Origin of the sequence: Lysinibacillus sp. NPDC093197 (assembly GCF_044754025.1) — a bacterium.
GTDB lineage: Bacteria > Bacillota > Bacilli > Bacillales_A > Planococcaceae > Lysinibacillus.
The window spans coordinates 288358-403700 of sequence record NZ_JBIVOH010000001.1 but is presented as its reverse complement, the minus strand read 5'-3'; the positions used below and the strand labels follow the sequence as shown (position 1 = coordinate 403700).

Annotated in this window: 118 protein-coding genes and 2 riboswitches (1 of these 120 running past the window's edge); of the genes, 97 read left to right on the top strand and 21 right to left on the bottom strand. The window is 35.5% G+C overall.

Annotated features, from left to right (window positions below; translation table 11 throughout):
* Positions 1 to 162: 162 nt before the first annotated feature.
* From ACIP9G_RS02010 to ACIP9G_RS01950, 13 genes are all read left to right on the top strand, one after another.
* Positions 163 to 723: a biotin transporter BioY gene (locus tag ACIP9G_RS02010; RefSeq protein ID WP_340824322.1), complete on the top strand. Its 561-nt coding sequence runs from the start codon at positions 163 to 165 to the stop codon at positions 721 to 723.
* A gap of 25 nt (positions 724 to 748) precedes the next feature.
* On the top strand, positions 749 to 2227 hold the full coding sequence (locus tag ACIP9G_RS02005; RefSeq protein ID WP_401016988.1) for an AMP-binding protein: 1479 nt from the start codon (positions 749 to 751) through the stop codon (positions 2225 to 2227).
* A complete protein-coding gene (locus ACIP9G_RS02000) occupies positions 2224 to 3375 on the top strand; it encodes a thiolase family protein (protein WP_401016986.1) in 1152 nt (383 codons plus the stop codon). The genes ACIP9G_RS02005 and ACIP9G_RS02000 overlap by 4 nt, the downstream gene beginning before the upstream one ends.
* Complete coding sequence (locus ACIP9G_RS01995; RefSeq protein ID WP_340824326.1) at positions 3372 to 3749, top strand: FAS1-like dehydratase domain-containing protein; 378 nt, start codon at positions 3372 to 3374, stop codon at positions 3747 to 3749. Before ACIP9G_RS02000 ends, ACIP9G_RS01995 begins: the two co-directional genes overlap by 4 nt.
* A complete protein-coding gene (locus ACIP9G_RS01990) occupies positions 3746 to 4087 on the top strand; it encodes a MaoC family dehydratase (RefSeq protein WP_401016983.1) in 342 nt (113 codons plus the stop codon). Before ACIP9G_RS01995 ends, ACIP9G_RS01990 begins: the two co-directional genes overlap by 4 nt.
* On the top strand, positions 4087 to 4908 hold the full coding sequence (locus ACIP9G_RS01985) for an SDR family NAD(P)-dependent oxidoreductase (RefSeq protein WP_401016981.1): 822 nt from the start codon (positions 4087 to 4089) through the stop codon (positions 4906 to 4908). The genes ACIP9G_RS01990 and ACIP9G_RS01985 overlap by 1 nt, the downstream gene beginning before the upstream one ends.
* Positions 4909 to 5718 carry an ATP-binding cassette domain-containing protein gene (locus ACIP9G_RS01980; RefSeq protein WP_401016979.1) on the top strand — a complete coding sequence of 270 codons (810 nt, stop codon included), beginning with the start codon at positions 4909 to 4911 and terminating at the stop codon, positions 5716 to 5718.
* Positions 5694 to 6548: an ATP-binding cassette domain-containing protein gene (locus tag ACIP9G_RS01975; protein ID WP_401016976.1), complete on the top strand. Its 855-nt coding sequence runs from the start codon at positions 5694 to 5696 to the stop codon at positions 6546 to 6548. Before ACIP9G_RS01980 ends, ACIP9G_RS01975 begins: the two co-directional genes overlap by 25 nt.
* Positions 6541 to 7344: an energy-coupling factor transporter transmembrane component T family protein gene (locus tag ACIP9G_RS01970; RefSeq protein WP_401016974.1), complete on the top strand. Its 804-nt coding sequence runs from the start codon at positions 6541 to 6543 to the stop codon at positions 7342 to 7344. The genes ACIP9G_RS01975 and ACIP9G_RS01970 overlap by 8 nt, the downstream gene beginning before the upstream one ends.
* Before the next feature lies 1 nt (position 7345).
* Positions 7346 to 7657, top strand: a complete 312-nt coding sequence (locus tag ACIP9G_RS01965; protein WP_401016973.1) for a CHY zinc finger protein — start codon at positions 7346 to 7348, stop codon at positions 7655 to 7657.
* Between the two features lie 615 nt (positions 7658 to 8272).
* The gene (locus ACIP9G_RS01960) at positions 8273 to 9160 is read left to right on the top strand and encodes a nucleotidyl transferase AbiEii/AbiGii toxin family protein (protein ID WP_401016971.1); all 888 of its coding nucleotides are present in this window, start codon (positions 8273 to 8275) and stop codon (positions 9158 to 9160) included.
* 278 nt (positions 9161 to 9438) lie between these two features.
* A complete protein-coding gene (locus ACIP9G_RS01955) occupies positions 9439 to 10047 on the top strand; it encodes a YpjP family protein (protein WP_401016969.1) in 609 nt (202 codons plus the stop codon).
* Positions 10048 to 10644: 597 nt separating this feature from the next.
* Positions 10645 to 10887 carry a hypothetical protein gene (locus ACIP9G_RS01950; protein WP_340824339.1) on the top strand — a complete coding sequence of 81 codons (243 nt, stop codon included), beginning with the start codon at positions 10645 to 10647 and terminating at the stop codon, positions 10885 to 10887.
* Positions 10888 to 11252: 365 nt separating this feature from the next.
* On the opposite strand, the gene ACIP9G_RS01945 is transcribed toward ACIP9G_RS01950, so the two are convergent.
* Entirely contained in the window at positions 11253 to 11588 is a 336-nt protein-coding gene (locus ACIP9G_RS01945) for a helix-turn-helix domain-containing protein (RefSeq protein WP_401016966.1), read from the bottom strand.
* 627 nt (positions 11589 to 12215) lie between these two features.
* Between ACIP9G_RS01945 and ACIP9G_RS01940 the strand changes: the two genes are divergently transcribed.
* From ACIP9G_RS01940 to ACIP9G_RS01925, 4 genes are all read left to right on the top strand, one after another.
* Positions 12216 to 12710 (top strand): GNAT family N-acetyltransferase, encoded by a 495-nt coding sequence (locus ACIP9G_RS01940; RefSeq protein ID WP_401016964.1) that lies wholly within the window; start codon positions 12216 to 12218, stop codon positions 12708 to 12710.
* Between the two features lie 170 nt (positions 12711 to 12880).
* On the top strand, positions 12881 to 13747 hold the full coding sequence (locus ACIP9G_RS01935; RefSeq protein ID WP_401016963.1) for a GNAT family N-acetyltransferase: 867 nt from the start codon (positions 12881 to 12883) through the stop codon (positions 13745 to 13747).
* 458 nt (positions 13748 to 14205) lie between these two features.
* Complete coding sequence (locus ACIP9G_RS01930) at positions 14206 to 14355, top strand: hypothetical protein (RefSeq protein WP_172771670.1); 150 nt, start codon at positions 14206 to 14208, stop codon at positions 14353 to 14355.
* Between the two features lie 236 nt (positions 14356 to 14591).
* Positions 14592 to 15872, top strand: a complete 1281-nt coding sequence (locus ACIP9G_RS01925; RefSeq protein ID WP_340824343.1) for an oligosaccharide repeat unit polymerase — start codon at positions 14592 to 14594, stop codon at positions 15870 to 15872.
* Positions 15873 to 16005: 133 nt separating this feature from the next.
* Here the strand turns inward: ACIP9G_RS01925 and ACIP9G_RS01920 are convergent, their stop codons facing one another.
* The gene (locus tag ACIP9G_RS01920) at positions 16006 to 16653 is read right to left on the bottom strand and encodes a FusB/FusC family EF-G-binding protein (protein ID WP_401016960.1); all 648 of its coding nucleotides are present in this window, start codon (positions 16651 to 16653) and stop codon (positions 16006 to 16008) included.
* A gap of 265 nt (positions 16654 to 16918) precedes the next feature.
* The gene (locus ACIP9G_RS01915; protein WP_340826469.1) at positions 16919 to 17215 is read right to left on the bottom strand and encodes a hypothetical protein; all 297 of its coding nucleotides are present in this window, start codon (positions 17213 to 17215) and stop codon (positions 16919 to 16921) included.
* A 388-nt stretch (positions 17216 to 17603) separates the two neighbouring features.
* On the opposite strand from ACIP9G_RS01915, the gene ACIP9G_RS01910 reads away from it, so the two are divergent.
* The 6 genes from ACIP9G_RS01910 (at position 17604) to thrS (ending at position 22495) form a co-directional block, all read left to right on the top strand.
* A complete protein-coding gene (locus ACIP9G_RS01910; protein WP_401016958.1) occupies positions 17604 to 18002 on the top strand; it encodes a MarR family winged helix-turn-helix transcriptional regulator in 399 nt (132 codons plus the stop codon).
* Positions 18002 to 18349 carry a DUF3147 family protein gene (locus ACIP9G_RS01905; RefSeq protein ID WP_340826471.1) on the top strand — a complete coding sequence of 116 codons (348 nt, stop codon included), beginning with the start codon at positions 18002 to 18004 and terminating at the stop codon, positions 18347 to 18349. Before ACIP9G_RS01910 ends, ACIP9G_RS01905 begins: the two co-directional genes overlap by 1 nt.
* Positions 18350 to 18364: 15 nt before the next feature.
* The gene (locus ACIP9G_RS01900; protein ID WP_401016956.1) at positions 18365 to 18850 is read left to right on the top strand and encodes a GNAT family N-acetyltransferase; all 486 of its coding nucleotides are present in this window, start codon (positions 18365 to 18367) and stop codon (positions 18848 to 18850) included.
* A 107-nt stretch (positions 18851 to 18957) separates the two neighbouring features.
* Entirely contained in the window at positions 18958 to 19443 is a 486-nt protein-coding gene (locus tag ACIP9G_RS01895; RefSeq protein ID WP_401016954.1) for a hypothetical protein, read from the top strand.
* A gap of 163 nt (positions 19444 to 19606) precedes the next feature.
* Positions 19607 to 20116 (top strand): hypothetical protein, encoded by a 510-nt coding sequence (locus ACIP9G_RS01890; protein ID WP_401016952.1) that lies wholly within the window; start codon positions 19607 to 19609, stop codon positions 20114 to 20116.
* A gap of 456 nt (positions 20117 to 20572) precedes the next feature.
* Entirely contained in the window at positions 20573 to 22495 is a 1923-nt protein-coding gene (thrS, locus tag ACIP9G_RS01885) for a threonine--tRNA ligase (RefSeq protein WP_401016950.1), read from the top strand.
* A 143-nt stretch (positions 22496 to 22638) separates the two neighbouring features.
* Here the strand turns inward: thrS and ACIP9G_RS01880 are convergent, their stop codons facing one another.
* The 3 genes from ACIP9G_RS01880 to ACIP9G_RS01870 form a co-directional block, all read right to left on the bottom strand.
* The gene (locus ACIP9G_RS01880; protein WP_401016948.1) at positions 22639 to 23121 is read right to left on the bottom strand and encodes a hypothetical protein; all 483 of its coding nucleotides are present in this window, start codon (positions 23119 to 23121) and stop codon (positions 22639 to 22641) included.
* Positions 23122 to 23348: 227 nt separating this feature from the next.
* Complete coding sequence (locus ACIP9G_RS01875; protein ID WP_172771661.1) at positions 23349 to 23513, bottom strand: aspartyl-phosphate phosphatase Spo0E family protein; 165 nt, start codon at positions 23511 to 23513, stop codon at positions 23349 to 23351.
* Positions 23514 to 24043: 530 nt separating this feature from the next.
* Positions 24044 to 24598 carry a GNAT family N-acetyltransferase gene (locus ACIP9G_RS01870; protein WP_401016946.1) on the bottom strand — a complete coding sequence of 185 codons (555 nt, stop codon included), beginning with the start codon at positions 24596 to 24598 and terminating at the stop codon, positions 24044 to 24046.
* Positions 24599 to 24871: 273 nt separating this feature from the next.
* Between ACIP9G_RS01870 and ACIP9G_RS01865 the strand changes: the two genes are divergently transcribed.
* Entirely contained in the window at positions 24872 to 25339 is a 468-nt protein-coding gene (locus ACIP9G_RS01865) for a GNAT family N-acetyltransferase (protein ID WP_401016944.1), read from the top strand.
* A gap of 28 nt (positions 25340 to 25367) precedes the next feature.
* Positions 25368 to 25805 carry a GNAT family N-acetyltransferase gene (locus ACIP9G_RS01860; protein ID WP_401016942.1) on the top strand — a complete coding sequence of 146 codons (438 nt, stop codon included), beginning with the start codon at positions 25368 to 25370 and terminating at the stop codon, positions 25803 to 25805.
* A gap of 139 nt (positions 25806 to 25944) precedes the next feature.
* Here the strand turns inward: ACIP9G_RS01860 and ACIP9G_RS01855 are convergent, their stop codons facing one another.
* The gene (locus ACIP9G_RS01855) at positions 25945 to 26682 is read right to left on the bottom strand and encodes a class I SAM-dependent methyltransferase (RefSeq protein ID WP_401016940.1); all 738 of its coding nucleotides are present in this window, start codon (positions 26680 to 26682) and stop codon (positions 25945 to 25947) included.
* 570 nt (positions 26683 to 27252) lie between these two features.
* Here ACIP9G_RS01855 and ccsB point away from each other — a divergent pair.
* Positions 27253 to 28407: a c-type cytochrome biogenesis protein CcsB gene (gene ccsB, locus ACIP9G_RS01850; protein WP_340826472.1), complete on the top strand. Its 1155-nt coding sequence runs from the start codon at positions 27253 to 27255 to the stop codon at positions 28405 to 28407.
* A 77-nt stretch (positions 28408 to 28484) separates the two neighbouring features.
* On the opposite strand, the gene ACIP9G_RS01845 is transcribed toward ccsB, so the two are convergent.
* From ACIP9G_RS01845 to ACIP9G_RS01835, 3 genes are all read right to left on the bottom strand, one after another.
* Positions 28485 to 28685: a cold-shock protein gene (locus ACIP9G_RS01845; protein WP_010859201.1), complete on the bottom strand. Its 201-nt coding sequence runs from the start codon at positions 28683 to 28685 to the stop codon at positions 28485 to 28487.
* A gap of 372 nt (positions 28686 to 29057) precedes the next feature.
* Entirely contained in the window at positions 29058 to 29684 is a 627-nt protein-coding gene (locus ACIP9G_RS01840; protein WP_340824359.1) for a response regulator, read from the bottom strand.
* Positions 29681 to 31879: an ATP-binding protein gene (locus ACIP9G_RS01835; RefSeq protein ID WP_401016937.1), complete on the bottom strand. Its 2199-nt coding sequence runs from the start codon at positions 31877 to 31879 to the stop codon at positions 29681 to 29683. The genes ACIP9G_RS01840 and ACIP9G_RS01835 overlap by 4 nt, the downstream gene beginning before the upstream one ends.
* Positions 31880 to 32092: 213 nt before the next feature.
* Between ACIP9G_RS01835 and ACIP9G_RS01830 the strand changes: the two genes are divergently transcribed.
* From ACIP9G_RS01830 to ACIP9G_RS01820, 3 genes are all read left to right on the top strand, one after another.
* Positions 32093 to 33013, top strand: a complete 921-nt coding sequence (locus ACIP9G_RS01830; RefSeq protein ID WP_401016935.1) for a hypothetical protein — start codon at positions 32093 to 32095, stop codon at positions 33011 to 33013.
* Between the two features lie 146 nt (positions 33014 to 33159).
* The gene (locus ACIP9G_RS01825) at positions 33160 to 34137 is read left to right on the top strand and encodes a thymidylate synthase (protein WP_401016933.1); all 978 of its coding nucleotides are present in this window, start codon (positions 33160 to 33162) and stop codon (positions 34135 to 34137) included.
* Positions 34138 to 34312: 175 nt separating this feature from the next.
* Entirely contained in the window at positions 34313 to 34513 is a 201-nt protein-coding gene (locus ACIP9G_RS01820) for a hypothetical protein (protein ID WP_340824364.1), read from the top strand.
* A gap of 121 nt (positions 34514 to 34634) precedes the next feature.
* Here the strand turns inward: ACIP9G_RS01820 and ACIP9G_RS01815 are convergent, their stop codons facing one another.
* Positions 34635 to 35174, bottom strand: coding sequence for a hypothetical protein (locus ACIP9G_RS01815; protein ID WP_401016931.1), 540 nt, complete (start codon positions 35172 to 35174; stop codon positions 34635 to 34637).
* Positions 35175 to 35382: 208 nt separating this feature from the next.
* Between ACIP9G_RS01815 and ACIP9G_RS01810 the strand changes: the two genes are divergently transcribed.
* The 18 genes from ACIP9G_RS01810 to ACIP9G_RS01725 all read left to right on the top strand — a co-directional run bounded on the left by ACIP9G_RS01810 (position 35383) and on the right by ACIP9G_RS01725 (position 51678).
* Positions 35383 to 35589, top strand: coding sequence for a thymidylate synthase (locus ACIP9G_RS01810; RefSeq protein WP_172771652.1), 207 nt, complete (start codon positions 35383 to 35385; stop codon positions 35587 to 35589).
* A 138-nt stretch (positions 35590 to 35727) separates the two neighbouring features.
* The gene (locus tag ACIP9G_RS01805; RefSeq protein WP_340824366.1) at positions 35728 to 36138 is read left to right on the top strand and encodes an Rrf2 family transcriptional regulator; all 411 of its coding nucleotides are present in this window, start codon (positions 35728 to 35730) and stop codon (positions 36136 to 36138) included.
* 75 nt (positions 36139 to 36213) lie between these two features.
* On the top strand, positions 36214 to 36843 hold the full coding sequence (locus ACIP9G_RS01800; protein WP_340824368.1) for an NAD(P)-dependent oxidoreductase: 630 nt from the start codon (positions 36214 to 36216) through the stop codon (positions 36841 to 36843).
* A gap of 151 nt (positions 36844 to 36994) precedes the next feature.
* The gene (aspA, locus tag ACIP9G_RS01795) at positions 36995 to 38413 is read left to right on the top strand and encodes an aspartate ammonia-lyase (protein ID WP_401016928.1); all 1419 of its coding nucleotides are present in this window, start codon (positions 36995 to 36997) and stop codon (positions 38411 to 38413) included.
* A gap of 266 nt (positions 38414 to 38679) precedes the next feature.
* The gene (locus ACIP9G_RS01790) at positions 38680 to 39927 is read left to right on the top strand and encodes a methyl-accepting chemotaxis protein (protein WP_401016926.1); all 1248 of its coding nucleotides are present in this window, start codon (positions 38680 to 38682) and stop codon (positions 39925 to 39927) included.
* Positions 39928 to 40373: 446 nt separating this feature from the next.
* Positions 40374 to 40676, top strand: coding sequence for an urease subunit gamma (gene ureA, locus ACIP9G_RS01785; protein WP_340824373.1), 303 nt, complete (start codon positions 40374 to 40376; stop codon positions 40674 to 40676).
* Positions 40677 to 40690: 14 nt separating this feature from the next.
* Positions 40691 to 41059, top strand: coding sequence for an urease subunit beta (locus tag ACIP9G_RS01780; RefSeq protein ID WP_340826475.1), 369 nt, complete (start codon positions 40691 to 40693; stop codon positions 41057 to 41059).
* Entirely contained in the window at positions 41056 to 42771 is a 1716-nt protein-coding gene (ureC, locus tag ACIP9G_RS01775) for an urease subunit alpha (RefSeq protein WP_401016924.1), read from the top strand. Before ACIP9G_RS01780 ends, ureC begins: the two co-directional genes overlap by 4 nt.
* A 69-nt stretch (positions 42772 to 42840) precedes the next feature.
* Positions 42841 to 43287, top strand: coding sequence for an urease accessory protein UreE (locus ACIP9G_RS01770; protein WP_401016922.1), 447 nt, complete (start codon positions 42841 to 42843; stop codon positions 43285 to 43287).
* Entirely contained in the window at positions 43229 to 43969 is a 741-nt protein-coding gene (locus tag ACIP9G_RS01765) for an urease accessory protein UreF (protein ID WP_401016920.1), read from the top strand. Before ACIP9G_RS01770 ends, ACIP9G_RS01765 begins: the two co-directional genes overlap by 59 nt.
* Positions 43970 to 43986: 17 nt before the next feature.
* Positions 43987 to 44616, top strand: a complete 630-nt coding sequence (gene ureG, locus ACIP9G_RS01760; protein WP_340824379.1) for an urease accessory protein UreG — start codon at positions 43987 to 43989, stop codon at positions 44614 to 44616.
* Complete coding sequence (locus ACIP9G_RS01755; protein WP_401016918.1) at positions 44609 to 45415, top strand: urease accessory protein UreD; 807 nt, start codon at positions 44609 to 44611, stop codon at positions 45413 to 45415. Before ureG ends, ACIP9G_RS01755 begins: the two co-directional genes overlap by 8 nt.
* Before the next feature lie 29 nt (positions 45416 to 45444).
* Positions 45445 to 47031, top strand: a complete 1587-nt coding sequence (locus ACIP9G_RS01750) for an ABC transporter substrate-binding protein (RefSeq protein WP_401016916.1) — start codon at positions 45445 to 45447, stop codon at positions 47029 to 47031.
* Complete coding sequence (locus ACIP9G_RS01745) at positions 47021 to 47989, top strand: ABC transporter permease (RefSeq protein WP_401016914.1); 969 nt, start codon at positions 47021 to 47023, stop codon at positions 47987 to 47989. Before ACIP9G_RS01750 ends, ACIP9G_RS01745 begins: the two co-directional genes overlap by 11 nt.
* Positions 47986 to 48798, top strand: coding sequence for an ABC transporter permease (locus tag ACIP9G_RS01740; protein WP_401016912.1), 813 nt, complete (start codon positions 47986 to 47988; stop codon positions 48796 to 48798). The genes ACIP9G_RS01745 and ACIP9G_RS01740 overlap by 4 nt, the downstream gene beginning before the upstream one ends.
* Positions 48791 to 49540, top strand: a complete 750-nt coding sequence (locus tag ACIP9G_RS01735; protein ID WP_340824384.1) for an ATP-binding cassette domain-containing protein — start codon at positions 48791 to 48793, stop codon at positions 49538 to 49540. The genes ACIP9G_RS01740 and ACIP9G_RS01735 overlap by 8 nt, the downstream gene beginning before the upstream one ends.
* A gap of 12 nt (positions 49541 to 49552) precedes the next feature.
* Positions 49553 to 50278: an ABC transporter ATP-binding protein gene (locus tag ACIP9G_RS01730; RefSeq protein ID WP_401016909.1), complete on the top strand. Its 726-nt coding sequence runs from the start codon at positions 49553 to 49555 to the stop codon at positions 50276 to 50278.
* 180 nt (positions 50279 to 50458) lie between these two features.
* A riboswitch (cobalamin riboswitch) is annotated at positions 50459 to 50642 on the top strand.
* A 262-nt stretch (positions 50643 to 50904) separates the two neighbouring features.
* Positions 50905 to 51678 (top strand): hypothetical protein, encoded by a 774-nt coding sequence (locus ACIP9G_RS01725; RefSeq protein WP_401016907.1) that lies wholly within the window; start codon positions 50905 to 50907, stop codon positions 51676 to 51678.
* 211 nt (positions 51679 to 51889) lie between these two features.
* Here the strand turns inward: ACIP9G_RS01725 and ACIP9G_RS01720 are convergent, their stop codons facing one another.
* On the bottom strand, positions 51890 to 53827 hold the full coding sequence (locus ACIP9G_RS01720) for a GTP-binding protein (RefSeq protein WP_401016905.1): 1938 nt from the start codon (positions 53825 to 53827) through the stop codon (positions 51890 to 51892).
* Between the two features lie 180 nt (positions 53828 to 54007).
* A riboswitch (cobalamin riboswitch) is annotated at positions 54008 to 54195 on the top strand.
* Positions 54196 to 54446: 251 nt separating this feature from the next.
* On the opposite strand from ACIP9G_RS01720, the gene ACIP9G_RS01715 reads away from it, so the two are divergent.
* The 7 genes from ACIP9G_RS01715 to ACIP9G_RS01685 all read left to right on the top strand — a co-directional run bounded on the left by ACIP9G_RS01715 (position 54447) and on the right by ACIP9G_RS01685 (position 60133).
* Positions 54447 to 55442, top strand: a complete 996-nt coding sequence (locus tag ACIP9G_RS01715) for an ABC transporter substrate-binding protein (RefSeq protein ID WP_401016903.1) — start codon at positions 54447 to 54449, stop codon at positions 55440 to 55442.
* A gap of 56 nt (positions 55443 to 55498) precedes the next feature.
* Complete coding sequence (locus ACIP9G_RS01710; RefSeq protein ID WP_401016901.1) at positions 55499 to 56170, top strand: precorrin-3B methylase; 672 nt, start codon at positions 55499 to 55501, stop codon at positions 56168 to 56170.
* A gap of 240 nt (positions 56171 to 56410) precedes the next feature.
* On the top strand, positions 56411 to 56905 hold the full coding sequence (locus ACIP9G_RS01705) for a DUF2243 domain-containing protein (RefSeq protein WP_401016899.1): 495 nt from the start codon (positions 56411 to 56413) through the stop codon (positions 56903 to 56905).
* Positions 56895 to 57731, top strand: a complete 837-nt coding sequence (locus ACIP9G_RS01700; RefSeq protein WP_401016897.1) for a cytochrome c oxidase assembly protein — start codon at positions 56895 to 56897, stop codon at positions 57729 to 57731. The genes ACIP9G_RS01705 and ACIP9G_RS01700 overlap by 11 nt, the downstream gene beginning before the upstream one ends.
* A 172-nt stretch (positions 57732 to 57903) precedes the next feature.
* Entirely contained in the window at positions 57904 to 58761 is an 858-nt protein-coding gene (locus ACIP9G_RS01695; protein ID WP_401016896.1) for a PhzF family phenazine biosynthesis protein, read from the top strand.
* Positions 58762 to 59329: 568 nt separating this feature from the next.
* Positions 59330 to 59884, top strand: coding sequence for a phospholipase A2 family protein (locus ACIP9G_RS01690; RefSeq protein ID WP_401016894.1), 555 nt, complete (start codon positions 59330 to 59332; stop codon positions 59882 to 59884).
* A 12-nt stretch (positions 59885 to 59896) separates the two neighbouring features.
* Positions 59897 to 60133 (top strand): hypothetical protein, encoded by a 237-nt coding sequence (locus tag ACIP9G_RS01685; protein WP_340824401.1) that lies wholly within the window; start codon positions 59897 to 59899, stop codon positions 60131 to 60133.
* Between the two features lie 90 nt (positions 60134 to 60223).
* Here the strand turns inward: ACIP9G_RS01685 and ACIP9G_RS01680 are convergent, their stop codons facing one another.
* Entirely contained in the window at positions 60224 to 61420 is a 1197-nt protein-coding gene (locus ACIP9G_RS01680) for a class I SAM-dependent rRNA methyltransferase (RefSeq protein WP_401016891.1), read from the bottom strand.
* 62 nt (positions 61421 to 61482) lie between these two features.
* Positions 61483 to 62400 (bottom strand): alpha/beta hydrolase, encoded by a 918-nt coding sequence (locus ACIP9G_RS01675; RefSeq protein ID WP_401016889.1) that lies wholly within the window; start codon positions 62398 to 62400, stop codon positions 61483 to 61485.
* 173 nt (positions 62401 to 62573) lie between these two features.
* Between ACIP9G_RS01675 and ACIP9G_RS01670 the strand changes: the two genes are divergently transcribed.
* On the top strand, positions 62574 to 63053 hold the full coding sequence (locus ACIP9G_RS01670) for a dihydrofolate reductase (protein WP_401016887.1): 480 nt from the start codon (positions 62574 to 62576) through the stop codon (positions 63051 to 63053).
* 140 nt (positions 63054 to 63193) lie between these two features.
* Here the strand turns inward: ACIP9G_RS01670 and trhA are convergent, their stop codons facing one another.
* Positions 63194 to 63829 (bottom strand): PAQR family membrane homeostasis protein TrhA, encoded by a 636-nt coding sequence (trhA, locus tag ACIP9G_RS01665; protein ID WP_340824405.1) that lies wholly within the window; start codon positions 63827 to 63829, stop codon positions 63194 to 63196.
* Between the two features lie 266 nt (positions 63830 to 64095).
* Here trhA and ACIP9G_RS01660 point away from each other — a divergent pair, with 266 nt between their 5' ends.
* The 5 genes from ACIP9G_RS01660 (at position 64096) to msrB (ending at position 67612) form a co-directional block, all read left to right on the top strand.
* Positions 64096 to 64938: a DegV family protein gene (locus ACIP9G_RS01660; RefSeq protein WP_401016885.1), complete on the top strand. Its 843-nt coding sequence runs from the start codon at positions 64096 to 64098 to the stop codon at positions 64936 to 64938.
* 189 nt (positions 64939 to 65127) lie between these two features.
* Complete coding sequence (locus ACIP9G_RS01655) at positions 65128 to 66057, top strand: GDSL-type esterase/lipase family protein (RefSeq protein WP_340824408.1); 930 nt, start codon at positions 65128 to 65130, stop codon at positions 66055 to 66057.
* Positions 66058 to 66061: 4 nt separating this feature from the next.
* Positions 66062 to 66643 (top strand): YpmS family protein, encoded by a 582-nt coding sequence (locus tag ACIP9G_RS01650; protein WP_340824411.1) that lies wholly within the window; start codon positions 66062 to 66064, stop codon positions 66641 to 66643.
* Between the two features lie 13 nt (positions 66644 to 66656).
* On the top strand, positions 66657 to 67187 hold the full coding sequence (gene msrA / locus ACIP9G_RS01645) for a peptide-methionine (S)-S-oxide reductase MsrA (RefSeq protein WP_401011854.1): 531 nt from the start codon (positions 66657 to 66659) through the stop codon (positions 67185 to 67187).
* The gene (gene msrB / locus ACIP9G_RS01640; protein WP_340824414.1) at positions 67184 to 67612 is read left to right on the top strand and encodes a peptide-methionine (R)-S-oxide reductase MsrB; all 429 of its coding nucleotides are present in this window, start codon (positions 67184 to 67186) and stop codon (positions 67610 to 67612) included. Before msrA ends, msrB begins: the two co-directional genes overlap by 4 nt.
* Before the next feature lie 271 nt (positions 67613 to 67883).
* On the opposite strand, the gene ACIP9G_RS01635 is transcribed toward msrB, so the two are convergent.
* The gene (locus ACIP9G_RS01635) at positions 67884 to 69725 is read right to left on the bottom strand and encodes a methyl-accepting chemotaxis protein (RefSeq protein ID WP_340824421.1); all 1842 of its coding nucleotides are present in this window, start codon (positions 69723 to 69725) and stop codon (positions 67884 to 67886) included.
* 274 nt (positions 69726 to 69999) lie between these two features.
* On the opposite strand from ACIP9G_RS01635, the gene ACIP9G_RS01630 reads away from it, so the two are divergent.
* The 22 genes from ACIP9G_RS01630 (at position 70000) to ACIP9G_RS01525 (ending at position 95491) form a co-directional block, all read left to right on the top strand.
* Complete coding sequence (locus ACIP9G_RS01630) at positions 70000 to 70221, top strand: YozE family protein (protein ID WP_401016880.1); 222 nt, start codon at positions 70000 to 70002, stop codon at positions 70219 to 70221.
* Between the two features lie 116 nt (positions 70222 to 70337).
* Positions 70338 to 71045 (top strand): purine-nucleoside phosphorylase, encoded by a 708-nt coding sequence (gene deoD / locus ACIP9G_RS01625; RefSeq protein ID WP_172771600.1) that lies wholly within the window; start codon positions 70338 to 70340, stop codon positions 71043 to 71045.
* A gap of 414 nt (positions 71046 to 71459) precedes the next feature.
* Positions 71460 to 71900, top strand: coding sequence for a hypothetical protein (locus tag ACIP9G_RS01620; RefSeq protein ID WP_340824437.1), 441 nt, complete (start codon positions 71460 to 71462; stop codon positions 71898 to 71900).
* Positions 71901 to 71977: 77 nt separating this feature from the next.
* Positions 71978 to 72274: a hypothetical protein gene (locus tag ACIP9G_RS01615; protein ID WP_401016878.1), complete on the top strand. Its 297-nt coding sequence runs from the start codon at positions 71978 to 71980 to the stop codon at positions 72272 to 72274.
* 317 nt (positions 72275 to 72591) lie between these two features.
* On the top strand, positions 72592 to 73140 hold the full coding sequence (locus ACIP9G_RS01610) for a hypothetical protein (protein ID WP_340824439.1): 549 nt from the start codon (positions 72592 to 72594) through the stop codon (positions 73138 to 73140).
* A gap of 544 nt (positions 73141 to 73684) precedes the next feature.
* Complete coding sequence (locus ACIP9G_RS01605) at positions 73685 to 75313, top strand: PucR family transcriptional regulator (protein WP_401016876.1); 1629 nt, start codon at positions 73685 to 73687, stop codon at positions 75311 to 75313.
* Positions 75314 to 75574: 261 nt separating this feature from the next.
* A complete protein-coding gene (locus ACIP9G_RS01600; RefSeq protein ID WP_172771583.1) occupies positions 75575 to 75760 on the top strand; it encodes a XapX domain-containing protein in 186 nt (61 codons plus the stop codon).
* A 72-nt stretch (positions 75761 to 75832) separates the two neighbouring features.
* Positions 75833 to 75994 carry a XapX domain-containing protein gene (locus ACIP9G_RS01595; protein WP_172771582.1) on the top strand — a complete coding sequence of 54 codons (162 nt, stop codon included), beginning with the start codon at positions 75833 to 75835 and terminating at the stop codon, positions 75992 to 75994.
* Positions 75995 to 76205: 211 nt separating this feature from the next.
* Positions 76206 to 76883: a cysteine hydrolase family protein gene (locus ACIP9G_RS01590; protein WP_401016873.1), complete on the top strand. Its 678-nt coding sequence runs from the start codon at positions 76206 to 76208 to the stop codon at positions 76881 to 76883.
* Between the two features lie 231 nt (positions 76884 to 77114).
* On the top strand, positions 77115 to 78056 hold the full coding sequence (locus ACIP9G_RS01585; RefSeq protein ID WP_401016871.1) for an oxamate carbamoyltransferase subunit AllH family protein: 942 nt from the start codon (positions 77115 to 77117) through the stop codon (positions 78054 to 78056).
* A 4-nt stretch (positions 78057 to 78060) separates the two neighbouring features.
* Positions 78061 to 79599, top strand: a complete 1539-nt coding sequence (fdrA, locus tag ACIP9G_RS01580) for an acyl-CoA synthetase FdrA (protein ID WP_401016869.1) — start codon at positions 78061 to 78063, stop codon at positions 79597 to 79599.
* Between the two features lies 1 nt (position 79600).
* Positions 79601 to 81034, top strand: a complete 1434-nt coding sequence (locus tag ACIP9G_RS01575) for a YlbE family protein (protein ID WP_340824450.1) — start codon at positions 79601 to 79603, stop codon at positions 81032 to 81034.
* Positions 81027 to 81962 carry a carbamate kinase gene (gene arcC / locus ACIP9G_RS01570; RefSeq protein WP_401016866.1) on the top strand — a complete coding sequence of 312 codons (936 nt, stop codon included), beginning with the start codon at positions 81027 to 81029 and terminating at the stop codon, positions 81960 to 81962. The genes ACIP9G_RS01575 and arcC overlap by 8 nt, the downstream gene beginning before the upstream one ends.
* Positions 81963 to 82008: 46 nt before the next feature.
* A complete protein-coding gene (locus tag ACIP9G_RS01565; RefSeq protein ID WP_401016864.1) occupies positions 82009 to 82425 on the top strand; it encodes a cupin domain-containing protein in 417 nt (138 codons plus the stop codon).
* A 757-nt stretch (positions 82426 to 83182) separates the two neighbouring features.
* On the top strand, positions 83183 to 88036 hold the full coding sequence (locus ACIP9G_RS01560) for a DNRLRE domain-containing protein (protein ID WP_401016862.1): 4854 nt from the start codon (positions 83183 to 83185) through the stop codon (positions 88034 to 88036).
* A gap of 708 nt (positions 88037 to 88744) precedes the next feature.
* Positions 88745 to 89074 (top strand): hypothetical protein, encoded by a 330-nt coding sequence (locus tag ACIP9G_RS01555; RefSeq protein ID WP_401016860.1) that lies wholly within the window; start codon positions 88745 to 88747, stop codon positions 89072 to 89074.
* Between the two features lie 566 nt (positions 89075 to 89640).
* Positions 89641 to 89871, top strand: coding sequence for a hypothetical protein (locus ACIP9G_RS01550; protein ID WP_401016858.1), 231 nt, complete (start codon positions 89641 to 89643; stop codon positions 89869 to 89871).
* A 213-nt stretch (positions 89872 to 90084) separates the two neighbouring features.
* Positions 90085 to 90819, top strand: coding sequence for a metallophosphoesterase (locus tag ACIP9G_RS01545; protein ID WP_401016856.1), 735 nt, complete (start codon positions 90085 to 90087; stop codon positions 90817 to 90819).
* 594 nt (positions 90820 to 91413) lie between these two features.
* Entirely contained in the window at positions 91414 to 92103 is a 690-nt protein-coding gene (locus ACIP9G_RS01540; protein WP_401016854.1) for a FadR/GntR family transcriptional regulator, read from the top strand.
* A 4-nt stretch (positions 92104 to 92107) separates the two neighbouring features.
* Positions 92108 to 93346 (top strand): CynX/NimT family MFS transporter, encoded by a 1239-nt coding sequence (locus tag ACIP9G_RS01535; protein ID WP_401016853.1) that lies wholly within the window; start codon positions 92108 to 92110, stop codon positions 93344 to 93346.
* 147 nt (positions 93347 to 93493) lie between these two features.
* Positions 93494 to 93655, top strand: coding sequence for a hypothetical protein (locus tag ACIP9G_RS01530; protein ID WP_340824470.1), 162 nt, complete (start codon positions 93494 to 93496; stop codon positions 93653 to 93655).
* Between the two features lie 345 nt (positions 93656 to 94000).
* Positions 94001 to 95491 carry an MFS transporter gene (locus ACIP9G_RS01525; RefSeq protein WP_340824471.1) on the top strand — a complete coding sequence of 497 codons (1491 nt, stop codon included), beginning with the start codon at positions 94001 to 94003 and terminating at the stop codon, positions 95489 to 95491.
* A 228-nt stretch (positions 95492 to 95719) separates the two neighbouring features.
* Here ACIP9G_RS01525 and ACIP9G_RS01520 read toward each other — a convergent pair whose 3' ends face one another.
* Entirely contained in the window at positions 95720 to 96340 is a 621-nt protein-coding gene (locus ACIP9G_RS01520; RefSeq protein ID WP_401018142.1) for a flavin reductase family protein, read from the bottom strand.
* Between the two features lie 216 nt (positions 96341 to 96556).
* Here ACIP9G_RS01520 and ACIP9G_RS01515 point away from each other — a divergent pair, with 216 nt between their 5' ends.
* The 6 genes from ACIP9G_RS01515 (at position 96557) to ACIP9G_RS01490 (ending at position 99971) form a co-directional block, all read left to right on the top strand.
* Positions 96557 to 96883, top strand: a complete 327-nt coding sequence (locus tag ACIP9G_RS01515) for a pyrophosphohydrolase domain-containing protein (RefSeq protein ID WP_401016850.1) — start codon at positions 96557 to 96559, stop codon at positions 96881 to 96883.
* A gap of 79 nt (positions 96884 to 96962) precedes the next feature.
* Entirely contained in the window at positions 96963 to 97283 is a 321-nt protein-coding gene (locus ACIP9G_RS01510) for a hypothetical protein (RefSeq protein ID WP_401016848.1), read from the top strand.
* A 317-nt stretch (positions 97284 to 97600) separates the two neighbouring features.
* Entirely contained in the window at positions 97601 to 97852 is a 252-nt protein-coding gene (locus ACIP9G_RS01505; RefSeq protein ID WP_401016846.1) for a hypothetical protein, read from the top strand.
* A gap of 206 nt (positions 97853 to 98058) precedes the next feature.
* Positions 98059 to 98319, top strand: a complete 261-nt coding sequence (locus ACIP9G_RS01500; protein WP_401016844.1) for a hypothetical protein — start codon at positions 98059 to 98061, stop codon at positions 98317 to 98319.
* 99 nt (positions 98320 to 98418) lie between these two features.
* Positions 98419 to 98952: a hypothetical protein gene (locus ACIP9G_RS01495; protein WP_401016842.1), complete on the top strand. Its 534-nt coding sequence runs from the start codon at positions 98419 to 98421 to the stop codon at positions 98950 to 98952.
* Between the two features lie 170 nt (positions 98953 to 99122).
* Positions 99123 to 99971, top strand: a complete 849-nt coding sequence (locus tag ACIP9G_RS01490; RefSeq protein WP_401016840.1) for a hypothetical protein — start codon at positions 99123 to 99125, stop codon at positions 99969 to 99971.
* Between the two features lie 754 nt (positions 99972 to 100725).
* Here ACIP9G_RS01490 and ACIP9G_RS01485 read toward each other — a convergent pair.
* Positions 100726 to 101025, bottom strand: coding sequence for a hypothetical protein (locus ACIP9G_RS01485; protein WP_401016838.1), 300 nt, complete (start codon positions 101023 to 101025; stop codon positions 100726 to 100728).
* A gap of 391 nt (positions 101026 to 101416) precedes the next feature.
* Entirely contained in the window at positions 101417 to 101683 is a 267-nt protein-coding gene (locus ACIP9G_RS01480) for a translation initiation factor 2 (RefSeq protein WP_340824483.1), read from the bottom strand.
* A 485-nt stretch (positions 101684 to 102168) separates the two neighbouring features.
* On the opposite strand from ACIP9G_RS01480, the gene ACIP9G_RS01475 reads away from it, so the two are divergent.
* From ACIP9G_RS01475 to ACIP9G_RS01445, 7 genes are all read left to right on the top strand, one after another.
* A complete protein-coding gene (locus ACIP9G_RS01475) occupies positions 102169 to 102909 on the top strand; it encodes an N-acetylmuramoyl-L-alanine amidase (protein ID WP_401016835.1) in 741 nt (246 codons plus the stop codon).
* Positions 102910 to 103275: 366 nt separating this feature from the next.
* Entirely contained in the window at positions 103276 to 104793 is a 1518-nt protein-coding gene (locus tag ACIP9G_RS01470) for a lmo1851 family serine protease (protein ID WP_401016833.1), read from the top strand.
* Positions 104794 to 104861: 68 nt separating this feature from the next.
* Positions 104862 to 105764, top strand: coding sequence for a CobW family GTP-binding protein (locus ACIP9G_RS01465; protein WP_401016831.1), 903 nt, complete (start codon positions 104862 to 104864; stop codon positions 105762 to 105764).
* A gap of 378 nt (positions 105765 to 106142) precedes the next feature.
* Positions 106143 to 106802, top strand: a complete 660-nt coding sequence (locus ACIP9G_RS01460; protein ID WP_401016829.1) for a CAP domain-containing protein — start codon at positions 106143 to 106145, stop codon at positions 106800 to 106802.
* A gap of 178 nt (positions 106803 to 106980) precedes the next feature.
* Positions 106981 to 108414, top strand: coding sequence for a spore germination protein (locus ACIP9G_RS01455; protein ID WP_401016827.1), 1434 nt, complete (start codon positions 106981 to 106983; stop codon positions 108412 to 108414).
* Complete coding sequence (locus ACIP9G_RS01450) at positions 108411 to 109448, top strand: GerAB/ArcD/ProY family transporter (protein ID WP_340824489.1); 1038 nt, start codon at positions 108411 to 108413, stop codon at positions 109446 to 109448. Before ACIP9G_RS01455 ends, ACIP9G_RS01450 begins: the two co-directional genes overlap by 4 nt.
* Complete coding sequence (locus ACIP9G_RS01445; protein WP_401016824.1) at positions 109430 to 110509, top strand: Ger(x)C family spore germination protein; 1080 nt, start codon at positions 109430 to 109432, stop codon at positions 110507 to 110509. The genes ACIP9G_RS01450 and ACIP9G_RS01445 overlap by 19 nt, the downstream gene beginning before the upstream one ends.
* Positions 110510 to 110580: 71 nt before the next feature.
* On the opposite strand, the gene ACIP9G_RS01440 is transcribed toward ACIP9G_RS01445, so the two are convergent.
* Positions 110581 to 111927 carry an MATE family efflux transporter gene (locus tag ACIP9G_RS01440; protein WP_401016822.1) on the bottom strand — a complete coding sequence of 449 codons (1347 nt, stop codon included), beginning with the start codon at positions 111925 to 111927 and terminating at the stop codon, positions 110581 to 110583.
* A gap of 175 nt (positions 111928 to 112102) precedes the next feature.
* On the opposite strand from ACIP9G_RS01440, the gene ACIP9G_RS01435 reads away from it, so the two are divergent.
* Positions 112103 to 113179 (top strand): undecaprenyldiphospho-muramoylpentapeptide beta-N-acetylglucosaminyltransferase, encoded by a 1077-nt coding sequence (locus tag ACIP9G_RS01435; RefSeq protein WP_340824493.1) that lies wholly within the window; start codon positions 112103 to 112105, stop codon positions 113177 to 113179.
* A 56-nt stretch (positions 113180 to 113235) separates the two neighbouring features.
* On the opposite strand, the gene ACIP9G_RS01430 is transcribed toward ACIP9G_RS01435, so the two are convergent.
* Positions 113236 to 113784: a GNAT family N-acetyltransferase gene (locus ACIP9G_RS01430; protein ID WP_340824494.1), complete on the bottom strand. Its 549-nt coding sequence runs from the start codon at positions 113782 to 113784 to the stop codon at positions 113236 to 113238.
* Between the two features lie 550 nt (positions 113785 to 114334).
* Between ACIP9G_RS01430 and ACIP9G_RS01425 the strand changes: the two genes are divergently transcribed.
* Positions 114335 to 115343 carry the 5' portion of a diguanylate cyclase domain-containing protein gene (locus tag ACIP9G_RS01425; protein ID WP_401016819.1) on the top strand. 1019 nt of this gene lie beyond the right edge of the window, so only the first 1009 of its 2028 coding nucleotides appear in the window; it begins with the start codon at positions 114335 to 114337; its stop codon lies off the right edge, out of view.

Here is a 115343-nt window from a genome sequence, read left to right as displayed (position 1 = left end):
CATCTTTACAAAAGAAAAACAATCACTTGAAAATATTATTATAATTTGAGTTAACTTTTAACTAAAAATAAGTTTACACAAATGAATTTTAGCGCTATTATAATTCACATACAAAGAAACCGGTTTTTTTGCATAAATTTTTTATAAGGTGAGGTTTTTTATATGACAACTAAAGAAATGGTATATGCGGCACTTTTTGCAGCATTAATAGCGGCACTAGGATTAATTCCTCCAATTTCAGTAGGTTTTATTCCAGTACCGATAACAGCACAAACTTTAGGTGTAATGTTAGCAGGAGGTTTTTTAGGAAAGAAAACAGGGGCAATTAGTCTCGTACTGTTTATTGTTTTAGTAGCTTTAGGTTTACCTTTGTTATCTGGTGGACGAGGGGGCTTTTCGGTATTAGTTGGTCCATCAGCAGGCTATATTTTTAGCTGGCCGATTGCAGCTTTTCTAATTGGCTATGCAACTGAAAAAATATGGTCTTCTATTAAAACTTGGAAATTATTAATTATTAATTTTGTATTTGGTGTATTACTAGTTAGTTTAATTGGAGCACCAGTTATGGCATTGATTACACAAACGTCTATTTGGGCTGGTTTAGTAGGAGCGTTAGTGTATTTACCAGGTGATTGTATAAAGGCAATTATCGCGGCAATTATTGTCTTGCAATTAAGGGCAGTTAGTCCAATAGAACAAAAGCTAAATAGTGAAGTAGAATAAGATATTTTTAAAGGTGTGTGAAGAAATGAACATCATCGAACCCATTATCGAACATGCAGTTCGTCAGCCAAAGGGAATTGCGCTAATTCATGAGGAACGGTCTTATACATACGAACAATTAGTAAGTGCCATGAAAAAAATTGCAAAAGGCATTCAATGTAATGGACTTGAGCACGAAAAAATTGCGATTTTATCTAGCAATCGAATCGAATTTGTGGAAGTTTTTTTAGGGATTATGTATGCGGGTTGTGTGCCGATTTTACTTGATCCAAAGTGGAGTTTACATGAAATTGGGTTGGTGCTGAAACAAGCACAGCCGAGGATGATTTTTCTTGAGTGTATGTATGAGGAAAATTTGCATGTTTTCGAACAAATAGACACGTATGTATTTTCGGACAAGCAAATAGCTTCTTATGATGAATGGTTTTCTACTTTAACAGAAGAAGCTACGGTTAATAAAGCGAAAGACCCTTTATTTATAGGCTTTACCTCTGGGACGACTGGCATGCCAAAGGGTTACGAACGAACACACAATTCTTGGCTGAAAAGTTTTATTGCAACAAAAGAAGCATTCCTGTTAAATACTTTAGAAAATTTTCTAGCACCAGGACCATTCGTTCAGTCACTGTCATTATTTGCGCTAATGCAAAGCTTATATTTTGGTGGGACGTTTTATATTATGACCGCTTTTGAGGAAAAAAAGGTAGTTAAGTATTGCAGGGAAGTGCCTAATATGATTTTATTTCTTGTGCCAACAATGATTGAAAAGCTACTTAGGTTAGATAGTTTGCAAGAAATGCATGCACAAGCAATCATTTCTTCTGGAGCTAAATGGTCAGAACAATCGAAAACACGGGCGAAAAAGGTATTTGGCACAACAAAGTTATTTGAATTCTACGGCTCTTCTGAAGCGAGTTATATTAGTTATTTAGATGTCCATCAAACGATGCAAGAACATATAGTTGGAAAACCTTTTCGTGGTGTAGAGATTTCCATTCGAGATAAAGAACAACGTGAAGTAACAAATGGTGAAGTTGGATTACTCTATGTTCGTAGTGAAATGATGTTCACTCGTTATTTTCTATTACCCGAAGAAACAAATGCAGTATTTCATGAAGGCTGGTTAAAAACAGGAGATTATATGAGGCAAGACGATTCCGGAGCATTGTATTTAATTGGTCGAGCCAAAAACATGCTGATTACTGGTGGCTTAAATGTGTATCCAGAGGAAGTGGAAACTGTGCTAAAACGAAATGGTGCAATTGATGACATGATAATAGTTGGTGTGCCAGATGATTACTGGGGGGAACGGCTTGTTGCCTGTATTAAATGGCAAGATGATCGAACGCTTTCACTAGAAGAAATTCAGCAATTTGGCGCTCAGTTTTTAGCAAGTTATAAGATACCGAAACAATTAGTAACAGTGCAGAAGCTCATCTTTACAAGCAGCGGAAAAATAGCTCGTAAAGCCATGAAAGATTGGTTAATGGAGGAATTGTCATGAGAGACGCAGTAATTGTGATGGCAAAACGAACACCAATTGGCAAAATGGGGGGGCAGCTAGCCACACTGGAACCAGAGCATCTAGTAGCCCCATTAATAAGAGAAATAATAAAAGAAACTGCATTACCAAGCGATTGTATTGATGATGTCATTTTAGGAAATGTTGTCGGGCCAGGAGGAAATTTGGCCAGACTTGCTGCTTTAGAAGCAGATTTACCTTTTTCTATTCCAGGGGTTACCATTGACCGTCAATGTGGCTCAGGGCTAGAAGCAATTAATATGGCTGCCAGATTTGTTCAAAGTGGAGCAGGAGACGTTTATTTAGCTGGTGGTGTAGAAAGTACAAGTCGTGCGCCTTGGAAAATGAAAAAGCCGAGTACATTAATGGCTATGCCGCAAGTTTATTCACGTGCCCCGTTTACCCCACAGCGTTATGGCGATCCTGACATGGGTATAGCAGCTGAAAATGTAGCGATGAAATTTTCGATTTCACGACAAGCACAAGACCATTACGCATACAAAAGCCATCAAAAAGCGATTCAAGCAAGGAATTTAAATCGTTTTGCCGAAGAAATAGTGCCTCTACATGTAAATGATGGATGGGTAACTATAGATGAGTGTCCAAGAGAGAATACAAGTGTCGACAAGCTTCAATCATTAAGACCTGTATTTTTAGATAATGGTACGGTCACTGCAGGAAATGCATGCCCGCTAAATGATGGCGCGGCACTGGTTTTAGTCATGTCTTTAGAAAAATGCCGTCAATTACAATTACAGCCGATACTCCGCATTGTCGATACACAGGCTGCAGGTGTCGATCCAAATTATTTAGGGATAGGTCCAGTTCCAGCTGTACAAAAACTATTGAATAGGCAACAACTGAACGTAGAAGATATTGACATTGTTGAATTTAATGAAGCTTTTGCTTCACAGGTGCTCGCTTCAATCCAAACATTACAAATTCCTGAAGATAAGGTTAATCGAGCTGGTGGGGCAATTGCCATTGGTCATCCGTACGGCGCATCAGGTGCTATTTTAATCACGCGATTATTTTATGAAATGAAATATCAACCATATAAAAGAGGGCTTGCAACACTAGGAATTGGTGGTGGAATGGGGCTTGCAACGCTTGTGGAGGCAGTTCGATGAGATTAACAAAAAAAATAACCGTAACAGCTGAGTGGATACAGCGCTATGCTAAAAGTATAGAGGCCCCGTTACAATATCTTCATGGCAAACTCATTGCCCCTGCGACCATGCCCATTGTATTTTGGCAACAATTTGATCGAGCAATTTTTAATAATCAAAAGCCAGTTCTCCACGGGTCGCAGCAATTTTTTTATCATTTGCCAATTCAAGAAGGAATGGTATTACATTGTGAATTAGCGTTAAGTCATAAAGAGCATAAACAAGGAAAACAAGGACCAATGACTTTTTATACTTATACTTTAAACTGTTTCGAACAAGGAACAGAAATTGTGCAATTAAAAACAGTTTTGATCCACGTAGGTGCTGACATATGAAAAAAACAGTTACTGCAAAACAGGTCTACTATTATGCACAAGTATCGAAAGATGATGCCCCAATCCATGTTAATGCTGAGGCAGCGAAGGAAGCGGGCTTCGAACGCCCGATTGTGCACGGTATGTATTTAATGGGGCTTGCTCAATCATTGTATATTAAAGAACATCCGTTAAAATGGGTCGTTCGCTATAATATGCGGTTCCAAAAACCACTTCTAATAGATGAAGAAGTGACGTTTCGATTTATTGAAAAGCACAATACGATAGAAGTATCCTTATTGACCAACAACAACGACTTAATTGCTATAGGATTTTTTGTTGTGAAGGAGTTGAGATAATGAAGAAGGTCGCACTTATTACAGGGGCAACAAGGGGGATTGGTCGCAGTACGGCTATTCATCTAGCTAATAATCAATACAGTGTCGTTGTAAATGGCACGAACCAGCAGTTAATTGATGAAGTCGTCCAACAAATCCGTGCTGAAGGAAATAGGGCAGTTGGGTATTGTGCGGATATTGCTGATGTTGAAGCGGTGTCTAAGATGATTGAAGCTGTGATGGTAGAGTTTGGACAAATAGATGTTTTCATTCATAATGCTGGCAATTTACGAGATGAAAAATGTATGCGAATGACAACTGAGCAATGGCAAGATGTCATCAATGTCCATTTACATGGCGCTTTTTACTGTATTTCATGCGTACTGCCTCATTTACTCGAAAGAGGAGGCGATATTTTATTGATGACGTCAACAGCTGGACTAATGGGCTCCAAAGGCCAACTCAATTATAGTGCGGCGAAAGCGGGCATTCTTGGAATGACGTGGACATTGGCGGAAGAATTGAAGCCATTTAATATTCGTGTAAATGCCATTTCACCTGCTGCGTTAACGGATATGACGAAACCTGTGATTGATTTTATATCAAAAAAATATGCCCAACGCAATGAACCGTTTCCTGATTATTGGAAGGTGGGGACTCCAGAGGATATTGCCCACTTTATCGGTACATTATTAACACAGCAAGATGCAAATCTAACGGGAGAAATATTTGGAGTAAATGGTACAACGGTTACGAAATGGACGAGACCACAGCAAAGCATTTCTGCCAGTAGTCCAGAGCGTTTTTTCGCCATGTACGATGAGCAAAAGGGAAGTGTTTAAATGCTAGTATTTGAGCATGTCAATTTTTATCACAAAAAGAGTGCACCGATTTTAAAAGATATTCATTTTACCATACAGGCTGGTGAATTTGTATCAATTGTCGGCAAAAATGGATGTGGCAAATCAACACTTGCAAAATTAATGAATGGCTTATACCTTCCGAAAAACGGGGTTGTACGATTTCAACATTTGGAGACAAGTAATGCTGTAGATTTAAAAGAAATTCGACAGAAAATAGGTTTTATTTTTCAGAATCCTGAAGATCAATTTATTACAACAAGCGTTCGAGATGAAATTATTTTTGGGCTTGAAAATATTCGTTTACCAAAGGAAGAAATGGCTCAGCGTGTTCAATGGGCTAGCAAAGCAGTTGACATGGAAACCTATTTAGATTGCATGCCACATGAATTATCCGGTGGGCAAAAGCAACGTGTTGCGATTGCGGCAATTTTAGCTATGCGTCCACAATGCATTATTTTTGATGAGGCCACGTCAATGTTAGATCCAATAGGAAGAGAACAAGTATTAACCCTCATGCACTCACTGCATCAAGCTGGTTTAACGATTGTCCACATCACACACCATATGGATGAAGTAATGCAAACAAATCGTGTGCTTTTACTTGATAACGGTCAAATTTGCTTCGATGGACATCCGATAGCTCTATTTGAAACAATCAATGTAAGAGATTTTTCCTTAGTGGAGCCTATCGCTGTCAAAATTCATCAATTAGCAAATGAAGCATGGTCATTAACACCGGACTGGGAAGGAGCAATTCGTTTACTATGGGATACGAGCTCAAAAACGTAACAGTTGAATATGATAATCAAACAGCTTTAAAAAATATTTCGTGTTCCATAGCAGATGGTAAATGGGTTGCGATTATTGGAAAAACTGGAGCAGGTAAGTCAACCTTTGTTCAATTATTTAAGGGATTAGTAGATTTTATAGGGGAATATAGACTACATAATAACCTTATTACGCTAAATGGAAAAGGGCAAAAAAAAGATTTACAGGAAATTGGCTATGTCTTTCAATATCCAGAGCACCAGTTTTTTGAAACGACAGTTTATAAGGAACTAGCGTTTGGATTAAAACAAATAGGACAATCCGAAAAAGAAATACGAGCTAGTATTTCTGCAATTCTTCCGAAAGTAGGTTTAGATGAAACCATTTTGACGCTTGCTCCTTTTCAACTAAGTGGGGGACAAAAACGTCGTGTAGCGATAGCATCTATTATATTAATGCAGCCAAAGTTACTTATTTTGGATGAACCTACGGCTGGGCTTGACCCAATTAGTAAGTCAACGTTACTAGATTTTTTGAAGGAATGGCAATTAGAAACGAATCATACCGTTCTGTTTGTTACCCATCAAATGCAAGATGTCGCTGAGTACGCTGATGAAGTCATTGTTCTACATGAAGGAGAAGTACAAGCACACTTAAATACCAATCAATTGTTTTTACAGCAGGCCCATATAGTAACAAGAGCAGGACTAACAATGCCGGAACAACTACAATTATTAAAAGTTGTGGAACAATTACTTGGGGAGAAAATAGCAGTAGCGAACTGTAAGGAGCAAACCATCTTCAATGCTGTTAAGCCATATTTACAGTTTAGGGGGAAGCTTGATGCGTAGTTCTATTATAATTGGACAGTATGTCGACAAGAAGTCCATTTTCCATCGATTAGACCCTCGCATTAAAATTATCAGTATTTTTATGTTGATGTTAAGCTTCTTATTATTAGATACAGCGACGAGCTATGTAATTGCCACTTTTTTTGTGTTTACACTATTAATTGTTTCTAAAGTTCCGTTTGTTGTGATTTTAAAAGGTGTGAAGCCATTACTCTTTATCTTATCCTTTACATTTGTTTATCATCTGCTCTTTACTAAAGGACATGTATTATGGTCAATGGGAATCATCACATTTACGATTGAAGGAATTGAAGCGGGCATTCGGTTTGTCTGGCGTATTTTGCTCCTTGTTTTATTAGCTTCATTATTGACCCTTACAACGAAGCCACTTATTTTAGCTAAAGGTTTAGAAAAATTGCTAAAACCGTTATCGAAGCTCCGTGTACCGATTGAACAATTTTCACTAATGATTGTTATTGCCATTCGATTTATTCCAACTGTTTTAGAGGAGTTAAATCGAATTATACTAGCACAAAAATCAAGAGGGTTTGACATTAAATCATTACCGTTTATGAAGCGTATTTTTGCGTATATTCCAATTGTTATACCGTTGCTGTTTACAACTATACAACGGGCAGATCAATTAAGTGATGCCATAGATGCTAGAGGATATGGCGATGGTAAAAATCGCACGAGCTATATTGAACTCCACTATGAGAAAAAAGATATAATAGCAATGCTCGTAACAGTTTTGTTCGTATTTGTATTAATTTTTATTAAATGGAGTGGAATTTAAAATGGAGATTTTCGGTCCAGTAATTGATGATGAAACGAGATGCATACATTATCATACAGAAAAAGATATTATCGCGATAAAGTTTGCATGTTGCGAGCGCTATTATCCGTGCTATAAGTGTCATGAGGAACATGCCCAGCATGCCATAAAACGCTGGCAGCAATCACAATTTCATACAAGGGCGATACTTTGTGGAAATTGTAAACATGAAATGACGATTCATGTTTATATGCAGTCATCATCTTGTCCGCAATGCAAGTCGACTTTTAATGCACGTTGTGCCAATCATTATCCTATTTATTTTGAAATGTAAGTTGAAGAGACTAAGTGTGAGAAGCGATATAGATACAGTGTTTTACTTTTTAAATACTTTATGTTATAATAAGACTCGTGCTATTTTGGGTAGCAACATTCAGTAATCTGGCATTCTGCTTTTTGTTTTTTAGGATACTTATTCACACTGGCGCATGCTTTGGGGCTGCAAGGACGCAAAAGAAGGTTGGGTTTGCGTTGCTTAAGTTAGAGGGCACACAGTGGAATTTTACCGCGGTGATGAAACGAAAACGTTTCCAAATAATATTCCCCAGATGATTGGGTTGAGACTTTACAATTTACAGAAATGTTACCTATTAAATACTAAAGGGGTAGCTTCGCAAACGCGAAGCTACCCCTTGTCCAATTTTTTTGATAATATTAACAGTAATAATAAATTTCTGCCATTTAGCACCTACTTTTTTAGAAAAGTTAGGTGCATTTTTCGCTTTATTTTCCTAAATAACGACAAAAAACGACAAACTATCTCTGGATTATATTACCGTTTACTATTGTGGGAAAATAAGTAATAATGAAGTACAGAGTTTTTTAAAAAATCAAATATATGCTATTTTGATTGAAAAATTCTGAAAAATGATTGAAGTGAGGGTGGCATATGAAACAAGTAAATGAGGTATCAATACCTGTATTGGACCAATTAACAGATGTAGCTCAGCAACAACAGAAAAGCTTGGAGGTATTTGTAACACTATATTCCCACGAAAGGTTATTAGTGCGCTTAGCGGCTTCTTCTTACGAGGATCAGTATTGGCTGTATGGAGATTGTTTAATCGGTGCATTAACAAATAATTATGATAAGTCTTCTACAGGAATTACATTGTGTGCCAAAAAAATGGCCAACAAAGATAGCATCATACAGCATGCTTTCAAAGAAATTTGCTCGGTGAATGTACCAGAGGATGGTATTGAATTTGTTAGCGATGAATTAGAAATTACAACAAGTGATGAAAATCAAATTCATATTAGAATGCCTGCACAATTAGGACACATAACAACATACATAGAAATAAAGATTAACCTTTTTGATAGAATAGCAATGGCTCCAAAAACGATAGCGCTTCAGACGATACTAGATAATTCGCCAATTGAGTTATTGGCTTATCCAACAGAGCTCATGATTGCACATAAATTTAACTTATTATATCAATACCCAGCATGCGAACAAGCAATGAAAGAATATTATGATGTATACTTATTAGCAAGTACACAGAATTTTGAAGGTCGAGTTTTACAAGAGGCTATATCAGATACATTTGACCGACATAAAACAACACTAGAAAAATATCCATCAATGTTCTCTAAACAACTTTATTTAGACGCTACTAACAACAAGAGATGGCAACAATTAGTTAATCAACAGACGTTACCATTCGATAAAGTGCAAAAACTTGTTCATCAATTGTTAGTGCCAATTTATGAGGAAGTAATAGTAGAGAATGAATTTTTTGAAAATTGGGATTACAAACTAGGTGATTGGCAATAAGAAAATGAAAAATCCGCGAGCTCTAATAAAGTTCGCGGATTTTTGTGAAAAAATATGAATTAGTCCGTGAAGCATAAAGAAGTTAAGTAACCTAACATTAATAAAAGACCAATACCCATTACAATTGACATACTTTGTACCTCCTTTTAAAAAACGACACATTTATACATAAATTATTGTACAATGAAATATAGAAATATGAAACCTTTTATTGGTTGGAACGTATTATATTATAAGTAGAATTACCAATTTGTACATAAAAAAGAAGGTGTTAATTAATGAAAAAGTGGGTTCAAAAAAGTATCGTAATTATGGTTGCGTTTTTAACATTTGGATTAATTACGCCAACACATGAAATTTGGGATGCATTCGATCATAATCCATCAAATCGTGCTTCCATTGGTCCATCACCTGGGACAAGCACTGCACTAGCAGCTGAACCAGAAGCAATAGCAGAAGAAGCGACCGAAATACAGCAAGATGCGATTGACTATGGTGCGTTACTTGTCGATGCAGCGAAAGAGCAGTCATATGTGAAGTTTGGGACAAAAATTGGTCCTAAAATTAGCAATGAATTTGACTCCATTATCTTCCCGAAAATGGAAGAAGCAATTGCGATGACCGTTGCAAATGTAGAAGACGGATCACTGGCAAATCTCACAATTACAGAAAAACCAAGTGGTAACTACGGAGAGAAAATCTTTAATATCGTTAATAACGAAACAGGAGATGATTTAATCCGCTTCCACGTACGCACTGAAAAGCGTCCGCAAGAAGGCTATTACTATAACTTCCACTACCACAGTGCCGAAGACAACTTTATGGCTCATAACAATCTTGGTGATATTTATTGGGAAAAAAACACACCACCGAAGTGGTTGTCATAGCATACCCGAAACACTCGTATTGAATACGAGTGTTTTTTTTTGCGTGGAAACCATGATATATCAAGATTTTTAGTAAATTCTTAAGGAAGAAATTATTAATGTTATTGCAGATAGGGAGTGTAGTAAAAAGCATGTACCTCAATTAGCACCCCAAATACATCATTTTCAATTTCCAATTAAAAGAGGACATTCTCCTGTTAAAAACAGACAGTCAAGGCAAGTAAGTTGGATTTTATTTGGTCAATCAAATACGAACAAAGCATACTGCACTGCTGTGGAAGATTATATTTTAACTACATATGCAGATGAAAAAAGTTCCGTAAATATTTCAGTAGAGAATAAATTAGAGAGTTAACATTCGTATTAACATTCGTCAGTATTGACCTTACTTAAATTCATATACAATTAACGAGGGGAAATAATTTTTTTAAAAATCTATTGCTGACAGATCGCCGTATGCGATGAAAGTCGCCTGTACGGTGAAGGCTCGCTATAAAATCTTGAGATAGAGAAAAGATATAAGACGAGAATAGCCAACCAAATGTAAGTATTTCGGCACCATATAATGATGGAGGAACTATACCTGGTAATTTCATTATGTCTACAAATGTGAACTTGACAGTTGCGATACCAGGACAAAACGGTACAGTTGCTACTTATAGTAACCCTAGAAGTAATAACACAAGTATAGCAACTGCAACAATTATAGGACCAAATCCATCAGGACATGTATATTTAGATGTGAAAAAAGTTGGTTCAGGTCCAGTTAAGATTACTTTTGACTATACAGGTAGTAATGGAGCAACTGGGACAATGACCTGGACATTTAATTTTCAATAAAATTTACGTTAAAGTTCCAGTTAAGAATATACAATTTTTCGAAAGTATTTATAGAAACGAGAGATTTTCTAATGAATATCACAATGCTAAATTAAGGGAGCTTATCAAATAACTCTTTTTGTGGATGTTGATGGAGTTGGTACTCAATCTAGTCCATCAGTTTCTGTAACAATTAATTTAATTGTACTGAAGAAACATGTAGACCTCACCATTTTGGTGAGGTCCTTTTTATACATTCGTCGCATATTGTTCAGTAACACACTAAACAACAAGCAATGATTTAGATATTATTTTATTAAAATTAAGAGCAGATACCATAAAAGATTAAGATTTCTTTACCTAGTCTAAATTGTAGTGATTTAATTTTACAAATAATTGTTGTGCTTACTTCTCTCTTTCCATTTATTAAAGAGCTCACTGTCTACGAGGATTAATTCCATACCTAATGCTTTTGCGTATTTAGCCAAGGTTATAGAAGAAGGAATTGAGTTAAAAGTTTCCATTTTCGAAACAACACTTTTGGATAAACCACTTCTTGCTATCACTTCATCTTGACTAATATTTTTTTCTATTCTCATATTTAACAAATTAAATGCTAACTTAGTTAACTGTTTTTCTTCTTCAGAAAGTAGTGTATGATCCATAATTTCATAATACCGCATAAAAATTTTAGGTATTATTCTTGGTGAATAATTTTCCACTTCTACACCTCATTCTTCTTTTCATATATAGTTTGCGGTTTAAACTATATGATTATATTGTGGAATCTACATGAAAGATAGAATTCACATTTTGGAAATAAATAATCAATTAAAAAGGAAACTTCTCCCTTTGTGTAGGAGAGAAAGAATCCTTTACTAGGATAATATACAATATAAAGTAAAACCATCCACCTAATGTATTAATCGAGAAGGTTTTAATAAGGACCTAAAAATCAAAATAATTACAAATATTAGTATATTAGAAATATCGTAAATCGACTGAAATAGGGTGGTAATTGGGTAGGTAATATTGATTGCATGAATTTTAAAGTGAAAACTAATTAGGAATGCCAAAGTGTTACAAGTTAGAAGGAGAAGTAACAGAAAAATGAGAATTCAATTAATTGTGGAAGTCATTAATTATCTAACCGGGATAGTGGTGAGTTTGAGTTAGTTGTTACTTAGTACCAAATGTAGATGCTGAAGAGTACCAATTGTATCCAAAATGTTTCTTTAAAAAAAGTGATGAAGAAAGCTTATTGAACTAACCGAGCAGAAGAATAGAGGTCTTGACAACCTTCATGTCGAAAAGAATGTATAACCGCGTAAAATAGAAGGAGAGATACTTTGAAAGAAATTAGGGAAGCAACAAAAGAGGAAATGATAGACATTTATAAGATGGGCTATGATGTTTGGGGAGATAATCTCCCATTTGAAGAATATATAACTATGTGCCAGTCTTCCAAGAAGTATAAAAAGGGAAAGTGGTACGTTCTTGAAGCCACAGAAACAAAGCAACTATTAAGCTCTCTCATCGTTTACGAACTAAATCTTTCTGAAAACCAAATTGTAAAAGGGATTGGTTCAATCGCCACCCCTTTATATTTAAGAAAAAAAGGATATGCTTCTTTATTGGTCAAAGAAACAATAATTAAACTTGAACAGGAAGAAAACTGTAACAACTTTTTCCTATATAGTGATATTGGGATAGAATTTTATAAAGGATTAGGTTTTATTGTACTACCGAATGATAGTCAAAAATATAATGACAGCGTTTGTATGTATTACTCAAAAGATAATGATATCGACTCCATATCACTTGATATCCCCGATTACTTTTAAAGCACAACCTTATTGCCTTTTTTATGGCTTAAAAAGGCTTTGGCAGCGGGGTAGCCAAAGTGTTAGTTGAAAGAGCTTAACAAGGCTTTTAATCTTAATAAATTTGTAATCTAGACAGATTATCAAGGGAAATATTGAGAAAATATTCATTAGAAAAGTGAGGGAAAGCCATGAATATTTCGTATAAATTGATGTCTTCATTAAGCTTTGAAGAAGCACATGTCCTATTTAATCGTGGATTTGAAGGCTATTTAGTGCCGATGAATTTATCTTTTGATACATTCTTAAGTCGATTTGCAAATGATGGATATTCTCCGGCATTATCTATCGTTGCATATGATGGAAAAGACCCAATTGGCTTTGTGCTCCAAGGAATTAGAGAAGTGAAAGGTCAAAAGATTTCTTGGAATGGTGGAACAGGTATTATTCCAGAATACAGGGGTAAGAAATTGGGCTATTCCTTGATGGAGGAAGCGGAAAAAATTTTAAAAGAACATAAAGTTTCAGTAGCAACTTTAGAGGCGCTGTCAGAAAATAAGCCAGCTATATCTTTATATGAAAAGTGTGGTTACAAAGTAGAGGACGATTTATTCTTTTTACGTGCAAATAAAATTTTAAATAGTAATTTACCAAATCTTGACGGCTATGAAATTATAAGAATGCCAGCTACCCAAACTATTGGATCAGATTTATTTCCAACAATCGTCCCTTGGCAAACGGATGCTAGTAATACGCCAAAACTAGGTGGAGAAGCTGTGATAATTTCGAAGAATGGAGAAGTGCAGGCAGCTTGTCTTATTCGAAAAAAATGTGTGTTTGGCAATAAGACAGAAAACATTACTTTATTTCAGGTGAAGGAAAATGGAAATGAAGATGCGCTAAATAAACTCCTCGCATACGCTTTAGAATATGACCAAGCTATCAATCGTACAACTTATAACTTCTTAAAAGGAAATGGCCGTGTAGTTTCTTCTTTACTGGAAAGTGGTTTTGAAAATACTTCTATATCACAAGTTTTTATGACAAAAATCTTCTGAAATATTCGATCGATTATAATCGTCAAAATTACCTATTCGAGCATGGACGGACACAACCAATTTCAATTGTCACATGGCAGCAACCATATAAGTCGTCTAGCGTAGGACGTAGCAGTAAGTCCAACTGCTAATCTGTATGATGCTGCCACACATAAATAAGGCAGGAGCAATCGTTCGGAAGCTCTGGATCCTATTGTGAATAATAAGATAATCCGCACTTTTGATTATTTTAGAGATGATTCTGCAAAGGCACTTGAACTAAAAGCTAGAAACACTACTAAAATTAAACTTGAAATGAACGATAAAAGTAATTTCATATATAGTTCCTCCTTTAATAAAAACTAATTCTCTCCTTATCTTAATATTATTTATTATTAGACATTAAATTTTATTTTTCCTCTAATTCTATTGTATTATTTTTATCAGGGGAAAACATATTATTTAAGAGAGGTGTAGTCATGGAAAACAAAAAACGCAATGTACGCAATGATGATAATAATTGGATTCCAGAAAGAAATATAGTGAAAGGATTTACTTTCAAAGGATTCCTAATTTTTATCATTATATTAATTATCGGATCGCTTGTTAATTATTTTTTAAAACAATAATTTTTTGATTATACATTTACATCTTTTTACTCTTATAAAGATTGTTTTTACCACTAATGCAACAGTGCTATTAAAACCTTGTATGTAATGAATAGGCAGCACTAAACTGTAAAATTGTTTAAATCCCTCGTATAAATTGGAAACTATCTATAAAATTTACAAAAAATATGATATACTGATTTTGTTTTACAAAAATCAAAGAGGAGGGGAAGTAACATCTACAAGGTGTGATATGTATGAGCAAATTGAAACAAAGTTTTGGAAAATTAAATAAAATTGATATGTTTTCTCCGTATTTCTTTTTGCCATTTATTTTACTGTTATATTTTTTTATCAGTTTATTTGATTGGCATAAATTTGAACAATTCGGTATACATGTATCTATATGGCCAGCTGTAATATTAGCTGTTATTTGTTATTACATAGGTGTATTGATAATTGATAAACTTGAGTGGACAATTCCATCGTTCGGACTGTCGTTCTTAGGGAAATATGTGATCCATTTTATAGTTGCCTTGACATTGCTTGGGCTAGGCTCCTATTTAATGATGATTTTTAGTGGCAACTTAGGGATTACGGACGAAGCAAATCGCCGTAATTTAGATCCAAAGTTAAACTTCTTTAGCCAATTATTATGGTTTGGTGTGTTATTGCTCTTGTCCTATAAAATGATTTTGGAAAAGACGATGACATGGAAAAAGGCAATCGTATATGGTTCAATTTTTGCAGTTGTCATGTTTTTATTTTTATTAATGGGCTACCGTACGCCACTTATCATTATGTTATTTACTGGCATCATTATTTTCCACTATGTTGTAAAAAGAGTGAAATTAACATGGTTTTTAACCGCATTGGTCGTAATTGGTGTAGCATTCTCGTTGTTTGGATTTATACGTGTCCTTACAGAAGATACGTCACAGGAATTCAATAAGCGTGAGCAACCCGATGTAGAATTAACTGCTGAGGAAAGAGATAAACTATTAACGGCTGAACAAAAAGTAAACTTAGTACCGAAATGGGTTCGAGCATTAAATGCTGAAGCTGTCACAAGTCATATCGTTTTAAGTACGATAATTGAATACACAAAAGAAGAAGATTACTTAAAAGGTGAAATTCATAAAGGAATATTTAGTACAATTTTACCTGGTGAACAAATTTCACCTCGCATGAGGGTTACAGAGGTCGTCAACTCGATTACGAGCGAACGTGGTGTAAATGTTACACGTGAACAGCGAACAACTACCCCAACATTTATAGGTCAATTGTTTTTAGATGGGGGTTATTTATTAGTTGCAATTGGCTTCCTATTATATGGTGTCTTAATTTCTTTAATTTATAATAAAGTAAAGCAAAATGGTATTCGCAGTTTCCACACTGTCGTTTACGCATTTACAATTACCGTGTTTACCGTTTCAATGCATACAGGTTTACTCGATTTAATCTTTGTTCTTATGCTTGGCTTCGTTATTATCGCATCTTCCATTATAACAACCGATAAGCGCATGCTTGATTTATAAAATATAGGCAAACTATCCTTTAAAGTTAAGGCAACTGCTTTTAAGGATGGTTTTTTTGTGGGGAAAGTTTGCCAGATTGTATTAACAACATACAAAATACAGCCTTCCCTAAAGTAGGGAAGGCTGTTTATGATCAAGTAATACGCTCAAAAAACGTAATTGTTTTATTCATATCTGTTACATGTTGATTACACGTATCGCTGTCAGCACAAATGTAATTACTATGGTTCGTATAAGTGCCCACGACATTCCCTTTGATGGAAGTTGTAAATAGTCCAACATCAGCGTGACGATTACAAATTGCGCATATACCACGAACCGTATTATTTGCAAAAGTGCCTTTAATTGCTTTTAGCTTATCGTCTTGCTCAAGAATGACATATTTACGATGTGTACCAAGATCATCCCACGCGAAATAACAAATTTGTTGAAAATCTAATCGTTCTAGATTTGGCAACTTTAGCTTTTTTTCTTTTTTAAACAAGCTTTTTATAGTGCTTGCTGTAATTGGCTTAAATGGGATGACATATAACTTCAGGTCTTGTAAATACGATTCACCTGCTGCACGCTCTGTTACTGAATAAATGGGCTCAATCAGTTGGGCTTCTGAATTTGTCATGACAACATTTTCAGAAATCTCTTTTTGGACAAGGCCACGCACAGTTTGAATGACATTTGTATCTTTTGAAGTAGCTATTGTTTGTAAAATTTTATTCATTTGTTGACCAAGTAAATTATAGTTTGCAACCGTTAAAAACGGCTGAATTGCTTGTTTTTCCATGTGAAATCACTCCTGTAAATTAGGCTTTTGTATTTGCGGCCTAAAGAGATCATCCATTTGTGGAGTTAACCTAGACCTCTTCGACCTGTAGATAGGCGGGTCTAGAGCAGGCATTACAATAGAATGCGACCATTTCGATTCCTCCTTGTAAAGAGAACTATTATTATTTTAACATTTTAAGGCAATGAAATAAAGAAAGAGGTGGCGTTTTTCTAAAATAAAAAAGGACTGTGCTAAGCAGCCCTATAACCGTGCATTATTGGATTTATGACACCATAGACATAATAAATTTCCCTGAAAGCATGAAAATTGCATAGACGAGTAATGCACCTATAACAGCAATGCTAGGCTTATACCAGTTTGTTAATAGGAAGGCGAGTACAGTGAAAAGTAACATGCCTACTGCTCCAAAAACTGTATTTTGTAAAACGCTATGAAAGGTGTCTGCTTTCATATTTTTCATTTGCATACCCATATTAATGAGCGTCAGAATTGGCAAGGCAGTAATAATGCCCGATAAAAATAAATATTTTGACTGACTTAAAAGCAAAGCAAGCACCATAATGGCTCCACCGACAAAAAAATACACTAAATATAACACGCGTAACCCTCAATTTCGTATTCTCTTCTAGATTTAGTAGTGTAATGATACTGCACATAGTACATGCTTACAAGAGCCTATCAGTGTTAGTAGAAAAAAGTTATTAAATAAAGGAATCAATTTGAAATAACTAGCGATTTTCAGCGCTGAGGTGAAAAAGATTTTACGACTACTTACGTTTAAGGTTCTTAATGATTATTGTTGTTCGATTCCAATTTCGTTAAAAACAATAAATAACGACAATAGAACGATAGCTAAAATTTATCGTATATTCATAGTATTCTCTTTTAATATATCGCTAAGTACGATATAATCGTTATTGACGATATATTAAAGGAGTATAAAATATATGATACAAGATATTAACCATTATTTCACAAATATTTTTTATCATCTCCATACAACACATGAAGATGTGATTTCCCATCAAAGTGTGCGTATTTTACAGATGATTCAAAAGGAAGATGAAGTGACAGTCCGCGATATTGCAACGTTGCTTAATATTTCACAAAATACAGCTTCAGAGCATATAAAAAAGCTTGAGCGTCTTAGCTGGGTTGAGAAGATTCGAGCAATCGAAGATCAACGCAAAGTTAAGCTCTATCTAACGGATGCAGGGCGAATTGTTTTAAAGAAAAATACGGAATTAGACGATAATAAGCTTAAGCAAGCACTGAACCTATTAACCGAAAAAGAACAACAAAGTGTTTTGGAAGCATTTCGGCTATTAAGTGAGGTGTCGAAATGATGTATACACTCGTAAAAATTATTAGTTCCGCAGCAATTATCGCTATAGTGACAGAAGTTGCAAGAAGATTTCCTACATACGGTGGTGTGATTGCCGCGTTACCACTTGTCAGTATTTTGAGTATTATTTGGCTAACAGTTCAAAGTGAACCAAATGAGCATATTCAGCGCTTTATGGTAGGGGTTATCGTTGGGCTTCCAGCAACGATGGTCATGCTTTTTGTGATGTATATGGCGATGAAATCATCTATCCATATTGTTTTTGCTATAGCGCTAGGAGTAGCATCATGGACAATCTGCTTAGGTATTCAGAAAGCAATTGCTGGAGTATTTCATATATCAATTTAAAGTAGGTGAAGTTAAATGTCAGTTATCAATATTTCACAAGTGAATAAAAAGGATGTCATCGAGTTTTTTCAAACGCATTGGGGAACTACAGAAATGGTTATTTCCAGTGGGATTTATGATTGTAGTAAGTTAGAAGGCTTTGCTTTTATTAACGATAATAAAAAAATCGCAGGTCTAGTAACATACGTAATTCGTGAGGATGAATGTGAAATTATTTCTCTCGATAGTATGGAAGAGGGAAAAGGTATCGGGACATTACTTGTACAAGCAGTAGAAGAGTATGCATGGCAACACCGCTGTACAGTTGTTTCACTCATTACAACGAATGATAATTTACATGCATTAAAATTTTACCAAAAGCGTGGCTATTACCTCGTAGAAATTTTACAAAATGCAGTAGAACGTGCAAGAGCAGTGAAACCTGAGATTCCACTAATAGGCAATGACGGAATTCCTATTCGTGATGAAATACGTTTGCAAAAACTATCTGCCTCGTTTTGAGACAGATGGTTTTTTGCATTTGAATCGATAGCCACTATGGTGAAATATATTCCGCTGCCTATCATTTCTCGCTATAATTGTGTTGAAGATTGAAAGTGAGGAATCCAATGAAAAAAATATTATTTATCCTATTCTTTAGTGTGCTAGTAGTGGGAGCGGCATTTGTGATTTATTTGAAAAGTAATCCGCCACTTGTTATCAATGGGTATACAAGCGCTGATGGTAACCCTACTATCCGTTTAATCGAAATTGAAAATAAAGGTATAAGAGAGCTACAGTTACAAACGATTCTTGTCGATGAAAAATTACCGGAAAGTGCAAAGCTTATTGTCAGCAAATCAGAACCATTTGAAACAGATACAAAAATTGAAAACAACCCAAACATGTCATTTCATAAATTAACGCAAGTAAGTATTTTTCCAAGTCAATACATAGACAGACAGGCGATTGGTAAACAACCGCAACATTATGCAATACAAGTAAATGCTACAACGATTCAAAAAGTTACAATTCAATATAACTATTTGAAAATACCATTTACATTAACAGCGGTGCTTCAACCAAATAACGAGCAAAAAAATGATGCCAATTAAAATAGTTAAAAAACGAAACAGTCCTCATTTATGCAAAACTAAATTATTTGTCATATCGTTTATGCCGATGTCATTTCATAAGATTGTTTGATGAAAAAATCCCTTTTTTCCTAAATCATGGTAATCTAATGGTAATAGTTATCGCGATGATAGGAGGGGTCTAATGGAATTAGTAATAGTTGGTGTCGTGCTTGTACTTAGTATTTTAGGTACCATTTTAGTTGTTGTTAAGAAGCAGTCTAAAGGTGATGTAATGCTCCAGGTTGAAGCAATATGTGAAGGAAAGAATGAATTGGACCAGGCCGTTATGAAGATATACTTTACGTTTTCAATCGGAAAACTTGCCAGTCGTAGTAAAGAAATTATCGGTAGTATTGATTGGTCAGAAGGATGGATGCCAGTCAGCTACAATTTGAAAGAACATGGAAGCTATAGGGAAGACCGAATCCCTACATTGATAGAAGACAAATACACTACTTTTGATATAGATGCGACGAATGCAATTGATAGTCAAGGTAGTGGTGAGGGCTATATTGTTCTTGTATTAGAAAAACCGACGCATACAATGCTGTCTAGAGCAGGTGTAATGCTAGTCGTAACGGCTAACTTAGTGTCCTATCAATTGTCAGAATCTATAAGCTGGCATAATGAAGTAGTGGTCAACCATTATTAACTCATAAAGGATAGAACTAACGATAAATGCGCAATCCCATAACAAAAAAATTTTCAGAAAAAATGTATGCGTTTTACACACAGTGATATCAATAAAAAGGGCATAGTTGTTAATGTAAAAATTAATTTTCAAATATTGACAAGTATTTAGATGTCCGATATAGTAAATACCAATTTCATGAAACAATGAAAATAGCTATGACAAGGACAAGAGAATTGATGAACGATTCACAGAGAGGGAAGCCTAGCTGAAAACTTCCTAATGCCGCATCATTTTTTACTACCTTTGAGCAGTGCTTGGAAACATGCACCGTAATTGCGACGTTACAGCAAAGTCAATGAGCTGCTAGTGCAACTAGTGGGAATTTGGGTGGAACCACGGGTAAATTACACATACTCGTCCCTATTTTGGGACGGATATGTGTTTTTTTTATTTTCTAGTAAAGGAGAAAAGAACATGTCAAATCAAGTATTAAACATTCAGTTTCCAGATGGAAAACAACAAGTATTTACAAAAGGTGTTACACTAACCGACATTGCACAGGCGATTAGCCCCGCACTGCGCAAAAAAGCAATTGTAGGAAGTGTGAACGGAACCATCACTGATTTGACGCGCCCTATATTGGCAGATGCCCAAATCAATCTATTTGATGCTAGCTCACGCGAGGGAATCGAGGTTATTCGTCATTCAACTGCTCATTTATTAGCACAAGCTATTAAACGAATATTTCCAGATGTGCAGTTTGGGGTAGGGCCTGTCATTGAAAATGGGTTTTATTATGATATCGATTTAGCACAATCCCTTGTACCAACAGACTTACAAAAAATAGAAAAAATGATGAAACGAATTGTTCAAGAAAATATTGAAATACATCGAAAGATAGTATCGCGAGAAGAAGCTAAACAGTTGTTTCAGCATGATAAATTAAAGTTGGAATTACTAGCTGATATTCCCGAAGAAGATATAATTACAGTTTATGAGCAAGGTGATTTTTATGATTTATGTCGCGGGCCGCATGTATCGTCAACAGGTAAATTGCAACACTTTCAATTAATGCAAGTTTCTGGAGCGTATTGGCGTGGCGATAGCCAAAATAAAATGCTTCAGCGCATTTATGGTGTTTCATTTGCTACAAAAGAAGAATTACAAGATTACTTTGTATTTTTAGAAGAAGCAGAAAAACGCAATCATCGTAAATTAGGAAAAGAACTTGAATTATTTATGTTTTCCGAAGAAGCACCAGGCATGCCGTTCTATTTAGCAAATGGTCAAATTATTCGAAATGAATTAGAATCCTTTTTACGAAATCTTCAAACGAAGTATGACTATCAAGAGGTTCGTACACCATTTATGATGAACCAGCGTCTATGGGAACAATCGGGACATTGGGACCACTATAAAGACAATATGTATTTTACACAAGTAGATGCTCAAAGCTTCGCATTAAAGCCGATGAATTGTCCTGGACATATGTTGATTTTCAAAAATGCAAGACATTCATACCGTGATTTGCCGATTCGTATGGCAGAATTTGGGCAAGTTCATCGACATGAATTTAGCGGTGCATTAAATGGTCTATTACGTGTACGAACATTTTGCCAAGACGATGCCCATATTTTTGTCACACCAGAACAAATAGAGGATGAAATTAATTTAGCGCTGAAGATCATTGATCACACGTATCAAGTATTTGGCTTCCAATATGAAATTGAATTATCGACACGTCCTGCTGATTTTATGGGGGATGTTCAGCTTTGGGATAAAGCAGAAAGAGCATTGGAAAATGTTTTAAATAATGCAGGATATGCTTATAGAATAAACGAAGGCGACGGCGCATTTTACGGACCTAAAATTGACATTCACATAAAAGATGCTATTAAACGCAGTCACCAATGTGCAACAATTCAACTAGATTTCCAACTGCCTGAGAAATTCGATTTAACATATTTAAACGAACAAAACGAAAAAGTAAGACCTGTCGTTATCCATCGTGCTGTTTTTGGCTCAATTGACCGCTTTTTAGGCATTTTAATTGAACATTTTGGCGGCGCATTTCCAACTTGGTTAGCACCACAACAAGTAATTGTGCTAGGCGTTGCTACTATCCATCAAGAATATGTCCAACAGGTTGTACATGCACTTGAAAAAGAACAAATACGAGTCCGAGTTGATAACCGTCAGGAGAAGCTCGGGAAAAAAATAAGAGATGCACAGATGAAGAAAACACCATATATTCTAGTATTGGGCGATAAAGAGCGCGACAATCAAAGTGTAACTGTACGCAAATTTGGTCATCAAGAGTTAAATGAAAAAACATTGCAGCAGTTTGTTGATGAAATCAAACAAGAAATTTTACAAAAAGCGTTACCTACTAGTTAATAATAGAGAAAAGCCTGGTTGGATAGTTCAATCAGGCTTTTTCTCATTACAAATAAAAGTAAATTATTTATTATAAATTGCAAAGATTATGCTTCTAGTAATGGTTATTCAAGCATAGTATATAGTAAATGTACTTTATAGGATCAAAGCGGTTTATCAGCTTTTAGTATTGGTGAATACGTACTACTACCTAATAGTATATTATTCGTTTCTGCATCGACCACTATATATTTATGAAATTCTTCTTGTTCGTTTTGGCGATATGAGGCTAAAAAATATACTTGTCTGTTTGGATGAATCATAATGTGATCTGAGAGATCTAATTTTCTACTGTTGTCATTTGTTTGCATAGTAAACATTTTATGAGTGTCAGGCACTTCTTTAAATAGAATTTTTTGGCGAACGTTAAACGATGAATCTTTATACTCTTCATAGATGGATTTATCTAATTGCTTATAAAATTCGTCTTCAACAAGAAATGATTGAAAGTGATTACTAGGGTATTGAAGCGTAGTGTCAGATGTTGTGATAGGTTCACATATAGTAGTTGTCGACTCTTTTGGTAAAGTCTCTGTGTGTGAAAATAAATTAGAAATAACGACCAAGGTTAAAAACAGTACTTGCATAATTTGGCCTCCTATAATTAGTGTTATAGGTAGATTTCCCAATTTTTTGTTATGTATACGTTTTACTACAGTAACATATTGAAAACTAAGGAATATCGAAAGGACATTTTAACAAGTAATTAGACTGAGCGAAAAACCAGCCAAGTAAACAAAACATTATTTCTGACTGGTTTTATCGAAAATGGGATTATATTATAAAATTTATTTATAAATACTCCTCCTTTATATTAGGATGCTTGTTTTAAATATTTATTTAGTAAAACATCAAGTTCTTGGCTATAATCTACTACGGCGGGGTGTGTAAATCCTAAATCTTTTGCCTTTTTATACATAATTCTCCTTTTAATCTCAATTTCAAACTTCAAGAATTGTTTAAGCAATAAATGTACCAACTTATTCTCCTCCTAATTTTTTTCCGCATATTCTTGATTTTAAATTCCAATGACTTTGATTCAGCTTTTTCATTGTATATCACTTAAAACAAAAAAAATGTCACATTGTGTATCGAAATTGAAATTCGTAATTTAGTCACAAATTAGTCTAAGTATCTATAAAAATAATGTGAATTCTAGTGAAAATTTTTTACCCTTTTATTTGATTAATAAGTTATGTATTAGCGGATTGACAGTGTTTTTTCTTTAAAAAATGGTTAGAATAAAACTTTTTACGTTTGTGTCTTTTTTACTATAGAGAATAATCTATCTAACTAGAATCGTTAATGAGAAACGTTACAATATTTCATTTCTTGTCGCAATTTATCAAATTCTATTATTTGCTGTTTAATTATTAGGAATAATTCTTTTTCTTAAAATTCCTTGACATATATATACTTTTTTTCTAAATGATTAAAAAGTGAAGTCAATATACGGTACATTATAAATGAGTAACGCACACATTCATTATGTTGAATGTGTGCGCTTTTTTAACTAAGTGGGGGCCACTCTTCACGTAATAGGCCGAATAAGATAATATCGTGAAATTTACCGAAGCGGAAAATTTCATTACGAAGGGTGCCTTCTTTTGTAAATCCACATTTTTCATAGGAACGTATCGCGCCTACATTAAAGCTGAACACTTGTAGTTTAATTTTGTTTATTGCAATGTAGTCGAAGATGAACGTGATGAGCGTCTGCATAGCATCAGTTCCTAATCCTTTACCTTGCCATTTTTCACTCAAAGATATGCCTACTAAACATGTACTATTAATCCAGTTAATAGAATATACACCACATGAACCAATAAGCTGTTGCGTCGTCTTTTCAAAAATACCAAAGAAAAATTCTTCCTTTTTTCCACTAATACTTTGAAAGAAAGAAGAATGGTCTTCTACTGTATGTGGGAATGGAATTTCATCATTAGCAAGTAATAAAGTATGTTGTTCACTCTCTACCTTTATAAACTCTTCTAAATCAGAAGATGCCATTTGCTTCAAAATAATCGATTGTCCATTAAGAAAATCTTTAAAATATTGTTCCATGTAAATTCTCCCTTGTACAAGGGTTGCAGTGTAAGTTAACATCCCTTTGAAATTAGTTTGTTCCAAACATTTCTACTGCTTTTAGCGCAATCATAGTCGCATCTCCTTTAAATTGAATAGTATAATAATAGCATAGTTTGGAATTTAAAGTAAATAAATGAAAAAATAACATGATAGTGTGTGATTAGTTAGTAAATTTTAAACTTTGATAATCTGCTATTAATTTCTAAAATATGTTAAAATTATTTGTGAGTAAATGGAAGAAGGGATAATATGCGACTAAAATTTTATGATACATCCGATCGTTCATTAATTGAGCAATATACGTTAACTAAAGAGCAGCTTCGCTATACAATGTCTCCTCAGGCAAGTATTGAATTAGTTAAAACTGATAAAAGTCGACATGCAGTGTTAGCGATAAAAGAAGGGAAGCTCGTTACTTTTTTTGTTCTTCATGAAAAGGAAGGGGTAAAACCTTACACTGGAAATAATCAAGCTTTATTAATTCGTGCATTTTCAACGGATGTCAATGAACAAGGTAAGGGGTATGCAACTGAAGCATTACAATTATTGCCCTCGTTTGTGCAACAACATTTTCCTACTATAAATGAACTAGTTTTAGGTGTGAATTTTCCTAATATCGCAGCACAGGCTCTTTATAAAAAATGTGGCTTTGTAGATGAAGGCGTCAATGCAGCAGGGATTAACGATGAGTTGAAAGTAATGAGTTATTATTTATAATCTGACAAATGAAATAAGGGTGATTGAAATGATGCCAGTAATAGAGGCAAGTATAGAGCATATTGATGACCTATGTACAATGGATAAAGAAGTGATAGGGGAATATTCAAGAAAGGATATGATAATAAAAGCAATTGAAGAAAAGCGATGCCTTATTCAAAGAACGCACAGCGGTATTGCAGGATTTTTAATTTTTACGACTAATTTTTTTGAATGTAGTTTTATTTCATTGATCATTGTAAAACCTTCTGAACGAAGAAAAGGGGTGGCTTCATCACTACTAGCTAGTTTTATCAGTATGGCACCAACACCCAAAATTTTCTCCTCTACAAATCATTCAAATTTGCAAATGCAAAAAGTATTTGAAGTGGCTGGATTTAATAGAAGTGGCTATATTGAAAACTTGGATGATGGTGATCCCGAAATCATTTATTTTAAATCAAAAGTGATTGAAATTGGGAAGTAATTGTTTAAGTGCCTGTCACTTACCATATACATCTTATAAGTAAAAATCCACATTGCTTTCCGCGGCACAGTGTAAGCCGCAGAAGTCTACGTGGATTTTTACTTGGAGATTTCAGAATTGTTTGAGTGCCTGTCACGTTTTAATGCTTTTTTGCTTTTACTAATAAAAAGGAAGGTTTCCTTAATTCTTTTTTTAATTTTGGAAGAGCTTGTATTGCTTCGTTAGAAGGGATAGGTTCTTCAATTTTCTCGATAGTGAGTCCATGCGCAATTAGTGTATTGAGTATAGTTGATAGCGTTCGATGATACTTTATAACACCTTCCACTAACCAGGTTTGCTCCCTTAAGCCTTCCGCTTGATAATCATCAATTGCATAATGACATAAATCATCATCCTCATCGCAAATCCAATTATCCGTATCTTTGCGTGCTGTGACAATCGGGTGTTCTATTGAAAAAATGACTACACCATCATTACGAAGCAATGACGATACTTTAGCAATGACTGCATTAAAATCTTCTATATAATGTAGAGCGAGAGAGCTTGTAATACAATCAAAGCTATTTGCAGGTGCATTAAATTCCTCAAATGATTGTAAACAATAAGAAATGTTTGGGCGCGCATGCAATGTTTTAGCAACAGCAAGCATATTTTTCGACACATCTATCGCTGTTACATGCCTCGCTTTGTTCTCAATACAATACGTTGCAAATTCCCCCATACCACAGCCAATATCAAGTAACTGTAAATCATGTAGATCGGGTAGTAATGCTTTAAATGCTGGCTGCTCAAGTAATTGATTGTAATTGAATGGTGATGTTCGTAATTGTCGGTATTGCTTAAAGAAATTTGGATTATCATAAATATTTTGTTGCATGTAAAACCTCCGATTTATTTTACATAACGTTATGTTTCATTTGCGCATGATTATTTTCTCATACAGCCAAAGAAAGAAATAGACTTATAATATAATTTTTGGTAATATGTAGATAGAGGCATGTCTGCTTTCATAAAAACCAACTTTTTGCGTAAGTGAAAAGTTGGTTTTTTTTTGAAATCCTATAATAAGGAGATGTTGTTTTGGCAAAATAATTAGTGTTGAAAACTACATTATGCATATACCTCCTTACAACTATTGTTCATCTATTTTTACTGACGCTTTCAAATGGGCGAAGTTTGATAGGCTTCACAATGATTATCCCGCTCCTCTCAGCAATTCTTATTCAAAAAATAGGTGCTAGTCTACCTATTGTATATTCGTTATCCTGTTTGTATTCCTTTGCTTCTTCTTGTATCGTCACATCTTTGTAACATATACCTTTAATAGTAAAAATTTACAGAGAGAAGAAGGCACTTAATGTAACGGGTTACGTTCTTTTTATGGAGAGGCATTCACAGCTTCTACCAAAAAAGGATGTTGGAGGTCGTTATGTTGGGAACTGAAAAGATATTAAGTATGAGTGGGTATTCGTTATTTGCAGCTTTTATTTTACTGTTAATTGCCATTTTACCGTTTGGACTTGCAGTAAAATCATCAGGACATACGTTTAAGAGACTTGGCCTTATACTTACATATTCCGCCTTTGTCTTACAATTATGCTATTTTATTTTAAGATGGTTTGCAGTAAAACACGCACCTGTTAGTAATATGTACGAGTTTATGACGTTTTTTGGCATTATGCTAACGGCAAGCTTCCTCATTATTCATTATTTGTATAAGCAAATTGTTGTAGGGTTGTTTGTCATACCTGTAGTATTAATGATTCTCGGTTATGGAAGCGTTTTTACAAATGAAGTTACACCACTTGTACCTTCATTACAAAGTAATTGGTTAACAATTCATGTTATGACAGTTGCTTTTTCCAGTGCTATTTTATCTATCTCATTTGCAACGGGGATAATTTATTTACTAAAAACGTTGGATGTTCAAAAACGATCACTTAGTACGATTATGTTAGAATTTGTCATGTACTGTTTGCTTGTTGTCATTGGCTTTAGCGGCGTATCGACTGCTTTTACTATAATGAAGGATGACGTACATCTTCAATTTGAGAATACACAAGGCAAGGAAGAACAGGTTGTCTATACGATGACACCACTTATAGTCAATGCCGGAGCGTTAAAGGAAAATGGAGATTCTACAGGATTATTGAAAGTACCTCAAACTATAGACGCAAAAAAGTTAAATTCGATCGTTTGGGCATTTATTGTGGGAACCATTTTATATGGTATCATACGTATTCTCTTTAGAAAGTCGATTATTGTGTTATTAAAGCCGCTGACAAAACGTGTTCAGCCTGCATTAATGGACGAAATTTCTTATAGAGCCGTTGTGATAGGCTACCCATTGTTTGCTTTAGGTGGTTTATTGTTTGCAATGATATGGGCACAAATTGCCTGGGGAAGATATTGGGGTTGGGATCCGAAAGAAGTTTGGGCACTTATTACATTTTTATTTTATGCTGCTTTTTTACATCTGCGTCTTTCCAAGGGATGGGAAGGGGAGAAGACTGCATGGTTATCTATAACTGGCTTTGGCATTATCGTTTTTAATCAAGTATTCGTTAACTTGGTGATTGCGGGTCTCCATTCTTACGCGTAGAGAAATAATGATAAATGAAAAGAGACATCCATAAAGGATGTCTCTTGGAGTTTGAACTGTTAATTCTTGAAAAAGAATTAAAGTTTTACAACGTTTGTAGCTTGAGGGCCACGGTTACCTTCTTCAACGCCGAATTCTACTTTTTGTCCTTCTTCAAGTGTTTTGAAACCTTCAGATTGGATTGCAGAGAAGTGTACGAATACATCGTTTCCACCTTCTACTTCGATGAAGCCAAAACCTTTTTCTGCGTTAAACCATTTTACTGTACCTTGAGTCATTTAAAAAACCTCCAAAAATAAATTCAACAATCATATTCCTTCATTCTGTATTAAATAAACACATAATCATAAGATCGCAAGAACACGTTACTATTGAATACGTGGTTTCATTGTTTACGATGAAGTAATTTAATTATTACTTTCATTATATAACAGATTCATACATTTATCCAGCAAATGCCGTTTTTTAGTAAGAAAAAATTACATAATATTGTTTCTAAGTATAATGATTGACCCATTTACTGAAAGAAAAGAGGTATAAACAACCTATTTTGTTAATAAAAAGCGATAAATTGAATTGATTTTATACCATTATCACATTTGAAGAAACTATGTAAACTTATACAAAATTTTTAAGTTGCGCTTATGACATTAGTCAATCCATGCTTTTTCTTTTGCAACAATTACTGCCTCAGCACGTGATTCCACTTGCAATCTTACAAAGAGTTTAGATAAATAATTTTCCACTGTACGTTGGGTAACCCCAATTGCAGAGGCGATGGCTTTATTTGTACAACCTTGTGCTACGAGCTGCAAAATTTCTTGTTCCTTATGACTTAGTAATACTTCTTGTTTTGCATTGGAACGATTCGAGTGCTGTTTAACAAAGTCCAAAAAATCAGCCGATAACAAAATTTCCCCGCGCAAAGTAGCTTGGATTGTTTGAATAACTTGTTCTTTCGTAGCAAGCTTTGATAAAAGTCCATCCACTTTTTTTTCAACGAGTAGCTCGTAATAATCGGACAACTCATAGCCTGTATAAAGTATTATCAATGCTTCAGGTTGTATTTTCTTAATCATTTCAGCAAGTTGAATGCCATTTATCGGTTTCATATTAATATCAATTAAAAAGAGCTGGAAAGTTTGAGTCTCCATTCTGGAAGCGACATTAGCACTTTCTTGCTCTGTTTCAATATGGACATTTTCTAAGTCTTGTAATAATGTTTTCGTTCCGTCTAAAACGACAGGATGATCATCTACAATCAATATATCAATCATTTGTATGGTTCCTCACATTCCTCTTGAATTTGAATAAAAACATGCATGCCATCATTTGGTTTGGAGGTAATGGTCATTTCTCCGTTAAACGCTCGAACACGTTCTCGAATTCCATTAATGCCCATAGAAGCGGATGATTGCATTAAATCTTCAATATTACAGCCGATACCATTATCGTCGTATTGGAGAACAAAACCATTGTTAATCGCAAGTAGTTTTAGTGAAACCTTCGATGCATCAGCGTGTTTAATTGCATTATTGAGCAGTTCTTGAACTAGGCGATAGACGACTAAATGTAAAGTTACATCTTGAAACTGAACTCGGTCAATTTGAGTATTCAATAGAAAGTTAGCTCGAATTTTTACTTTTTGTACAAGTTTTTTTAAAGCCATTTCTAAACCAAAAGTATCGAGTAATGGGGGACTTAGATTTTCACAATACTCCCGTAAATCTTTAGTGGCATTAATAAGCTGCTCCCGAATGTCTAACACTTTTTTTTCTTCAATAATAGGAGAGCTTGCTATAACATCTAATTCCCTCGCCAAATGGAGCTGCTCCTGTAAAATAGTGTCATGTAACTCCTGTGCAAGTATACTTTTTTCTTTCTCAATAATATTCCATAATAATTTATCGAGCCAGGGAAGTTGGGTGTTATTCGTGTCTTTCATGTGCTGAATATCGCGTACTAAATCTTCAATATGCTTTAAATTGTCGATAAACATAGAGACATATAAAGCAAGTAACTCCAACCAAAGTAACTCTTCTTTTTGTAATGTGTGTCTTATCCGAATAAGAATCTTTTCATCCACTGTATCATGGATAAGTAGTTGTGTCATTTGGTTCTCAATTTGGATGCCGCCTTGGGGAAATTGAACATCCTCGGTTATTGTTTCAAGGGTAAATGCTGTAGTACCAAGTTTTTCGGTAATTTCATTTTTAAGTTTATTAAGTAATTCCTGTTGATTTTTTGCATTTCCAATGCGATTAACAGCCGCATATAAATTATGTACATAATCACCAGATGACGAAAATATAATTTTTCGATGTTTAAAATCAAGTTGCTCTTTTACATAGAAGCTTGTAATAAAGCCTAAGAAAAGAACGATAAAAACAACAATTAGCATTGCAATTGTAAGTTGTTCAAATAACAATATTGCTAAAAACGTAGTTATAATTAGTGAGATAAAAAAGGCAAGTGATGAATAATAGCGAAAACGAGATAACTGGTACTCAATATCAAACAATCGTTCATTTAACTGAATGAAAATAAAGGAAAAAGGAATAAATAAAATAAATAAAACACTTATTTCAGGCTGAATGATTGCTTTGTTAACTAAAATTTCAGGTACAACAAATAATAGTAAAAAAGGTAAAAAAGGTATAATACATGAAATGGCAATTAATCGTATTTTCGCTAACCGTGTTCGTAAATAGCTAGTGAGTAATATAAAAATAGCGTATAAAATGAGTAATGCAAATAAACCAAGCGTAACATTAGGCGTGATATCCTTAAATTGTGGCACAAATAATTCAATGACATAACAAGATGGAATGATGACTAAAGGAATAAAATAGAGCCACCTAGTATCTAAGTATGACCATTTTATGTGTAAATAATGGAAATACTGTTGTAAAAAGTGAATAATTAATACTAAGCATAAGACGATACAAATTCCATTGACAATCATGCCTACTACATTCCCTCGACTTGAAGCACCTGTGCTTGTGTAAGCTAACGAACATGTTAAAAGAAATAGTATTAGTAATTTTGTTATGAAATTATCTTTATTATGTTTCCATAAGTAGAAAGCAACACAAAAACAAAGGATGAAATAAAACATCGGAAAAACGATATGTGTATAAAACTCTTCAGGAAGATCACGGTGTTTTACTTCAATTGTATGTACTGTACTGTCTGCTTTTAATATCGACAACTCATTTGCACTGGCGACGTAAGAATCTCGTTGGGACGATACATAACCTTTCGTAGAATGTTGATCGATGGTCAGAATGGTGTCTCCTTGTTCAATATTCTGTTGTTGTGCCCAACCTATATAATAAGGATCAATGACGACAGGGAGCTCACTAGACGTATCGACTAAAATGTTAATAAAAGGGGCACGAATTGCAATAACAAGTACATAAATGCCAATAAGTAAGTAGGTGATAAAAATACTAGAAGTCAATTTGTGCATAATATATCCTCTTTATTTTTCATAATCATTATGAAAATGCCTCGTTTCATCAATAAGTATCTACTATATTATCCATAATTTTAGGTTTTTTTGGAATACCGAAACAAGGGGTTTCGGAAAACCACTATCATTTTTTCGGAATAACGAAATAGTCTTTTCGGTAAAAGCTGTGATAATGTGAATCTAGCTTATGAGAAGGAAAGGGGAGCCTGCATGAAAAGAAGTGTGCTAACACTAATCCTATTTTTCCTAGTCGCCATCTCTATGTATCCGATGACAGCAATCGCTAAAACTATTGTTAAAAATCCTGTTGAAGTGGATATCTGCATCATAGGAAGTGACAATCATTTTGTTTATAAGATTCCTAAACAGTTACATAACAATATGCAATATAATGAGATGAAAAATGATATAGAAGCCTCCTTAGCTAGTCATTGGAAAGTGGAAAGTGCTCATTTTGAAACAAATCAATCTGATGTATTTTATACATTTTTTATCGGGGATTTATTTCAAGAGAAACAAGATGGTCAATTGAAATTATCAATCCCCTATCGCACATTAGTAGGGATGTTTAGTGAAGATGAGGCTATACAATTGCGTATTATGGCAAGTAAATTAGCAAATTGGCAAGTAAATGCTAAAGAATGGTCAACATTTGGATTTGACCAGCCACTAACATTTTTGAGTGAGCGAGAATACATCTATAATGGTGCAGTTAACGAACTGTTACAGCAGCGAGTTGCGCATTTCGATGGGGCAATTGCAAAACAACAAATGATCTTACGTAGTATTATGTATTTTAGCTTTATTATCGTTCAAATTTTTACATGCTTGATTTTATCTAAACGTTTAAAAAAGCGAATTATTCAGCATCCAGAAAATATGCATCAATTTAGAAAGCTAAACTATTTATATCAACTCATTCCGTTATTAATTATCATTGCACAAATTGCTTTTTTAGTGATGTCTGGATTACTAACAGCATTTGGACTCTTTTTTAGCCCTGGCATTGATTTATTATTTATTGTTGGGCCTATTCTTGTATCAATTATATTGTTACCGATTTTTTTCGTTGCAACAGAAAATGAAATTTCTAAAGAATTACACGATAAAACGTTGGGTTCAAACATGTAATGGACCTTTAAAAAAAGGACAAAACGAAATTATTGCAGTTTCTAATGTAGATGTTGAATTGTAGTTTGTTTTTGTATTTGGGCGTCCATTTACCAACATTAGATGGTATAATGTTCAACAGCATATTTGAAGGAGCTGGTGACAAATTGACGCATCCAGAAACTGCGTATTTAAATTTACTACAACATATATTAGAAAATGGTGTGAAAAGGGACGACCGTACCGGAACAGGTACATATAGCGTCTTTGGCTATCAAATGCGCTTTGATTTAAGTAAGGGTTTTCCACTTTTAACGACAAAGCGAGTACCATTTAAACTTGTAGCAAGCGAGCTTCTTTGGTTTATTAAAGGTGATACTAATATTCGCTACTTATTACAAAATAATAATCATATATGGGACGAATGGGCTTTTAAAAAATGGGTAGAATCCGATGAATATCGTGGCCCTAATATGACTGATTTCGGTCGTCGTTGTCTAACGGACGAAGCGTTTAATGCGTTATATCAAGCTGAGCTGACATCGTTTTGTGACCGCATTGTTAATGATGATGATTTTGCAAAGAAATACGGTGATCTTGGCAATGTCTATGGCAAGCAATGGCGTAATTGGACAACATCGAATGGGGAAAGTCTTGATCAATTACAAGACGTTATCCACCAAATTAAACATAATCCAGATTCACGTCGCATTATTGTGAATGCTTGGAACCCAGAAGATGTCATTAATGCAGGTGCAAAGGGGAGTAAAGCTGCTTTGCCACCTTGTCATGTAATGTTCCAATTTTATGTAGCAGAAGGTAAGTTAAGCTGTCAATTAATGCAAAGAAGCCTTGATACGTTGCTCGGGTGTCCATTCAATATTGCATCTTATGCATTACTAACACATTTAATTGCCCATGAATGTGGACTTGAAGTTGGCGAATTTATTCACAGTATTGGCGATGCGCATATTTATGCAAATCACATAGAGCAAGTGAAAGAACAGCTCTCTCGTGAGCCACGGGAACTACCAACCTTGAAAATAAACTCAGATAAAACGTCAATTTTCGAAATAGAACTTGAAGATCTTTCCATCGAGGGCTACAACCCACATCCAGCAATTAAAGCACCAATTGCGGTATAAAAGAAGAGAGCAGCAACCAAAATGGTTGCTGCTCTTTTGATTAGAAATACTAAAATAAGCAATCTGTTTTTAAGAAATAGGAAAGAAGTCGGATGGTTAAGTAATGGCACGTCTATTATAGTGTTAATGGTATTAATAGGAATATTTTCTAATAAAATGTTTAGGGGTGGCTGTGTTGAAAGAAAGATTGTTGCTTCAAACACCAAGAAATGCGAAATTTCTTCGGTTGAAGGAAAATATACAAGGAGAAGCTTCGTTGCTTAGAAAGCAACAGGTTCAACACGATAGTCCACATATATCAACTACATTATCGCAAGAACAAATAGTGAAAATGATGCAAATTGTTGAGGAAATTCGGCTTCATGGTTATAAATAAACAGTTAAAATGTAAGCGTCTTCTATATGCGTTATGTTATATACATAAAATTTCAAGTAGACAAGTATGAAAAAACTTGTTTTTCTAAAACTATTTAGTAATAGAAAGAAAGTGTATCAAATTAATAAGAAATGACTTCTCCGTTTTTATCATAAAAAGTAAAAATTGCAGGAAACGTATTTTCTGCATTAGGAGGTAGTTTAAATGTTTTCATAAATGGTGCGGATGTATCAACTTCAATTTCTTTTTCAAAATTCATTAAGTTTGTCAATTTAATTTTGGCAACATTGCTGTCTAATTCGTGTACATATAGTGTGCCATAATTGCCTTTATTTGTTTTATATTGTCGATAGGTTTCCGAGGGATCTGTTGCTAAATAAATAAATTTAAGTTTACCATTCCAACCTTTATTAAAACGTGCATGACCATATTTACTATCGTTAATTTTCAATTGTACTAACCACATATTTGTTTCTTCTATTCGTTCAAAATGCATTATTTGTATGCTACTGTCGATAAATTCCTCTATAAAATCTTTCACTGTCGTTTCGGATGACTTTAGATGATAGTCTTTATAATAAGCATTTCCGTAAATGAACACTCCTAATAATAGGAATGGTGAAAATAAGCATATTACTAATGGTAATATTTTGATTTTCATACTAAATATCCTCCTTTTTTATAGAAAATACTTTTACTGATTTTTTTTAAAATTTATCATTAAATTAAGAAAAAAAACAAGGAGGAAACCATTATGATTTAATTAAAAATTTCACTTTTTTAGTATAGGGATTCAACTAAATAGTAATAAATAAATGCTATAAAAATAAGCACCTTCTAAGCTATAATGGCAAAGGAGGTGTTTTTATATGAATGTGTTTTTTATTGAAACGATTTCAGGGATGGAACTTTTACATATAGTGTCACATGATGTCGCTGGCATACTTGCAGCTGCGCAAGGGGAGAGCGTAACGTTTCCTGTTGGCCATTTTAAATATGAGTTTCATAACTTAGATTTTTATGAAGAAAATGGGCAAATCCAACAAGAGCTCGTTATTTATGTGTCCAAAATATAAGATTAAAGTTGTGTGTTCACATAATGCATTTCTTAACATGTATTGTGTACATTTAAATTGAACAGGCTAAGGTAAGAGCAAAAAACTTGTGATTATCTCGACCTGTAACTATAATAGTTACAACAGGTGGTGATTCATATGGTGAACAGTCGATTTTCGGTCGCAATCCATATACTTTCGCTCATTGCAACAACATCTGATAAAAGTCAGCTAACATCGGATTATATTGCTGGTAGTGTGAATACAAATCCAGTAGTCGTGCGACGTATGATTGGCGTATTAAAAAGAGCTGGTTTGTTAACATCGCAGTCAGGAATTGCGGGTTATGGGCTCGTTATTGAACCAAAGGATTTGTCTTTATTGACCATCTATCGTGCGATTGAAGGACCAGAGCAACTTTTTGCAATTCATGATGAGCCAAATCCAGCATGTGCGGTTGGTCGAAAAATTCAGCACACGTTAGAAGCCGTTTATATAGATGTTTGGCATGCAATGGAAAAACAGTTACAAGCACAAACTTTACAAGATGTGCTAGATCAACTTCGTTAATGTAAAACGAGGTCGGTCTTACTGTGATTAACCTGTAACTAAAATGGTTACAATTATATTGAGGAGGAATTTAAAATGAAAATAGGCGTTATTGGAGCAACAGGGAAAGCGGGACAAAAAATAGTTGAGGAAGCATTGCAACGTGGCCATGAAGTTACTGCCATCGTTCGTTCAGCTTCTAAAGTAACAGAAGACATTAAAGTGATTGAGAAGGATGTATTGGAATTAACACAAGAGGACATGAAGGATTTTGATGTTGTTGTTAATGCATTTGGAGCGCCTTTCGGACAAGAGGAGTTACATGTGAGAGTAGGACGTCATTTGATTGCTATTTTCAAAGGCATTGCAACAAAATTATTTGTTGTCGGTGGCGCAGGAAGTTTATTTGTTGATCCAGAGAAAACAGTTCGTGTTATGGATACACCAGATTTTCCGGAAATGTTCTTTGCTACTGCAAAAAATCAAGGTGAAAACTTAACGGATTTACAAGCATCAAGTATTACGTGGACATTTTTAAGTCCTTCTGCAATGTTTGATCCAGAAGGTCCACGAACAGGGCACTATACTACAGGAAATGATCATCTACTCGTAAATGCGTCGGGTGAAAGTTACGTCAGCTACAGTGATTTTGCCATTGCCGTTTTAGATGAAATTGAAAATCCACAAAATATTAATAAACGTTTTACTGTTTCTTCAACGAAATAATAATGCTACCGAGCGTGCGAATTGCGCTCGGTTTTTGTTGATTATCGTCAAAATTGAAAAAAACTTTCGAATTATGTTGAACTGACTGTTTACAAGACGGCATTTATTAGCTACTATCAGTGTGAGTATTACTTCAAAGGAGACGACAATAATGTCCACACAACGTATAGAAAAAGATTTTTTAGGTGAACGAGTATTACCAGCAGAAGCTTATTATGGGATTCAAACGCTTCGCGCAACAGAAAACTTCCCGATTACAGGTTACACAATTCATCCAGCCCTTATAAAAGCAATGGGAATAGTTAAGAAAGCTGCTGCACTAGGTAATATGGAAGTACACCTATTATCAAAAGAGATTGGAGAGGCAATTGTCGAGGCTGCACAAGAAGTCATCGATGGTAAATGGGATGCAGAGTTTCTTGTAGACCCAATCCAAGGTGGTGCAGGCACTTCTATTAATATGAATGCTAACGAAGTTATTGCGAACCGTGCACTTGAAATTTTGGGTAAAACAAAAGGTGAATACCAAACGATTAGCCCAAATAGTCATGTTAATATGTCACAATCAACAAATGATGCCTTCCCAACAGCTATTCATATCGCTGTTTTAAATTTAATAGATGAACTTCTTGTTACAATGGAAAATATGCAAGCTGTATTCCATCAAAAAGCAGAGCAATTTGCCCATGTCATTAAAATGGGACGTACGCATTTACAAGATGCGGTACCGATTCGCTTAGGACAAGAGTTTGAAGCATATTGCCGTGTAATTAACCGTGATATTGTCCGTATTCGACAAACACGTCCAAACTTATATGATGTAAACATGGGTGCAACTGCTGTTGGTACAGGGTTAAATGCATTCCCAGATTACATTAAATCTGTAGATGAGCATCTTGCTGACATTTCTGGCTTGCCATTAAAAGGTGCTACACATTTAGTAGATGCTACGCAAAATACAGATGCATATACTGAAGTGTCCGGTGCACTTAAAATTAGTATGATTAATATGTCTAAAATTGCGAATGACTTACGTTTAATGGCATCTGGTCCACGTGCAGGTTTAGGTGAAATCATTTTACCAGCACGCCAACCTGGGTCTTCAATTATGCCTGGTAAAGTTAACCCTGTTATGCCAGAGGTGCTTAACCAAGTAGCATTCCAAGTAATTGGTAATGACCATACGATTTCTTTAGCATCTGAAGCTGGTCAATTAGAGTTAAACGTTATGGAACCTGTGCTTGTCTTTAACTTAATTCAATCTATTAGCATTATGAATAATGTTTTCCGTGCATTTACAGAAAACTGCTTAAAAGATATTGAAGCAAATGAAGAGCGCATGAAAGAATATGTAGAGAAAAGTGTTGGTGTCCTAACTGCAGTGAACCCACATATTGGCTATGAAGTAGCAGCACGTCTTGCGCGTGAAGCGATTCTTTCAGGACGTTCAATTCGTGAGCTTTGTATTGAATCGGGTGTTTTAACGAAAGAACAATTAGATTTAATTTTAGATCCATATGAAATGACACACCCAGGTATCGCTGGTTCTAGTATGATGAAATTAAAATAATTTTTTAAAAGTACTTTGCAATTGTTTAGTACTTAGATTGTCGACAGAAGGCATTAGGAGTAAACTCTTAATGCTTTTTGTCTTTTTTAATTCTTTTGAAAGGCATTAAAAAGAGTGTCTTTTACAAACGCGTATGTAGAAATTAAATGCCCTTGTCTTTTTTATTCTTTTCCACTAAATAAAAAGTAGGCGTTTTTCTGTGAATATTAGGATAAATCAACTATAATAATGGTATTATAGTAATATTATAGTTGGGGGAATTTAGTATGAGTTTGCGAAGAAAAAGTATTATCGGTTTTTCTGTTTTAAATTTAATTATGATTGTTGTTTTAATTATTGATTTGGCAAATTTAACATCATTAGCTTGGCTTTCAACAATTTTAACAATCGTTGGTATCTCGATTACTTTGTCTTATATGTTCTATGTCAAATATAAAGTAATTCTACCGATTAACCAATTGTCAAATGCTGCGAAAGCGATTACAGCAGGGGAATTTGATACTATTACAATTGCCACACATGATGATAGTGAGATATCAGAGTTAGCTAAAGCCTTTCTTGAGATGAAAGAACAACTTCATACTATGACGCAAACAATTGCGAACAGCTCGACAGATTTATCTGCAAGCATAGAGGAACTTTCAGCAAGTACAAATGAAATTACGATAGCTGTAAAAGAGGTTGACCATCAAATGGAGAAAACGTCAACTGGACTAAAACAAGCTGCACAATCTGCTAATGAAAGTGCTATTGCGATGCAACAAACGGTGGACGGAATTGAACATATTACAACTGCAACACAAGGTGTTTACGACCATGCTAAAGAAGCGAATGATATAGCAGGAAACGGAGCAGAAATATTGCATGTAGCAAAAAAACAGATGGAATTTATTTCATCTTCTACAGATAAAACGAGTGGATTAATGCAACAATTAACAAATAAAATGACAGATATTAAAGCCATGACAGAAATGATTACAACGATTACCGATCAAACGAATTTACTTGCATTGAATGCTGCGATAGAAGCTGCACGTGCTGGTGAGCATGGTAAAGGCTTTGCTGTAGTTGCAGAGGAAGTTCGTCATTTAGCAGAGCAATCCAAACATTCTGCTACGCAAATTGTTGACCTAGTAGTTGGCATTGAAAGTGATACGAAGCAAGTAGCAGTAGCTGTTGAGGAAGATTTAAAAAATGTCCAACAAGGTGTTTATGTTATTGATGAGGCGACAAAATCGTTTGGTAACATTTCCAATCATGTGAGCCAAATGACTAATCAACTCGAAGATATTTCGACTACTGCAAAACATTTGTCGGGAAGTGCAAATGAGGTAGCCACATTAGTAACCAATATAGCGGGTGGCATGGATAGATTATCTAACTATACGGAAGCTGTGTTACAATCTATGGATGAGCAAACGGCCTCTATGCAAGCAGTCAATCAAGTTTCCCAGGAGTTAACGATTCAGGCTGATGACTTGCAAAAGGTGACAAATCGATTTCAAGTAATTTAACTTTAACAAGAGGGATATATACAGTCAGTTAAATGCTTCTTTAAAATAAAATAATAATTTTTTTAATATAATTTTTTAATGTTTCTATGTACGAACATAGCAGGCTATTTCGCAAAAGTAATTTATTTTTGTGAAATAGTCTCTTTTTTTTACTTTTTATTCAGAAAACTTGTAAGTTCACAGACAAATAAAAATGTTGAATTTTTTAATATAGTTTCTTATAATGGACTAACTGTTACCTCTTCTAACACAATTCAACTATTGCAACCCGCATTCGCCGGGTCAACAAGTCATTTCTATAACCTTCGCAAATCCCAGCGAAATCATAAATTATATGAAAAAACAAACTGTATGTAAAACTAAATTGTAAGAAAATTGAAAGACTGAATTATATCGAGAATCATTATAGAAAGATAATTCTGAATTTTGGAAAGAGAGAGATTGGATTGAAGCTATCACAAGTAGAACAAGAAAAACTACTCCTCCATGTGGCAGGAGAACTTGCGCTGAAAAGAAAAGCGCGTGGGTTAAAACTGAATTATCCAGAGGCTGTAGCACTTATTAGTAGTTTTATTATGGAAGGTGCTAGAGATGGAAAAACAGTTGCACAATTAATGAGTGAAGCGAAACATGTTCTAACTGCAGAGGATGTTATGGAAGGTGTGGGTGACATGATTTCCGATGTGCAAGTAGAGTGTACATTCCCAGACGGAACAAAGCTTGTTACTGTACACCGTCCAATTCAGTAAAGGAGGAATTGATGATGATTCCTGGAGAAATCAGACCAAAAAATGATGTTATCGAAATAAATGTAGGAAGAGCAACAAAAAAAGTACTTGTTTCGAATACGGGAGACCGTCCGATACAAGTTGGCTCCCATTTTCATTTTATTGAAGTCAATAGATTTCTAGAGTTTAACCGAGAAGATGCGATCGGAATGCATCTTCATATACCATCAGGCACAGCAGTTCGATTTGAACCTGGGGAAGAAAAAGAAGTGGAGCTTGTTGAGTTTGGTGGCAAACAGCATGTTTTTGGATTGAACAAGCTAACGGAAGGCTCTACTCATCATAAGGATGAAATATTAGATAAGGCAATTGAAGGTGGCTTTAAAGGAGCGGAAGAAAAATGAAGGTAACACATGAAGCTTACGCGAAAATGTTTGGTCCAACAGTAGGAGATAAGGTTCGGCTGGCCGATACAGATTTATGGATTGAAATCGAGAAGGACTATACAACGTACGGGGATGAAGGCGTATTTGGTGGTGGTAAATCATTGCGTGTCTCTATGGGACAAAACGGAAAGAATACGCGAAATGAAGGAGTGCTGGACACCGTAATAACGAACGTCATTATCATTGATTATACGGGTATTGTGAAAGCGGATATCGGTATAAAAGATGGGCGTATTATTGGCATTGGCAAAGCAGGCAATCCGAACAGTATGGACGGCGTCGACCAAGATATGATTATTGGCGTTGGCACAGAGGTTTATGCAGGTGAAGGTCTTATCGCTACGGCTGGGGCTATCGACACGCATATTCATTTCATTAGTCCGGATCAAGTGGAAACAGCATTATTAGCGGGGACAACAACCTTTATTGGTGGAGGTACAGGGCCTGCAGCTGGTTCTAAGGCGACAAGCTTAACTGCTGGTGAATGGCATCTACATCGCATGCTACAAGCTGTAGAAGGTTTTCCAATAAACGTTGGATTACTTGGCAAAGGTAGTGCATCTGATCCTGAACCAATTATTGAGCAAGTTCGTGCTGGGGCAATTGGTATGAAAATACATGAGGACTGGGGTGCAACACCCGCAGCACTTGATCAAAGTTTAACAGTTGCTGATGAGTATGATATTCAGGTGGCGTTACATTCAGATACATTAAATGAAGCTGGGTTCGTAGAAGATACGATTAATGCTATTGATGGTCGTGTTATTCATATTTTCCATACGGAAGGTGCAGGTGGTGGACATGCACCAGACCAATTAGTAATGGCATCATTACCTAATATATTGCCAGCATCTACTAATCCAACAAAACCGTTTACAACGAATACGATTGATGAGCATTTAGATATGTTAATGGTCTGTCATCATTTGAAGCATGATGTACCAGAAGACGTGGCGTTTGCCGATTCTCGAATTCGACCAGAAACGATTGCTGCAGAAGATATTATGCAAGATTTAGGGATTTTAAGTATTATGTCATCTGATTCACAAGCGATGGGTCGTGTTGGTGAAGTGACAATACGAACGTTCCAAACGGCAGACAAAATGAAGAAACAGCGTGGTGCTTTACCGCAAGATGAAGGGAAAGATCACGATAATTACCGCGTCAAGCGCTATATGGCTAAGCTCAATATTAACCCAGCAATAGCACATGGAATTAGCCATGAAGTAGGCTCACTAGAAGAAGGCAAGCTAGCGGACATCGTACTTTGGGATCCAGCGTTCTTTGGCGTCAAAGCGGAAGTTGTTATAAAAAGTGGTATTGCAGTTTACGGTATTACTGGTGATCCAAACGCATCAATTCCTACACCGCAGCCTATGAAAGGACGTCGGACGTTTGGCTTTTATGGACAAGGCCCTCAAAATTGTGGCATGACATTTTTACCAAACATTGCAGTAGAGGAAGGGTTACCGGAAAAATTAGGTTTAAAACGTATGATAGGGACAGTGAAAAATTGCCGAAATATTAGTAAGGCTGATATGAAGCTTAATAGTGCTACACCGAAAATTGATGTTAATCCTGAAACATACGAAGTGAAAATTGATGGTGAATTAGCTACATGTGAACCAGTTGATGTTTTGCCAATGGCACAACGATATTTCTTATTTTAAGAAAAAAATAGAGAGTGTGTAACAGTAACAGAGGTACAGTCAAAAAATCGATAAAGAGGTGCAACATAGATGTTAATTGAAAAAATTATCGGCAATATTGCGAATGAAGAAGAACATTCACATAAAACAACAGAGTGGATAGAGCTTGAGTGGGAAGAATTAAGCAAACGTATCCTTCGAACAGAGACAGATAAAGGCACGGATATTGCTTTACGTTTAGAAGGTGACGAGCCATTACAATATGGTGACTTATTATTTGAGGATGATAGCCGTCGCATTGCGATTCGTACAAAACTCGAACCAGTTATCGTCATTTCACCGAAAGATATGTATCAGATGGGGAAATCTGCATTTGAATTAGGCAATCGCCATACACCTTGCTTAATTGAACATAATGAAATTATCGTACGAGCTGATCATACGATTAACCCATTATTAGATGAAATAGGAGTGAACTATGAAACGACAGAACGACGTTTTAAACAACCATTCAAATACCGCGGACACGCTCACTGATTTTTCGTTATTGCGCCTATTACAAATCCATGATTCTGCATTTCCAATAGGCTCTTATACGCATTCATATGGGATGGAAACGTATATTCAGGAAGATGTTATTCGCACAAAGGAACAATTAATAGATTATTGTAAATCGTATTTATTTCATAATTTAGTGAATGGTGACGCCTTAATTATTCAGGATGCGTTCCATGCAGCAAAAGTAAGAGATTGTGCTCGCCTTACAGAGTTAGACGAACTTTGCGGGGCTATCAAGCTAGCAAAAGAATCGAGAGATGCTAGTCTCAATGTTGGCAAGCAATTTATCCGAACAGTGGCACCTATTATGGACAGCCCTTTATTAATGCAATGGCAAGAAAAGATAGCCAAAGAAGAAGTGCAAGGCCATTACGCAGTACTTTATGCGATTTATAGTGAAGCACTTGGTGTAGATGTCTATCATGCAGTGATGACTTATATGTATGCATCCATTAGCGGATTAGTACAAAATGCTGTTCGCGCTGTGCCGTTCGGTCAAAATACAGGTGTACAAGCATTAAATAAACTTCTTGTCTTTATAGAGGAAGCTTCGGAAAAGGTCATGACCTTAACGATAGATGACCTCTCTAATAATGCTTTAGGTATTGAACTAGCATCGATGAAACATGAATTTTTATTTTCAAGATTATTTATTTCATAGAAAGAGAGTGGATATAAATGACGCCAATTCGAATTGGTATAGGAGGCCCAGTTGGTTCTGGGAAAACATCTTTAGTAGATCAATTAACACGTGCAATGCATGAAAAATACAATGTGGCAGTAATCACAAATGATATTTATACAAGAGAGGATGCCCAGTATTTAATTACAAATGGTGTTCTAGAAGAGAATCGTATTATCGGAGTAGAAACAGGTGGATGCCCGCATACAGCTATTCGTGAGGATGCATCGATGAACTTCTCTGCCATTGATGACTTGAACAAACGCTTTGAAGATTTAGATATTATTTTCATTGAAAGTGGTGGGGATAATTTATCGGCTACATTTAGCCCAGAACTTGTTCATGGCTATATTTACGTAATTGATGTGGCTGAAGGACAGGATATACCTCGTAAAGGTGGACCTGCATTAACACGTTCGGATTTACTGCTAATCAACAAAACGTCACTGGCACCGCATGTTGGTGTAGACCTAGAGATCATGGATCAGGATGTAAAAAAAATGCGTGCTGGACGTCCATATATTTTTGCAGACGTTCGTTCACAAACAAATGTCGACAAGGTTGTTGAATGGATTCAGCATCACATGTTACTTGAAGGCGCCGAAGCAGCTGACGTGAATGCTTAATCAAGGAAAAGTAAATCATTATGGCAAATTAGAGATGGCATTTGAGCCAAGAAGGGGCTATACACGACTTGTTCATGTATATCAGCAACCGCCATTGAAGGCAAGCCGAGAATTGTATACTGATAATAAGCCAACTGCCACAGTTTTTATCATGGAATCATCTGGTGGCATGGTAGCTGGTGATCGAAATGAAATCTCTGTAAAGCTTGCACCAGATAGTCAAGTAAAATTAAAACAACAATCCGCTCTAAAAATTTATCCTTCTCACAATGGTGAACGATGCACACAGGAAATTACGGTGGAAATTGCAGAAGGGGCAAGATTAGAATGGCTACCTGAGGTTACCATTCCTTTTGAACAAGCGAAATTTCAAGTGGATACAACGATTCGCATGGCAAAAAGCTCTACATTAATATGGGGTGAAATTATTGCACCAGGTCGAGAAATGCGAGGAGAAATCTTTGATTATCAATCCTTCCAATCCAAATACAAAATCTTTGTTGAGGAAGCTCTAATTGCATTTGATTCATTCCATTTTAAACCTCAGGAAATGAACCTATCTACGATTGGTCTGTTAGAGAGGGCATATTATATCGGTTCGTTATGGATTGTATCTCCACAAGTTGAGAATCTCAATATTCGAGAATTACAGGAAATGATCCAACAGGAGAGTTCCATTCAGGCAAGTGTTACAAAACTAACAGATCATGCAATCCATTGTAGATGGCTTTCAAAAGAGCAGCGAACACTCCACAAAGAAATCAATCGCATGTTTGAACATGTGGCAACAATACTTTAAATTTCTGTGGTGATGAAGGAGATAGAGAATTGAAAAAGTTTTCAGTATTTATTTTATTATTCATACTTAGTCTTGCTGGCTGTAGTAATGAGTCTAGTCAAGGCGAGGAAAAACAGCCATCCGCTGCTTCCTCTTCAAAAGCAAATGAGCTTATTTATGCATCTGAATCCGAATTTGCAGGGTTAAATCCAATTTTAGAGGAAACGAATTTAGATGCATTACTTTTTAGAGGTCTTATGCGTTTTGATGAACATAATGTACCAGTATATGATATTGCCAAAAGCGTTGACATATCGGATGACCTGTTAACTTATACGATCATGATTCGTGATGATGTGACATTTCATGATGGGCAAGTGTTAACAGTAGATGATGTAATGTTTACTATTAACAGTATTCTTGATGATGCGAATGGGTCTTATTTAAAGTCAGATTTTATCCATGTTAAAGCGATGCAAAAAGTAAATGACACAACGATGACAATCGAATTGGATGAACCATTTACGCCGATGTTAGATAAGTTAACAGTGCCAATTTTGCCGAAGCATGTCTTTGAAGGTCAAGAGATGAGAACGGCTACGTTTAACCAAGAACCTATTGGAGCTGGACCTTATATGGTGGAGCAATGGGATAAAGGGACAAGCTTAACGCTTAAAGCATATCCATCTTTCTTCGGAACAAAAGCATCCATTGAAAAAGTCATTTTTAAATTTATTCCGGATAGTAATGTTCGTGCATTACAACTAAAATCGGGTGAGGTAGATATTGCCTTACTTGATCCGAATCAGGTTGAAGAACTTTCAAAAGTAGAGCAGTTAAAAATGTATGAAGTTGAATCAGCAGATTATCGTGGCGTGTTATTTAATATGAAGTATCCACTTTGGAAGGATGTCAATGTTCGAAAAGCGATAAGCTACGGTACAGATCGAGCTGGCATCGTCAAAGGTATTTTACATGGTTATGGTACAGAAGCGTATTCGCCGCTACAAAAGCATGCCTATGTAAACGAAAATATTGAACATTATACTTTTGATGTTGAAAAAGCAAATGAATTATTAGAAAAATCAGGCTGGATATTAGCAGATGATGGATTCCGCTATAAAGACGGTAACAAACTCGCCTTTACTATTACGGCACCGATTACAGATACAGTTCGTGTCAATATGGCCAATTATGTCGCGCAAGGCTATAAAGAAATAGGGGCAGATGTTGAAGTAGCAGCACTTGATTGGAGCAATATCGTTATTGAAGAAACACAAGCGTTTATGGTTGGTTGGGGAAGTCCATATGATGCCGACCACCATACGTACAGTTTATTCTATTCTGACGAATCTAGCGTAACAAGTGCTGGCTACAATTATGGTAGCTATGCAAATGCGAAAGTAGATGCTTTGCTAGAAGAAGGAAGAACAACTGTCGATCCTGAAAAACGCAAGGAAGTCTATAAGGCATTACAAGAGGAGCTAGCAGAAGATCCACCGTTCGCTTATTTTGCCTATGTTGATGCTGTTTATGGCATTAATAAAAATATTAGTGGTGTTAAAGAGCGTATTTTAGGTCATCACGGCGCCGGCTTCTTATGGAATGTCGAGGAGTGGAAATGGAATGATCGCTAAGTGGATCGGGAAGCGAGTGATAATGGGGACAATTGTCCTCATTATCGTGAGCTTCCTCTCTTTTTTCATTATGCATGCTGCACCTGGCAATCCGGCGGCGGCTTATTATGGAGGCAATGCTCAAACATTAACAGTAGCTGAGCAAGAACGAATTGAAAAAGCGTTTGGCTTAGATAGGCCAGTTCTTCTTCAATATGGCACTTGGCTAGGTGAAGCGGTAAAAGGGAATTTGGGCTATTCTGCAAAAGAAGGTAGACCAGTAATAACGATTTTATTAGAGCGTTTACCCAACACATTACAGCTGGTGGCACTCACGTTATTCATCGTTATAATTGTCTCTACTTGGCTAGGATTACGGGCAGGAATGAAAGAAGGTTCTTTATTGGATCGAGGATTATCCATCTTTAGTATTGCAAGTTCTGCGATTCCTCCATTTTGGCTAGGTATTGTCTGTATTATAATATTTTCGCTACAGCTTGGTTGGTTTCCTTCTTCAGGTATGAATGATGTGCGTGGCAATGGAGGTTGGCTTGATCGTTTAAACCATATTGTGCTCCCTTTAATCGTTTTAGTAATTTCTCATGTGGGCATATTCGCACGTTTTTTACAGGATAGTGTTAAGGCAGAGAATCGTAGTTATTATGTCCAAGTTGCGCGTGCAAATGGAGTACCAGACCGACAAATAAGAAACCTCATACTACGGAATTCTGTTATTCCGTATATCAATTATATGGGTGTGACGATTCCTTCATTCTTTGGTGGTTCCATAGTAGTTGAAACACTCTTTGGCTGGTCAGGTTTAGGATCACTGCTAGTGAAATCAGTGATGGTAAAGGATTTTCCTGTACTTATGGGAGCCATTCTGATTATTGGTGTTGTGGTGGTCATTTGCTTATTTGTAATCGACGTTTTAATGATTTGCATCAACCCTAGATTGAGAAGAGGGAAAATAGTATGAGAAAACGACGGAAGATGCCACTATTTTGGCTTGCACTTCTTTGCATAATTTTAGGAACAACCATCTTCTCCTCACTGTTGGCACCTTTTGAACCAAATGCAATGGATATGAATCAGATTTATGAAGCACCTAATCTTACACATTTACTCGGTACAGATCAGCTAGGCAGAGATGTTTTATCACGAATACTTGTGGGGGGAAAAGTGACACTTTTCATCGCCATTGTGTCAGTCGTAATTTCTAGCATTGTAGGCATTATTTACGGTGGTATAAGCGGTTTTGTTGGTGGTGCCGTCGATGTAATAATGATGCGCATTTTGGAGGCATTTTTAACGATTCCATCCTTGGTCATTGTGCTTGCCCTGCAAGCAATTATGCAAGGAAGTGTTTGGCGAATGGCCATGATTATCGGATTCACAGGCTGGTTTGTTACAGCTCGAATCGTGCGCTCAGAGTTTATTCGTTTAAAGGAAATGGAATTTGTTCAAATGGCTAAAATGTTCCGTACCCCATTGTGGAAAATATTATTTAGTCATTTATTACGTAATAGTTTGCCAGCCATCTTTGTCGTGACGATATTTAATTTTGCTGGTGCGATTTTTACCGAAGTGTCTTTAAGCTTTTTAGGCATCGGTGTGCCGCCAGCCATCCCGTCATGGGGGACGATGCTGTACACAGCGCAAAATGATTTACTCGTTGGTGCTTGGTGGATCGGCCTTTTTCCTGGGTTTATGATTTTTGTGACGATATTATGTGTGCAAGCAATCGGGAGCACTTTCAAACAAGGAGGAGAACGATCACATGTTTAAAATCGACAATTTAACTGTTCGAGTGAACGATAAAAATCTCATCCACAATATCTCGTTAACTGTGCCAAAAGGCCAAATTACAGCAGTTATTGGTGAAAGTGGGAGTGGGAAAAGCACAACCGTATCAGCTATTTTAGGAATGCTCCCGCCACAAGCTGAGACGACAGGGGCAGTGTACTTTAATGGGAAAAATATAATGGCGATGTCAAAAAAAGATAGGTTACTGTTACGGACAAAGCATATCTTTACTATTTTTCAAGATGCTACAAATAGCTTTTCTCCTACCCAAAAAATGAAACAACAATTGTATATGTTTACTGCCTTACGAATGGGCGAGGAGAAAGAGATGTTTCTGCCAAAAATGACCGCTATCTTAAAGGAATTAAATTTGACCGAAGATGTATTAGATTGCTATCCATTTGAGTTGTCAGGGGGTATGCTGCAACGTTGTATGCTTGCCTGTGCATTGTATAATAAGCCAGACATTTTGATAGCTGATGAACCAACTTCTGCACTAGATATGTTGCATCAACAACACTTTATTACATTACTAAAAAATCTACATGCTCAACTGGGAACAACTATTATATTGATTACCCATGATTTAGGGGTTGCAGTTTCACTAGCGGATACGATTGTTGTGATGAAAAATGGAGAGATTGTCGAGAAGGGGCAAGCGACAGAAATTTTTGAGCAACCAAAACATCCGTATACAAAACGGCTTGTCACAAATCATTTTTAGGAGGTGTTTTAGTTGCTTCGGGTAGAAAACGTAAATAAAAGCTATCGAACAGGGCAGCAAGTGTTAGCAAATATAAACCTTACTGTAGGAGAAGGCGAAATCGTCGGACTTGTAGGAGAAAGTGGAAGCGGTAAAAGTACTTTAGCCAAAGTCATTATGCAGCTAGAATCACCTGATAAAGGGACCGTAATTTTTCAAAATCAACAAATCACAAAGAACAATCGGAAGTCCTTTTATGAAAAGTGCCAAATTATATTCCAAAATGCTAGTAATGCTTTAAACCCTATGTGGACGGTTAAGGAACTATTAAGGGAGCCATTGCAGCATCAAAAATTCGTGACGGACACCTATTTACAAACGATGCTTGAGAAGGTCAAGTTATCAAACGATGTATTACAATCTCTGCCCTCTGAACTTAGTGGTGGGGAGAAGCAAAGAGTAAATTTATTACGCTCTATTCTAGTTGAACCGAAATTGATAGTATGTGATGAAATTGTTTCTAGCCTAGATCGTCTAATTCAGCGGGAAATTATCGATTTATTAATTTCGTTAAATAAAGAAAGAAACATGGCTATTTTATTTATTTCTCATGATTTAAAAGCAGTTTCATATTTAAGTGAACGGATTTATGTAATGAAAGCTGGCGAAATTGTCGATGAACAGTACAAGGAACAAGGTGCATTTAATTTCACCGATAGCTATGCTCAAAAGCTATTTCAAGCGATGGAAAGTGAATGATATTTGAAAATAATTAGCTTTGATTTGGATGGAAAAATATCTTTTTTACGAATGTACTCAAAACTATATTAATCTGTAAGTCCAAATAGATACCTTGTACTGTTCATTGACATTGAAATTCCATTACTTTACAATGTGATTTAATAGTATACTAGCGATACTATACATTTTATTACAACTGAATAGCGTGTAGTAATAGGTGTAAATTGCGTGCAATTTACTGAAAAGGGAAGTCGGTGCAAGTCCGACACTGTCCCGCAACTGTAAATGTGAGCGTCTTTTCAAATACCACTGTCAAATGATGGGAAGGTGAAAAGAAGCGATGACCATAAGTCAGGAGACCTGCCTGTTACAAGTACACACCAATAACCTACGAGGAATAGGAGGTGGCATGTTGACAAAACAGAATGTTCTGTTCGTCACAGTACGTCAAACGATAAAAACCAAAGGATATAAAGGGATACGGCATCGAGCCAAATCTCTCCCATTGGTGCAATGTTTGATGTTACTGGATGAATGATAATGATTAGCCGTAACGACGGATTTCCTCTTATTTAGCAGGAAATCCGTCTTTTTATGTAATCGAAACATTTGTTTTGAAAATATGTACGAAAAGAGGTGCACGTATGACGAAAATTCATGTTTGTACAACACAGGAAAAGCAATATGGAGATATGAAGATTTGTAAACTGCCGCGCATTGAAGTTGCCAAGCAGCCAAAAACGAGAATGGTCATTGAAGCACTTGTTGATCAGTTTTTAGCAACAGGACTTATTCGGAACGAACGTTTATTTAATCAAATTTTCTATAACAAAGGCATCATTTGGATTCAAAATGAGGTATATGAAGGGTGCCTTTTTGCTAAAGCAAGTGTAGCGGATGAGCTGAAAACAAAAAAGAATGCCTTTATGATGTACATGCCAACAAATCCAATCGTATATGAGGTAAATGGTGAGCCGTATCATTTAATAACACGTATTGATTCGATTCGAGCTAAACCAAATTTAGATAGGCTTGATTTAGAGCCAAAGCCCATCTTAAGTGCTGCAAGAGTCAATGATTTACTATGCTCGATGGTTATGCGTTTCTATCACACCTATTTAGAAGAGTTGTCGTTAGTCGTTCATACAAATCAAGATAGTAATAAAATAGTACATTTAATAAAGTATGTAGAGTGTGAATACGCTCAATTTCTTCAAAGTGTGAAAGAATTAAATGACTATCATTTAAATTGGCATCCAAGAGGCAATGGTCATCAATTATTGCTTCAATTAATTGAGCAATTACAAATTTTAAAGAGTAAACCAGGTTCGGTTCTTGTTGATTTTTCGAATAGTAATGGTTACGTAATTGTGGAATCAGCGAATAACTTTGTTGCGAAAGCGAAAAAAGCTTTATAAGATTAATATAAAAGGCATCGAGATGTTTTCGATGCCTTCTGTCATTTTTTATGGATAACTTTTGAAATCGCCATAAAAACTAGCTGAATCGCCGATAAAAGTCGCTGAATCGCCGATAAAACCATTCAAATCGGCAATAAAACTTGCTAAATAACCGATAAATCATCCCCCAATCGCTGTTATGCTTTGGAAAATGCGGTTTCTCGGATAATTACAAGCAATGCATGGCTTCTTTTGCCTCATACCAAGGAACTGAATAGCCCTTTCCTTTCGCACAAAAAATACTTGATGATGTATAGTCGGGATCTGCCTGTTTATTGTAATTGATTTGCGCAATTATTTCTTCACTATTATGGCATTTATCATAGCCATCAAATTGTAACGATATTGACCCTTTGCCGTTTGTATAAGCAGCGAAAGTAGTACTATAATGCATAAATGTTGCAACAGGAACACGTCCTGTTAATGTTACTTGTTCCTCTGTTAATAGAGGGTCATCAAAAGTCCCATCTGCTTGCTGGATATCGTTCATCATACGACCGATAAAATCATTCGATGCTTTCAATTTAAAGCGATAATATGGTTCAAGCAATATATTTTCGGCTTGCTCCAGCCCTTGTCGAAGTGCACGGAAAGTTGCTTCGCGAAAATCGCCACCCTCTGTATGCTTGATATGAGCACGTCCCGTCAAAAGGGTGAAGCATACATCTGTCACTGGGGAGCCTGTTAAAACACCGTGATGCTCTCGTTCAAATAGATGTTTTTCAATTAGTCGTTGGTTTCCAACTGATAAATCATCAGCATGACAAGCGTTAACAAAAGTGTTACCAGTTCCACGAATATTAGGCTCCATTAACAGGTGTACCTCAGCATAATGCTTTAAAGGCTCGAAATGACCGTATCCTGTTACAGTTGTTACGATTGATTCCATATATAAGATTTTTGGCTCACCAAAAGTAACAGAAAGTGAAAAGCGATTTTTTAACACTTCAGCAAGTACTTCAAGTTGAATAACACCCATAATATGTACATGGATTTCTTGGAATTTCTCATGCCAAACGACTCGTAACGATGGTTCCTCCGCTTCAAGTAAACGGAATACTTGTAAAACTTCTTTTATATGCTGTTGTCCATCATACTGTACTTTAGCTTGTAACGTAGGCACAAGCTCATATGGCTGAGGAGGTATTGTATTACCTAAAATATCACCGACTTTTGCTAGACTAAGCCCTTTAACCGCGAAAATTTCTCCTGCTTGCACTTCTTGTGTTGTGTCAAAATGGCTGCCATTATATAAACGAATTTCAGTTATTTTTTCAGTCACATCACCAAATGTAAAGTCTTGGCGTGTATGTAAAGTTCCTTGCAATGCTTTGATAAACGTTAACCGTTGAGTTCCATCATGGCGAATTTTAAATACCTCTCCTTGAAACGGTGCTTGATGGTCGAATCGAGTCTCCGTAAGTAGAGGGAGCTGTGATAAAAATTCTTTTATTCCAATATCCTTTAATGCCGCACCAGTAAAGCAAGGAAATGCTTGCTCTTGTTTAATCAACTTTTGCAACTGTAATAGGCATGTTTGTGCATCGAGATTTTCTGTCAAATAGGCATCGAGTAGTTGTTCATCACGTTCAGCTAGCCATTCAGCAATGTGGCTCTGGACATAATCTGTACGCAATGGGTCTTCTATTAAAAGTACGTCCTTCGAACATTCCTTTCGAAGCTGCTTCATAACGGCATCTACATCAGCGCCTTCACGATCTATCTTATTAATAAAGAAGAAGGTTGGTACGTTGTATTGCCTTAGCAATTGCCACACGGTTTCAGTATGTCCTTGTACACCCTCTACTGCGCTTACGATAATAATGGCGTAATCCATTACACGAATTGCGCGTTCCATCTCTGGTGAAAAGTCGACATGCCCAGGAGTATCAATTAGTGTGTATGTATCATCCCCAATTTGCATCCGTCCTTGTTCAGCAAAAATGGTAATACCACGAGCTTGTTCGATAGTATGATTATCTAAAAAAGTATCTTGGTGATCGACTCTTCCACGCGTTTGAATACTGTTCGTATGGAATAGTAGTTGTTCACAAAAGGTTGTCTTTCCTGCATCGACATGTGCGAGCACACCAATCGTTTTATACATAAAAAATCCTCATTTCTATTTTTCCTATATTCCTATTGTAACAGATAGTGCTTAAAAACATTTCGAGTAGAATAGTTCTCGTTTATGTTTGAATAGTAGTCAATTATTCATAATTATTAGTTATGGATTTTTTTGTGTGATTGAAAACAAAAATTACTTCTGCTAGGCTATTTTTATAACTTAATACTTCTATATATTGGTGCAAATGGTTTCTATCATTTGCTTAAAAGGGAAATCGGTGTAAATCCGATGCTGTCCCGCAACTGTAAATGGGGAGTTTATACAACACAGTCACTGTAGTTTAACTATGGGAAGACGTATAAACGTTGAACCTAAGCCAGGATACCTGCCAATATATATTATTTTACTTAACACCACGAGGATGGGAATAGTGATTGGTTGAATAACCATTGTTTTTTCACTATGCCGCCCTCTTGGAAACAAGAGGGTTTTTTGTGTCCATTTTGATGTGCAGTAGTTTAAGCAGGAACCGTAGCAAACAGCAATTCATGCTTTTACCAGGAAATGAAGCGTCAAGAAGTGCTCGTAATCAATAGCAAAGAAGTCATTGATTTCTTACTATAAAGATGAAAAATTACAAACTAAAGGAGAAACAAACATGAACAAATGGAAAGGCATGTGGCTAGTTCTTGCAATGGCATTATTGAGCATTTTAGGCGCTTGTAGTGCAAAAGATGATTCAGAATCAGCTGCACAAAGTGAAAACATTGAACCAGCACAAGCAGAGGCAAAAGAAGTAACAATTGATAATAACGATACGACACAAGTTTATACAGAAGCTCCTAAAAAGGCGATTAGCTTAAATCAGCACGTTACAGAAATAATGCTAGCATTAGGTTTAGAAGATTCAATGGTTGGTACTGCTTATTTAGATGATAAAATTTATGAACCTTTACAAGCAGCTTACGATAAAGTACCAGTGATAGCGGAGCAGTATCCGACAAAAGAACAAGTAATTGATAGTGAAGCGGATTTTTTATACGCTGGGTGGAAAAGTGGCTTTAGCGAAAAGGGTGTTGGTACACCAGAAGAGTTAGAAGCACTTGGTATTCACACCTATTTACATACTTCTTCAAGTATTACAAAACCAACGTTAGAGGATATATTTACGGATATCCGTAATATTGCAAAAATATTCCGTGTTGAAGACCGCGGAGAGGCATTAATTGAACAGATGACAAAGGATGTTGATGCTGTTCGCGCAAAGTTACCACAAGGTGAAAAAGAATTACGTGTTCTAGTTTTCGATAGTGGGGACAAGGAAGTCTTTACAGCGGCACAAAACTTTATGGATGAACTTGTCACAGTTGCTGGCGGTAAAAACATTTTTGGCGATGTTGAATCGGGCTGGACAACGGTATCAAAAGAAGAAACAGTTGAACGTAACCCTGAAGTCATTGTCGTAATTGATTATGGTTCCCAAACAGCAGAAGACAAAATTAAATTCCTAAAAAGTGATCCGGCATTAAAAGAAACAGATGCTGTGAAAAATGAACGCTTTGTCATTTTACCACTTTCAGCAGCTTCAGAAGGGGTTCGTGCTGCAGAGGCTATTGAAATTTTAGCAAAAGGTTTTTATCCTGAAAACTTTTAAATAACAATCGAAAGAGCTAGCTACTTGCTAGCTCTTTTTCATAAGGAGAACAAACAATGAATGCCTTTCGTTCAAATACACCAGATCGAACATTTGAAAAACTAAATACAAATGGAAATTTTACACGCCTTGCAGTAAGTCAAGGTATTATCAATAAGCATTATACACCAGCTCAATTTCAAAAAATTGCTGAGGTTGTAGGTGATAGCGGCGCAATTAAATACTCGGCTTCCTATAGTATCCTTTTGTCCGTCCCAACTATAAACGTGAATGAAATTATCAATGAGCTTCAAGAAGCAGGCTTATATATTGCAAAGCAAGGTCCTATCGTTGCGATAAAAGCATGTGATTTTTGTGATGGGGACAAAATGGAGGCTGCCGAAATAACCGAACACCTATACGAAGCATTACATGAAGAAACTGTGCCTTCTAGACTACGGTTAAATATTAATGGCTGTGCATCGGCTTGCTATAATGCTGTATATGATGATATTGGGCTTGTTTATCAAAAGGATAGCTTCGATGTTTACTTAGGTGCCGTGCCGATGGGGGCCAATGCAAAGGCGGGTACACTATTTGCTAAAAGAGTTTCAGTACAAAAAATAGAAAGCTTTCTACAACAAATTATCAGGCATTATCAGAAACACGCTCGCCCAAATGAACCTTTCCATAAATTTTATCGTAGAACAAATAGCGCTGAATTTTGGCAAGCATTAAAGAAAGAGTGATTCTCCTTCATTGATTTCTGCCTTTGGAGTCGTGTCGTTTTAAACAACTGATAAAAGGAAAGAGCTGGCTAGAGCTAGCTCTTTTTTAATGGAAACAATAGATGACTAGGTAGGGGTATAGATGTTAAAAATAATGTCTTTAAAGAAGTAGTTTTAGCCTGATACGCTAGGTAAAGTTGGGTTAAAATATTAAAAATTAGGGAATGATAAGGACGAAAATCTAAATGTAGGGGGGATGGAATGACCATCATAAACAATCATAAAAATACACTAGTTTATGTAAGCCGGAATTTATTGTCAGGGTTTCTATTTGGGATAGGCCTAGTAGCTTTTATAGATGAGACTATTTTTCATCAATTATTTCGCTGGCATCATTTTTATGATAAGTCTACAACGGATATTGGTTTAATTTCTGATGGTATATTCCATGCAATTAGTTGGTTTGCTACTATTGCAGGATTGTTTTTACTTGCAGATATTCGTCGTAAAAGTGGGTTTTGGTTGAAGAGATGGGTTGGTGGCATGTTACTAGGTGCAGGAGGTTTCCAATTATATGATGGCATCATTCAACATAAGCTAATGCGAATACACCAGATTAGGTATGTAGAAAATGTTATCGTATACGATGTAATTTGGAATGTACTTGCTGCAATTATTCTCATAATCGGACTTTATCTTGCTGTTCTTACTAGCAATAAAAATCTTCAAGCAGAGGCTACCACTAATGAACGCTGACCATCACCAAATATTAGAGGGTGGTCCTAGTCATGATGGTTTTGGAATCATTCATCCTCAACTAGTTTTTTTAATTTTGTTTATTACCATATTAATTTTGTATATTATTGCTACTGTAATTACAAATCGTAATTATAAAACATGGCCATTTTATCGTATAGTAAGTTTTGTTTTTGGAATTTTATTGGCGATTAGTGCTGTTGTAGGTCCTTTAGCAAATCGTGCTTCTATAGATTTTACAGCACACATGTTTAGCCATTTACTTTTGGGTATGCTAGCACCGTTATTCATTGTACTTGCAGCGCCTATGACATTAATACTTAGAACTTTAAGCACCCCATTAGCTAGGGGGCTTTCGAAAATTTTAAGAAGTTGGCTAGCACGTATACTTATTCATCCACTAGTCACTAGCTTTCTAAATATAGGTGGACTTTGGATATTGTACACTACTAACCTATATTCATTAATGCACGACAATAGTCTAATACATGTAATTGTCCATTTACATGTATTCATTGCAGGCTATTTGTTTACTGTTTCTATCATTTATTTTGATCCTGTATATCATAGGAAATCCTTTATTTACAGAGCAATAGTTTTAATTATTGCATTAGCAGGACATGGAATATTATCAAAGTATATTTATGCTCATCCTCCTAAAGGTGTTCCGATAGAACAAGCAGAAATCGGAAGTATGGTTATGTACTATGGTGGAGATATAATTGATGCCATAATAATTTTTACACTTTGCTTGCAATGGTATAAGGCAGCAAGACCACGAGACCGTGAACTGCAAACAACTAAGGGAACATTAAAAATTAATTAAAGAAAGAGTGACGCATATAGAGTCACGCTCAGACTGTAAACAAACTATTTTTGGCGAGGTCAGATGCTAAAAAATAGTTTGTTTCTTGCTTTATAGCGAATTTTTCCAACAACATGTATACATCGTGTTTTCTATGCTACAATTTCCTATAAGTGTGGAAGGAAGGTGTTTTATGAAAATATCCGTTTATGTTGCAAGTGCATTTAGCAAGGATCATAAAGGCGGAAATAAAGCAGGAGTAGTATTTATGGAGAATACATTGTCCACTACTCAAAAAATGGCAATAGCCAAACAACTGGGCTATGCGGAAACTGCATTTATAGCAGAATCTGAAATTGCGGATTATAAAATTGAGTATTTTACACCAAAAGAAGAAGTTGATTTATGTGGTCATGCCACAATTGGCTCTTTCGCGATTCTGATGCATTTAAATAAACTTTTCAAGAATCGCTATACGATTGAAACGAACAGCGGTGTTCTTGCTATAACTATAAAAGATGACATGATATTTATGGAACAAAACAAACCGATATTCTATGATGTTGTATCTCCAAACGAGTTCATCGACTGTTTTGACATTCAAGCTATAGACAATAAATACCCAATTCAAATTGTCTCCACGGGCTTAAAGGATATTTTAATTCCTATAAAAAGCGAAACACAATTACATGCACTGCAACCTAATTTTGGAAAAATTAAAGAAATTAGCAAGTATTATAATGTTGTCGGGATGCATCTGTTTACTTTTAATGACAATCGAATTATATGCAGAAATTTTGCTCCACTATACGACATCAATGAAGAAGCAGCGACTGGAACTTCCAACGGTGCATTAGCTTGCTACCTTTATGAACATCACTACTTGCAAAAAGAAGTCTATGTATTTGAACAAGGTTATTCTTTACACTCGCCTTCAGAAATATTAGTTAAATTAGCAACGAATAGCAAGAATGATATAGATAAAGTTTATGTTGGCGGCAAAGGCTATTACTGTGAAACTAAGTGTTTAAATGTAGAAAATATTGAGTGAAAAAATAACGAATAAAAAGGTTGAGAAAATAATTTCTCAACCTCAGTCTGTAGACAAAGTATCTGATTATTCGATACTTTGTCTTTTTCTTGGTTAAAACGGAGGAGATATTGATAAGTATGTTGATGTCTATTTTATTTATGAATTAGTAGTGTATAGTCACTCTTTTTAGCTTAGCTTTTGAATAAAACAACTTTTAAGTTATTGAATTCAAGATGGTCACGCGGTACGCGAAAATCCTTTGGTAAACCGTATTCCTTTTTTATATTAGTATATATTAACTGACTAATAACCTTACGCAAAAAACCGGTTATTATATTGCGAGTTTTCAGTTCGTTTAATAAAATAAAAATATAAACGACGGGTTAAATACTATCATAATGGTTCATTACCATAACTTAGGGTTGTCCTCCATTTCCGCTGGGCGTTTTCATGAGCATCCAGATTTCACTCCAACAGCTAACATTCTAAAATCCATTTTCTTTTTTATAAAATGTTACTCTAGCCTTTTGATGAGCCATAATAATGGTATTTTACCTAATAAAATATCGAAAGGAGCTAAGATTAGATGAAAAAAATAGGTTCGTCTTTTGTTGCAATGTCAGTTTTAGTTTCTTCACTCTTCTTTGGGGGAGGTACAAAAGTTTTTGCAACGACAGGAAAAGAGTCATCTTTGACAGATAAAGAACTTTTAAATGCTGGTGAACAGTTAGAATCTTATATTTATTATGAGGACGGAAAACCGTTTGTTAATATTGAAAAAGTAAAATTAGATGGCTTAGCAGAGGAATATATTGAAATTAGTTTGATGGTGAATCGCATTAGTAAGAGTTATGCTAACTATCAAGCAAACACTACAATGAGTACTAGAAAAGGGTTACCTATTTGGGGGAATTGGTGTGGCCCTGGACATGGTTCTGGCCCTCCACAAGATGTATTAGATAGGGGTTGTCAAATGCATGATATGTGCTATGAAGATAAAGGGTATTTTAGCTGTTCATGTGATTGGGAGCTTGTTGCTTATATAGATAGAAATTTTCATAGAATGGGACTCAAAGAAAAACTATTTGCTTCTGCGATAAAAATATATTTTAATAACAATTTATGTAATCCGTTGAAATAAGGAATGGTTAAAATGGTGAAAGCTTTAGCTGTAAGTACGATTATTATTTCTTTATTACTTTGGGTACCAAATATTGTGTTTCAAAAAGCTTCAACTTTATGGATTTTCACGTTTGTATTATCAGGCATAGGTATTGTCTTAGCCGTATGCGCTAAATCTAAAATTTTAATTATAGGGAATATCATCACATTCTTTAGTTTTTTTATCCTCATGTTTTTAGGTTATATTTTCGTTTTTTTAACAAAGTAATGGAAACTTGATTCAAAAAAATAGTAGACAAAGTTGGAAAATTCGACTTTGTCTACAGTCTGAGAGTGACTTTCTGAGAGTCGCTCTTTTTTAGCTTAATTTTTCAATAAAAACAACTTTTAAGTAATTGAATTCAGGATGCTCACGCGGCACACGGAAATCTTTTGGTAAACCATATTCTTCAACGATTTTATAGCGAGTATTCGTTTCTTTAAACGCTTGGTCAATAAAACCTTTAAACTTTTTCATGCCAAAGCTTGCATTGTTTGTAGAGGCAACAATAATACCATTCTTTTCAGTAATAGCGATTGTATCCATCAATAATTTAGGATAGTCCTTTGCTGTTGAAAACGTCATTTGCTTTGTGCGCGCAAAGCTAGGCGGATCTAATACGACAAGGTCGAATTTCAACTGATGACGCTGTGCATATTTGAAATAATGAAATACATCCATTACTTTAATGTCCTGTGCTTCATAGTCAATATTGTTGACACTAAATTGCTCGATTGTTTTGGCTAAACTACGTTTGGCTACATCAACACTTGTAGTTTTCGTGGCGCCACCAAGTGCTGCTGCTACTGAGAAAGCACCTGTATAAGAAAATGTATTTAACACGGTTTTATGTTGAGAATAGCGTTCACGAATGGCAAGTCGCACTTCACGTTGGTCGAGGAAAATACCAGTCATGGCACCATCATTTAAATGAACAGCATAGTTCATACCATTTTCCTTCACGATAAGTGGGAATTCACCAGGTGTACCCATAACAAAATCGTCCTGTTCAATATATTGCCCTTTACTATCAAAACGTTTTTTCTCATAAATTGCTTTAAAGTTGACTATTTCTGAAAGTGCCTCATAAATGGCTTCTTTAAATGAATAAATACCTGCACTATACCAGCTCACCATATAGTAACCTTCAAAGAAATCGATTGTCATGCCCCCAATTCCATCACCTTCGCCGTTAAAAGCACGAAATGCCGTAGTATTAGGGTTATTGAAAAATGCTTCACGATTTTGTAGCGCCTTGCTTATTTTTTTCGCAAAAAACGCGTTGTCAATTTCTTCATTAGCATCCGTAGTTAACAGCCAGCCGATGCCTTTATTTTGGATACCATAATAGCCAGTGCCGATAAAGCGATTATGAATATCTAATAGACGAAGTACTGCACCTTCTTCAGTAGGCAGTTTTCGAGTATCGACTGCTTCCTTTAAGATTAGTGGGTAGCCTTTTTTTAATGGGCTTGCATATTGATTATTAATTTGTAATGCAATCGTTTGTGTCATGTTGTCATCCTTTAAAAAACATTTTGCTCTATTATCGCATTGTTTAGTAGCATTACACAAACTTATTTGACGAATGTCGCAATTTTTTCAGCTGTTTCAATTGTAGCAGCTTCGAAAAACTCCATTTTACTGAAATAACTATGAATCAAACCCGCCATTTGGACATGTTCCACATACACGCCTGCATCCGCTAATTTTTTAGCGTAAGCAAGTCCTTCATCGTAAAGTACATCTGCTTCAGCAGCGATAATTATTGTTTTTGGAAGTACGCCAAAATTTTCAATTTGCAAAGGTGAAACGAGTGGGTTTTTAAAATGATTTGGCTTTGTATAATGCTCAGCAAACCATTGCATACCTTGCTTATCTAAACCAAAATGTTCTCCGTAAGCACTATAAGAAGCAGTCGTAAAATCAAGATTTACTACAGGGTAAATAAGTGCTTGTGAAGTAATAGTGGGTCCATCAAACATCGCTGCTAAGTAAGAAACTACCGTTGCGAGGTTACCACCAGCACTATCACCAGCGACCGTTATTCGGGTGTTATCACCACCGAACGCCGCAATATTGTCAAATACCCACAGTAACCCATCATATGCGTCGTTTAATGGGATAGGGAAGGGATATTCAGGTGCCAAGCGATAATCTACTGATACGACAATGGCATGCGCTCTATCAGCTAATAACTGACAACCGGCATCCGCTGACCCTAAATCGCCAAATACCCATCCACCACCATGATAATAAATAATAACCGGTAAATTTTTTGTGTGTTCCGGAATGTAAAGGCGAATAGTAATCTCTTGTCCATCTCGCATAGATATTTTTCGATCCTCTATCGATGCGAGGTGAGGCGTATGGACAGATTGCCAAGCTGGAACTGCACGCATAACTCTTGCTTCCTGTGGTGTCATTTCATAATAATGTGGTTTTAAATCCGTAGCTTGAATATAGCAAACGGCCTCTTTTGTTAAACGTGTCATAACATCATCCTTTAGAAATTTTTATTGTTATCTCTTATTATAAACTATTCTTATAAATTTACTATGATTTAACGTCGAAGAAGTAATTTATTTTAATAATGAGCAGAAATATTCCGATAGTAAAGTAAAATTATGTTTATAATAGGATGAATGATATAACTTGGAGGGTAATTATGATTTCATTAATAGTAGCGCATGATAATAATAATGTCATTGGATATGAAAACGGTATGCCTTGGCATTTACCTGGGGATTTACAATATTTTAAGGAAAAAACGATGGGTAAACCAATGATAATGGGACGTAAAACATTTGAGTCGATTGGTAGACCGCTACCAGGGCGACGCAACATTGTCATTACGCGTGATGCCAACTATCGTGCTGAAGGGGCAGAAATAGTGACGAGTCTCGACGAAGCACTGTCATTAGCGGGTGATGTACCTGAAATCATGATCATCGGTGGCGAACAAATTTTTAGATTATCAATGGACATAACAGATCGAATATATGCTACAAAAATTAATCATTCCTTTAAAGGGGATACATTTTTCCCACAATATGAAGATGACTTTGTGCTAGTCTCGTCACAACAACCAGTAACTGCACCAGAAGGTTACACATTTCAATATCAAATTTTTGAACGCAAAAACTAATTGAATTTTGGGGAGTTTGCCACTTAGTGGACGTTCTCAGAAGCTGTAGTCTAAATTATGAGAAAAAGCACACGGATTAGCTTATGCCGTAGTGCTTTTCTTGTTTAACGATACATATTTTTAGTTAAAAAACTTCATTATTATAAATAAAGATACACACAGGCATACATTGAGCCACATCCAGCTAACACAAAGAGGTGCCAAATTGTATGATTATATGGGAGGCTGCGCCAAGCGTAAAATATAGCGCCAAATGTATAGAAAAGACCGCCAGCTAATAAAAAGGCAAAGCCGTTACTTCCTAAGAAAAAATAAATCGGCTTAATGGCAAAGATAATAAGCCAGCCCATACCAATATAGAAAATAAGGGATAGTATTTCAAAACGATTAATAAAAAAGCATTTAAATACAACGCCTAGTAAGGCAAGTGCCCAAATGATACATAATAAAGTAATTCCTAATGTGCCGCCGATAGCAATCAATAAAAACGGTGTATAGGTCCCAGCAATTAAAATGTATATAGAAGAATGGTCAAGAATAGCGAAAAAATATTTGTATTTTTCAGGCATGCTGTGGAGTAATGTTGACATAAGAAACAAGATGATGACAGAAGCACCAAAAATACTAAAAGTTGTAATATACAATGCACTTCCGTTTTGGACGGCAGTTAATATTAAAATAACAAGTGCTGGAATACTTGCAAGTAAGCCTATACCGTGAGTAATGGCATTCCACAATTCTTCCTTCCATGTTTTATAGTCAAATGAATCCACCATTATAAACACTCCCTTCGTTGTCTATTTACTATAGCCCAATAATGTGCGTCTTACTATTTACATTTGTCACATATTTACTTATCTAAAATGTCATGTCGAATTTTAGAGGAAATTGTTAGACAAATTTATTGAAAAAAGGCTATAGTAGCGAAGGAAGTGGGAATGAAAAAGACTTGAAATAGACACTTGAGATGACAAATGTCATGTTTACATATGGAAACATTAGTCTATATAATAATTTCAATGATGTTAAAGGATGTGTCGAAGTGGGACGAATTCATATTGTAACGGACTCAACTTGTGATTTAACAAAAGAAGAAGTAGAGCAACACGGTATACATATAGTACCGTTAACAATTCAAATTGATGGGAAAACATATATAGATGGTGTAGATTTAGAGCCACAACCTTTTTTAGGCTTAATGAAAAATGCGAAAGAATTGCCGAAAAGTTCGCAGCCTGCACCAGGGAAGTTTAAAGAACTATATGACGAGCTTGGCAAAGATGGCGACCAAATACTTTCTATTCATATGACTGGTGGAATGAGTGGGACTGTTGAATCAGCACGACAAGCTGCACAAATGACAGATGCAGATGTAACGGTCATTGATTCTCGTTTTATCGCAATTGGCCTTGCTATTCAATTAAGAGAGGCTATTAAAATGCGTGATGCAGGAGCGACTGTTGAAGAAATCGTCACTCGTTTATACAAGGTGCGTGACAATACACATTTATATGTAATCGTTGACACACTTGAAAATTTAATTAAAGGCGGCCGCATTGGTAAAGGAACAGGATTTATCGGTTCTTTGCTTAACATTAAAGTCATTGCGAACCTAGAAGGTGGAGCATATAACCCGGTATCAAAAGTTCGTAGTCATAAACAGGTAGTGAACTACTTATTCAAACAATTCCAAGCAGATACTGCTGGTAAAACAGTTAAGGCTGTAGGTATTTCACATGCTGACGGTTTGACAACAATGGGCGCTCCATTAAAAGAGCTAGTTGAAGGAACAGGCTTTAATGATGTTGAAATCGCTTTTACGTCACCGATTATTTCTACACATACTGGACCAGGTGCAATAGGTTTTATCTATTTTTCAGAATAATTGACAAGAGCTGCTACATAAGTAATTGTAGTAGCTTTTTAACGCTTTATGTGGCTAGTTGTAAAAATCGTATACAGGTAATGTGATAATTATGCTTGCATTTTCTTGATAAACTGAAGCATCGTCACTTTTCATTGTAGCGACAACTAATTATAATAGAACTAACAGTAAATGATGGAAGGTGGTCAAATGGGCAGCTGGCGAATTATTTTGTCATGTTTGATCGTCTTAGTACTAAGTGGTTGTGCAATATCAATAGATGAACCGAATGCACCTGCAGATAAAGAAAGTGAGCAGGCAGAGACGGAGCAAGATATGAGACAGGATGAGCAACAAGCAGAAGAGGAGGCAAAACCTTCTAGTAATGTATTGACGCAAATTTTTGAACATTTTTTTGAACCTTCAGAAGAGAATTTACGGCAAATTGATGATGATAACGCAAAACAACTACATTACTTGGCACTTGGAGATTCACTAACAGATGGTGTCGGGGATGAGTATGGTCAAGACGGTTATGTTGGAAGATTAGCAGATTCGATGCTAGCTTGGACTTCGATTTCAGAAGTGGATGTTGATAATCGAGGAAAAAGGGGAAGACGGAGTGATCAGCTATTAAAATTAATCAAAAAAGGGCATTATGATGAAGAGTTACAACAAGCACAGTTTATTTCATTAACTATGGGTGGAAATGATGTAATGAAAGTAGTCAAACAGGATCTGTTTAATTTAAAACGAGATGCGTTTGATAAGGAATTATTAACCTATGAGGATCGTTACGGTAAAATTATTGATAATATAAGGGCAAAAAATCCAACCGTGCCTTTATTACTCATTGGATTTTATAATCCTTTCTCGATTGTCACAAATGAGGCAAATGAATTTGATACAATTATTACAGAATGGAATAATGTCATTAAAAAAATTGCAAGTAAAGATTCAAATGCTTGCTATGTCTCAGTTGAAGACTTGTTCGATTCAAATCAAGAACTGGTCTATCATACAGATTTTTTCCATCCTAATGCAAAAGGCTATGATAAAATGACTGAGCGAATATTAGCAGCAATGGAGCAATGTAAAATGGAACAAAAAATTAATAAGGAAATAGGCTTCGAGGAGTGACTAAATGAATAAATGGAAATTCGCATTTTTTGCGTTAGCAGGTATGGTTCTTCTTTCAATCCTCCTCGTCGTTTATTTAGCAACGAAACCAGTAGATGGATATGATTTAGCAAAGAGCTCAGACAGTGATACTGAAATAACAGGAAATGTACTAGTTGTCCAAACGACTACGAAAGAGTTAGAGTCAATTACGAAGAAATATTTAAAAGACAGTGCAAAAGGCTCGCCACTCCCATTAGATTTTTCCATTGGGGATGATATTGAGTTACGTAGCAAATTAACTGTTTTTTATACAGAAATTCCAATTTCAATGAATTTTGAGCCTATTGTCGATGATAAGGGTAATATTATTTTAAAGCAAACAGGGATGAATGTGGGGTTATTAAATATTCCACCGGAGACGACAATGAAAATTATGAGAGATTCGGTGGATTTCCCTTCGTGGATTACTGTTAATCCGAATAAGGCTGAAATTTATATTGACTTATCGCGAGTGAATATTGCATCAGGGTCTCGTGTACGTGCAAAGGAATTAGACTTACCAAACGATAAAATCTTATTAGAAATCATCGTCCCTGGAGAATAAGGAGTGAATATAAATGGCAATGAAAAAGGCAACATTCGCAGGTGGCTGTTTTTGGTGTATGGTCAAGCCATTCGATGAAACACCTGGCATTGAAGCTATAGTTTCTGGTTACACTGGTGGACATGTTGAAAATCCAACCTATGAACAAGTCTGTTCGGAAACGACAGGCCACGTAGAAGCGGTTCAAATTACGTTTGATGATGATATTTATTCATACGAGCAATTATTAGCTACATTTTGGACGTTAATTGATCCAACAGATGCAGGTGGACAATTTTATGATCGTGGACAATCCTACACTACTGCCATTTTCTATCATGATGAAGAACAACATGAATTAGCTGAACGTTCAAAGGCAGATTTACAGGCATCAGGTAAATTTGATAAGCCAATTGCTGTAAAAATTTTACCTGCAAGTACATTTTATGCTGCTGAGGACTACCATCAATTTTATTATAAAAAAAACCCAATGCATTATGAACGCTATGCAGTGGGATCTGGGCGAAAAGCATTTCAAGAACTACACTGGGGGCATAGAAAATGAATAAAGAACAACGATTAAAAGAACTAACAGATATCCAGTACTATGTAACTCAGGAAAATGGTACTGAGCCACCGTTTCGCAATGAATATGATCAACATTTTGAAGAAGGCATTTATGTAGATATCGTTTCAGGCAAGCCATTATTTAGCTCGCATGATAAATTCAACGCAGGCTGTGGTTGGCCAGCTTTCTCAAAGCCGATTGCACAAGAACAAGTTATAGAGCATTTTGATACATCCCATGGCATGCGCCGTGTTGAAGTACGAAGCAAGGACGCGGATTCTCATTTAGGACATGTCTTCCCAGATGGTCCAGCAGAGTTAGGTGGCTTACGTTATTGCATCAACTCTGCATCACTTCGTTTTATCCCGAAAGCTGATTTAGAAAAAGAAGGCTACGCTGAATATTTATCATTATTTAAATAATAAAAAAGTACGTAAGCGCGTTACGGTAAACCTAGGTAATCGCCAATAGAAGCCTGTAAATCGCCGGTTAGACAGAAAAAATCGCCGTTTAAAGTCTGTGAAACGCCGGTAAACTATCGGAAATGCTTGCCGTAGCGGACAACGGTCACTGCAAAAAAGTGTTAGATTGTTTGTAGTCAATCTAACACTTTTTCTTATTTGTCCCAACCTCGTTTTGAAGAGAAACTTTGCTAATAAAAAAGAATGCCTCTGCGGAGACATTCTTTTTTTGTTAAATTTTAAACGCACCGACGACATTGCGTAAACTATCTGCTTGGTGGGCTAGTTCCGTAGCGGCTGCATTAATTTCCTGCATGGATGCAGAACCTTGTGTAGCAGCAGCAGCAGACATCACCGTATTGGAAGCGGTTTGTTCAGCATAAGCGTTAATATGCACAAAATCATTTGCTACAGCATTACTATAATCAAGTGTTTGCGCTATTTTATCAACCATTGTAGCAATAATTGTAGTCGTTTCTTTCGTTTGCATTAGGATGTTGGACAATGACTGGTTTGTTTCATTCGTCACTTCGACTCCTCGAATAACTGATGTTACACCTTCATGATTTTGTGTAATAATTGATGCGACTTCATCTTGGATGGACGTCACAATCGTTGTTACTTCTTTAGCAGCCGTTTGTGATTGCTCAGCGAGTTTGCGCACTTCATCTGCTACAACTGCAAAGCCACGGCCATGTTCACCAGCACGTGCAGCTTCAATTGCGGCATTCAATGCAAGTAAATTTGTTTGCTCTGAGATGGCTGTAATGGTACCAATTATAGATGTTATATCTGCTGATTTTCGACCAAGTGCCTCAACTGTTGTAGAGGTAGAAGCAATCGTTTCTTCAATAGATTGCATAACTAATGTAGATTGATGAACTGATCGACTACCTTCATCAGCGGCTTGTTGCATGGCCAATGATGCACGTTGAACAGCATTCGCCTGCTCATTTAATTGATGCATAGAATGATCTAAATCACTCATTTTTTGTTGGGCACTATTCATACTATTGATTGTATTTTCACTATCACTTGCTATATCTGCACTTGCATCCGCTATATTTTGGATTGTACGGGCATTCTCATCTGCTAATGTCATCAACTCCTGGCTACTGCTTGAGACGTGATCAGCGAGTTCGCTAACACGTTTAATAAGGTTTGAAATTGAAATGATAAGGGTATTCGTAGAGTTAGCAATAATAGAAAATTCATCGTTATTACGTACATGGACACGTCTTGTTAAATCACCACCAGCTTGGGCAATATCAAGAATAGAGTGGTTAATAGCATGCGTATTGTTTTTTAATGATTTAAATAACATAATGCCAAAAATAACGATTGCTATAAGACCGATAATTGAAATAATTAAAAACGTACTGTTTGACAAAGTAACCTGCTTATTCAACGTATTAAGTTTAGCTTTATTGGATTTATCCATTACATTGTTGATGGATTCAATATTTTGATCAATATGCAATTTCATCGTTTCGCCTGTACCTTCGATCATTAGCTTTCGAGCTTGTTCAAGCCCAAGCTCATCACGCATCGTCATGACCTTTTTCGAGTACTCAAGGTAATTTTTATAATATTGACCGATTGCTTGTATATGTCCAAGCTCAACTTGGCGGTCTGCAAATTTTTGTTGTAAAGCAGCTATTTTTTTATTGATAGAATCGATTTTCATTTTGTAAGAAGTAGAATAACTACCATTTCCCGTAATTATATAGGCTTGTTCTAAGTTTGTTAATCTAGCAATTTCATAGGCTAGCTGATTAACGGTAAGTTGCTCCTGTACATTCTTCTCAGTAAAATCTTTCATTTGCTGTTGAAGATTCGTTATATTGTTGTACGACAATATACCCATTGCGGCGGTAATAAAAATAAGAAGAGAGAAAATAATAAGTACTTTGCCGCGAATTAAATGATAAAAACGTTGTCGTTTTTCTGTAGTAGGAGGGAGATTATGCCTACTAACGTTAGAATCAATAGCTTTCTTTCTTTTAAAAAAGCTAGAATCTAAGAGAGACGGGCGTTTTCTCGTTGGTTTACTTGATTTTTTCTTGTTTTTCATCGCCATCACCTTCCTAATTTTTGCAGTATTGTCTACAATTCTATCGCATAATACTAAAAATTTCTATCTTAAATTCACAAAATTTTCATTTTTCAGATAAAAAAGCGTAATATTTTTGCATGACAAAAGTCTAGTAAGGTGAAAAAGACTTTTCGCATTTTCCTTACTAGGAAAAATTACTTAAATAAAAATATGGGCCATTTTATGACGAAATGTATTTTTTTTGATAAACTAGCGGAAAGTAAAAATGACAAGAGGAGGGCACTTTTCAGTTATGAAAAAGAGCTTTTATTTATATGTATTAACATTTCGAGGAGGAGATTGGTCGGATGCTAAAGTTCGCTTTGCCGAAGAAGTATTTCATGAACATAACTTTCCTAAACAAAGCATAGATTTTGATGAGCTATCTACATATATCGAAACATATGCAACAGATAACTTAACGACAGAAGTATTTGATGAATTATGGGATTTATATATTGAACAAGGTAGATAATATCGGAATACTCTAATTATTCTTTCTTTTAGAGTTGCTAGACGTCTAGCATTGCGTAAATACGTGAAACAAAGTATTATTTATAATGATAACTGACAGAAAAGAGGGATTGCAGTATGAGTATTCATATTAATGCAAAAAAAGGCGAAATCGCTGACACTATTTTACTTCCGGGAGATCCACTACGTGCAAAATACATTGCCGAAACATTTTTAGAAGATGTTACTTGCTATAACGAAGTCCGCAATATGTTTGGTTATACAGGTACGTATAAAGGTAAACGTATTTCTGTACAAGGTACTGGTATGGGTGTGCCTTCCATTTCTATTTACGCAACAGAATTAATGCAAGAATATGATGTACAAAAATTAATTCGTGTAGGTACTTGTGGTGCAATTCAAAAAGATGTAAAAGTACGTGACGTTATTTTAGCTCAAGGTGCAACAACTGATTCTCGTATGAATCAAATTATTTGGGGTAACAACATTGACTTTGCACCGATCGCAAACTTTGACTTATTATTAAAAGCGTATAATGCTGGGAAAGAAGCAGGTTTAAGCCTTCAAGTTGGTAACATCTTCACAGCTGACTTGTTCTACTCAGATGAGCACCAAAATGAAAAGCTTGCTAAATATGGTGTATTAGCAGTTGAAATGGAATCTGCAGCACTTTACACATTAGCAGCGAAATTTGGCCGTCAAGCTCTTTCTGTCTTAACAGTAAGTGACCACATTATTACAGGCGAAGTAACAACGTCTGAAGAACGTCAAACAACATTCAACGACATGATCGTTGTTGCTTTAGAAGCTGCTATTCAAGAATAATTGATATAGCAAGGGTTTAAAGCAAGCATAAAACAATAAGAATAAGAGCAACCGACTAAAAAGTGACCATTTTACAAAATGGAATCGAAAAGTCGGTTGCTTTTTTTCTTTAAATGGATGGGTGCTATAGGGGACAAAAAGGAGACCATTTACAAGATGACATAGAACAAGTTACTTGCCTTTATTTTATTAAGGGTTTGTTATATATCCTTTCTTTACGATCGAGCAATTAGCAATTTATTTATTTTTTAAACCAGTTTTGAGTTTGAAATCTTCATAAAATCGAAGAAAGATAGATAAATAACATGGGAAAAAATATTGTCTTTGTTGTATTACTAGTTATGATAGTTAAAGTGATTTGTATGTAAAATATTGTATAATGAGCTACGTAATTAGAGAATAGGAGTTGGTTTGTTGTCTAAAAAAATAAATGTTCGGTTTGGCATCTGTTTTATTTTTGTAATGCTTTTAATAGGCTGTATAAATAAAGTTCCGAATAAGTTTGATTTAAAACAACTCACTAGGATAGATATTGAAGAGGTTAAGGCAGATGGAAGCTATGGAGAATCTGTAATGATTACTGAAGAAAAAACAATGGAGACCATAAGAAAAATATTTAAACAAATTAAATGGGAACCAAATGTAGAATTTAAAATGGCTAGAGAAAAAGATGTAAAGGCAACACTATTTTATAAGTATGATAAAAATATGCCTGAACGATTATTTGAATATCAGATTTGGTTCGATCAAAATAATGATACAGCAACAATTATTAGCAATAATGAAAAAGAAGGCTATGGAAATTTAAATAAAGAAAATGCTCAGGCATTAGAAAATATTTTACTAAACAAGTAAAAGAGTAGGGAATCTCTACTCTTTTATTTGTGATTTTTTAAATTTGAATTCTATTTAACCTAGAGGTGCCAGAAAATGTGGTGCTTGAAGAAACTTTATATACCAGATATTTTTTCTATCTCGAAAAAGCTTATTCAGATTTAATCATGTGTCCAAAAATAGATAAAATTGAAGGAATAGATGGCGATACAAGAAGAAATATCGCTCATGCAAGTGCGATAAATTATAGTGCACATCATGGTGGCGCTCCCTATGATAGAATCCATATGACATTGATGGATACTCCAGAAAATGGTGTTAAAATAAATAAAGTTACAATAGAAAAGGTTATTTTGGAAAAAGAAAGTGCTAAACAATATAGAAGGGAGTGTTAAAGCATGTTGTTGAACTCAAATTGAGATAATAAAGTTGTTAAAAAATCCTTCTTTCACTCACTTGAAAGATCTCAATAAACTTTCATTTTCTGATATGTAGTGTTGATTGTATGTGACATGGGCATCTAACTGTGCAGCATAGTAGAAGAAGGGGAAATTGGAAGCAATGTAGAATATAAGGATTAATACAGAGCCAATGGTTTTACCCCGGTACAACGAGACGGGGGACGGTATTATCAGAAAAAAGTCCTTTTAAGGGACACTACGATTTCATCATGTTGTATCCCTTGAAAGAAGCGAAAGGAGTGGATTTACGAATGAAAGAACCATCTGAACTGCTCATTGAACTGCTTGGCCATCCGTATAATCCCAGGAATGTTCAAGCTTTACTGCAATCATTCGGTGTCAAGAGAATGCCATCCCCGAACAGCTATTTTAAAGACGATATTATTTGGTCTGTGAAAACATCGATACGCATCGATATTTATCGTGCACCAAAAATAAATGATCTGACTGGACTCAAATATACAAATCAAGATGAATGGATCATTGGCGCCCTCCATTTTCTTGCGCCAGGGTCGGATGATAGAATTAAAGCTCCGTTTTCTGGAAAGCTTCCAAAGGGAATTACGATGAGCTCAACACCAGACCAGACGATAAAGGCATATGGTCAACCTGAAATGGATGAAGAATGTAGGTGGTCTGGATTTTCCGGTCGTATTTTGGCATGGCGCAAGCAGGGCGTAAATCTCGTAATTGAATATGCGGACAGTGAAATCGGTAGCGTAATGAGAAGCTACACGGTCTGTCTAATTGGCTGCATAGGCGCATGGCGAGGCGATAATCCAGAGGTCTTTGCACCCTGATTAACTGTCATCCGTATCCGTGGCGATGACAACCTTTCTCGTTCTCAAATGAATGGCTAACATAGAGATAATATCGCAGCGATATGATAAGCAGAAGAAGAGAAAGCTGTCTTTTTTCATAGCGGAACTATATAAAAATGTTGGAAAGAAAATGATTTTTTAACAGTTGAGGAAAACAATAACTACTTCATTTGCTCTTTTTAATGCATTTGAAACAAAATTTAAATAGAATCATCAGTGACTAAGAGGGCTTATTTGATAGGCGTCTTGGCCTTTTTTATGCTAAAAATACAACGACTAATAAAGATATATTGTAAAAAATTAAAGGCTACAGCCGTTATTGATGAGCAATGGTCCGTCCTTGTATACGTGTTATAATTAAAAAAATCTTGTTTCTCGCAAGATGTATTTTAATGAAAATTTCGGGCGGTGAATTCATTTTCCTCTCAATCACCGCAACCATCCATAATAAAACGGTCACGCAAAGCATTCGACATAAAAAACGAAAATACGGGAACATTCTTCCCTCGTTTGGAGTGATATTATGTTTATTACTATATGTGATGTATTAAAAATGGAGGGGTATGAAGACGTAAAAGTGATTGCTGGCGATTCCGGTTTGAACCGCAGAGTTGAAAACGTGTATTTTATGGAAGTACCCGACATTTACGCATATATCGATCAAAATGGATTACTGCTTACCACATTGTATCCTATTGCGGATAAACCGGAGCATATTCAAACATTGATTCCAAAATTGGCAGAAATGAATCTTGCAGGAATTGCAATTAAGCCAGGAAGATATGTCGCTGAAATTCCCGAAATTATGGTGGAGCAAGCTAATGAGCTCGGGATTCCGTTAATGCAGCTCCCAGATGGTGCAAACTTATCAACACTTGCCAATCAGGTACTGACAAAGTTTTTAGATGTAAAGACATCTCTGTTGGAATTCCGCAATAAGATGCACCAGCAATTGCTAGAGCTATTATTGGAAGGCACTGATGTAAGCAAGTTCGTTCTTTCTCTTGCGAATCTCGTTAACGCCCCTATCTTGCTTCTAAACAATGATTTTGAATATGTTCGGTCTTCTATACAAAAAGAAAATGAAATATTAATTCATCGTAAGCCATATAATTCGGACTCGAGCTACAGCGCGTTTTCCGTTCAAGTGGGTAATGCCTTTTATGAAAAAAATGACATTTTTATTCAGTGCATTTACGCTGGAGGCAACGAGTATGGCTTTTTAGTCGTTTTATTGGATAAAGAAAAAAATCTGACAGAGGACATGATTATTGCCATCGAACAGGCATCCTTTATAATTGCTTTTTTATTTCAAACAGAGCAAACATTGCTTCAAAAAGAAAGGAATCATTTAAGCAGTTTTGTCAGGGACATTTTTCATAATCAATATTCCTCTCAAACCGAAATGATCGAAAAAGCGAAAGTGTTTAAATGGAACTTGCAATTCCCATTTGTCTTGGTGAGCATCAAAACAAATGAGAAAGAAAGCGAAAAGAAATTAGCAATATTCCACAAAATGCTCGATTCAGGTTTGATTGAAAGGTCTGCTTCAAAAATTGTTGATGTTCCAATAGAAAATTGCAAGGTTCTTTATATTAATGACTCGTTAGTTTGTTTTATTAGTCTCGTTTCAGAAAATAATGTTCGACAAAAACTCCAAAATCTAGGGGATGTGATTCTTTCACTGTTTGAGAAGTACGGTAATCTTGGAGTCAGCATTTCCGATACAGTGCACCGTTTTAACCAGATTAAAGAGTATTACGACAATTCAACATTAGTATTTCAAGTGTATAAAGAAAACTTACAAAAACAATCCTATGTTCATTTTTATGGTGATATCGGCTTGTTCCGCCTTTTTCATTACGTTGAGAATCTTTTCATCCTAGAAGATTTCGTAATGGAGAAATTAGGTAAAGTGTTCGAATATGACAAAAAGAAAAATACTAACCTTATAGAAACCCTCAGGTACTACATTAAAAACAATACAAATATGCAAAAAACATCAGAGGATATGTTTGTTCATTATAATACGATGCGCTATCGGATAAATAAGCTGAAAGAACTTGGAATAGACGGTGAGGACGGATTTGAATTAACAGAAATTGCATTGGCCTACCAATTGCATCAATACTTGCAACTGAAAAAAGGGTAAGGGTGGGGGAACTCCCAACGGTCGTTACTTTAGACATTGTCTACAAGACAATGTCTTTTTTTTGTTAAAAAGACGTTCCACTTCGTAGAAAGTTGCCAATTAAAAGTGAAATAAATATCAACTTCTTACAATGATTAAACCGCTTTCAAGTGCTATTATTTAGGTATTAAAGGATGGAGGTAATCAATATTCAGCCGCCATAGAAACAAGATTCAAGTAATAGGTTTCTGTTTACACTTTGGGATACAAGGAGTGTTTAAAATGCGTGACTATCTTTTGTCTTTAGCAGGTGGTTTGATTGTAGGCATTTTATTTTCATTAGTTAAGTTGCCGTTACCTGCCCCTCCGTTAGTTGGAATATTTGGAATGGTAGGTATATTTTTAGGAGGTGTACTAATGGATTCTCTTTTCAAAGCTCTTAAAGAAAAGAGAAAGGTGAGTACATAAAAAAATTAAAAGTGTATGATTGGTCGCTATGTTTTTTGATAAATACATCCCACATAAAAAGGAGCAAGTAAGATGTTGCAGATCGTTCTGTCTTTAATTGGAGGTTTACTAGTAGGCATATTGTTCAAATTCATTAAGCTGCCAGTTCCGGCGCCTCCTCTTATCGGAATTGTCGGGGTAATAGGAATCTTTCTTGGCGCAGAGTTAGTAAACGCTGTCCTTCATCTTTTCTAAAGAAGACATTAAATCCTCCTTCCTTTATTGTATAACCGGTTAAAAGAATAGTATCAGTTATTAACGTATGGAAGTTTGTGTATATCTCAAAATAATGAATTATAGTTTTTTCTGTATTTTATTCAGTTCAACAAAAAGAATCTTTGTAAAAGGATTGCGGGTAGTATCCAAGATCTATCTATTTTAAATTACATTTGAGAGGGAGATTTACATGAGTAAAGTATATGCAATAGATGCGAAACCTTATAGTTTTGAATTTGAGTTAGAAAAAACTGCCCTAATTATCATTGATATGCAGCGTGACTTTTGTGCACCTGGCGGATTTGGCGAGAAACTGGGGAATGATATTACGCTAACACGCGCCATCATTCCTACCACTCAGACAGTACTGGAAGTTGCACGTGAGAAAGGCTTGATGGTGATTTATACCCGCGAAGGGCATCGACTAGACTTATCGGATTGCCCACCAAGCAAACTGAAACGCGGCAGCAAGCAAGGTGCAGGCATCGGTGATGAAGGCCCAATGGGAAGAATTCTTATCCGAGGTGAATATGGTCATGATATTGTGGATGAGCTAAAGCCGGTTGAAGGCGAGATTGTTATTGACAAACCTGGGAAAGGCGCTTTCTATCAAACAGACCTTGAAGTGATTTTGAAAAATAAAGGCATTACACATTTGCTTGTCGCTGGCGTAACGACACATGTCTGTGTTCAAACAACAATTCGTGAAGCGAATGACCGTGGATTTGAATGCTTACTGCTCGAAGATTGCTCTGCGGCATTTGATCCAAGAGACCATGAAGATTCCATACACATGATTAACCAGCAAGGCGGCATCTTTGGTTGGACAGCATCTTCTCAGAATCTGCTTGTTTCACTAGGTAAATAAGGAAAGCAACTTTCCACCACATAAATCCATGTAATTTTCTATTGTTGAATAAAGCTTTTTGAGGGCATGCTCTATTCCCATGTCCATAGCATGCCCCTATATACCTCTCAAACTCATTCTGCCCCATGATGATAAGTAAGAAGTCCGAAAATATCTATTATTGTTGTAGATAGGGAGAACAATTATCGGTCGTTTGCTGAAATTGTCAATCTTGAAAATTTGGTGATATCAATGGTTAGAACTTATACAAGTAAAATCAATCAAATGGACGGCCGTCTGCTTGAATGGTTACGCCACCAACCGATTGGCGAACAAATCGGAGCAATCCACAGTATTTTTGATAAGGTGGTCAATTTCATAACCAATGACGGCACTTTGCTATTTTCTTTGGCAAAGAATGAGGTGATTCAATCACCAGGAATGATGAAAACCTTAGAAAATGATCTTTTTTCTGAGATGTGTTCAACTTTAAAGTCGACTAAAGAAATTTATTTAGTAGATTATAATCTCTTGAATATTAGCGATTGGCAATGGGATTTTTCAAATGCTGCGCTTTGGAACAGAGGTATTAAGCCGCGCTGGCAAGCTAAGCACGAGCCAACTTGTTACCACTTGTCGCAATTGAACCATTTCATTCTAAACAACGGAGCAACGGCAGGGATTTTTCCGGCATGGAAAAGTTTCACTTATCCAGATTGGGAAGTTCCTATTGCCACACGGAAGGATTTCTACTTTTCCTCTTTCTTGGATGGGTTAAATCAGCTAAATCAGGAAATAAAGGCAGATAAGCTCGATACGTTTTTATTAAAGTTTGCCGGTCTTGGGATCGGGCTGACGCCAGCAGGCGATGATTTTCTAACAGGGCTGCTGGCAACTTGGAAGTATTTTGAAGCCCCTCTATACAAGAAAGTTGAAAGTTGCAGCGCCGAGTGGCTACAGAAGTTGAAAGGAAGAACAACCACTGTTAGCTATTTTATGTTAAAGCAATGCTTGGAGGGGCAGCTTAATGAAGCCTTGCTAGATGTATTGGACAACATGGATAGTAATCCAATTCCTCATTTACAGCGAGTGTTAAAAATTGGATCTACCTCTGGGACGGATATGTTGACTGGTGTCAGTGTGGCATACCAACAGCTTATAGATCATAAGGAGGAAATACATAATGGCATCTAAAGTATTGATAGAAAGGAACGCCTATCATGATTCGGTAACGCTAATGTCACTGTCCAGCAAAATGAATAGTATCGAGGGTGTCGAACAAGCAGTTATCTCGATGGCGACCCAAATGAACAAAGATTTGCTGGCAAACATTGGACTGCTGACAGATGAGGCAAAAGAAGCAACAGCAAATGATTTGATTATTGCCTTGATTACAGATACAGATGAGCGTGCAGAGGAAGTGATGGAGCTCATCTATACGGAATTAACAGCTAAGAAGGAAAAGAAAGGGAAAGAAAATAATCATACAGCGAAAACTATAAATTCAGCATTGAATCTTATGCCGGGAGCTAATATGGCAATTATCTCTGTTCCTGGGAAATATGCTGCACGCGAAGCGAATCAAGCATTAAAGAAAGGCATGCACGTCATGCTTTTCAGTGACAATGTTAGTATCGAAGATGAAAAAGTGTTGAAGGGAAAAGGTAGAGACAATGGGTTATTCGTCATGGGGCCAGATTGCGGTACAGCAATTATTAATCGCACCGGACTTTGCTTTGCGAATAAAGTAAGCGAAGGAGGCATTGGTTTAGTCGCAGCCTCCGGTACTGGGCTACAAGAAGTGACAGTGCAAATCGACCGCCTCGGGTTTGGCATTACACAAGCGATTGGCACAGGGGGGCGCGATCTCGATGAATCAATCGGCGGTATTATGATGCTTCAAGGGCTTAAAGCATTGGAGAACGATGAGAATACGAAGGTCATCACATTAATTTCCAAGCCGCCTGCCCCAAGTGTTCAGGACAAAATTCTTGCAGCAGTGAAAAAATGTAATAAACCAATAGTGGTCTGCTTCCTGGATGGAGACGCAAAAGCAGTAGAGGCAGCAGGAGCAACTTTTTCACCAACATTAATTGATGCTGCCCGCAAGTCTGTTAAATTGCTTGATCCACAATCAGTAATTGAAACTGAAATTACGGATGGTGTGGAAAGATGGATCACTGCAGAAAAAGCAAAATTAAAGGATTCTCAACAGGACATTCGCGGATTATTTTGCGGCGGTACGCTGACGGCAGAAGCATTGTCAATTATCCGATCTACAGGAAAAACTGTCAAAAGCAATGTAGCAAAGAAAGTGGAAGAGAAACTTAGCGATATTACCTATAGTGTAGGCCATACGTTGCTAGATATGGGGGATGACGAATTTACAAAGGGGAAACCTCATCCAATGATAGAGCCCTCACTTAGAAATGAAAGAATTCTTCAAGAAGCAAAAGACCCAAAAACGGCTGTCTTATTATTGGACTTTGAATTGGGATTTGGAGCTCATGATGATCCAGTAGGTGTGACGCTAGATACGATTAAATTAGCAAGGGATGAGGCCGCACAGGCAGGAAGGTACTTGCCGGTCGTTGCCTATATTTGCGGAACTTTCAAAGATAAGCAAGATTATCAGCAGCAGCAAAAAAAACTTCAATCTGTTGGTGTTTATGTGGTTGACAGCAATGAAATGGCAACGAGAATTGCAGCAATGCTTGTGCAAAAGGAGGTCAATTAAATTGAGTACGCTAAATGAGCTTTTTAATCAGCCATTACGTGTGATTAACATCGGAACGTCCAAATTTAAAGAAGATTTAGACCTGCAGGGCATCGAAACAATACAAGTTGACTGGCAGCCCCCAGCAGGAGGCAATATACAACTACTCAAAGCATTAGATTTCTTTCAGGACAATGAAAAGGTGGAAAAGGCAAACCAGGAAGCCATTCAACGCATTAAGGATGCCCATCCTTTCTTAATCGATATTGAGCGGGCTATCGATGTCATTCCAAGTATGCACAGCAAAAAAATACTGCACTCTGGACCTCCTATCGCCTGGGAAAACATGGCTGGTCCAATGCAAGGTGCAATTATCGGAGCGCTCATTTTCGAAGGAATGGCAGCGAACGAGGAAGAAGCGAAAGCATTAATTAATGCTGGAGAAATTGAATTTGGCTCATGCAATGAGCATTTAACAGTTGGGCCAATGGCGGGTATCGTCTCCCCATCCATGCCAGTACATGTCATTGAAAACAGAACACATGGAAACAGAGCATATTGTTCGATTAATGAAGGTCTAGGCAAGGTATTGCGTTTTGGTGCTTTTTCCAGCGAAGTAATTGATCGGCTAAAGTGGCTGCGCGATGTTTTTGCCCCTGCGTTGAAAAAGGCGCTTGTGCCAACAGGTGGAATTGATTTGAAATCCATTACTGCTCAAGCTCTTCATATGGGGGATGAATGCCATAACCGCAATAAGGCGGCAACAAGTCTTTTCTACCGGGAGATTGCTGATTATTTCATGCAAATCGAAATCGAGACTGACACATTACGAGAGGTCTTGCATTTTATCCAAAACAATGAACACTATTTCTTAAATCTGTCCATGCCAGCATGTAAAGCTGCACTTGATGCAGGACATGGTGTTCCATATTCCACTGTTGTCACAACAATGGCCAGAAATGGTGTGGAATTTGGCATTTGCATTAGTGGGCTAAGTGAAAAGGAATGGTTTACAGCACCTGCAAACTTTATCAAAGGTTTATTTTTCCCAGGGTATTCTGAGGAGGAGGCAACTCGGGATTTAGGAGATAGTGCCATTACAGAGACGATGGGAATTGGCGGGTTTGCGATGGGCGGTTCCCCTGCAATTGTTCAATTTGTTGGAGGCGAGGTAAAAGACGCAATTCAATATAGCGAGCAAATGTATGAAATTACGGTAAGTGAAAATAGCAATTATTCCATTCCAACTTTAAACTTTCGCGGAGCTGCCTTTGGAATTGATGTTAAAAAAGTAATTGAAACGAACATTCTTCCAGTCATTAATACAGGTATAGCACATAAAGTAGCTGGAATCGGGCAAATTGGCGCGGGTATCGTCCATCCTCCTATGGCATGCTTCGAAAAAGGCTTCCTTCGTTTCTATGAAGTTTATGGAGAGGGCGCTGTAAATGAGTAGAATCTTAATAGCGCTTGGAGGAAACGCTCTTGGTTCTACGCCCCAGGAACAGCAGCAATTAGTACACGGTGCGGCAAAACCGATTGTCGATTTAATTGAACAAGGCCATGATGTAGTTATTGCCCATGGAAACGGGCCGCAAGTCGGTTCTATTAATCTTGCATTTGAAAAAAGCTCGAAGGAACATGTAAGCATTTCCAGCATGCCATTTGCTGAGTGCGTGGCAATGAGCCAAGGGTATATAGGTTACCATTTGCAAAATGCAATCCAAGAAGAACTGTTAAAGCGCTCCATCAATAAATCAGTCGCAACGATTGTCAGTCAGGTGGTGGTTGATAAGAACGATCAAGCCTTTCAAAATCCTACAAAACAGATTGGTTCCTTTTATTCAAAAGAAGAGGCACAAAGATTAATGGCTGAAACAGGTGACATTTATATTGAAGATTCTGGCCGCGGCTATCGCCGGGTTATTCCATCGCCTGTTCCTATTAAAATCGTTGAAAAAGATATTATTAACGACTTGGTGAATGCAGGCCGCATTGTGATTGCTGTTGGTGGCGGAGGTATTCCGGTAGTCGAGGAAAACAACCATTCCTTAATCGGCGTGGAAGCGGTCATTGACAAAGATTTGGCAAGTAGATGCTTAGCTGATGAGTTGAATGCAGACTTTTTGTTCATTTTGACAGCCGTCGAAAAAATCGCGATCAACTTTGGTAAGCCGAATCAGCAAAACCTTGATCATTTATCTGTTGACGAGGCTGAAAAATTGATTAGAGAAGGACATTTTGCACCTGGAAGTATGCTTCCTAAAGTCCAGGCAGCTATTTCATTCGTCAGAGGCAAGCAAGGCAGAAAGTCGATAATCACCTCGCTAGATAAAGCAAAGGATGCAATCCTTGGAAGGACAGGTACCGTTATTTTCGACTAAACGAGTATCGCACGGACATGAAAATATCATATAAGGAGTGATTGGAATGACCGAAAAAAAGACGAAGGTGAAAATTGGTGATGAATTAAAGTGGAATACATTTATAGAGCACCGCAAAGTCCATCACCATGAGCTCCTAAGTGCCAAAGAGGCGGATGAACTAGGTGTAAGTGTCAGCTCTGTCTTAAGAGAACGCATTGAGGTGGGCGGAGCCGTACTGCCCCATTATCACGACGTGGCTGAAGTGATTCATATTACAAAAGGAAAAGTAAAACTCCTACAAAACGGTGAATGGAAGTCTTATAAAGAAGGTGACACATTCCTAGTTCCAAAAGGAGTCGTTCACTCTGTTGCTAATGACGATGTCGAACCTACCGAACAGATAAGCATCTTCATACCGGTTCACGAAGGAATCCATAACGAAAATTTCACATCACATATGGTAGATGTAGAAATATGGTAGATGTAGAAAATTAAATTCATCAATACCAAAAAGGGCAATCCACAAAAATAGTCGGGATTGCTCTTTTGTTGTAACGTGCACGGCGATTGGCTAAACGGTGAAAATATTAAATTAATAGAAAAAATAGTAAGGATTTTTTGCATCTGAAAGGTTTGATTTTATAGTTCCCACGTATCCGGTAATTAAATATTCTCGCCAATAGAATTTCACAAAACCATTTACATATCCATTTGTTCGCTGGAGAATCCAATTTCAATTCCTTCTAAAATACTCTTTGCCTTGTCAACTAAAGTCGCTTTCATATAAAACTCCTCATTTCTTACATTATTAGAAAGCCTCTAAATATATAATAATCTATTCTAAAATAGATTCACCGTCAACTGTAAAAACCTTGGATTAGAAAACTCATTAATTAGGGTTTTACAAGCCAAGGTATCCTTTTGTTAAAGAAAAAACCGCTCATTACCATGCTTTTACTAGCGTTTATAGTCACGCTTTTCTAGCTTCAATTAACACGTTCTTATCAAATATAATGGCTAATTTATCCTTTGAGCCAAAACAAGGTCAACTGGAAATTGAGGTATGCTTTTCTAATTACATTTGTAATTTCTCATATAAGGCAATACAACCATAATTAATCTAAAAAATTGTAACTATATATTACCGTTTTTTTATGTATTAATCATTGATAAAATAAATTCTTGATATTTATGGACAGAATATCAAAAATATATAATTTTTTAGGAGAGTAATGTAAGTGAAGGAATTTTGGAAAAAATGGTTAAGTTGTAGCGTTGTACTTGCGCTCTTTATAGCGTATATTCCATTTGGGAATTTTACGCTACACGCAGACGCAAAAAACAACAAAGAAGAAAATAAGCATGAACAAAAAAAGCCAACTGAATTAGTTGATTTGCGAACGGAGAATGCAAAAACGTTTGATAATATGGATGGGACGTATACCGCAGAGATTGCACAAGAGCCTATTCACTTTCAAAATGAACAAGGTAAATGGGAAGACATTGATAATGATTTAGTTGAAACACAGAATGGTCAAACAGTGAAGAATAAGGCGAATGACTTCTCTATAGAGATTGATAAAGCTACTAGTTCTTCACAACAAAACATCACGATTACTGATGAAACGAGTAAAATCGATTTTGGCCTAGTTTCAGCTCAACATAAGAAGTCAAATAAAACAGAACCAGTTCGAAATACAGAAGGTCTTGTACAAGACAATACAATAAAATACCCGAATATTTTAGAGGATACTGATGTCATTTACACAGTAGGTTCTGATCGAGTAAAAGAAGATATTGTTTATCGTGAAAAGCCTACGGGTGGTTTTCCGCAGAAACTAACTTATAAAGTAAATGTGACTGGATTAACAGTCGAACAAGTTAACCAAACCATTTATTTAAAGGATGCCACTACCAATACTCCTTTATATTTAATTGAAGCACCGTACATGTATGATAGCTATAAACCTGAAGGATACCAAAGTGTTGATGAAATACAATCAGTTCCTGAAGAAGCAAAATCATATTTATTAAAATTAAGTTATGAAGTAATTGGACAAGATTTATTTGTTTACTTAGCACCAGATGCTACTTGGTTAAATAGTGAGGATCGTGTATACCCAATAACGATTGATCCTGCGATTGTGCGCCTACAAACTTCAGCAAACATGGAAGATACGACAATCCGTAGCTCTGCACCTACACAAACTGGTGGAAATGACTTTGAACTAGGTGTAGGGACTGCAGTAGGGGGCAATACGGTTAGGAGCTTATTAAAATTTGATTTAAGTGCTGTACCTTCAAGTACAACAATCGTATCTGCTGATCTAAATCTATGGTTTTCATCGACAAATAATAATTCACCTATTGCCATTAATTTGCACAATGTAACAAGCACATGGGAAGAAAATCAAGCTTCTTGGACCTATGCCAAAACAACTCCATACACAACATGGAAAACTGCAGGTGGAGATTTCTCAAGTAATAAACTTAGTACGGTAAAGGATATTGGCACACCACCAACATCAATAGCAGACGCAATGGTTAACTGGAAGGTTCCACTTAATGTTGTACAAGGATGGATTAATAATCCATCTACAAACTACGGTTTGTTATTGAAGGGTGATAATGAAGCCACACAAATTTATAAAAAGTTTGCTAGTAGTGAACAATCAACTTTAAATAAATACAAACCACAACTAGTAGTCACGTATAAAACAACTGCAAGACTAGGTCTAGAAGATTACTGGGATTATGATTCACGACCATTGGTGAATGGTACAAATTATGTAAACTTAACAACAAATAATAATATTTTACAATATGAAGATATGTTTATTTTAGGGCGTGCTGATGCAAGCTTAACTTTTACTAGAACTTACAATAATAAGGACTATGAACAATCAGCTTTTGGTTATGGCTGGAGCTTTACTGGTGATGAGAAGATTTTCATTAATACAGGAAGTCAAGGTAATCAACTGCAGTATAAGGATGCCGATGGTACAATTCATGTTTTCACTTATGATACACCAACAAACCAGTATAAAGGTGACTACGGTAATTACGACAAAATAAAGAAAAATACAGAAGATACATTTACTCTTTACGATTTATACGGCAACCAAACAATTTTTAAAGTTCGTGAGTCCACAACTGATACAGATGTAAAGGTTGCTTATATTACGACTCAAATAGATCGTAATAATAATAAAATTAATTATGTTTATGATAGTAGTAATAAATTGACAGAGATTGCAACGGATTTAGGTAAGGATGTCTTAAATAAAAAACTTCAGTTTGGTTATGATAAAGATGGCTTAATTAGCACAATGACTTATGGTGACCAACAAATTACGTATCGATATACTACAGATGGCTATTTACAATATGTAGATGTGTTGAAAGACCGCAAGGATAACAAAATTTCAAAAACTACAACACAATTTATGTACACGAATAAATTTCTAACGACAATTGTTGATGCAAATGAAAAACGAACAAAATTCGAATACAATGGTGCAGATTTAAAATATGTGTACGAACCAACTGAAGATACTGTAAATCAACCGAAAACAGAATATTCATTGGATCGAGCAACGGGCGTTGCAACAATTACCGACCCAGAACAAGGTGTAACAAGATATTTTGTTAACAATAATTATGTTGTAGAAAAAATCATTTCTCCTTCTGGGGAGGAGAGAACGTATAAACTCGATCAAAACTACAACCTTTTGCAAGAAACAGAGACTATTGATGGTGTTTCTAAAGTTTTGCAGACGAATGAATATGATGTTAACGGTAATCTATTAAATACAACGGATGCGGAAAACAACAAGCAATCGTATACGTATACTGCATTCCAAAATGTTGAGACGCATACGGATTCGGGAAATAAGGTAAGTAAGTATTGGTATGATAAAGGGAATTTAACAAAGTCAGAAATACCATCTACTTCAGGTATTGCTACGACTAATTATAAATACGACAACTTTGGTGATTTAGAATGGATGGAGACATCCGATGGGGTTAGGGAAAATTACGCAACAAATTATAAGGATTCCCAAAAAGTCATTACCCATACGGATGCATTTACTAACATGACAACTACTGTGCAGGATTTGTCTGGCAACATTTTATCATCTAAAGACGGCAAGCTAAATGAAACAAAGTATCAATATAATTTGAAAAATGAACTAGAAACCGTAACCGATGCAAATCAGCAGAAAACTGCCTATGAATATGATGGAAATGGCAATTTAAATAAGATAACGAATGCAAAAGGTTTTACGACAACATTTGAATTTAATGGTAAAAATCAAATTACGAAAGAAACAAATCCCAATAATAATACAACTTCTTATCAATATGATGAAAATGGTGAGTTAGTCCTGCTTCAAACAGCTAATAAAAATCGTATTGAATATAAAATTGACCAAGAAGCTCCTAGTTCAACAGTTGTTATTAATGGAAAAGTAGTGTGGCGTTATACAAAAGATGGGGACGATCAGCTAATTTATGGAGAAAATGAATCTACTTTAAAACGAATTAGCTACTATGAAAATGGATTATTAAAATCAATCGATAAAGGGGATATTGACGGGGATATTAGCTACGAATATTTAGGTAATGAATATTTATCAAAACTGTCATTCCCAGGGTTTAAACGATATAATACATTAGAATATGAACCAGACGATGCTTATAATACTAAGCAGATAAAGTTAAACGACAAACCACTTGCAACATTTACTTATGACAATGTTACCGGACAATTAAAAGAAACTAATTTCACAAACGGTAGCAAATTATCAAAAGTTTATCAAAAAGGCCGTTTACAAGAAGAGACATTATCGTTAGATAGTTTATCTGAATGGAATAAGTTCACATATGAGTATGATGCAAACAACAATATTAATAACATTGTTAATAAAGTAAATTACACTTATGATGCCTTAAACCAATTAACGCAAGAGACATATATTGATGGTCCACAAATGGACTATAAGTATGATGAGGTTGGAAATCGTCTTACAAAAAGCGTGAAAAATGCAGGGGAAACAGAATCTACAACGTACCAATATAATGATGCAAATCAATTATCGTATGTAAACAATCAGCAATACTTGTACGATCTAGATGGAAACTTAACAAGTGATGGAAAGTATACGTATGAATGGAATGCATTTGATCAGCTGACGAAAGTAAAGAGTAATACTGGCACTATTGTTGCCGAATATGGCTACGATGAAAAAGGAAGAAGAATCTATAGTAAAGATAGTAATGGACCTATTTACTATGCTTATGATGGAGATAGCAATCGCGTTCTTTATGAAAAGGATAAAAGCTCCTACGCAGTTAAAAGTTATGTTTACGATGATAACGGTCACCCACTCACAATGATTTACAAAGGCGAAACTTATCATTACCTTACAAACTATCGTGGTGATGTACTAGGGATGACAGATGCAAGTGGTAAGCTTGTAGCATCGTACACATATGACGCTTGGGGTAACATTTTAACGCAAAGTGGTACAGATGATATGGACTCTATTAACCCATACCGCTATGCTGGTTATCGTTATGATGAAGATACAAAGTTATATTATTTAATGGCACGTTACTATAATCCAGATACTGGTGTTTTCTTATCATTAGATCCTGTGCGTGGGGATACAATGAATCCCTTAACGCTGAATGGATACAATTATGCGAATAATAATCCAATAATAAACATCGACCCGGATGGCGAATATTGGAAAAATGCTTGGTGGAATAAAAAGGGGTTTTTATCTAAAACAATAAATGCTGTAATATTTCTTGCAGCAGCAGCAGTAGGCGGAAGCGCAACAAAAATATTAGGAAGCTATGCTAAAAAACAATTAAGTAAAGCTAAGCGCATTGTGTTTGCTAATTCCATAAAAAAAACACTAATTAGGAGAGGTGTATCTGCAAATATTGCTGCTTATATTGTTTCTGCGGTAACCTTTGCTGCTAATCTTGCTGGATTTTATTTCGACCCAGGCACAAACATTTTCAATTATTTAGATCGAAGAGATAAGTATCCTAAGAATGGTTATTTCAATGGTTTCTAACAACATTAGGAATGAGGGGAGTAAAGAGTGAAAAATCAATTAATAAGAGTGTCTTTGTATAGTATATTTATACTAATATTATTATTTTTAAATAAATTAAATTTTTTATTGTTAGCTAGTTTATATTTTATATTTATGTCACTAGAATTTATTTTTAGTTTAAAGGATTATAAGATTGATAATAAGTATATAGTTTTAGGGTATCGAACCCTCTTTATTCTAATAACAATAATTGTGATTTTTAATAGGGAAAATATTATAAGATAATAATGTGAAGTAAAAAGGGAAGTGATTTTGGGACTTCTTAATTTACCGTATTTAACCATTATTACAACCGTTTATTTTCAATTCTTTATGAAACACTTTTTAAGTGAACTGGGATAGCATGCTATGTCCATTTCCTTGAAAAGTGCTTTTTTATTCTTGAGGAAAGGGGAGGGAGAAAGAACCCGACAAATGGATGATAAGAGTTATTACAGTGACGAATGCAGGGGTTTATCTGGACCTATTTATTATGTATGCTTATGATGGAGATGCAATCGCAGTCCTTTATGAAAAGGATAAAACCTCTTAAGCAATAAAAAGTTACGTTTATGATGACAATGGGCATCCACTAACAATAATTTACGAAGGCGTGTCTTATATCGATATAATGAAGATGCAAAATTATATTACTTAATGGCCCGTTACTATAATCCAGTGATGAATGTGGATCCAGATGGAGAGTTCAGTATTCGAACATCAGTCTTGATAACTGCAATTGATTTATTGGTTTCAACAATACCTGGATTATATGGGATAAACAAACTTATTCAAGCTGGAAAACCTAAAAAAATGGTTTTTAATTTGTTAAAGGGGAAACAGAATACTCTTAAATTGAAATTGAAAAAATATTTTACTCAATTAGGTGCAAAAATGAATGTAGCAATAGCTCAATCAGGAGTAATTGTAAATGGATTGATGACTGTTTTTAGTACTTCCGTAGGTGGTATTGTGGTATGGGTAGTTAAGCGCTATTTCTTCCAATCAGTATTATAAAAAAGCAAAGAGATATGGTAGTTGGGGCCATTAGTGAAATATGATTATATTGACTTCGGTATAAGAAAATAAGAAAGAGGCACACACATGCTCGAATTTTTCCAAATAGTTTTTTTAAAATCGATTATAGCAGTTACCATAATCATATTGGTTTTGTTAATTTTTGAAAATAAAAGAACAATAAAATTTATTAGAAATGATATCAATAAAACATTAAAAAACTTTAATATTATTATTATATTGTCCATAATAATTTGTGCTTTAAATATAAAATTAAGTATTATTTATTTAGAAATTAATGTTCTGTTTCTACTAAACATTATGATAGTTCTGATTAATTTTAAATTCAATAAGTTGAATAAATTTGGGGTGATAACTTTAATTGGAACATTTCTAGCTTTAACAATTATACGATTTATTTATCAAAATCAATGAGTAGTTAATACCATCAACCCATATTGTTATGCAGGGTATCGTTAATTTTTTACGTCAAAGAGGTTTCAAAGTATAAAAATAAAAAAGAGGAATATCAGAACAGAATGTTTCAGTAAATAAAGGAGCAAATCATGAAAAAATTAGTTGATGAGGATGCTGGATCAGATGGGGTTTATATCCATACCCCTAACAATAATGATAACAACTTCCCGCTTAAGTTAGAAGATATAAAGTGGGATTGTACTATTCCAAAACAATACATGGATTTAATAAATCTAAATGAGTATAATGTAGGGCATTATACTGGAGAATCGAATAGTTACTTTATAATTCAATCAAAAAATCATGGGGTAAGATTATAGTATTTTATTGAACCTAAATTATCAATAAGAATTGTGGGGATTGTATTATACTTGTTCTCACGCACGGATAGTTTGATTTATATATAAGAATATATGAGATTAAGTAAGTATCAGGTATCTTTGCAATCATTTATAACCGAAAAAAGTCGAATTTTGTAACATTCTTCTCTATAATGAAAAGTAACACCTGTTAAACTAGAAAGGATGCTTTTTATGACACGTATTTTAGCCATTAGTGATATACATGGGGAATTAGAACTTTTAGAAGAATTATTAATAAAGGTAAAGTTTGATGCTACACAAGATAAACTATTTTTGCTCGGGGATTATATTGATCGGGGACCTGCTTCATGTGGTGTGTTGAATATAGTTGCTGAGCTACAAGCCACTGGGGCACGTGTGCTACTGGGAAATCATGAGGCACTTATGCTAAAAGCATGTCGTTTAGGGACTCCAAAAGCTTGGAATCATTGGGCTGTAGTCAATGGCGGGGATGCGACACTTGCTAGCTATGGCTATCATATGGAAGATTTTGAAGATGCTATTCTTACTAATACATTACCTAGTTACATTCAAACATTACCGAAGCTCGAAGAACATTTACAGCTTATAGAAACTTTTGAAACGTATATAGAGTTAGAAGATGCAATTTTTGTCCATGGTGGTGTTGTGCCGGGCGTAGCGTTAGCGGACACAGACCCCTTACGACTTTTATGGGTTCGAGAGGAATTTCATACTGGTTATAAAGGCGAGAAAACGGTGATTTTTGGGCACACACAAACATATGAGCTACATCAAGACCCAACAAATTACGATGTTTATTTTGGTGACAATAATATTATTGGTATTGATGGCGGTGCTGTATTTGGAGGGCGACTTCACGCACTCGAATGGCCGAATCGTCAAATTATATCTGTTGAAAGTAAAAATCCAACAAGGTTAGAGTAACTTGTTGGATTTTTTTCGGTTTTACCTATATAACAGTTAACTTATAAACTTGGAAGTGGCTATTCAGCAAAGCTGTTGTATAAAATACATTCTGGATACTCTGAAAATTAGGGTGAGTAAAATCAACACGTTTAATGGACTTATACTTAGCTACAAACTTAGACAGAGAATTAAATGTTGAGCAAATCGAAATTACAAAGCACAGCGCTGCCCTTCAATGGGCGCACAAAGCCAATAAAAAAACTACCTGTTTTTTATAGGTGGTTTTTATTTATGATTTAATTAGATTTGTATCTATCTTCTAACATAACGAGGTCCATCTTTACTTTGCGTTATTCGTTCTACAAAATTTAAGTCATTTTCTCAATTCGGTACTATCAAAACATAGAGCAGATGATTCCCGCACTAAATTTATTCTCCTTTAATTTACAATTCGAAATTTTATTCCTACCGTCAAGTTAGAAATTCATATGCGCACTTTACCTATATATCTCAGCAATGTTAATAAGGATGTACATCGGATTGACAATCCTTTTTCTTTATGTTAACTTTACCAACATACCAATCATCCTACAAATTTAAGGAGGCGTAATTATGATTCAAAAAACAAACAGAATGAACCTAGTAGAACAGGTTGCTTCTCAAATAGAGCAGTTAATTGAATCTGGAAGCTGGCAAGTAGGGGAAAGAATTCCTCCTGAAATGGAATTGATGGAAAAGTTTGATGTCAGCCGTAATACACTTCGCGAAGCAATTCGTGCCTTAGTACATGCAGGATTACTTGAAACGAAACAGGGCAGTGGAACAACCGTACGCTCTGCCAATTCTCTTGGAGCAGCACTTAAACGTTATGTAAAAAAATCAGCATTGCTTGAAATCCTTGATGTGCGCTTAGCTTTAGAGAAACAGGCTGCCCAGTTGGCTGCTGAACATAGAACAGAAGCGGATTTAGCAAAACTTGAATCATATATTCAAGATTCGCTTCAAGCTGCTGAAAAGAGTAATCGAGAACACTTTATAGAATTAGATATTAGTTTTCATAAAGCGGTTGTAGTGGCTTCTAACAATCAGCTCTTAATTGATTTATACGAGCCACTGTTAGAAATCATCTATTCGTTTGTGGAAGATTTAATGACAATGAATGCGCCTTTTAAATTTGAAGAAGAACTTCACATTGAGTTATATACAGCCATTCGTAGTCAGGATAAAGTAGCTGCTGCAACCTATGTTGAAAACTATATGGAGGCATTAAGAAAAGTAATTGTTAAATTGATGGAGGAATAACAACATGAATAAGGAAGCCTTATCATCCACATTAAATAAAAATACAAGAAATAGTTGGTTATTACTGATTGGTATAATCTTAGTGGGGTCTAATTTAAGAGTGCCTTTAACTTCTGCCGGCTCACTTATACCTTTGATACGAGATGATCTTGGTATCAGTAATGCTCTTATAGGAACGATTACAACAGTACCTTTACTTGCCTTTGCACTGCTTTCACCGTTTGCTCCAAAAATAGCAAATCGGATTGGCATGGAATTAACGATTACTTTAGCCCTTATATTACTTATAATTGGTATTGTAATTCGCTCATTTTCAGGAATTTTCTCTTTATTTTCTGGTACTATTTTAATTGGGGTTGCAATTGCAATGGGTAATGTACTTATTCCAGGGATTGTAAAAATGAATTTTCCACAAAAAATAGGTTTGATGACTGGAATATACGCTATATTCATGAATCTTTTCGGTGCGCTTGGTTCAGGGGTAAGTGTCCCTATTGCTTCTATTGGCAATTTTGGATGGCAAGGGGCGCTTGGCATATGGGGAGTATTGACAATCATCTCTTTATTGCTGTGGCTACCACAACTTAGTAAACGACAAAAAGGTGAGAAAGTACAAGTCAATGTAAAAAACAAAAAAGGTAGTTTGTGGCGTTCTCCACTTGCTTGGAAGATAACAATATTTATGGGTGGACAATCACTAATGTTTTATACTTTAATCACATGGTTACCAGATATTTTAAATATGAAAGGGTATAACTCAAATACTGCTGGTTGGATGGTTTTTCTAATGCAGTTTGCACTCATCCCTGTAACGTTCATTGTCCCAGTACTAGCGGAAAAAATGAAAAATCAAGTTGGTCTAAGTATCACAACAACAATCTTATTTATCATTGGATTTGCAGGGCTACTGCAAGGAAGTTCTGTGCTAGTTCCTTTCTGCGCTATCATTCTTGGAATTGCAGGGGGGAGTGCCTTCAGCCTATCCATGATGTTCTTCACACTAAGAACAAGTGATGGAAAAGAAGCAGCAGAAATGTCAGGAATGGCTCAGTCTTTCGGTTACCTTTTAGCGGCAGTTGGACCAGTGTTGGTTGGCACACTGCATGATATAACAGGTGGATGGTCAATCCCTCTTATTTTACTCATTTGTATTTCATTCGTTCTGTTAATTGTTGGTATAGGAGCAGGAAAAGAAGGATATGTTACAAACGATTTAGATCAACATCATACTATGTTGAAGTAGTAATCCTGACACGAACATTTGGTGTTGGAATTAGCTGTGAAATTATTGCAAATAAATTAAAGAACAGTGATTTTTCCATTTGAAAATAATAGTTTAATTGACTCGGGTATATCATTATTTTTCTATCGATAGAAAGGAGTATGTATTTTGGTCAAATTAATCATTAAAATACTTATTACGCTATTTGGTGCGATTGTAATTATTACAGATTTAAAAGAAAATACCGCATGGTTATTTAGCTTTTGGATTGTACTCGCTTTGTATATGATTTTCGAAGGATTTTTTTCTAAAAAGAAAAATTTGCAATGATATTTATAGTGAACTTAAAAAGGTGTAGGATTTGATTTACAAATGTTTTAAAAGCCTTCCACATAATCTGTGGAGGGCTTTTCTTATTTAAATTGGAAGGAGTGAAAGGCAAACAGATATATTATCGTATTAGTCGCTTATTTTGTTGGCTGGTTTGACCATTATTATTTCGTTTTCCTGATGCTCCTATAAGAATTCGTTTTTATTCTTTTTTCAAATAACTTTGATTAGTAAGGCATTTTCGATGGAATTTTGGTTTTTTACTTTAAAGGAATTAATAATAAATCACATATTGGATAGCTTAACAATAGTATCAATTAATTTTAACAACGAGGAGGATTTCGATTGGCTGATTACAATAACCTTAATAGCCCAAAATTTAAAAGAAAATCGAAACCAAAGTTGAAAAAAGAAGAAATTACTGTTGTTGACACGAGTTCCGCCCGAAAGGCTGTTATAGCAACTGCTGTTGGTAATGGAATGGAATGGTTTGATTTTGGAATTTACTCTTATTTAGCTGCTACAATTGGACAAGTATTTTTTCCTGAAGTAAGTGGTCCTATGCAATTAGTATTTTCTTTTGCGACGTTTGCTGTTGCCTTTATTGCTCGACCTATTGGAGGTATTTTTTTTGGGATGCTTGGGGACCGTTTAGGCCGTAAAAAAGTCTTAGCTATTACCTTAGTCATGATGGCACTAGCGACATTGAGTATTGGCTTAATTCCAGCTCATTCATCCATAGGGTATACTGCCACAGTACTTTTACTCATTGCACGTTTAGTTCAAGGATTTTCATCGGGTGGAGAATATTCGGGTGCTATGACGTTTATTGCCGAGTCCACGCCAGATAAGAAAAGAGGGTTTATGTCAAGTGGTCTTGAGGTTGGAACCTTAGTTGGCTATATCGCAGGAGCTAGTCTTGTTACTTTACTTACTTATATTTTAGGGGAGCAAACAATGTTAGATTGGGGTTGGCGAATTCCATTTTTCTTATCAGCCCCTATTGGTTTAATTGGCTTTTATTTGCGAAATAATTTAGAAGAAACACCTGCTTTTGAAGCAATGAAAGAAAAAAAATCAGAAGATGATAATCATATATCTGTAAAAAATATTTTACAATTTCATTGGAGAGCAATAGTTGTCGGAATGTTTGTTGTTTTCTTTTACATTGTTGTAAACTATATCGTTTTATCTTATATGCCATCTCATTTAACGGCTGTTCTTGGATATGGAGAAGCAGAAGGGCTTTTATTAATTGTCATTGTAATGGTTATTATGATTCCAATTGTACTATTAATGGGGTATTTTAGTGACCGCATAGGAGCGAAAAAGATTATTCAAGGGGGGTTAATTGGACTAATCTTTTTAAGTATACCTTCGTTTAATTTGATTGGTAGCGGAAACACATTACATGTATTTTGGGGGTTATTGATTCTAGCAGTATTTTCAGCTTCTTTTCAAGGAACAATGCCAGCACTATTGCCCTCCTTATTTTTTACAAATGTAAGGAATGGGGCTTTGGCGATAACATTTAATATTTCTGCGTCATTGTTCGGTGGTACAACACCTTTACTTGTATCATGGTTAATTAGTAAAACGATGAATGAAATGGTACCTGCCTACTATGTTATATTTGCATCTGTTGTCGGGATTATCGTTGTAAGTATCTTTCTAAAAGATACTTCAGGCATGGCACTTCGAGGTTCCCCGCCAGCTGTTGAAGAGAAAGCTGAAATAAAAGAGATTTTAGAAGATCCCGAAGAAGCATTATGGTGGCACGAAGAAAAGAAAGAGATTGAAGGGCGAATTGAGGATCGCTTGGAAGGTGAAAAGTGAAATTAGGCAACATATTGGAGGTTGTAGAGGCTGCTATGCAAGAGTAGCTAATAGAGCAAGGGTTATAAAAACGCTAAAATAAGAAAAAAGCAACCGACTAAAAGCGACCATTTTATAAAATGGCATTGAAGAAGTCGATTGCTTTTTCTTTACATTTAATCTTTCGGTTAAGTATTAGAAAATTTATTGTCTAGGTGGAATTGCTTATTAGTTCTTCTATAAAGTCTTCTATGCTCGAAAATTGTTACCTAACTTGTTACCAAGAGCAAAGTAATGACGGAAATTATAAATAAGTGGGCTCCATTTATTTGGATCAATATGATTTTCTTCAATAATAATTTCCTCATGTGCATGTACGTGTATTGCTTGTGTTTCGACAATGGCAAAATGAGGAGAATAGTCTGGGATACGTATGTGTTTAACCTTTGCCTCAATTTGAATGGGACATTCCATAATCCGAGTAGGTTTTACTAAAGTAGCCTTAATAGGCGTTAATCCACTAATATCATATTTCTCTTTTTTATAAGTATAGCCATTTTGCTTTTTATATTCAGGAACTGGATTTTTCCCTGTAAAAGGGGCTAACTGTTCAACATTCTCCCAAAGTGAGGGGTCTGGTATATTAATGACACATTCAGGATGTCGTTCTAAATTTTCAATTGCCTTCCCACCAATGCCAACACCTAATACAATATAGTCTCCTAATGCCCAAGAAGATGATAAAGGGCTAATATTTACTGTTCCATCCTCATTCAAAGTACTTAGTAAAATTACAGGGAATCCATAATATAAAATTTTAGGATTAATATTTTTTGTATGCTGGATGGTTTTTTGCTTTATTATTTTCATTTTCATTTTCATTCCTCCTACTAATTATTCTTATTTTCAAAATTCATTGTAAAATATTTATATTTCGAGAAGTATCGAAGTGTCGATTACATATGAAATTTTCTTTAACATTAGAGAATGTTGTTGTGCCTTTTTATAAACTATCGAATAGAGCTAAAATTAACTAGAAATATATTACAATAAAAGTGTGATATGAAACTATAAAGGAGAATGACAATGCCTGTTTATAATAAGTTAGTAAGAGATCAGATTTTAGAAATTATTGAAGCAGATGGTTTAAAGTATAATGCAAGAATTTTAGAACCACAGGATCTTCTAGTAGAAGTAAAAGCAAAAATGTTGGAAGAAGCGAAAGAGTTTCATGAGGCAAATAACGTTCAAGAGAGTGTTGAAGAATTAGCCGATCTTTTAGAACTAATACATACAGCTATCCATGCGTTAGGTGTAAGTTATGAAGAATTAGAAGCGATTCGTGAGCAGAAGAAGGCTAAACGTGGGGGATTTGAGAAGGCAATTTATTTAATTGATGTAGAGGATAGATGAAAATTGGAACTATTTGTCTAGCCCAAACGTCTAAATGCTAATTAAATGGAAATTGTAAGCATGAAGAGGGGGTTTTATAGTGATTGGTTTACTTAATATTGGCAGTTTAGTGATTGGTATCATTGCATGGCTACTCCCTGTCGTTGGACTTATGCAATCTAAAAAGAACGACTTTAAAATATGGGGATTGCTTTCTAGTTTGAGTTTGAGTGCTTGTGCTATTTCTCTTATTTTTCAAATGTACTATCAATACCATCTCGTTAATATTGAGGATTGGAGTGCGCTTATGGACACAACAGGAGGTGTCATTTTTGCTGCAACAGTTCTTCTTGGCGTAACTGTCATTTTGAATATTTTAACGCTAATTGTATTTCGTAAAAGATTGCAAACTGCTAACTAGAAGTGCGAAAGGGTATGATTAATTGTTAAAAACCTACGACACTTTTGTTAATTTTTGTTTTAGCAGTCGATTTGCTTATTTTTCAATTAAGTATAAATCATTATTATTTTGCATTTCTTAAATATTCAGGAATACCAATCCCAGCAATGATAACGGTCATTGCAATTTTTTTGTTCGTTAGATCTTTTAATATTAGTACTTTTGAGTTAATTGCGATATCTATTATTGCATTTCTAATCCTCGTAGTAATTATTTTCGTTCATTCTATTAAGGATTTTACTATTGACTCTGTTACATCACCATCTGGAAAAGAAACATTGACAATCGAACATCGAAATGCCACATTAGGAGAAACTACCCATATATACAACTTTTATCGCAACACCACTTTTCCTGGAGTGATAAAGAAGATAAACAAAGATAAGGTAACAATAATAACACATGAAAGTAGTTCCACTCCTGACGATCTAGATGTACTCGGAATAGATAATGTCCAATGGTTAAAGGGCGAAGGGGTTATTTTTAATTCAAGTTATGCTAAAACAAAAGTGGATTTTTTTGGACATTAATTTCATTGAAAACGAAGGAAAGCGATTGTGCGAATTAGGGCAATCGCTTCTTTTACAATCATCGCATATATATACTAAGTTCGTGAAAGTGGCACATTAACTTGCTTATTAAAAGTATTCCACTTGTATAAGATGTGCATGAAAGCCATTTATGCATTGAACCTGAGAAGGTTGAGCACAGAAATTGATTGAAGGGAGCAGAAAAGATGAAAAAATCGTATACGAAGTTTCAAAAGATAAAAATTATTTTTGGTGTTGTACTTTTACTGCTTGCACTACTTAGTTTTAGATATGCTCATCTTACGAATATCGTTATGACAATAGTAGCTATAATAATGCTAGTGACTAAAATACAAGATTTAAAAAAAGGCAAAAAAACAATCTCGGACTTTTTGCTAATTGGTTTATGGATATTATTAACCATCGCAATGTTCCTAACCACTGTTATGGAAATTATTAATTTTTAGGTTATAGAACACAATCCTTCACTTACATCAGAAGTAAGAAAGGATAGTGTTCATTTTTTTGGAGAAAATATACTTAAATATAATTTAGGAGCGATAAAAATGGCGAAAAATATACTGCTTTCATTGTTTTTCGTAAATATTTTCCTATATGGAACAATTAATAAATCAGTTTATGCAAATTTAAATGATCGTCCTCAACCGATAGAGCAATTTCTTCCTGAAATAGGATACAAAACTATTGAAGCTGCAATAAAAGATTTTGAACAATATTTTAATCAAGAACTTAAACTGCCACTTCGGGTTCCACCAATAACCTTTACACATCAGTTTGGACGGTTTAATTCTGATCATCATTTAGAAGTAATGATGATAAGTGATGAATGTCCTCAAAACCATTATAAAATTGATATTCGACCTATTGAGCAAAAAATCAACTTTGAAAAGTATATGTCAAATGTTTTCAAATTGGAAAATGGTAATAATGCACTTTATATTGATAATCCGAAAATTGGATTTAATTTATTAGTTATCGAAAGAGATAATTGGCAATACGTGTTTAGTATTGATAGAGATGTGGCAGATAAAGTAACAGCTGAAACGCTTGTTCAAATAGCAAATACGATAGACTATTGATAACATGTTCTCTATTATGTGGTGAGCTAGTAAGAAATTAAGTTGCTTAAAATCTTGTGAATGGTATCCACTTTAAAAACTGCTTCTTTTGCGGTCTTTTTGAAAAAAGCATTACTTCACTAAATTCGTCCATACTACAAATAATCATTGTTTTTATTTGAATAGGAGATATGTTGGTGAAGAAAATATTGCTAATTTCAATGCTGTCACTCGTGGTTGCGAATGCTTTATCGCTTGTTGTTCACGCGAATGAGCAACAAGAAGAAGATTTCATGCAAATTGTTAAGGCATTTATGCCGTCGAACTCTTCACTTATCAATCCCAATATGCCTGTCTCCACAAAGTCCATTCAATTTTATGATTTTAACAACGATGGGCAGAAAGAAATCATTTTTACGTTTGAAATAAAAGCAAAAGATCAACCTGCTCCTTCCCATTTCGGCGCAATTGTTCTTAAAAAGGACCAGAACGGATGGCATAAAGTGTGGGAAACAATAACGGAAGGTGTAAGTTTGGACTTTTCTGGTTTGATAGACATTACAGGTGATGGCATAAAAGAGTATTTATTCAGTGTTACAATCGGTGCAGCAATCGGAAGTGAACTTGAAGTTTTCCAATGGGGTAATCATTCATTAAAAAAGATTGCAGAAATTCCTTATAATAAAATGGATGTTGTAAATGAAAAACAAAAAGTGACTATAGCAATTTGGCAACTTTACATTGGTGATAGCTATTTAGTGGATGTCCTAAAATGGAATGGCGAAAAGTTAGTTTATGATGAAGCTTCCTATTCGAAATACTATCCGAACATCGAAAAATTTTATCACGATAAAATTTCACAAATGGATGCTTGGTATTATTGGTATTGCCTCGCAAATGCCCAAATGAAGGCAAAAAAATTAGATGAGGCGAATCGTTCTATCCAAAAGGGAATTGAATTAGCTAAAAAATCTGCTGTGCACGAAGCAGTCCAATACTTTAATGATTTAATAAAAAAGTTAAGGAACAAGAAAAAATAATCGATTCATTCTAAAGCGCGTACCATAGATGGAACGCGCCTCTTTTTTGCAAATGAATCAAAGTGATCAAAGGGGAGTTCAAAATTTTATGCACTAAAGCAAGACAATCTTGCGCGAGGGATAGCGATAGCCATTAATTGCCATTTTTTTTAGAATAAAACGCGAACCAAATAAAATACAAAGTGGTAACAGCTGAAAGACCTAATGAAGCATATCGATTTTGTTCATAAGGCAAAATTATAAAAAGTGCTATGGCAATGATTATTGCGGGGAAAACCGTGTAAAACCAAACCTTTACAGCTTTATTTTTAAATGAAACTTCAAACCTCTCCATGCAATCACCTCTTCAAAAAAATTATTGATGCCCAAATTTCCCGATTAAGAAGGACAGCTACTATAATGAAAATCCAAACCTTTAAATGTTTCATTAAAGACAGTTGGATGAATAATACATGAATACAAAACGCTATTCACTATCCATATTGAAAACGATACTGTAAGAAATATTGAGTTTTGTATAAACCCACGATTCAAAGATTTTTTCTATGGTCATTTTCGTTTCTTCGTTATTCATCGTTCGTCAATTCCTAATTGTGCAAAAGTAAATGTCTCTTGTATTCTTTCTTCATATTTAGTATTTACAGCAAAAGTGACTGTTCGGCTCATTTTGAGTATCCTCCATTATGTATGTAATACACTGGACTTACTTCTAGCTAATTCTGTCCTATATGCAAGTCCAGTATAAAAAGTAGAATCATTGTTTTATCATTTCGCTCTTTAAGGCTTCTTCATTACTATTTTGTTTCTTTTGGATACATAAAATAATTAGTGCTTGTACAGTCATCGCAAGTACGATAAAAATTAAATGCGTATTTTGATAGAACCATTTAGAAATGAAATAAAATATAGGTGCCGATGATAAATAGGAGATATATTGATTTTTAGTTGCAATAAAAACGATTGTTGCCATACAAGAAGTAACCAATAAAATTTCTACAATAACACCGATAGAACTACTGTCTAAGTAGTATTGTAAATCGTTCATATAGGACATGCCAGGTTCACCTCACTTTGTTACAAAGAAATATTTACAAAAATTGTAACATAAAAAAGTCTTATATGGAAGCTAATTGGAAAAATGGTAGTGATTGAAATATGTGTCATCAGCATGATTGTAAGATTGATTTTCACCTTTTCACATTGCTTAATTGACCAAATTTCTATTTTGTCCTCTTCTGAAATATATAACTGTATATAATGATGAATTGGAGAATTTAATGAGAATGCACCAAGATATTGTTCATTCAACAAAAAATCCAAACCTCTAGCTATAGAGGTTTGGATGAATGCTTCATTACGGATTTTCACAATTCACTATGGGAGCTTTAATTATGTAAATGGGTTAGATGCATGGCTAAAGATATTTGACGATCAATGCTTGTATTTTATTTCAAATATTTTTTTATATGTTTTAATTCAGCTATTAAATAATCGATTTGCTTTTGCATATTTTCTGTCTGTTTTGTTTGGTTCGGTAAGTCTTGTGAACTTTGGTTGCTTGCTTTTTTTAATGATTCTAAAGTGAGCCCCGCGGCAATTGTTTGAATGCCATCTCCTAATGTTGAAATGGACGTCCCTATATAGGCAAGCTTTGCAGCGTAAATATCGAGTGAATCCGTAGATTGGTTTGAATTGTTTTGATTGTTGTTCATTGTAAAGCCCTCCCTAATTCCTTTTAATTCTCGGTTATCTTATGACTATCTTATGCGCCCGAGACAAAAAAGGGGAATGGATATCATGCTTTCTTGAGACATTCTGTTAAATAGTATGCTGAAGGGCATTTTAAAGAGCAACACTTGCAGATGATTTTCGTTCATGTCAATTTCGGAAAAAATGATGTTCTGTAACAAAACCACCTTTGGAATGACGCAACAATAAATCAAAAGGTGAGATGCAATAGCTTTAGGCGTTTTACGTAATAGAGTGGATATAAAAACACAACTGAACTTGGCAATAGCGCATACTATAGAATTAAACATCATTTCATATGGATGTTACTAATGGCAAGTGACGAGACTAGAGCAATAAGTTAAACAATAATGCTCGTTATTTGGACCGATTACAATTTAAGTAGTCGGTTTTCTAATGAATCACTATAAAGATATGAAATGTATTTTAATAGGAGGGGGGTAATCGCGTGGTATCAATAAGACAAAAATTAGTATCCGCAAATCAAGCAGCCAAGATTACGAATGGGAAAAACAATGCAAAAAAATATATTGTTGTCCATGAAACCGATAATACGAGCGTAGGAGCAGATGCAGATGCCCATGCTAGACTACAAATTAATGGTAATAGCAGAGCGGCAAGCTGGCATTGGCAAGTAGATGATCATGAGGCAGTACAATCTTTTGAGCACTATTGGGAATGCTGGGGAGCGGGAACTTATATAGGAAATACGCAAGGAATTCAGGTTGAAATATGTGTAAATAGTGATGGCAATTTTAATAAGGCTGTAGAAAATGCAGCAGCTTTAATAGCAAAAATCATGAAAGATGAAAATATATCAATCCAAAATGTCGTTCAGCATCATTATTTCAGTGGCAAAAACTGTCCGAGAAATATACGTGCGGGGAAAGTCTCCTGGACTAATTTTTTGAAAATGATTACAAGTATTGATACGCCACAGCCCGAAAAACCACCAACCGAGTCAATGAAGTACCGTATTATCACTGGAACATATAGTAATCGTAATGCAGCTGTCAGCGTAGTAGATATAATGCAGAAACGTTTTGGCTGGGTTGCTTATATTGAACAGGATGGCGCGCAATATCGTGTGAAAACTGGAACATTTACAGGGCTATCTGCTGCCAAAAGTGCAGAAAATAAAATAAAAACAGCTAAATTAGCACTAGTAACATATATTGTAGAAGCTTAATTACTATAAAACAAAATCTATGAGTATTTTAGTTGACTGCATATAGGAAATGAGTAAAATAGAAAAGCAGTACTATTATATACTTTAAACTTAGCAGCTAAGAGCATAGATGTGCCTCAGGAAGGTATCTGAGGCGCTTTTTATTTATAAATTGCAAATAGAAAGCTTTTTTAGAGATGCTGTTCTATTCAGAGAAAATTGTCTAGGAAAAACGACGTTTTTAAGGTGCAATTTTATGAAGTTAATAGAGGGACAAGAGCTGTCATGAAATTTTGACACGCTTTTTCTTTTCGTCTTCTCTATAACCTGTTAAGATGGTAATAGTGTGACAACAAGTTAGTGTATATGAGAGTGGTGACAATCAAGATGGATGAACAGAAAAAAGATGGTTTAGAACAACAGCAAGAGCAAACACAGCAAGTAGAGGTAAAACCAGCGGGACAATTTATTCAGATGAAACCGTTTAAATTTATTATGCTGATGTTCTTTACAATCTTAATTACCGCAGGCTTAACAATTTTTGCGTTAACATTCGGTGAAAAGAAAGTAGTAGAAGTAAAAGTTCCGATAGAACGTGCGGAATTTACAAAATTATACGAAGCATTTGATATGCTAAAAGACAAATACTACAAAGATATTGATGATGAAAAAGTAGTGGATGGTGCTATTAACGGCATGTTTGATGCATTAGAAGATCCATATTCTGATTTCATGGTGAAAGATGAAGCAGAACAGTTTAACTCTGGATTATCTTCAAGCTTCCAGGGAATTGGCGCTGAAATTCAAGAACGTAATGGTTTTATTACTGTTGTGTCACCTATTAAAAATTCACCTGCTGAAAAAGCGGGATTATTGCCAAAAGACATCATTTTAACTGTTGACGGCAAAAGTATACAAGGATTTAGCGCTTCTGAAGCAGTTGCACTAATTCGTGGTGAAAAAGGTACTCCTGTTAAACTAACTGTGAAACGCGGAGAAAATGCTGAGCCAATTCAAATGACGATTGTTCGGGATGATATTCCTGTTGAAACGGTGTATGGTGAAATGCTAGATGGAGATATTGCGCATATTCAAATTACATCGTTTAGTGAAGAAACAGCAAAAGAGCTAGAAAAAATACTTGCTGAATACGAAGGAAAAGGCATGAAAGGGATTGTCCTTGATTTACGCCAAAATCCTGGTGGGTATTTAAATGCAGCAGTTGAAATTTCTAATTTATTTGTGCCAGAAGGTAAACCGATTGTGCAAGTGCAACAAAAAGATGAGGAGCCTGAAATTACGAATGCTGCAGCAGGAAAAAAATACAATTTACCTGTAACTGTATTAGTTGATAATGGAAGTGCTTCTGCATCAGAAATTTTAGCTGCCGCTTTAAAAGAGTCAGTTGGTGCTAAAATTGTTGGTGAAACTTCTTTCGGTAAAGGGACAGTACAAAATGTTACGCCGTTAAAAGATGGTTCTAATTTAAAATTCACTACTGGTAAATGGTTAACACCAAACGGTAACTGGATCAATGAAAAAGGTATTGAACCAGATGTAAAAGTTGCTTATCCTGCATATGCTTCTTTACCAATTATAGATCCAACGATTGAAATGAAAGACGGCTTGCAATCAGACGCAATAAAAGTGGCTGAAGAAATGCTTGAGGTGCTAGGATATGAGCCTGGTAAAGCTGACGGTATCTTTGACCAGTTTACAGAGCGTGCGGTGAAAAAACTGCAAGCTGACAATAAGCTTGAAGAAACAGGTATTTTATCGAACGAAACAACTTATGCATTAATGGATGCGTTACGTGCAAAAATGAAATCAGAAGATCCTCAACTTTTAAAAGCAAAAGAACTGATTTCTGATGCTAAAGATGAAACTGAGAAAAAAACTAACTAACACAGTAGCTGTCGCACAAGTCGTCTCGTACGGCCTATGCGACGGCTTTTTTTATAGGAGGAATGATTGTGAAGGACGTATATTTATTTAGTGGGTTTCTAGGAAGCGGTAAGACTTCGATGCTGACAGATGTAATTCGTCAACTAAAAGAAAAGGGATTAAAGCCAGCTGTTATTATGAATGAGCTTGGTAAGCTGCCATTTGACTCACAAGCAGTGGAAGAGGATGTTCCTCTTAAAGAGATGCTAGAAGGCTGTATTTGTTGTTCAGGTGCTGAAAAAACAGAGGCTCAAATTCAATCTCTACTATTAGATAGTGAATTTGATGTGCTAATTATCGAAACTACTGGTGCTGCTCATCCTGTAGAAGCATTGGATGCTGTCTATTCTCCCATTTTTGCCGAGCAGTTAAATGTAAAGGGTATTGTCACAGTTGCAGACTCTAAGCTATGGTTAGATCGTGAAACATTAACACCACAAGTTCGTACATTATTTATGGAACAAATACGCCATGCGCATTTATTACTGGCCAACAAAACGGATTTACTAAGCGAAGCGGAGCAAGCTAAAGTAGTTTATGAGCTACAAGGTTTTAATCCACATGCTTTTATTTTGCAAACTACTAATGGACGTGTACCATTACATTTACTTGAAAGTTTAACGGCTACGGTGCAAATCGATAAACAAAATATTATTAAAGCACCTATATCATCAATGCATTTAGGCTCTCGTTTAGTGGAGTTCGACGGTGTTCACTTTACACAGGAGCAATTTGAGGATTGGGTAAGAACATTGCCAGATTCGGTTTATCGGATGAAGGGCTACGTTCCAATCGAAGGTGTTAAAAATCCAATGCTGTTCCAATATGCCTATGGAATGGTGCAATGGCTTCCAGAATACATTAAAATGCCAGCGAAGCTTGTTTTAATAGGTGAAAATATTGGGCGTGTTAATGTAATTGGTGTTGATTAAATTAAGCTGAAAATAGGTTTTAAGAGTATTTCTGCGCGTGCACCTACTAGATAGCGTCAAGCTATCCAGTAGATCCGAGCAGAATTTTTTTATTTTATCTAAGATTTTATAAAATGTTATTCCTACATTTAATGGATTGCTACAATAATATACTGTTCTTTTTAAAAAAACATAGTCTATAAATAGCTTCATTTTGAGTATTGTCAACCCTATATAAAACGTAAGTATTGCATAGCATGGTGAAACTTGCTAAAAATTATAACAAAAAAACCCCTGTTTAACGTAAACTACTTTTCTATTGGAGAAGCTAGCAGATGTTGGGAACATTTTTAATAGAATCGTACTTTACGATAGGTTGCAGAGAGGAGAGATTGCAAAATGAAAAAAACACTTACTGCAATTTGTGCAACATTTCTTTTAGCAGCTCCAATTCAGTTGGCTTCTGCTGCTTCTAATACTACAGAGGGGAACACAGCAAATCAGACTACAAACTGTAAAGTTTACTATAATAATAATTGGTCAAATCACAAGTGGGTTGTAACTAAACCACATACGACAACACCATCTAAAGATACTCAAACAAATCAACAAACAAATCAACAAAATAATACAACTACGACACCACCGACTACTTCTACACCGACGACAACAACATCGGATGTGAATGCTTTTGAACAAGAGGTAGTTAAATTAACGAATGCTGAGCGTACAAAAGCTGGTTTAAAAGCATTACAAACAGATGATAAATTAATGGCTGCTGCTCGAGAAAAATCTCAAGATATGCAATCGAAAAAGTATTTCTCACATACTAGCCCAACTTTCGGTTCACCATTTGATCGTATGAAAGCTTTAGGTATTACTTATAAGAGTGCCGGTGAAAATATCGCTCAAGGTCAACGTACACCTCAAGAGGTAGTACAAGCTTGGATGGATTCACCAGGTCACCGCGCTAATATTTTAAATGCTAATTACACACATATTGGTGTTGGTTATGTGAAGTCTGGAAACTACTGGACACAACAATTTATTCAAAAATAATAATGTCAATGTTTACGAGAAACTAAACAATGCAATAATGGGATGTCCAATAAGTCTTTAAGACTTATTGGGCGTCTTTTTATGTTGAAAAGAACAGAAAACTGAACAATTAAAAAGAAGACATAGCAGTTTGAGAAAAGCCTTTTTTGCCTATACTTCCAAGTATAGGAGGCGTTTTATGGATAAAGTGGAATTAATGATGAAAAGCCTACAAAAAGCATTTAATCATTCGTCTGATTTTACAGTGAGACAAGTAGACTGGCGAGAAGGAACGTCTGCTATTTTATGCTTTTATTCCTCGCTCGTAGATGCAAAAGAAGTGCAAAGAGTACTCGATACTATTTATGCACGTTTAGATACAAACAAGCCCTTTTGGAGTGAAACGTTAATAACCACACTTGAGCCATTTTCTCTACCACTAGCTATTGAGCACATTTGTAATGGCGAAACACTAATTGTTATACCTGAATCTGGTGAAATGCTTTCTCTTACTGTTGTGAACCAAGTACAACGAAATCCTGACGAGCCTAATAATGAGCATGTTCTTCGAGGATCACATGAGGGTCTTGTCGAGGGCCTCGAAACAAATCTAGCATTATTACGGAAACGAATTCATAATCCAGCGCTTGTAGTTAAATCTTTTTCAATCGGTAAAGAGACAAATACGAAAGCGTATTACTTATATATTGATGGGGTCATAAAGCCTGAAACTTTGGATGAGATTGAAAAACGTATTGACGCCATTAACATTGAATATTTTTATAGTGTTGGCCAATTAAGTGATGAGTTAGAGGATTCTGTTTGGTCGCCTTTTCCACAATTACTAAATACGGAGAGACCTGATCGCGTTGTGGCTAATTTAGTAGAAGGTAAAGTCGTATTGTTAACGAATATTTCTCCAACTGCCTTAATAGCACCTGTAACGTTTTTTTCCTTTTATCAATCGCCTGACGATTATAATGGTCGTGTGTTGGTTGGTTCCTTTTATCGGATAGTCCGGTTAATGTCTTTTCTTGCAGCTGTTTTCTTACCTGCATTTTATATTGCGATTATCAGTTTTCACTTTGAAGTACTTCCTTTAGAGTTGAGTAATCAAGTAAAGAGTGACGTAAATGAAATACCTTATCGACCGTTAATCGAGGCTCTTATTTTAGAAATTATTATGGAGCTCATTCGAGAATCCAGTATACGATTGCCACAATCAGTAGGTCAGACAATAGGCATCGTGGGAGGATTAGTAATAGGGGATGCTATTGTAAGTGCTGGCTTAGTATCAAATTTAATGGTGATAGTAGTCGCTTTAACCGCAATTTCAAGCTATGTAGTACCTTCCGTAGAGCTAAATACATCAATTCGTATGCTTCGATTTCCATTTATGTTGCTCGCCTCATTATTTGGTTTTTTCGGTATTGTCATTGGCGTTGTTGTGTTATTGATTCACTTGATTAATTTAAGTTCTTTGAAACAACCATACTTTGCTCCAATTGTGCCATTTCAGCCAAAGGAATTATACAAAGTGTTTGTACGAGGGCCGTATTTCAAACCAACTGTCCAAGTCACAACGTTTAGTCCTCCGAAGGATAACAGTGTAAAGAATGGTGATACACCTTGAATTTTTCCCTATCTAAAGGACAATTTTTTTTACTATTATTTTTTATTGAAACAGGATTTATTTATATATCCTTTCAAACGCCATTAATTAGTGAAAGTAGAAATATGGCTTGGGTGCTATTTATCGTAGCAGCAATATGGCATTATTTTTTATTAATATTTTTTGAACGTTATTATCGTTATTTTTATTTGAATACATTTTTTCAATGGGTCTATAAAATTTACTGGTTTTTAATGCTGGCGTCATTTATAGCCTATATGGAATTTGTATTAGCATCATGGGTTTTACCTCAAACACCCGAATGGATTGTCATCTTTTTTATTGTGGCACTATCGTTATATGCCAATTTAAGTCGACCAGAAACAGTAATCAATATTGGTGTGATGCTTATTCCGCTCGTATTTATTTTTATCATTTTTTTAATGCTAGCGGTACCAGATCTCACTTGGACAAACTTATTTCCGCTTGATTTTACTAATAAAAAAGAAATCATTCAGGGCTTTATTCATGGAGCATTTGCATTTATGGGCGCAGAAATGTTTTTAATATTTCGCCCCTTTTTACAAAAGGAGTTAACTTTAAAGGGCAAGCCGATATTCATATATCAGCTTGTAATTTTTGTATTTTATTTAATCTCAGTGCTTTTTTCTCAAATGTTTTTTACTATTGAGGAAATTAAACTAGTGCCAGAGCCGATTATTTATATTTTAAAATCGCAAGAAGTGACATTTGTGAAGCGACTTGATATTTTCTTTGTGTATATTTGGTTATCTTGGTCAATCGTTACTGTAATGATTGTGAATTTTACCTTTAGAATCATCCATTTTGTAAAAGAAAGAAAACGACCTAAGTTGCAAATTATTGTTTATCATGTGTTGCTAGCGATTGTCCCGCTTTTTTTTGTTAAATTTAGAGTGATTGAATTTATGAAAAGTTCCTTCCATTATATATTTTTAATTTTTACCTTTCTATTGCCTATACTCATTATTTTTTGGAATAAATGGAGGGGGAAAGAGTGCATCGAAAAGGGATAATATTACTGTTGATTGTATTCCTCGCTGGTTGTTGGGATGAGCGTTTATATAAAAACTCGTCAGTTGTGTCACTCGTTGGAGTTGAAGGGAAAGTAGGAGAATATAAAGGATATTACGCTTACCCTAAGTTAATCGATAACAAAAGCAAAATAATGGTAATAGAAGCGGAAGGTATTTCTCCACGCGATATCCGTAATAAAGCGGACATGAAAGTGGAACAAACATTAGATTTGTCTGAATTAGCGACACTTCTCATTTCAAGTGATACTGTAAAAGAACCTCTTTATGATATTTTAGATATTTATTTTCGTGATCCTCAAAATCCGATATCTATTAAAGTTGCGTTGACTGAAGGGGATGTAAAGCCTTTTATTGAGTTAACTAAGGAAGTAACAGACAATGCAGGGGGGTACTATCAGCGCTTTATTGAAAGTACTGAGAAAAATACAATTTACCCCAAACTTGATTTACAAATGATTGGCTCGACGCTGTTTGATGATGCAATAGATATATCAATCCCCTATATAAAAATGAATGAAGAAAAAAATATAGCAGATGCAGCAGGGGTTGCTTTGTTTTCTGGTCAGGTATTTACAGGGAAAATCTTAAATCCTAAACAATCGTTAAGTATGCTTTTATTAATGGATGAAGCAAGTCAACATGCACGTATTGAATATATGATGAATTTAAATGATAAGGAAATACCTGTCACTTCAGAGGTCATTCATTTAAAAAGAAAATGGATAATCAACGAAGCCATGGGAAAAATAACAATGGACTATAAAATCGATTTAGAAATTGATGAGTTTTCAAAGAATCATTTGTATAAGAAGGATACGTTAGAAGCGCTAGAAGATAATTTTCAACAAAGAATTCAAGCTGACTTTGAGGAAGTGCTTCAAATACTACAAGAACAGAAGTCAGATACGTTAGCGATAGGTCGATATATTCGTGCCTATCATCCAAAAATGCTTAAGGATGACTGGCACGAACAATTTGCATCACTTACATTAGAGCCGAAAGTGAAAGTTTCGATTATTCGTACAGGGATTCTCCGATAGTAAGGACTTTAGTCTTTGATACAGAAAACAACGCAAAAATGTTCATATTCAACATTTTTGCGTTGTATTTATCATAAAACGAATCTTTTTTGTACGAGCAGTAGGCGTATTAATAATGTAATAGCTCCAGCAGATAGGCCAGCTACAAGCCCAAGCCAATATCCAACTGGCCCGAAGTCAGTATAGTTAGCTAGTAAATAACCTGTAGGTAATCCGATAATCCAATAGGAAATAATCGCCATAATGAATGTTATCGTTACATCTTTGTATCCTCTTAAAGCTCCTTGTACTGGAGCTTGAATAGAATCTGATAGCTGGAAAATGGCAGCAAATACTAAAAATTGTTGTGCATATTTTAAAACTAACTGATCCGTTGAATACATTGTCGCGATTTGTTCGCGTAGTAAGTAAAGAATACAAGCTGAAAAAAAGCTAAATACAATGGCAGTCCCAACGCATAAATAACTATAAATTTTTGCATCACGTAGTCGACCAGCGCCAATTTCGAAACCTACTAAAATCGTAACACCCATTGAAATACTAAGAGGAACCATATATAACAACGATGTAAAGTTAATTGCGATTTGATGTGCAGCAATAATTTCAGTACTAAAGCTACTCATCATCATCGTTACGGCAGAAAATATACTTGTTTCCGCAAATAAGGAGATGCCGATTGGCACACCAATAACTAAAATCTCTTTCCAGCTTAACCATTCCAGCTTAGGCCATTCTCGGAATATATGAAAGTGTTCAAAAGGCACCCGCTTGGCTACTATCCAAACGGTAATAAAGAAAAGTAACCAGTAAGTAATAGCGGTAGCGACACCAGCACCAACACCACCAAGCTCCGGCGCACCGAATTTGCCGAAAATGAAAATGTAATTTAATAAAATATTAATAGGTGTTGCAAGTAGCGTTATAATCATTGTTACACGTGTTTGACCTAACGCATCGATAAAGCAACGTAGGACAAAAAATAAAAAAAGTGGTATAAGTCCAACGCACATTGCATGAATATAGGATTTGGCAATGTTATGTACTGCTTCTTCTAATTGCATATTTCCAAGTATCCAATCGAGCCCGAAAAATAATAAAATAAATATTATGGCAGAAAGAACAAGTGCAACATATAAGCCTTGCTGTACAGCCTTTTTAGCAGCGTGTTCTTTCTTTGCTCCAACGAGTTGGGACACAATCGGCGTGATCGCTAATAGAATACCAGAAAGTCCCGTATAAATAGGCATCCAAATGGATGAGCCTATTGAAACCCCAGCTAAATCGGCTGTTCCGTAGCGGCTAGACATTAAAATATCGAAAAAAGAGATAAGATAAATAGCTACTTGGGTGACTAAAATCGGCACAATGATTTTTAAAATTAAAGCATACTTTTGTTTTAACGTTTTAGTTTGATCCATAGTGAGTAACTTCCTTTATAAGCATAATGAATTAGTATAGCATAGAGTAGACATAATATGACTGAAAAATTAAAAGCTTCATCTATATCTTTTCCTTCGCATATAGTAAAATAAAAGACTGTAAACAAAAAGTAGCGGTTGGCTACAATGGCTTTTAAGGAATAGGAGAATTTACGTGAAACAACTTACAATCATTTTAACCGGTGGTGGGACAGCAGGCCATGTATCACTTAACCAAGCGATATTACCTTCTTTACTTGAACTAGGTTATGATGTCCACTATATTGGTTCAGAGCAAGGTATTGAAAAAGAATTAATAGGCGAGGCATTTCCTAAAGTCCCTTTCTATGGGATAGCAAGCGGGAAATTGCGTCGTTATTTCTCTATGAAAAACTTTACAGATCCTTTTAAAGTGCTTGCTGGGATTATGCAAGCGTTTAGTATTATAAAAAAAGTGAAGCCAGAGGTCATCTTTTCGAAAGGTGGTTTTGTCTCTGTACCTGTAGTAATGGCAGCTAAATTGGCTGGTGTACCAGTCGTTATACATGAATCCGATGTTACGCCTGGCTTGGCAAATAAAATTGCCCTACCTTTTGCTTCTCATATTTTCACTATTTTTGAAGAAACGCTACAGCATTTACCAAATGAAAAAGCAACATGTACTGGTTCCATTATTCGTGAAGAATTATTTAATGGTGACAAAGCAAAAGGTCTTTCGTTCTGTGGTTTTACAGCAGCTAAACCCGTTCTTTTAGTTATGGGTGGAAGCCTTGGCTCTGTAGTGTTAAATGACGCATTACGCCATAATTTACCTGAGTTACTTCAAACATTCCAAGTCATTCATTTATGTGGAAAAGGGAATAAAGATGAAAGCTTCGAATCAATGCCTGGCTACAAACAATTTGACTACGTGACAACTGAATTACCTGATTTGCTGCATGCAGCCGATTTTGTCGTTTCACGTGCAGGATCTAATTCTATTTTTGAATTTTTAGCACTTCATAAACCAATGTTATTAATTCCTCTTTCTGCACAAAAAAGTCGTGGCGATCAAATTTTGAATGCAAACTTATTCAAAAAACAAGGATATGCCGAAGTATTGCAAGAAGAGGAACTAACGAAGGAATCTTTCATAAAATCGGTATATACATTAACCGAGCGAAAATCCGAAATGACAGCTACGATGGCAAAAACCCAAAGACCGAAAACGCCAGATGAGATGGCGAAGTTAATATTACAATATAAAAAATAAAAAGCAATGTGTGCTGTTATGATAAACAGTACACATTGCTTTTTTGATTGTTTCTATTACATTGCTTGTTCTTCGCCTTCTTGTGTTTGATTGGCAGTTGTCAGATAGAACAAGTCACGTGGGATTTTATATAAATTAAATTGTGCCTCTCCACTATTAACTTGTGCTAATAATGTAGGGTGACTATCATTTGCATCTACAACATAAGGTAACTTTAATGCGGCACGCTGTGATTTAATATTTTCTACTCGAATACGAAGGAAAACCGTATTGAAATTATAATCAAAAAATAATTCATTCAAAAAAAGCATTTTTGCCTTTTGGTTGTAACCTTGCCCTTGATAGGGGAGTCCTATCCACGTTCCGAGGAAGCCCGCACCGTCCTCAACATCATGAATGCTAATGGTGCCGATTGGTTGCCCCCAATCATCGGTAATTGTCCTTGAGATAGCGAGCCCTCTCGCTTCTTCTTCGATTAGTTGCTTGGTCATAAACCAGTATTCATCCGCCGATTTGGCTTTTTGACGGACGAAGGGAAAAACAGATGGATGCGATAATAGCTCATAAAGCTCTGTACATTCATGAAGGTCTCGATGTTTAAGCATACGAAACGCCTCCTTTACAAGGGTAGTCAAAACAATTCCGTTAAAGCATAAAGAATAAAACTAAAATTCGTACTGGAATTAAAAACCCAAAGAACTAGACGTTATAACTATGATATCCATAATCTCCCGCAGTCTTACTGATTTTGCGACCATACCGAAAAATGGCTAGTTTTATTGATATAATATAACAAGTCTACTGCTTGGTGCAATCAATTTGCTCTTTTAAACAAAAAATAAGTTTAATTGTCAGTTAATTCAGAATAATAGAGAAAAAACACCTTTTGCATTCTTATGTTATATATGGATAAAAAGTCTATTATAGTATTATATTACATCAAAATGGCGAAAATGGTATTACCTTAGTATCGTTTTCTTGATTTTTTAGTAAAATTTCATCAAATTTTTCTCCAAAAAGGATAGAATCTTTCTTAATTCAAGAAAGTTAAACGAATGTATATATGGTATAATATTAGTGTAATTTTTATGTTATAAATAAATACCATTTATAACGAATTTATATATATGTGACTTTATAATGGAGAGTGACATTATGGAATATCTTTTAAGCGAAAAACTTTTCAATCAACTATTTATTGGAGAAGATTTCGTCTATTTAATGAAAAAAGTAGGAGACGATTATCAATATGTTCGCTTAAATCAGGCTGCCCAAGTTCTGGTATCTACTAATGCCCTTGGGAAAATGCTGTCTGCTGTTACTTCTCGTCGGAATTTTGTCATTATTCAAGAAAATTATCACCGAGCTATTGAACAGCATCAACAAATCGATTATGTGGATTATGCTTATGTTAAATCAGAAGTTAGAAAATATGAGACCTCTGTCCGGCCAATAAAAGACGGGGATGATTATTATATTTTAGCTATTACAAAAGAAATTCTATATGACAGAAGTATTGAAGATAAATTTTTATTTATGCGATCAATGTTCGATCATGCTTATTTTTCAACAGTCATTTTATCTGCAGAAGGTACTATATATGAAGTAAATACAAGCTTCATAGAAGATTTTAATTTAGATAATGATATGGTGAAACATCAGCCGTTCATTGACTTACCTATTATCCCTCATGAGGAAATTGAGAAAATACAAAACTATTTACAAAGGGCTGCAATGGGCGAAAATATTGGTGAAAAGCTGATTAAGCTTCATACATTGGATAAACAGGAGCGCATGTATTTAGTATCGTTGTCACCAGTAATGCAAGGTGATAACTCCTTTGCTATTTTTCTTATCATGCAAGATTTTACACAATTTACCGAGCAAAAGGCAGAGCTGCGTTCAAAAACCCATGGTCTCGAAGTGTTTAAGGCGGCTTTAAATTTCGCAACTTCTATTGCTATTTTAGATAACGAAGGCACGATTATGGAAGTTAATGATTTATTTTTAAATGCTTCGGGATTTACAGCTGAAGAGCTAATTGGTCAACCTTATAATCTTATCGAGCCACGTAATAATAAAAAAGGAGTTTTTCAAACAATCAACGAATCCCTTGTATTGGGGGAGGTTTGGAGAGGGGAGCTGTGCTATCGCACCAAATATC

Coding starts and splice junctions, on each gene's coding strand:
- ACIP9G_RS01935 (WP_401016963.1), top strand. CDS start 12,881: ATGAATATTTCGTATAAATTGATGTCTTCATTAAGCTTTGAAGAAGCA.
- ACIP9G_RS01985 (WP_401016981.1), top strand. CDS start 4,087: ATGAAGAAGGTCGCACTTATTACAGGGGCAACAAGGGGGATTGGTCGC.
- ACIP9G_RS01515 (WP_401016850.1), top strand. CDS start 96,557: ATGCCTGTTTATAATAAGTTAGTAAGAGATCAGATTTTAGAAATTATT.
- ACIP9G_RS01980 (WP_401016979.1), top strand. CDS start 4,909: ATGCTAGTATTTGAGCATGTCAATTTTTATCACAAAAAGAGTGCACCG.
- ACIP9G_RS01765 (WP_401016920.1), top strand. CDS start 43,229: ATGAAACGACAGAACGACGTTTTAAACAACCATTCAAATACCGCGGAC.
- ACIP9G_RS01745 (WP_401016914.1), top strand. CDS start 47,021: ATGATCGCTAAGTGGATCGGGAAGCGAGTGATAATGGGGACAATTGTC.
- arcC (WP_401016866.1), top strand. CDS start 81,027: ATGAGTAGAATCTTAATAGCGCTTGGAGGAAACGCTCTTGGTTCTACG.
- ACIP9G_RS01680 (WP_401016891.1), bottom strand. CDS start 61,420: ATGACACAAACGATTGCATTACAAATTAATAATCAATATGCAAGCCCA.
- ACIP9G_RS01635 (WP_340824421.1), bottom strand. CDS start 69,725: ATGAAAAACAAGAAAAAATCAAGTAAACCAACGAGAAAACGCCCGTCT.
- ACIP9G_RS01895 (WP_401016954.1), top strand. CDS start 18,958: ATGAAAAAAATATTATTTATCCTATTCTTTAGTGTGCTAGTAGTGGGA.
- ACIP9G_RS01430 (WP_340824494.1), bottom strand. CDS start 113,784: ATGCTTAAACATCGAGACCTTCATGAATGTACAGAGCTTTATGAGCTA.
- ACIP9G_RS02005 (WP_401016988.1), top strand. CDS start 749: ATGAACATCATCGAACCCATTATCGAACATGCAGTTCGTCAGCCAAAG.
- ACIP9G_RS01440 (WP_401016822.1), bottom strand. CDS start 111,927: ATGGATCAAACTAAAACGTTAAAACAAAAGTATGCTTTAATTTTAAAA.
- ACIP9G_RS01490 (WP_401016840.1), top strand. CDS start 99,123: ATGTTGGTGAAGAAAATATTGCTAATTTCAATGCTGTCACTCGTGGTT.
- ACIP9G_RS01860 (WP_401016942.1), top strand. CDS start 25,368: ATGATGCCAGTAATAGAGGCAAGTATAGAGCATATTGATGACCTATGT.
- msrB (WP_340824414.1), top strand. CDS start 67,184: ATGAATAAAGAACAACGATTAAAAGAACTAACAGATATCCAGTACTAT.
- ACIP9G_RS01585 (WP_401016871.1), top strand. CDS start 77,115: ATGGTTAGAACTTATACAAGTAAAATCAATCAAATGGACGGCCGTCTG.
- ACIP9G_RS01995 (WP_340824326.1), top strand. CDS start 3,372: ATGAGATTAACAAAAAAAATAACCGTAACAGCTGAGTGGATACAGCGC.
- ACIP9G_RS01845 (WP_010859201.1), bottom strand. CDS start 28,685: ATGACTCAAGGTACAGTAAAATGGTTTAACGCAGAAAAAGGTTTTGGC.
- deoD (WP_172771600.1), top strand. CDS start 70,338: ATGAGTATTCATATTAATGCAAAAAAAGGCGAAATCGCTGACACTATT.
- ACIP9G_RS01925 (WP_340824343.1), top strand. CDS start 14,592: ATGAGCAAATTGAAACAAAGTTTTGGAAAATTAAATAAAATTGATATG.
- ACIP9G_RS01990 (WP_401016983.1), top strand. CDS start 3,746: ATGAAAAAAACAGTTACTGCAAAACAGGTCTACTATTATGCACAAGTA.
- ACIP9G_RS01960 (WP_401016971.1), top strand. CDS start 8,273: ATGAAACAAGTAAATGAGGTATCAATACCTGTATTGGACCAATTAACA.
- ACIP9G_RS01970 (WP_401016974.1), top strand. CDS start 6,541: ATGCGTAGTTCTATTATAATTGGACAGTATGTCGACAAGAAGTCCATT.
- ACIP9G_RS01675 (WP_401016889.1), bottom strand. CDS start 62,400: ATGACACGTTTAACAAAAGAGGCCGTTTGCTATATTCAAGCTACGGAT.
- aspA (WP_401016928.1), top strand. CDS start 36,995: ATGTCCACACAACGTATAGAAAAAGATTTTTTAGGTGAACGAGTATTA.
- ACIP9G_RS01605 (WP_401016876.1), top strand. CDS start 73,685: ATGTTTATTACTATATGTGATGTATTAAAAATGGAGGGGTATGAAGAC.
- ACIP9G_RS01770 (WP_401016922.1), top strand. CDS start 42,841: ATGTTAATTGAAAAAATTATCGGCAATATTGCGAATGAAGAAGAACAT.
- ACIP9G_RS01930 (WP_172771670.1), top strand. CDS start 14,206: ATGGAAAACAAAAAACGCAATGTACGCAATGATGATAATAATTGGATT.
- ACIP9G_RS01695 (WP_401016896.1), top strand. CDS start 57,904: ATGAAAATATCCGTTTATGTTGCAAGTGCATTTAGCAAGGATCATAAA.
- ACIP9G_RS01800 (WP_340824368.1), top strand. CDS start 36,214: ATGAAAATAGGCGTTATTGGAGCAACAGGGAAAGCGGGACAAAAAATA.
- ACIP9G_RS02000 (WP_401016986.1), top strand. CDS start 2,224: ATGAGAGACGCAGTAATTGTGATGGCAAAACGAACACCAATTGGCAAA.
- ACIP9G_RS01715 (WP_401016903.1), top strand. CDS start 54,447: ATGAACAAATGGAAAGGCATGTGGCTAGTTCTTGCAATGGCATTATTG.
- ACIP9G_RS01455 (WP_401016827.1), top strand. CDS start 106,981: ATGGATAAAGTGGAATTAATGATGAAAAGCCTACAAAAAGCATTTAAT.
- ACIP9G_RS01815 (WP_401016931.1), bottom strand. CDS start 35,174: ATGAAAATCAAAATATTACCATTAGTAATATGCTTATTTTCACCATTC.
- ACIP9G_RS01705 (WP_401016899.1), top strand. CDS start 56,411: ATGACCATCATAAACAATCATAAAAATACACTAGTTTATGTAAGCCGG.
- ACIP9G_RS01910 (WP_401016958.1), top strand. CDS start 17,604: ATGATACAAGATATTAACCATTATTTCACAAATATTTTTTATCATCTC.
- ACIP9G_RS01690 (WP_401016894.1), top strand. CDS start 59,330: ATGAAAAAAATAGGTTCGTCTTTTGTTGCAATGTCAGTTTTAGTTTCT.
- ACIP9G_RS01950 (WP_340824339.1), top strand. CDS start 10,645: ATGTCTACAAATGTGAACTTGACAGTTGCGATACCAGGACAAAACGGT.
- ACIP9G_RS01670 (WP_401016887.1), top strand. CDS start 62,574: ATGATTTCATTAATAGTAGCGCATGATAATAATAATGTCATTGGATAT.
- msrA (WP_401011854.1), top strand. CDS start 66,657: ATGGCAATGAAAAAGGCAACATTCGCAGGTGGCTGTTTTTGGTGTATG.
- ACIP9G_RS01920 (WP_401016960.1), bottom strand. CDS start 16,653: ATGGAAAAACAAGCAATTCAGCCGTTTTTAACGGTTGCAAACTATAAT.
- ACIP9G_RS01790 (WP_401016926.1), top strand. CDS start 38,680: ATGAGTTTGCGAAGAAAAAGTATTATCGGTTTTTCTGTTTTAAATTTA.
- ACIP9G_RS01550 (WP_401016858.1), top strand. CDS start 89,641: ATGAAAAAATTAGTTGATGAGGATGCTGGATCAGATGGGGTTTATATC.
- ureC (WP_401016924.1), top strand. CDS start 41,056: ATGAAGGTAACACATGAAGCTTACGCGAAAATGTTTGGTCCAACAGTA.
- ACIP9G_RS01590 (WP_401016873.1), top strand. CDS start 76,206: ATGAGTAAAGTATATGCAATAGATGCGAAACCTTATAGTTTTGAATTT.
- ACIP9G_RS01865 (WP_401016944.1), top strand. CDS start 24,872: ATGCGACTAAAATTTTATGATACATCCGATCGTTCATTAATTGAGCAA.
- ACIP9G_RS01975 (WP_401016976.1), top strand. CDS start 5,694: ATGGGATACGAGCTCAAAAACGTAACAGTTGAATATGATAATCAAACA.
- ACIP9G_RS01880 (WP_401016948.1), bottom strand. CDS start 23,121: ATGCAAGTACTGTTTTTAACCTTGGTCGTTATTTCTAATTTATTTTCA.
- ACIP9G_RS01870 (WP_401016946.1), bottom strand. CDS start 24,598: ATGGAACAATATTTTAAAGATTTTCTTAATGGACAATCGATTATTTTG.
- ACIP9G_RS01855 (WP_401016940.1), bottom strand. CDS start 26,682: ATGCAACAAAATATTTATGATAATCCAAATTTCTTTAAGCAATACCGA.
- ACIP9G_RS01830 (WP_401016935.1), top strand. CDS start 32,093: ATGAAAAGAAGTGTGCTAACACTAATCCTATTTTTCCTAGTCGCCATC.
- ACIP9G_RS01485 (WP_401016838.1), bottom strand. CDS start 101,025: ATGTCCTATATGAACGATTTACAATACTACTTAGACAGTAGTTCTATC.
- ACIP9G_RS01720 (WP_401016905.1), bottom strand. CDS start 53,827: ATGTATAAAACGATTGGTGTGCTCGCACATGTCGATGCAGGAAAGACA.
- ACIP9G_RS01840 (WP_340824359.1), bottom strand. CDS start 29,684: ATGATTGATATATTGATTGTAGATGATCATCCTGTCGTTTTAGACGGA.
- ACIP9G_RS01805 (WP_340824366.1), top strand. CDS start 35,728: ATGGTGAACAGTCGATTTTCGGTCGCAATCCATATACTTTCGCTCATT.
- ACIP9G_RS01700 (WP_401016897.1), top strand. CDS start 56,895: ATGAACGCTGACCATCACCAAATATTAGAGGGTGGTCCTAGTCATGAT.
- ACIP9G_RS01965 (WP_401016973.1), top strand. CDS start 7,346: ATGGAGATTTTCGGTCCAGTAATTGATGATGAAACGAGATGCATACAT.
- ACIP9G_RS01780 (WP_340826475.1), top strand. CDS start 40,691: ATGATTCCTGGAGAAATCAGACCAAAAAATGATGTTATCGAAATAAAT.
- ACIP9G_RS02010 (WP_340824322.1), top strand. CDS start 163: ATGACAACTAAAGAAATGGTATATGCGGCACTTTTTGCAGCATTAATA.
- trhA (WP_340824405.1), bottom strand. CDS start 63,829: ATGGTGGATTCATTTGACTATAAAACATGGAAGGAAGAATTGTGGAAT.
- ACIP9G_RS01535 (WP_401016853.1), top strand. CDS start 92,108: ATGAATAAGGAAGCCTTATCATCCACATTAAATAAAAATACAAGAAAT.
- ureG (WP_340824379.1), top strand. CDS start 43,987: ATGACGCCAATTCGAATTGGTATAGGAGGCCCAGTTGGTTCTGGGAAA.
- ACIP9G_RS01610 (WP_340824439.1), top strand. CDS start 72,592: ATGAAAGAACCATCTGAACTGCTCATTGAACTGCTTGGCCATCCGTAT.
- ACIP9G_RS01725 (WP_401016907.1), top strand. CDS start 50,905: ATGACGAAAATTCATGTTTGTACAACACAGGAAAAGCAATATGGAGAT.
- ACIP9G_RS01710 (WP_401016901.1), top strand. CDS start 55,499: ATGAATGCCTTTCGTTCAAATACACCAGATCGAACATTTGAAAAACTA.
- ACIP9G_RS01655 (WP_340824408.1), top strand. CDS start 65,128: ATGGGCAGCTGGCGAATTATTTTGTCATGTTTGATCGTCTTAGTACTA.
- ACIP9G_RS01740 (WP_401016912.1), top strand. CDS start 47,986: ATGAGAAAACGACGGAAGATGCCACTATTTTGGCTTGCACTTCTTTGC.
- ACIP9G_RS01495 (WP_401016842.1), top strand. CDS start 98,419: ATGGCGAAAAATATACTGCTTTCATTGTTTTTCGTAAATATTTTCCTA.
- ACIP9G_RS01565 (WP_401016864.1), top strand. CDS start 82,009: ATGACCGAAAAAAAGACGAAGGTGAAAATTGGTGATGAATTAAAGTGG.
- ACIP9G_RS01460 (WP_401016829.1), top strand. CDS start 106,143: ATGAAAAAAACACTTACTGCAATTTGTGCAACATTTCTTTTAGCAGCT.
- ACIP9G_RS01500 (WP_401016844.1), top strand. CDS start 98,059: ATGAAAAAATCGTATACGAAGTTTCAAAAGATAAAAATTATTTTTGGT.
- ACIP9G_RS01810 (WP_172771652.1), top strand. CDS start 35,383: ATGAATGTGTTTTTTATTGAAACGATTTCAGGGATGGAACTTTTACAT.
- ACIP9G_RS01470 (WP_401016833.1), top strand. CDS start 103,276: ATGGATGAACAGAAAAAAGATGGTTTAGAACAACAGCAAGAGCAAACA.
- ACIP9G_RS01735 (WP_340824384.1), top strand. CDS start 48,791: ATGTTTAAAATCGACAATTTAACTGTTCGAGTGAACGATAAAAATCTC.
- ACIP9G_RS01955 (WP_401016969.1), top strand. CDS start 9,439: ATGAAAAAGTGGGTTCAAAAAAGTATCGTAATTATGGTTGCGTTTTTA.
- ACIP9G_RS01545 (WP_401016856.1), top strand. CDS start 90,085: ATGACACGTATTTTAGCCATTAGTGATATACATGGGGAATTAGAACTT.
- ACIP9G_RS01650 (WP_340824411.1), top strand. CDS start 66,062: ATGAATAAATGGAAATTCGCATTTTTTGCGTTAGCAGGTATGGTTCTT.
- ACIP9G_RS01595 (WP_172771582.1), top strand. CDS start 75,833: ATGTTGCAGATCGTTCTGTCTTTAATTGGAGGTTTACTAGTAGGCATA.
- ACIP9G_RS01835 (WP_401016937.1), bottom strand. CDS start 31,879: ATGCACAAATTGACTTCTAGTATTTTTATCACCTACTTACTTATTGGC.
- ACIP9G_RS01890 (WP_401016952.1), top strand. CDS start 19,607: ATGGAATTAGTAATAGTTGGTGTCGTGCTTGTACTTAGTATTTTAGGT.
- ACIP9G_RS01915 (WP_340826469.1), bottom strand. CDS start 17,215: ATGGTGCTTGCTTTGCTTTTAAGTCAGTCAAAATATTTATTTTTATCG.
- ACIP9G_RS01900 (WP_401016956.1), top strand. CDS start 18,365: ATGTCAGTTATCAATATTTCACAAGTGAATAAAAAGGATGTCATCGAG.
- ACIP9G_RS01755 (WP_401016918.1), top strand. CDS start 44,609: ATGCTTAATCAAGGAAAAGTAAATCATTATGGCAAATTAGAGATGGCA.
- ACIP9G_RS01520 (WP_401018142.1), bottom strand. CDS start 96,340: ATGAAAATAATAAAGCAAAAAACCATCCAGCATACAAAAAATATTAAT.
- ACIP9G_RS01540 (WP_401016854.1), top strand. CDS start 91,414: ATGATTCAAAAAACAAACAGAATGAACCTAGTAGAACAGGTTGCTTCT.
- ACIP9G_RS01630 (WP_401016880.1), top strand. CDS start 70,000: ATGAAAAAGAGCTTTTATTTATATGTATTAACATTTCGAGGAGGAGAT.
- ACIP9G_RS01905 (WP_340826471.1), top strand. CDS start 18,002: ATGTATACACTCGTAAAAATTATTAGTTCCGCAGCAATTATCGCTATA.
- ACIP9G_RS01600 (WP_172771583.1), top strand. CDS start 75,575: ATGCGTGACTATCTTTTGTCTTTAGCAGGTGGTTTGATTGTAGGCATT.
- ACIP9G_RS01480 (WP_340824483.1), bottom strand. CDS start 101,683: ATGAACAACAATCAAAACAATTCAAACCAATCTACGGATTCACTCGAT.
- thrS (WP_401016950.1), top strand. CDS start 20,573: ATGTCAAATCAAGTATTAAACATTCAGTTTCCAGATGGAAAACAACAA.
- ACIP9G_RS01685 (WP_340824401.1), top strand. CDS start 59,897: ATGGTGAAAGCTTTAGCTGTAAGTACGATTATTATTTCTTTATTACTT.